Source organism: Pseudomonas sp. L-22-4S-12 (assembly GCF_009799935.1).
Lineage (GTDB): Bacteria > Pseudomonadota > Gammaproteobacteria > Pseudomonadales > Pseudomonadaceae > Aquipseudomonas.
In genome coordinates, this window is record NZ_WELL01000003.1 from 55,261 (window position 1) to 165,917 (window position 110,657).

The 110,657-nt window shown below is 68.0% G+C and carries 103 protein-coding genes and 3 riboswitches (2 of these 106 only partly in view); of the genes, 42 read left to right on the forward strand and 61 right to left on the reverse strand.

What is annotated here, in order from left to right; all coding sequences use genetic code 11:
• Together F3I16_RS09495 and F3I16_RS09500 are read left to right on the forward strand one after the other, a co-directional pair.
• On the forward strand, positions 1 to 661 hold the 3' portion of the coding sequence (locus F3I16_RS09495) for a sugar nucleotide-binding protein (RefSeq protein ID WP_160493437.1). It extends 224 nt beyond the left edge of the window; the window shows 661 of its 885 coding nt (coding positions 225-885); its start codon lies off the left edge, out of view; its stop codon occupies positions 659 to 661.
• A gap of 6 nt (positions 662 to 667) precedes the next feature.
• On the forward strand, positions 668 to 1,597 hold the full coding sequence (locus F3I16_RS09500; protein WP_160493438.1) for an NAD-dependent epimerase/dehydratase family protein: 930 nt from the start codon (positions 668 to 670) through the stop codon (positions 1,595 to 1,597).
• Between the two features lie 65 nt (positions 1,598 to 1,662).
• Here the strand turns inward: F3I16_RS09500 and F3I16_RS09505 are convergent, their stop codons facing one another.
• The 5 genes from F3I16_RS09505 to F3I16_RS09525 all read right to left on the reverse strand — a co-directional run bounded on the left by F3I16_RS09505 (position 1,663) and on the right by F3I16_RS09525 (position 5,684).
• On the reverse strand, positions 1,663 to 2,358 hold the full coding sequence (locus F3I16_RS09505) for an OmpW family protein (RefSeq protein ID WP_160493439.1): 696 nt from the start codon (positions 2,356 to 2,358) through the stop codon (positions 1,663 to 1,665).
• 140 nt (positions 2,359 to 2,498) lie between these two features.
• Complete coding sequence (locus tag F3I16_RS09510) at positions 2,499 to 3,011, reverse strand: DUF3299 domain-containing protein (RefSeq protein WP_160493440.1); 513 nt, start codon at positions 3,009 to 3,011, stop codon at positions 2,499 to 2,501.
• A gap of 8 nt (positions 3,012 to 3,019) precedes the next feature.
• Positions 3,020 to 4,282, reverse strand: coding sequence for an ABC transporter permease (locus F3I16_RS09515; RefSeq protein ID WP_160493441.1), 1,263 nt, complete (start codon positions 4,280 to 4,282; stop codon positions 3,020 to 3,022).
• A 1-nt stretch (position 4,283) separates the two neighbouring features.
• Positions 4,284 to 4,991 (reverse strand): ABC transporter ATP-binding protein, encoded by a 708-nt coding sequence (locus tag F3I16_RS09520; RefSeq protein WP_160493442.1) that lies wholly within the window; start codon positions 4,989 to 4,991, stop codon positions 4,284 to 4,286.
• A gap of 132 nt (positions 4,992 to 5,123) precedes the next feature.
• Positions 5,124 to 5,684 carry a DUF2796 domain-containing protein gene (locus F3I16_RS09525; protein ID WP_160493443.1) on the reverse strand — a complete coding sequence of 187 codons (561 nt, stop codon included), beginning with the start codon at positions 5,682 to 5,684 and terminating at the stop codon, positions 5,124 to 5,126.
• Positions 5,685 to 5,808: 124 nt separating this feature from the next.
• Here F3I16_RS09525 and F3I16_RS09530 point away from each other — a divergent pair, with 124 nt between their 5' ends.
• The gene (locus F3I16_RS09530) at positions 5,809 to 6,156 is read left to right on the forward strand and encodes a hypothetical protein (RefSeq protein ID WP_160493444.1); all 348 of its coding nucleotides are present in this window, start codon (positions 5,809 to 5,811) and stop codon (positions 6,154 to 6,156) included.
• Here F3I16_RS09530 and F3I16_RS09535 read toward each other — a convergent pair whose 3' ends face one another.
• From F3I16_RS09535 to F3I16_RS09550, 4 genes are all read right to left on the reverse strand, one after another.
• Positions 6,157 to 6,594 (reverse strand): thioesterase family protein, encoded by a 438-nt coding sequence (locus F3I16_RS09535; protein ID WP_160493445.1) that lies wholly within the window; start codon positions 6,592 to 6,594, stop codon positions 6,157 to 6,159. It lies immediately after the preceding gene.
• A 135-nt stretch (positions 6,595 to 6,729) separates the two neighbouring features.
• Positions 6,730 to 7,602 (reverse strand): thioredoxin, encoded by an 873-nt coding sequence (trxA, locus tag F3I16_RS09540; protein ID WP_160493446.1) that lies wholly within the window; start codon positions 7,600 to 7,602, stop codon positions 6,730 to 6,732.
• Between the two features lie 85 nt (positions 7,603 to 7,687).
• Positions 7,688 to 8,344 (reverse strand): methyltransferase, encoded by a 657-nt coding sequence (locus F3I16_RS09545; protein WP_160493447.1) that lies wholly within the window; start codon positions 8,342 to 8,344, stop codon positions 7,688 to 7,690.
• Complete coding sequence (locus F3I16_RS09550; protein ID WP_160493448.1) at positions 8,341 to 8,793, reverse strand: YbaY family lipoprotein; 453 nt, start codon at positions 8,791 to 8,793, stop codon at positions 8,341 to 8,343. The genes F3I16_RS09545 and F3I16_RS09550 overlap by 4 nt, the downstream gene beginning before the upstream one ends.
• 260 nt (positions 8,794 to 9,053) lie before the next feature.
• On the opposite strand from F3I16_RS09550, the gene nrdR reads away from it, so the two are divergent.
• The 13 genes from nrdR to F3I16_RS09615 all read left to right on the forward strand — a co-directional run bounded on the left by nrdR (position 9,054) and on the right by F3I16_RS09615 (position 18,869).
• Positions 9,054 to 9,518, forward strand: a complete 465-nt coding sequence (gene nrdR, locus F3I16_RS09555; RefSeq protein WP_160078287.1) for a transcriptional regulator NrdR — start codon at positions 9,054 to 9,056, stop codon at positions 9,516 to 9,518.
• On the forward strand, positions 9,515 to 10,636 hold the full coding sequence (gene ribD / locus F3I16_RS09560; RefSeq protein ID WP_160493449.1) for a bifunctional diaminohydroxyphosphoribosylaminopyrimidine deaminase/5-amino-6-(5-phosphoribosylamino)uracil reductase RibD: 1,122 nt from the start codon (positions 9,515 to 9,517) through the stop codon (positions 10,634 to 10,636). Before nrdR ends, ribD begins: the two co-directional genes overlap by 4 nt.
• A gap of 167 nt (positions 10,637 to 10,803) precedes the next feature.
• A riboswitch (FMN riboswitch) is annotated at positions 10,804 to 10,960 on the forward strand.
• A gap of 160 nt (positions 10,961 to 11,120) precedes the next feature.
• Positions 11,121 to 11,783, forward strand: coding sequence for a riboflavin synthase (locus F3I16_RS09565; protein WP_160493450.1), 663 nt, complete (start codon positions 11,121 to 11,123; stop codon positions 11,781 to 11,783).
• A gap of 12 nt (positions 11,784 to 11,795) precedes the next feature.
• A complete protein-coding gene (ribBA, locus tag F3I16_RS09570) occupies positions 11,796 to 12,890 on the forward strand; it encodes a bifunctional 3,4-dihydroxy-2-butanone-4-phosphate synthase/GTP cyclohydrolase II (protein ID WP_160493451.1) in 1,095 nt (364 codons plus the stop codon).
• Positions 12,891 to 13,104: 214 nt separating this feature from the next.
• Positions 13,105 to 13,581: a 6,7-dimethyl-8-ribityllumazine synthase gene (gene ribE / locus F3I16_RS09575; RefSeq protein WP_160078295.1), complete on the forward strand. Its 477-nt coding sequence runs from the start codon at positions 13,105 to 13,107 to the stop codon at positions 13,579 to 13,581.
• Positions 13,578 to 14,063, forward strand: coding sequence for a transcription antitermination factor NusB (nusB, locus tag F3I16_RS09580; RefSeq protein WP_160493452.1), 486 nt, complete (start codon positions 13,578 to 13,580; stop codon positions 14,061 to 14,063). The genes ribE and nusB overlap by 4 nt, the downstream gene beginning before the upstream one ends.
• Before the next feature lie 4 nt (positions 14,064 to 14,067).
• A complete protein-coding gene (thiL, locus tag F3I16_RS09585; RefSeq protein WP_160493453.1) occupies positions 14,068 to 15,033 on the forward strand; it encodes a thiamine-phosphate kinase in 966 nt (321 codons plus the stop codon).
• Complete coding sequence (locus F3I16_RS09590) at positions 15,026 to 15,511, forward strand: phosphatidylglycerophosphatase A (RefSeq protein ID WP_160493454.1); 486 nt, start codon at positions 15,026 to 15,028, stop codon at positions 15,509 to 15,511. The genes thiL and F3I16_RS09590 overlap by 8 nt, the downstream gene beginning before the upstream one ends.
• A 13-nt stretch (positions 15,512 to 15,524) precedes the next feature.
• A complete protein-coding gene (locus tag F3I16_RS09595) occupies positions 15,525 to 16,280 on the forward strand; it encodes an ABC transporter substrate-binding protein (protein WP_160493455.1) in 756 nt (251 codons plus the stop codon).
• Positions 16,267 to 16,917: a TIGR02281 family clan AA aspartic protease gene (locus tag F3I16_RS09600; protein WP_160493456.1), complete on the forward strand. Its 651-nt coding sequence runs from the start codon at positions 16,267 to 16,269 to the stop codon at positions 16,915 to 16,917. The genes F3I16_RS09595 and F3I16_RS09600 overlap by 14 nt, the downstream gene beginning before the upstream one ends.
• Positions 16,918 to 17,044: 127 nt before the next feature.
• Complete coding sequence (ribA, locus tag F3I16_RS09605) at positions 17,045 to 17,656, forward strand: GTP cyclohydrolase II (protein WP_160493457.1); 612 nt, start codon at positions 17,045 to 17,047, stop codon at positions 17,654 to 17,656.
• On the forward strand, positions 17,653 to 18,072 hold the full coding sequence (locus F3I16_RS09610) for an MFS transporter (RefSeq protein WP_160493458.1): 420 nt from the start codon (positions 17,653 to 17,655) through the stop codon (positions 18,070 to 18,072). Before ribA ends, F3I16_RS09610 begins: the two co-directional genes overlap by 4 nt.
• Complete coding sequence (locus F3I16_RS09615) at positions 18,069 to 18,869, forward strand: helical backbone metal receptor (protein ID WP_372239617.1); 801 nt, start codon at positions 18,069 to 18,071, stop codon at positions 18,867 to 18,869. The genes F3I16_RS09610 and F3I16_RS09615 overlap by 4 nt, the downstream gene beginning before the upstream one ends.
• Before the next feature lie 146 nt (positions 18,870 to 19,015).
• On the opposite strand, the gene F3I16_RS09620 is transcribed toward F3I16_RS09615, so the two are convergent.
• The 4 genes from F3I16_RS09620 to F3I16_RS09635 form a co-directional block, all read right to left on the reverse strand.
• Positions 19,016 to 20,893, reverse strand: coding sequence for a TonB-dependent receptor domain-containing protein (locus F3I16_RS09620; protein ID WP_160493460.1), 1,878 nt, complete (start codon positions 20,891 to 20,893; stop codon positions 19,016 to 19,018).
• Between the two features lie 91 nt (positions 20,894 to 20,984).
• Positions 20,985 to 21,215, reverse strand: a riboswitch (cobalamin riboswitch).
• 66 nt (positions 21,216 to 21,281) lie between these two features.
• On the reverse strand, positions 21,282 to 23,177 hold the full coding sequence (gene dxs, locus F3I16_RS09625; RefSeq protein ID WP_160493461.1) for a 1-deoxy-D-xylulose-5-phosphate synthase: 1,896 nt from the start codon (positions 23,175 to 23,177) through the stop codon (positions 21,282 to 21,284).
• A gap of 113 nt (positions 23,178 to 23,290) precedes the next feature.
• Positions 23,291 to 26,569, reverse strand: a complete 3,279-nt coding sequence (locus tag F3I16_RS09630; protein ID WP_160493462.1) for a carboxyl transferase domain-containing protein — start codon at positions 26,567 to 26,569, stop codon at positions 23,291 to 23,293.
• The gene (locus F3I16_RS09635) at positions 26,566 to 28,257 is read right to left on the reverse strand and encodes an AMP-binding protein (RefSeq protein ID WP_160493463.1); all 1,692 of its coding nucleotides are present in this window, start codon (positions 28,255 to 28,257) and stop codon (positions 26,566 to 26,568) included. The genes F3I16_RS09630 and F3I16_RS09635 overlap by 4 nt, the downstream gene beginning before the upstream one ends.
• 159 nt (positions 28,258 to 28,416) lie before the next feature.
• Here F3I16_RS09635 and F3I16_RS09640 point away from each other — a divergent pair, with 159 nt between their 5' ends.
• The gene (locus F3I16_RS09640; protein WP_160493464.1) at positions 28,417 to 29,337 is read left to right on the forward strand and encodes a LysR family transcriptional regulator; all 921 of its coding nucleotides are present in this window, start codon (positions 28,417 to 28,419) and stop codon (positions 29,335 to 29,337) included.
• A 103-nt stretch (positions 29,338 to 29,440) separates the two neighbouring features.
• On the opposite strand, the gene F3I16_RS09645 is transcribed toward F3I16_RS09640, so the two are convergent.
• The 15 genes from F3I16_RS09645 to F3I16_RS09715 all read right to left on the reverse strand — a co-directional run bounded on the left by F3I16_RS09645 (position 29,441) and on the right by F3I16_RS09715 (position 43,544).
• Positions 29,441 to 30,328: a polyprenyl synthetase family protein gene (locus F3I16_RS09645; RefSeq protein ID WP_160493465.1), complete on the reverse strand. Its 888-nt coding sequence runs from the start codon at positions 30,326 to 30,328 to the stop codon at positions 29,441 to 29,443.
• The gene (locus F3I16_RS09650; RefSeq protein WP_160078323.1) at positions 30,325 to 30,567 is read right to left on the reverse strand and encodes an exodeoxyribonuclease VII small subunit; all 243 of its coding nucleotides are present in this window, start codon (positions 30,565 to 30,567) and stop codon (positions 30,325 to 30,327) included. Before F3I16_RS09650 ends, F3I16_RS09645 begins: the two co-directional genes overlap by 4 nt.
• Positions 30,568 to 30,637: 70 nt before the next feature.
• Entirely contained in the window at positions 30,638 to 31,339 is a 702-nt protein-coding gene (locus F3I16_RS09655; protein ID WP_160493466.1) for a membrane integrity-associated transporter subunit PqiC, read from the reverse strand.
• Between the two features lie 114 nt (positions 31,340 to 31,453).
• On the reverse strand, positions 31,454 to 32,059 hold the full coding sequence (locus tag F3I16_RS09660) for a membrane integrity-associated transporter subunit PqiC (RefSeq protein ID WP_160493467.1): 606 nt from the start codon (positions 32,057 to 32,059) through the stop codon (positions 31,454 to 31,456).
• Positions 32,056 to 33,006 carry an MlaD family protein gene (locus tag F3I16_RS09665; protein ID WP_160493468.1) on the reverse strand — a complete coding sequence of 317 codons (951 nt, stop codon included), beginning with the start codon at positions 33,004 to 33,006 and terminating at the stop codon, positions 32,056 to 32,058. The genes F3I16_RS09660 and F3I16_RS09665 overlap by 4 nt, the downstream gene beginning before the upstream one ends.
• Complete coding sequence (locus F3I16_RS09670; protein WP_160493469.1) at positions 33,003 to 33,773, reverse strand: ABC transporter ATP-binding protein; 771 nt, start codon at positions 33,771 to 33,773, stop codon at positions 33,003 to 33,005. Before F3I16_RS09670 ends, F3I16_RS09665 begins: the two co-directional genes overlap by 4 nt.
• 146 nt (positions 33,774 to 33,919) lie before the next feature.
• On the reverse strand, positions 33,920 to 35,044 hold the full coding sequence (locus tag F3I16_RS09675) for an ABC transporter permease (protein ID WP_218573200.1): 1,125 nt from the start codon (positions 35,042 to 35,044) through the stop codon (positions 33,920 to 33,922).
• 12 nt (positions 35,045 to 35,056) lie between these two features.
• The gene (gene parC, locus F3I16_RS09680) at positions 35,057 to 37,318 is read right to left on the reverse strand and encodes a DNA topoisomerase IV subunit A (protein ID WP_160493470.1); all 2,262 of its coding nucleotides are present in this window, start codon (positions 37,316 to 37,318) and stop codon (positions 35,057 to 35,059) included.
• Between the two features lie 37 nt (positions 37,319 to 37,355).
• Positions 37,356 to 37,886: a TIGR02281 family clan AA aspartic protease gene (locus F3I16_RS09685; RefSeq protein WP_256670139.1), complete on the reverse strand. Its 531-nt coding sequence runs from the start codon at positions 37,884 to 37,886 to the stop codon at positions 37,356 to 37,358.
• Positions 37,883 to 38,866, reverse strand: coding sequence for an esterase-like activity of phytase family protein (locus F3I16_RS09690; protein ID WP_372239612.1), 984 nt, complete (start codon positions 38,864 to 38,866; stop codon positions 37,883 to 37,885). Before F3I16_RS09690 ends, F3I16_RS09685 begins: the two co-directional genes overlap by 4 nt.
• Positions 38,863 to 40,761 carry a DNA topoisomerase IV subunit B gene (parE, locus tag F3I16_RS09695; protein ID WP_160493471.1) on the reverse strand — a complete coding sequence of 633 codons (1,899 nt, stop codon included), beginning with the start codon at positions 40,759 to 40,761 and terminating at the stop codon, positions 38,863 to 38,865. Before parE ends, F3I16_RS09690 begins: the two co-directional genes overlap by 4 nt.
• Before the next feature lie 64 nt (positions 40,762 to 40,825).
• The gene (locus F3I16_RS09700; RefSeq protein ID WP_160493472.1) at positions 40,826 to 41,431 is read right to left on the reverse strand and encodes a YqiA/YcfP family alpha/beta fold hydrolase; all 606 of its coding nucleotides are present in this window, start codon (positions 41,429 to 41,431) and stop codon (positions 40,826 to 40,828) included.
• An 83-nt stretch (positions 41,432 to 41,514) separates the two neighbouring features.
• A complete protein-coding gene (cpdA, locus tag F3I16_RS09705; protein WP_160493473.1) occupies positions 41,515 to 42,330 on the reverse strand; it encodes a 3',5'-cyclic-AMP phosphodiesterase in 816 nt (271 codons plus the stop codon).
• A 153-nt stretch (positions 42,331 to 42,483) separates the two neighbouring features.
• The gene (locus F3I16_RS09710; RefSeq protein ID WP_160488945.1) at positions 42,484 to 42,936 is read right to left on the reverse strand and encodes a DUF1249 domain-containing protein; all 453 of its coding nucleotides are present in this window, start codon (positions 42,934 to 42,936) and stop codon (positions 42,484 to 42,486) included.
• On the reverse strand, positions 42,927 to 43,544 hold the full coding sequence (locus F3I16_RS09715; protein WP_160493474.1) for an NUDIX domain-containing protein: 618 nt from the start codon (positions 43,542 to 43,544) through the stop codon (positions 42,927 to 42,929). The genes F3I16_RS09710 and F3I16_RS09715 overlap by 10 nt, the downstream gene beginning before the upstream one ends.
• A gap of 181 nt (positions 43,545 to 43,725) precedes the next feature.
• Here F3I16_RS09715 and F3I16_RS09720 point away from each other — a divergent pair, with 181 nt between their 5' ends.
• Positions 43,726 to 44,472 (forward strand): RsiV family protein, encoded by a 747-nt coding sequence (locus F3I16_RS09720; RefSeq protein ID WP_160493475.1) that lies wholly within the window; start codon positions 43,726 to 43,728, stop codon positions 44,470 to 44,472.
• 94 nt (positions 44,473 to 44,566) lie between these two features.
• Here the strand turns inward: F3I16_RS09720 and cytX are convergent, their stop codons facing one another.
• Entirely contained in the window at positions 44,567 to 45,871 is a 1,305-nt protein-coding gene (gene cytX / locus F3I16_RS09725; RefSeq protein ID WP_160493476.1) for a putative hydroxymethylpyrimidine transporter CytX, read from the reverse strand.
• 88 nt (positions 45,872 to 45,959) lie between these two features.
• Positions 45,960 to 47,843 (reverse strand): phosphomethylpyrimidine synthase ThiC, encoded by a 1,884-nt coding sequence (gene thiC / locus F3I16_RS09730; protein ID WP_160493477.1) that lies wholly within the window; start codon positions 47,841 to 47,843, stop codon positions 45,960 to 45,962.
• An 89-nt stretch (positions 47,844 to 47,932) separates the two neighbouring features.
• Positions 47,933 to 48,039, reverse strand: a riboswitch (TPP riboswitch).
• A 200-nt stretch (positions 48,040 to 48,239) separates the two neighbouring features.
• On the opposite strand from thiC, the gene F3I16_RS09735 reads away from it, so the two are divergent.
• Positions 48,240 to 49,682: a TolC family outer membrane protein gene (locus F3I16_RS09735; protein WP_160493478.1), complete on the forward strand. Its 1,443-nt coding sequence runs from the start codon at positions 48,240 to 48,242 to the stop codon at positions 49,680 to 49,682.
• A gap of 66 nt (positions 49,683 to 49,748) precedes the next feature.
• Here F3I16_RS09735 and F3I16_RS09740 read toward each other — a convergent pair whose 3' ends face one another.
• From F3I16_RS09740 to F3I16_RS09750, 3 genes are read right to left on the reverse strand one after another with little or no spacing between them, the layout of a single operon-like run.
• Positions 49,749 to 50,990 (reverse strand): TIGR03862 family flavoprotein, encoded by a 1,242-nt coding sequence (locus F3I16_RS09740; protein ID WP_160493479.1) that lies wholly within the window; start codon positions 50,988 to 50,990, stop codon positions 49,749 to 49,751.
• Between the two features lie 51 nt (positions 50,991 to 51,041).
• A complete protein-coding gene (locus tag F3I16_RS09745) occupies positions 51,042 to 51,500 on the reverse strand; it encodes a TM2 domain-containing protein (protein ID WP_160493480.1) in 459 nt (152 codons plus the stop codon).
• 54 nt (positions 51,501 to 51,554) lie between these two features.
• Positions 51,555 to 52,472: a histone deacetylase gene (locus F3I16_RS09750; protein WP_160493712.1), complete on the reverse strand. Its 918-nt coding sequence runs from the start codon at positions 52,470 to 52,472 to the stop codon at positions 51,555 to 51,557.
• Between the two features lie 28 nt (positions 52,473 to 52,500).
• Between F3I16_RS09750 and F3I16_RS09755 the strand changes: the two genes are divergently transcribed.
• Genes F3I16_RS09755 through F3I16_RS09770 form a run of 4 tightly spaced genes read left to right on the forward strand, consistent with a single transcriptional unit; the run spans position 52,501 to position 56,111 of the window.
• Complete coding sequence (locus tag F3I16_RS09755) at positions 52,501 to 53,055, forward strand: GNAT family N-acetyltransferase (RefSeq protein ID WP_160493481.1); 555 nt, start codon at positions 52,501 to 52,503, stop codon at positions 53,053 to 53,055.
• Positions 53,045 to 54,658 carry a SagB/ThcOx family dehydrogenase gene (locus F3I16_RS09760; protein WP_160493482.1) on the forward strand — a complete coding sequence of 538 codons (1,614 nt, stop codon included), beginning with the start codon at positions 53,045 to 53,047 and terminating at the stop codon, positions 54,656 to 54,658. The genes F3I16_RS09755 and F3I16_RS09760 overlap by 11 nt, the downstream gene beginning before the upstream one ends.
• A complete protein-coding gene (gene tesB, locus F3I16_RS09765) occupies positions 54,655 to 55,524 on the forward strand; it encodes an acyl-CoA thioesterase II (RefSeq protein ID WP_160493483.1) in 870 nt (289 codons plus the stop codon). The genes F3I16_RS09760 and tesB overlap by 4 nt, the downstream gene beginning before the upstream one ends.
• Positions 55,521 to 56,111: an HAD family hydrolase gene (locus F3I16_RS09770; protein WP_160493484.1), complete on the forward strand. Its 591-nt coding sequence runs from the start codon at positions 55,521 to 55,523 to the stop codon at positions 56,109 to 56,111. Before tesB ends, F3I16_RS09770 begins: the two co-directional genes overlap by 4 nt.
• A 69-nt stretch (positions 56,112 to 56,180) precedes the next feature.
• Here the strand turns inward: F3I16_RS09770 and F3I16_RS09775 are convergent, their stop codons facing one another.
• On the reverse strand, positions 56,181 to 58,007 hold the full coding sequence (locus F3I16_RS09775; protein ID WP_160493485.1) for a long-chain-acyl-CoA synthetase: 1,827 nt from the start codon (positions 58,005 to 58,007) through the stop codon (positions 56,181 to 56,183).
• Between the two features lie 159 nt (positions 58,008 to 58,166).
• Here F3I16_RS09775 and F3I16_RS09780 point away from each other — a divergent pair, with 159 nt between their 5' ends.
• Positions 58,167 to 59,198: an AraC family transcriptional regulator gene (locus tag F3I16_RS09780; protein ID WP_160493486.1), complete on the forward strand. Its 1,032-nt coding sequence runs from the start codon at positions 58,167 to 58,169 to the stop codon at positions 59,196 to 59,198.
• 65 nt (positions 59,199 to 59,263) lie between these two features.
• On the opposite strand, the gene F3I16_RS09785 is transcribed toward F3I16_RS09780, so the two are convergent.
• Entirely contained in the window at positions 59,264 to 60,136 is an 873-nt protein-coding gene (locus tag F3I16_RS09785; RefSeq protein ID WP_160493487.1) for a neutral zinc metallopeptidase, read from the reverse strand.
• 67 nt (positions 60,137 to 60,203) lie between these two features.
• A complete protein-coding gene (locus F3I16_RS09790) occupies positions 60,204 to 60,638 on the reverse strand; it encodes a DUF411 domain-containing protein (protein ID WP_160493488.1) in 435 nt (144 codons plus the stop codon).
• A 127-nt stretch (positions 60,639 to 60,765) separates the two neighbouring features.
• On the opposite strand from F3I16_RS09790, the gene F3I16_RS09795 reads away from it, so the two are divergent.
• Complete coding sequence (locus tag F3I16_RS09795) at positions 60,766 to 61,152, forward strand: DUF4345 family protein (RefSeq protein WP_160493489.1); 387 nt, start codon at positions 60,766 to 60,768, stop codon at positions 61,150 to 61,152.
• Here F3I16_RS09795 and F3I16_RS09800 read toward each other — a convergent pair.
• The gene (locus tag F3I16_RS09800; RefSeq protein WP_160493490.1) at positions 61,138 to 61,773 is read right to left on the reverse strand and encodes a TetR family transcriptional regulator; all 636 of its coding nucleotides are present in this window, start codon (positions 61,771 to 61,773) and stop codon (positions 61,138 to 61,140) included. The two genes, F3I16_RS09795 and F3I16_RS09800, sit on opposite strands and share 15 nt — an antisense overlap.
• 150 nt (positions 61,774 to 61,923) lie before the next feature.
• Here F3I16_RS09800 and F3I16_RS09805 point away from each other — a divergent pair, with 150 nt between their 5' ends.
• From F3I16_RS09805 to adeC, 3 genes are read left to right on the forward strand one after another with little or no spacing between them, the layout of a single operon-like run.
• Positions 61,924 to 63,063: an efflux RND transporter periplasmic adaptor subunit gene (locus tag F3I16_RS09805; protein ID WP_160493491.1), complete on the forward strand. Its 1,140-nt coding sequence runs from the start codon at positions 61,924 to 61,926 to the stop codon at positions 63,061 to 63,063.
• A 12-nt stretch (positions 63,064 to 63,075) separates the two neighbouring features.
• Positions 63,076 to 66,210: an efflux RND transporter permease subunit gene (locus F3I16_RS09810; protein ID WP_160493492.1), complete on the forward strand. Its 3,135-nt coding sequence runs from the start codon at positions 63,076 to 63,078 to the stop codon at positions 66,208 to 66,210.
• Positions 66,207 to 67,637, forward strand: a complete 1,431-nt coding sequence (gene adeC / locus F3I16_RS09815) for an AdeC/AdeK/OprM family multidrug efflux complex outer membrane factor (protein WP_160493493.1) — start codon at positions 66,207 to 66,209, stop codon at positions 67,635 to 67,637. The genes F3I16_RS09810 and adeC overlap by 4 nt, the downstream gene beginning before the upstream one ends.
• A gap of 55 nt (positions 67,638 to 67,692) precedes the next feature.
• Here adeC and trmA read toward each other — a convergent pair whose 3' ends face one another.
• Positions 67,693 to 68,778 carry a tRNA (uridine(54)-C5)-methyltransferase TrmA gene (gene trmA, locus F3I16_RS09820; RefSeq protein ID WP_160493494.1) on the reverse strand — a complete coding sequence of 362 codons (1,086 nt, stop codon included), beginning with the start codon at positions 68,776 to 68,778 and terminating at the stop codon, positions 67,693 to 67,695.
• A complete protein-coding gene (locus F3I16_RS09825) occupies positions 68,775 to 70,073 on the reverse strand; it encodes an NCS2 family permease (RefSeq protein ID WP_160493713.1) in 1,299 nt (432 codons plus the stop codon). The genes trmA and F3I16_RS09825 overlap by 4 nt, the downstream gene beginning before the upstream one ends.
• A 196-nt stretch (positions 70,074 to 70,269) precedes the next feature.
• Here F3I16_RS09825 and F3I16_RS09830 point away from each other — a divergent pair, with 196 nt between their 5' ends.
• On the forward strand, positions 70,270 to 70,824 hold the full coding sequence (locus F3I16_RS09830; RefSeq protein WP_160493495.1) for a DJ-1 family glyoxalase III: 555 nt from the start codon (positions 70,270 to 70,272) through the stop codon (positions 70,822 to 70,824).
• A gap of 33 nt (positions 70,825 to 70,857) precedes the next feature.
• Here F3I16_RS09830 and F3I16_RS09835 read toward each other — a convergent pair whose 3' ends face one another.
• Together F3I16_RS09835 and F3I16_RS09840 are read right to left on the reverse strand one after the other, a co-directional pair.
• Positions 70,858 to 72,081 (reverse strand): MFS transporter, encoded by a 1,224-nt coding sequence (locus F3I16_RS09835; protein WP_160493496.1) that lies wholly within the window; start codon positions 72,079 to 72,081, stop codon positions 70,858 to 70,860.
• A gap of 199 nt (positions 72,082 to 72,280) precedes the next feature.
• A complete protein-coding gene (locus tag F3I16_RS09840; protein ID WP_160493497.1) occupies positions 72,281 to 72,691 on the reverse strand; it encodes a MerR family DNA-binding protein in 411 nt (136 codons plus the stop codon).
• Positions 72,692 to 72,753: 62 nt separating this feature from the next.
• Here F3I16_RS09840 and F3I16_RS09845 point away from each other — a divergent pair, with 62 nt between their 5' ends.
• Both F3I16_RS09845 and F3I16_RS09850 read left to right on the forward strand, forming a co-directional pair.
• Positions 72,754 to 73,383: a cation transporter gene (locus F3I16_RS09845; protein ID WP_160493498.1), complete on the forward strand. Its 630-nt coding sequence runs from the start codon at positions 72,754 to 72,756 to the stop codon at positions 73,381 to 73,383.
• Positions 73,376 to 73,711 carry a DUF3703 domain-containing protein gene (locus tag F3I16_RS09850; protein ID WP_160493499.1) on the forward strand — a complete coding sequence of 112 codons (336 nt, stop codon included), beginning with the start codon at positions 73,376 to 73,378 and terminating at the stop codon, positions 73,709 to 73,711. The genes F3I16_RS09845 and F3I16_RS09850 overlap by 8 nt, the downstream gene beginning before the upstream one ends.
• A gap of 92 nt (positions 73,712 to 73,803) precedes the next feature.
• Here the strand turns inward: F3I16_RS09850 and F3I16_RS21080 are convergent, their stop codons facing one another.
• From F3I16_RS21080 to F3I16_RS09875, 6 genes are all read right to left on the reverse strand, one after another.
• Positions 73,804 to 73,926 (reverse strand): DUF2474 domain-containing protein, encoded by a 123-nt coding sequence (locus F3I16_RS21080; protein WP_218573202.1) that lies wholly within the window; start codon positions 73,924 to 73,926, stop codon positions 73,804 to 73,806.
• Complete coding sequence (gene cydB, locus F3I16_RS09855; protein WP_160493500.1) at positions 73,926 to 74,930, reverse strand: cytochrome d ubiquinol oxidase subunit II; 1,005 nt, start codon at positions 74,928 to 74,930, stop codon at positions 73,926 to 73,928. The genes F3I16_RS21080 and cydB overlap by 1 nt, the downstream gene beginning before the upstream one ends.
• Entirely contained in the window at positions 74,927 to 76,357 is a 1,431-nt protein-coding gene (locus F3I16_RS09860; RefSeq protein WP_160493501.1) for a cytochrome ubiquinol oxidase subunit I, read from the reverse strand. The genes cydB and F3I16_RS09860 overlap by 4 nt, the downstream gene beginning before the upstream one ends.
• Positions 76,358 to 76,490: 133 nt before the next feature.
• Positions 76,491 to 77,651, reverse strand: a complete 1,161-nt coding sequence (locus F3I16_RS09865) for an iron-containing alcohol dehydrogenase (protein ID WP_160493502.1) — start codon at positions 77,649 to 77,651, stop codon at positions 76,491 to 76,493.
• 16 nt (positions 77,652 to 77,667) lie between these two features.
• Positions 77,668 to 79,056, reverse strand: coding sequence for an aldehyde dehydrogenase family protein (locus tag F3I16_RS09870; protein ID WP_160493503.1), 1,389 nt, complete (start codon positions 79,054 to 79,056; stop codon positions 77,668 to 77,670).
• 58 nt (positions 79,057 to 79,114) lie between these two features.
• Complete coding sequence (locus F3I16_RS09875) at positions 79,115 to 80,482, reverse strand: glutamine synthetase family protein (protein WP_160493504.1); 1,368 nt, start codon at positions 80,480 to 80,482, stop codon at positions 79,115 to 79,117.
• 185 nt (positions 80,483 to 80,667) lie between these two features.
• Between F3I16_RS09875 and F3I16_RS09880 the strand changes: the two genes are divergently transcribed.
• The 3 genes from F3I16_RS09880 (at position 80,668) to dctP (ending at position 83,691) form a co-directional block, all read left to right on the forward strand.
• Entirely contained in the window at positions 80,668 to 81,177 is a 510-nt protein-coding gene (locus F3I16_RS09880; protein ID WP_160493505.1) for a TRAP transporter small permease subunit, read from the forward strand.
• Complete coding sequence (locus F3I16_RS09885) at positions 81,174 to 82,499, forward strand: TRAP transporter large permease subunit (protein ID WP_160493506.1); 1,326 nt, start codon at positions 81,174 to 81,176, stop codon at positions 82,497 to 82,499. The genes F3I16_RS09880 and F3I16_RS09885 overlap by 4 nt, the downstream gene beginning before the upstream one ends.
• 139 nt (positions 82,500 to 82,638) lie before the next feature.
• Positions 82,639 to 83,691, forward strand: a complete 1,053-nt coding sequence (gene dctP, locus F3I16_RS09890) for a TRAP transporter substrate-binding protein DctP (RefSeq protein WP_160488912.1) — start codon at positions 82,639 to 82,641, stop codon at positions 83,689 to 83,691.
• A 56-nt stretch (positions 83,692 to 83,747) separates the two neighbouring features.
• On the opposite strand, the gene F3I16_RS09895 is transcribed toward dctP, so the two are convergent.
• Positions 83,748 to 84,872, reverse strand: a complete 1,125-nt coding sequence (locus tag F3I16_RS09895; RefSeq protein WP_160493507.1) for a class I SAM-dependent methyltransferase — start codon at positions 84,870 to 84,872, stop codon at positions 83,748 to 83,750.
• Positions 84,873 to 85,312: 440 nt separating this feature from the next.
• Here F3I16_RS09895 and F3I16_RS09900 point away from each other — a divergent pair, with 440 nt between their 5' ends.
• Positions 85,313 to 86,089: a ferredoxin--NADP reductase gene (locus F3I16_RS09900; RefSeq protein WP_160493508.1), complete on the forward strand. Its 777-nt coding sequence runs from the start codon at positions 85,313 to 85,315 to the stop codon at positions 86,087 to 86,089.
• A 142-nt stretch (positions 86,090 to 86,231) separates the two neighbouring features.
• Here F3I16_RS09900 and mscL read toward each other — a convergent pair whose 3' ends face one another.
• The 3 genes from mscL to F3I16_RS09915 form a co-directional block, all read right to left on the reverse strand.
• Positions 86,232 to 86,642 (reverse strand): large-conductance mechanosensitive channel protein MscL, encoded by a 411-nt coding sequence (gene mscL, locus F3I16_RS09905; protein WP_160493509.1) that lies wholly within the window; start codon positions 86,640 to 86,642, stop codon positions 86,232 to 86,234.
• Between the two features lie 66 nt (positions 86,643 to 86,708).
• A complete protein-coding gene (locus F3I16_RS09910; protein WP_218573203.1) occupies positions 86,709 to 87,455 on the reverse strand; it encodes an EAL domain-containing protein in 747 nt (248 codons plus the stop codon).
• 105 nt (positions 87,456 to 87,560) lie between these two features.
• Positions 87,561 to 87,815 carry a YdcH family protein gene (locus F3I16_RS09915; protein WP_160493510.1) on the reverse strand — a complete coding sequence of 85 codons (255 nt, stop codon included), beginning with the start codon at positions 87,813 to 87,815 and terminating at the stop codon, positions 87,561 to 87,563.
• A 160-nt stretch (positions 87,816 to 87,975) separates the two neighbouring features.
• On the opposite strand from F3I16_RS09915, the gene F3I16_RS09920 reads away from it, so the two are divergent.
• A complete protein-coding gene (locus tag F3I16_RS09920) occupies positions 87,976 to 88,254 on the forward strand; it encodes a YdcH family protein (protein ID WP_160493511.1) in 279 nt (92 codons plus the stop codon).
• A gap of 7 nt (positions 88,255 to 88,261) precedes the next feature.
• Here the strand turns inward: F3I16_RS09920 and F3I16_RS09925 are convergent, their stop codons facing one another.
• Entirely contained in the window at positions 88,262 to 88,915 is a 654-nt protein-coding gene (locus F3I16_RS09925; RefSeq protein ID WP_160493512.1) for a CHAP domain-containing protein, read from the reverse strand.
• Positions 88,916 to 89,039: 124 nt separating this feature from the next.
• Entirely contained in the window at positions 89,040 to 89,537 is a 498-nt protein-coding gene (locus F3I16_RS09930; protein WP_160493513.1) for a GNAT family N-acetyltransferase, read from the reverse strand.
• A 68-nt stretch (positions 89,538 to 89,605) separates the two neighbouring features.
• On the opposite strand from F3I16_RS09930, the gene radA reads away from it, so the two are divergent.
• Together radA and F3I16_RS09940 are read left to right on the forward strand one after the other, a co-directional pair.
• A complete protein-coding gene (radA, locus tag F3I16_RS09935) occupies positions 89,606 to 90,970 on the forward strand; it encodes a DNA repair protein RadA (protein WP_160493514.1) in 1,365 nt (454 codons plus the stop codon).
• Positions 90,971 to 91,082: 112 nt separating this feature from the next.
• Positions 91,083 to 91,241, forward strand: coding sequence for a hypothetical protein (locus F3I16_RS09940; RefSeq protein ID WP_160493515.1), 159 nt, complete (start codon positions 91,083 to 91,085; stop codon positions 91,239 to 91,241).
• Between the two features lie 269 nt (positions 91,242 to 91,510).
• Here F3I16_RS09940 and F3I16_RS09945 read toward each other — a convergent pair whose 3' ends face one another.
• The 3 genes from F3I16_RS09945 to F3I16_RS09955 all read right to left on the reverse strand — a co-directional run bounded on the left by F3I16_RS09945 (position 91,511) and on the right by F3I16_RS09955 (position 93,964).
• Positions 91,511 to 91,888 (reverse strand): PilZ domain-containing protein, encoded by a 378-nt coding sequence (locus tag F3I16_RS09945; protein ID WP_160493516.1) that lies wholly within the window; start codon positions 91,886 to 91,888, stop codon positions 91,511 to 91,513.
• 61 nt (positions 91,889 to 91,949) lie between these two features.
• Positions 91,950 to 92,576, reverse strand: coding sequence for a response regulator transcription factor (locus F3I16_RS09950; RefSeq protein ID WP_160493517.1), 627 nt, complete (start codon positions 92,574 to 92,576; stop codon positions 91,950 to 91,952).
• Between the two features lie 11 nt (positions 92,577 to 92,587).
• Positions 92,588 to 93,964 carry a cache domain-containing protein gene (locus F3I16_RS09955; protein WP_160493518.1) on the reverse strand — a complete coding sequence of 459 codons (1,377 nt, stop codon included), beginning with the start codon at positions 93,962 to 93,964 and terminating at the stop codon, positions 92,588 to 92,590.
• Positions 93,965 to 94,183: 219 nt separating this feature from the next.
• Between F3I16_RS09955 and F3I16_RS09960 the strand changes: the two genes are divergently transcribed.
• The 3 genes from F3I16_RS09960 (at position 94,184) to yjiA (ending at position 97,670) form a co-directional block, all read left to right on the forward strand.
• Entirely contained in the window at positions 94,184 to 96,241 is a 2,058-nt protein-coding gene (locus F3I16_RS09960; RefSeq protein WP_160493519.1) for a carbon starvation CstA family protein, read from the forward strand.
• 56 nt (positions 96,242 to 96,297) lie between these two features.
• A complete protein-coding gene (locus F3I16_RS09965; RefSeq protein ID WP_160493520.1) occupies positions 96,298 to 96,501 on the forward strand; it encodes a YbdD/YjiX family protein in 204 nt (67 codons plus the stop codon).
• A gap of 197 nt (positions 96,502 to 96,698) precedes the next feature.
• Complete coding sequence (gene yjiA, locus F3I16_RS09970) at positions 96,699 to 97,670, forward strand: GTPase (protein WP_160493521.1); 972 nt, start codon at positions 96,699 to 96,701, stop codon at positions 97,668 to 97,670.
• A gap of 156 nt (positions 97,671 to 97,826) precedes the next feature.
• On the opposite strand, the gene F3I16_RS21010 is transcribed toward yjiA, so the two are convergent.
• The 5 genes from F3I16_RS21010 to F3I16_RS10010 form a co-directional block, all read right to left on the reverse strand.
• Positions 97,827 to 101,633, reverse strand: coding sequence for a M10 family metallopeptidase C-terminal domain-containing protein (locus F3I16_RS21010; protein ID WP_178116661.1), 3,807 nt, complete (start codon positions 101,631 to 101,633; stop codon positions 97,827 to 97,829).
• Positions 101,634 to 101,957: 324 nt separating this feature from the next.
• On the reverse strand, positions 101,958 to 102,596 hold the full coding sequence (locus F3I16_RS09995) for a 3'-5' exonuclease (RefSeq protein WP_160493522.1): 639 nt from the start codon (positions 102,594 to 102,596) through the stop codon (positions 101,958 to 101,960).
• A gap of 99 nt (positions 102,597 to 102,695) precedes the next feature.
• Positions 102,696 to 103,949, reverse strand: a complete 1,254-nt coding sequence (gene glyA, locus F3I16_RS10000; RefSeq protein WP_160493523.1) for a serine hydroxymethyltransferase — start codon at positions 103,947 to 103,949, stop codon at positions 102,696 to 102,698.
• Positions 103,950 to 104,089: 140 nt separating this feature from the next.
• Entirely contained in the window at positions 104,090 to 108,196 is a 4,107-nt protein-coding gene (locus tag F3I16_RS10005; RefSeq protein WP_218573213.1) for an EAL domain-containing protein, read from the reverse strand.
• A gap of 409 nt (positions 108,197 to 108,605) precedes the next feature.
• Positions 108,606 to 109,610, reverse strand: coding sequence for a DUF2860 family protein (locus F3I16_RS10010; RefSeq protein ID WP_160493525.1), 1,005 nt, complete (start codon positions 109,608 to 109,610; stop codon positions 108,606 to 108,608).
• A gap of 547 nt (positions 109,611 to 110,157) precedes the next feature.
• On the opposite strand from F3I16_RS10010, the gene ettA reads away from it, so the two are divergent.
• Positions 110,158 to 110,657, forward strand: the start of a protein-coding gene (ettA, locus tag F3I16_RS10015; protein ID WP_160493526.1) for an energy-dependent translational throttle protein EttA. The gene runs 1,168 nt beyond the window's last position; only the first 500 of its 1,668 coding nucleotides appear in the window; it begins with the start codon at positions 110,158 to 110,160; its stop codon lies beyond the right edge, outside the window.

The following is a 110,657-nucleotide window of genomic DNA, read 5'->3' on the forward strand; positions in this document are numbered from 1 at the left end:
CTTCGCCCAGCAGGAGCGGGCCCTGGAGCGCCTCGCCGAGCTGTGCCAGCACCACAATATCGTCCTCCTGCAGCCGTCCAGTTACCGGGTGTTCGACGGCTCGCGGGCCACCGCCTACAGCGAGAAGGACGAGCCGGTGCCGCTGGGCCTGCGCGGCCAGGCGCTGCGGCGCATCGAGCAGTGCGTGCGGGCCACCTGCCCGCGGCATGTGCTGCTGCGTTTCGGCTGGCTGCTGGACGACAGCGCCGACGGCCTGCTCGGGCGTTTCCTGCGCCGCGCCGAGCTGGAGCAGGAGCTGTTCATGGCCGATGACCGGCGCGGCAATCCGACCCTGGTCGACGATGCCGCGCGGGTGATCATCGCCGTGCTCAAGCAGCTCGACTGCCAGATCCCGCTGTGGGGCACCTACCATTACGGCGGCCACGAGGCGACCACGCCGCTGGCCCTGGGCCAGGCGATCATCGGCGAGGCGCGGCCGCTGCATCAGCTGCACGTGCGCGAAGTCAGCCCGCAGGCGCACGCCGCGCGCCCGGATGCCGCCGACGAGCCGCAGCACGCGGTGCTGGCCTGCAAGAAGATCCTGCACACCTTCGGCATCAAGCCGCGCGCCTGGCGCTCGGGCCTGCCGGCCCTGCTTGACCGCTACTACCGACATCACTGAGGCCGCATGAGCGACTTGCCCATCCTGATCACCGGCGGCGCCGGCTTTATCGGCTCGCACCTGGCCGATGCCCTGCTCGCCGCCGGCTACCGCGTACGCGTGCTGGACAACCTGTCCACCGGCAAGCGCAGCAACCTGGCCCTGGACAACCCGCGCCTGCAACTGCTCGAAGGCGACGTGGCCGATGCGGCGCTGGTGCGCCAGGCGGTCGGCGGTTGCCAGGCGGTCGCCCACCTGGCGGCGGTGGCTTCGGTGCAGGCCTCGGTCGACGACCCGGTGAGTACCCACCAGAGCAACTTCATCGGCACCCTCAACCTCTGCGAGGCCATGCGCGAGGCCGGCGTGCGGCGGGTGGTGTTCGCCTCCAGCGCGGCGGTGTACGGCAACAATGGCGAGGGCGTGGCGGTGCGCGAGGACACGCCCAAGGCGCCGCTGACCCCCTACGCCGCGGACAAGCTGGCCAGCGAGCACTACCTGGACTTCTACCGGCGCCAGCATGGCCTGGAACCGGCGGTCTTCCGCTTCTTCAATATCTTCGGCCCGCGCCAGGACCCGTCCTCGCCCTATTCGGGGGTGATCAGCATCTTCACCGAGCGCGCCTTGGCGGGATTGCCGATCAGCGTGTTCGGCGATGGCGAGCAGACCCGCGACTTCTTCTATGTCGCCGACCTGGTGCCGCTGCTGGTGCAGGCCCTGGGCATGCCGCAGGTGGCCGTCGGCGCGGTGAACGTCGGGCACAACCAGGCGGTCAGCCTGAATCAGCTGCTGGCGGCGATCCGGGCCGTACTCGGCCAGTTGCCGGCGGTCAGCCATGGCGCCGCGCGCCCCGGCGATATCCGCCACTCGCGAGCGGACAACGGCCTGCTGCTGGAGCGCTTCGCCTGCACACCGGCCACGCCGCTGCAGGTCGGCCTGGCGCGCCTGCTGGGACGCTGAGCGGCCCGGCCGGGCACAAAAAAGCCGCGCAATGCGCGGCTTTTTGTTGGGCGGCTAGGCGCGGTTTAGAACTTGTAGCCCAGGCCGACCATGTACACGAACGGATCGACATCGACGTCGACTTCGACTTCGCCGAGGGCGTTGTGGTCGAGGGTCGCGGTGGTGTCGATGTCGATGTAGCGCACCTGGGCGTTGATCAGCAGGTTGTCGTTGAGCATGTAGTCCATGCCCACCTGGTAGGCCAGGCCCCACGAATCGTCGAGTTCCAGGTTGCTGAAACCGTTGTTTTCCTGGCGGCTGCTCAGGTCTTCATCGAAGAAGATGGTGTAGTTGATGCCCAGGCCGACATAGGGCTGGAAGGCGGATTTGCTGTCCAGCGGGTAGTACACGGCGCTCAGGGTCGGCGGCAGGTGCTTGATGTCGCCGAGGCTGCCATCGATGGTGCCGGCAGGAGTGCCCAGCGCAGCGTCGACGCCTTTCACGCCCACTTCGTGGCTGAACGGGGTGGCGGCCAGCAGCTCGATACCGATGTTGTTGGTGACCATGTAGGCGAAGTTCAGGCCCAGCTGGGTGTCGCTGTCCAGGGTGGCTTTGGTGCCGGCGACGTCGGCGCCGCCGACTTGCAGCTCGCCGCTGTCTTCTTGCGGGTCGACGGTGGCAGCACCGGCGCGAACGATGATGTCACCCGCCTCGAAGGCCTGGGCCATCGGCGCCGCAACGGCGAGGGCGAGAAGGGATGCGGTCAGCAGGGACTTGCGCATGGTGTGCTCCAATCAGTTTTAGGAATGTGTTGGCTGAGTGGATTGTCAGCCAACCCGATGGAGGCACTTGTTGACCCAGCTCAATAGCCGGAAGTGTTGTAGGGCTTTCGGGGTGCGTCAATCTGGCACACCCCTGGCCATCACATCTCGTAGGGGTAGATCTTCTCGGCCTGCATCTGGTAGCCGGCTTCGGCCAGCTCGCTGCTGATCTGCGCGACCTTGAGCGGGCCCTCGATCCAGAACGGCTGGTACAGGGCGTCCATCAGCACGCCCAGCTCGCTGGTGACGTGGACGATCTGGTTCGACGGCGGCGGTGGCACGTGGATGCAGGCGCCGAAGTAGGGGACGAAGAGGAATTCGGTGACCCGGCCTTCTTCGGTCACATCCAGCGGCACGATGTAGCCAGGCAGTTTCACCTGCTGACCGTCGAGCGCCTTGATCACTGGCGCCGCCGGCGACTGCTGGGTGGCGGCCGGGGCGCTTTCGGCGGCGAGCTGGTCGGCCAGCTGGCTCAGGTCATGCAGCGGGGCGCCCGGTTGCGCCTGTACCGGCGCACCGGCCGGGACCAGCTCGCTCCAGGTCAGCTCGCGGGCATCCGCCGCCCACAGGGGCGTGGTGCAGAACATCAGCAGGGCGAGCAGGGCACGCAACATCCAACACCTCACAATCGAATCGACAGGCCATCGGCCAGGGACTGCCGATAGGCGCGCCAGGCCGGCACGCTGCCCATCAGCAGGGCGGCGGCCAGAATAGCGCCGAGCAGCGTCCACTCATAGCCGCTGGGCAGGTTCAGCGGCAGGTACAGGCCATAGTGCGCCTGCACATAGCCCTGGCTGGCGGCGATGCCCAGGTAGAGCAGGGCCAGGCCGAGCAGCACGCCGGCCAGGGCCAGGGCCAGGGCTTCCAGCACCAGCAAACCGGCGATATGCCAGGGCCGCGCGCCCACCGAGCGGAGGATGGCCATCTCCCGGCGGCGTTCGTTGAGGCTGGTGAGGATGGCCGTGAGCATGCCGATCAGCCCGGTCAGCACGACGAACAGCGAGACCACGAACAGCGCCTTCTCGGCCACGCCCATCAGGCTCCACAGCTCCTGCAGGGCCACCCCGGGCAGGATCGCCAGCAGCGGCTCGCCGCGGTATTCGTTGACCTGGCGCTGCACGGCGAAGGTGGCGATCTTGCTTTTCAGGCCGAGCAGGACGGCGGTGATCGCCTTGGGCTGCAGGCCCATCGCGCGCGCCTGCTCGGCCGAGACCTTGCCGGCGCCGCGCGCCGGCACGCCGTTTTGCCAGTCGACATGCAGCGCCTCCATGCCGGCCAGGGAGATGTGCAGGGTGCGGTCCACCGGCGTGCCGGTGCGGGCGAGGATGCCGGTCACGGTGAAGGGCTTGTCGTCGTGCTGGGTCAGGCTGACCGTGCTGACTCCGTGGGCCAGGACGATCTTGTCGCCCAACTTGTAGTGCAGCGCCTGCGCCACTTCGGCGCCGAGCACCACTTCGAACAGGTCGGCGAACGGCTTGCCCTCGGTCAGCTGCAGGCTCTGCCCGCGGCCGTAGTGGTAGTGGGCGAAGTAGCCGACATCGGTGCCCATCACCCGGTAGCCGCGGTGCGAGTCGCCCAGCGACAGCGGGATCGCCCACTGCACCTGCGGGTGTTTGGCCAGGGTCTCGAAGCTGTCCCAGCGGATGTTGTTGGTGGCGTTGCCGATGCGGAACACCGAATACAGCAGCAGGTTCACGCTGCCGGACCGGGCGCCGACTATCAGGTCGGTGCCGCTGATGGTGCTGGCGAAACTGGTGCGTGCCTCATTGCGCACCCGTTCGACGGCGAGCAGCAGGCACACCGACAGGGCGATGGCGAACACCGTGAGCAGGGCGGTGAAGCGGCGGTTGTTGAGGCTGGCCAGGGCGATATGTAGCAGGTGCATCTCAGACCTCCTCGACGCGGCTGGCGCGGTTCAGCTCGGCCAGCGACAGGCTGCGGTCGAACAGCGGCGCCAGGCTCTGGTCGTGGCTGACGAACAGCAGGCTGGCGCCGGCCGCGCGGCATTCGGCGAACAGCAGCTGGAGGAAAGCCTCGCGGGCATCAAAGTCGAGCGCCGAGGTCGGTTCGTCGGCGATCACCAGTTCCGGCTGGCCGATCAGCGCGCGGGCGGCGGCGACCCGTTGCTGCTGGCCGATTGACAGCGAGTCGGCGCGGCGTTCGAGCAGTGCGGCGGGCAGCCCGAGGTGGCCGAGCAGGTGGGCGGCGGCCTGGTCGATACTGCCGTGGCGCTGTGCGGCGCGCTGGGCCCGGCTGCGCGAGAAGCGGCAGGGCAGCTCGACGTTCGCCCTGACGGACAGGAAGGGCAGCAGGTTGAACTGCTGGAAGATATAGCCGGTGTGGTCGACGCGGAAGCGATCACGGGCGCCCGAGGACAGGCGGCCGAGATCGCTGCCGAGCAGGCGCACCCGGCCGCGACCGGGCTGCTGCACGCCGCCGAGCAGGCCGAGCAGGGTGGTCTTGCCGCTGCCGCTGGGGCCCTTGAGGAACAGGCTCTCGCCGCGTTGCAGGGTGAAGGCGGGGATATCCAGCAGCTCGGCCTGGCCGGGCCAGGCGAAACCGAGGTCGGTGAGTTCGATCAGTGGGTCGGACATGGTCGGGCCAATGGCGGACGAAGGGCACAGCATAGGGAGTTTGCCGCGGCAGGTGTAGACGGCTCTGTGCAGGGTGCGCCGTGCGCACCAGGGGCCTGTGCGTGGCGGGTGGGGCACCCTGCGCAGGGATGATCAGAACGTCAGGCGCGAGTTGCCCGGGCTGAGCGTCGTGCCCTGCTGGCCGCTGGGGCCGATCAGCTGGACGTCGAGCTTTTCGGTGCCGGGGAAGCTGCCGAAGAAGCTGCCCAGCTCCAGGGTTTGCAGGGCTGCGGGCGTGGCGCAGTCGAACTGGTAGTGGGCGCTGATATCGCTGTGGCCCGGTTCCCCCCCCTGCTCGTCGTCTGCGTCCGCGGCGAACAGGGCCCCCTGCAACTCATGTTCCTTGAGTGCGCACTTGGCTTCGATGGGCAAGGCGAACAGGGCCTGCGGTTGCTCCAGTTGCCGGCGTGCGGCGGCGACCTTGGCCTGGTCCGCCGCGCTGCTGGCGGCATGCTCGAAGCCGAGCAGGTTCATCGCCGGGCTCTCCAGCTGGATCTCCAGGGTATTGCCGTCCAGCACCACATTCAGGCTGGCCACGCCGTGCTCGTGCTTGTCCAGGCTGCCGTGCTCCTCGTGGCCATGCTCATGGCTTTGAGCGTGTGCAGCCGCCAGCGGCAGCAGGGCGAAGGGCAGGGCGAGCAGAAAGTGGCGCATGGTGGACTCCGGGCAAAAAGATGGTGTGGTTATGTTATAACAAGTTTTTGGCGGAGTTGGCCAGCGGGTTTGGCGGCACGGAGCGGGCGTGGCAGCATGCCGGCAGTTGAGCGAGGAGTGGGGCATGTTGCGCATCAAGGGGCGGATCGGCGAGTGGCCGGTGGACCTGACAGTGGAAATGGATCGGGAAGACTGGGCGCAACTGGCGGCGCTGTTGCCCCGCGACAGCGCCGTAGCGCTGGCACCGGCACCGGTGGCCGCCGTGGCAACAGCTCAGGATGGCCTGTGGCAGACCGCGCAGGAGTTGCTGCAGCGCGCCGGCACGCTGGAGGGGCCGCAGTTGCTCGCCGAGCTGGCTGCCCTGGCCGGCAGTGCCACGGCCGGCAAGCGCCTGCTGGTGCGCCTACGCCATTGCCCGCAGGTGCAGATAGAAAGCGGCGCCGAAGCGCCGCTGTATCGCTGGATCGGCTGATCAGCCGGCCTGGTTGACCCGTATGCCCGGCGCGCCGCATTCAAGCTGCGCGCGCAGGTCGGCGGGGATGGCGGTCTTGGCGAAGCTCTGCGCATCGACCATCACGTAGGTGACTTCGCTGCGTGCCACCAGGCGCTGCTCGGCCTGCTGGATGATCTCCACCAGCAGGCTGTAGGAGGTGGTGCCCAGGCGCAGGGTCTGCACCTGGATGACCAGCACGTCATCGAAGCGCGCCGGCGAACTCCAGTCGGTGCTCATGCGCACCACCTGGCTGTCCAGGCCGCGGTCGAGCAGGTACTGATAGCTGCCAAACAGCGCGCGGTAGAACTCGGTGGCGGCCACGTCGATGTAGTCGCCGTAGCGCGCGTTGAATACCACCTGCTGGGCGTCGCACTCGCCGTAGCGCACCCGCAGCAGTAGTTGGAAGGGCTGGGTCATATCAAAGCCTGTGCGATCTTCTGAATTAGAGCCAGACAAGGCAAAAACGGCCGAGGGCGCGGAGTTTACAAGTTGTAAATGAGCAGCCCGAGGCCGTTTTTAACGCAGTATGGCCGACAGTCAGGAGATCGTTTCTCAGTAAATGGCCTGGTACAGCTTGCGCCGGTAGAGGGTCACCAGCGGGTGGTCGTTGCCGAGCAGGTCGAACACCTGCAGCAGGGTCTTGTGGGCGATGCCCTCGGCATAGCTGCGGTTGCGCACGAACAGCTTGAGCAGGCCATCCAGCGCCGCCTCGTACTGCTGGCGCGCCAGTTGCTGGATGGCCAGCTGGTAGGTGGCCTCGTCGTCGTTGCCGTCCTGGGCCAGGCGGCTCTTCAGCTCGGCGCTGTCCGGCAGGTCGGCGGCCTGGCGCAGGAAGGTCAGCTGCGCCTTGGCACCGGCCAGGGCCTGCTTGTGTTCGTCGCCCTTCACCGCGCCCAGCACCGCCTCGGCTTCGCCCAGCTCGCCGCGCTCGGCCAGGCAGCGGGCATAGAGGATCAGCGCCGCGGCGTTCTCGTTGTTCTCGGTGAGCACCTGCTTGAGCAGGCTTTCGGCCTCGCCGATGCGGCCTTCGGCGAACAGCGCCTGCGCCGTTTCCATGGGATCGGCGGCCTCCGGTGCCGGCTCGGCGACATGCGGCTTGAGCATCTCGCGGATCGCCGATTCCGGTTGCGCACCGGCAAAGCCGTCCACCGGCTGGCCATCCTTGAACAGCACCACGGTGGGCAGGCTGCGGATGCCGAAGCGGGCGACGATGTCCTGCTCGATGTCGCAGTTGACCTTGGCCAGCAGCAGTTCGCCGCGGTATTCCTCGGTGATCTTCGCCAGCAGCGGCATCAGCGCCTTGCACGGCGCGCACCACTCGGCCCAGAAGTCCACCAGCACCGGCTTGTGGAAGGAGTTCTCGATCACCAGCTGTTCGAAGCTGGCGCTGCCGGCGATATCGAAGATGTAGGGGTTGTCGCTCATGGGGATTCTCGAAAAGGCGAAGTGCCGGAACTATAAGTGCTGGAACTATAGATGTGGGCGCATGCGCCTGGATACAAGCGCCCGGCTATTCGCGCCGGGCGTGGTACAGGCTGACATGGCGGAATTCGGCCGGCTCGGCCAGGTCCGGCCAGGTGCAGGCTTCGAGCATGCCCAGGCGCTGGTACAGCGGGTGCTGGAAGTCCTTGACCCGCGAGTCGGCGACCAGCGCCTCGCGGCCGCGGCTGAGGAAATGGTCGAGCAGCGGCAGGTTGGCGCGGTCGTAGAGCACGTCGGCGACGATGATCAGGTCGAAGTGATCGGCCTCGGCGAAGAAGTCCGCCGAGTAGCTCAGCTCGACGCCATTCAACTCGGCATTGGCCCGGCAGGATGCGAGGGCCAGCGGGTCGAGGTCGCAGGCCACCACTTCCAGGGCGCCGGCCTTGGCCGCGGCGATGGCGGCCACGCCGGAGCCGGCACCGAAGTCCAGCACCCGCTTGCCACGCACCCACTCGGGCCGCTCGGCCAGCCAGCGCGCCAGGACCAGGCCGCTGGCCCAGCAGAAGCACCAGTAGGGAGGCTCTTCGAGGATCAGGCGGGTTTCTTCCGGGCTGAAGCAGCGATCCATGTTCGCCGCATCGATCAGCCACAGCTTGAGGTCGGTGCCGGGCAGGGTCTGCGCCACCAGGCGCGCGTCGCCGAGCAGCTGGTGCAGGGCGTCCTGCAGGACGTGCGGTGCCTTCATGGTGCGCTGACCAGCGGCAGTTCGCCGAGGTTCTGGCTCTGCGCCTGGTGGATGCGCTGCGGCGGCAGGCGCAGGACCAGGCGCCCGGACTGGCTGATGCGGGCGCGCAGTTCGACCCGCGCACCGTTGGGGAGGTACGCCGGGTTGAACGGCAGGCGGAACGGCAGCAGCTGGCCGTTGCCCGCTAGGGTCAGGCTGGCCAGCAGCTGCTGCGGGCGGTCGCGCTCGTCGATCACCAGCAGGGCCATTTCCACTTCGCTGCCCGCCGGCGGCGTGCGCAGGCTGCCGCGCAGCTCGCGCATATGGCTGGGCAGGGGCGCCTCGACCACGGCAGCCGGTTTGGCCTCGGCGACTGGTGCTGGTGCCGGCGCGACGGGTTTTTCTGGCGCGCTCGCGCAGGCCGCGAGCAGCAGGGTGGCGCAGGGAGCGAGCAAGGGACGTATCGACATGGCAAGTCCGCAGGAATGGGGCTGAACGGGCGCCTGTATACCGCAAAGGCGCTGGCTTGTCTTGGCAAAGGGATGCGCTACCATGAGCCACTTTTTCCCAGGCGCCGCCCCGGCGCCCGTTGCACCAGGCGCCAGGCGGCCATTGTGCCGTGGGAGTGGCTTCCGTCGCGAATTTCGCGGGTCGGTTCGCTTCCGCAACAGCCGCGCGGTCTGGCAACGGGTAGTCGCGGCGCTGCCGTTGCCCAGGGCCGTTTCCCGCCATGCATTGTCCCTTCTGCGCCGCCAACGACACCAAGGTCATCGATTCGCGTCTGGTCGCCGAGGGCGAGCAGGTGCGCCGCCGCCGCGAGTGCCTGGCCTGCGGCGAACGTTTCACCACCTTCGAAACCGCCGAGCTGGTGATGCCGCGCCTGATCAAGCAGGACGGCAGCCGCCAGCCGTTCGACGAGGACAAGCTGCGCGCCGGCATGCAGCGCGCGCTGGAGAAGCGCCCGGTGAGCGTCGAGCGCCTGGAAGAGGCGATCGCCCATATCAAGCAGAAGCTGCGCGCCACCGGCGAGCGCGAGATCAAGTCGCTGGTGCTCGGCGAGCTGGTGATGACCGAGCTGCAGAAGCTCGATGAAGTCGCTTATATCCGCTTCGCCTCGGTGTACCGGCGCTTCCAGGACCTCAACGAATTCCGCGAGGAAATCGAGCGCCTGGCCCGCGAGCCGGCCAAGCCATGAGTGCCGCCGCGAACGACCAGCAGTTCATGGCCCGCGCGCTGGAACTGGCGCGCAAGGGGCTGTACTCCACCCATCCCAACCCGCGGGTCGGCTGCGTCATCGTGCGTGACGGGCAGATCGTTGGTGAAGGCTGGCACGCCCGCGCCGGCGAGCCGCATGCCGAAGTGCATGCCCTGCGCCAGGCCGGCGGGCGGGCCCAGGGCGCCACCGCCTACGTCACCCTGGAACCCTGCAGCCACCACGGGCGCACGCCGCCCTGCGCCGATGCGCTGGTGGCGGCCGGTGTCGCCCGCGTGGTGGCGGCCATGCAGGACCCCAATCCGCAGGTGTCCGGCAAGGGCCTGCTGCGCCTGATGCACGCCGGCATCGCCGTGCACAGCGGCGTGCTGGAGGCCGAGGCGCGGGCGCTGAATGCCGGTTTCATCAAGCGCATGGAGCACGGCCTGCCGTTCGTGCGGGTCAAGCTGGCGATGAGCCTGGACGGGCGCACGGCCATGGCCAGCGGCGAGAGCCAGTGGATCACCGGCCCGGAGGCGCGCTCGGCGGTGCAGCGCCTGCGCGCGCGGGCCAGCGTGATCCTCACCGGTGCCGATACCGTACTCACCGACCAGGCGCGCCTCACCGTGCGCCCCGATGAGCTGGGCCTGGGCGCCGAGCAGGCGGCCCTGGCGGTCAGCCGACCGCCGCTGCGGGTGCTGGTCGATGGGCGCCTGCGCGTACCGCTGTCCGCGCCCTTCTATCAGGCCGGGCCGGCGCTGGTGGCCACCTGTGCGGCGGCCGCCGCCCGCGATCGTTTTCTCGAAGACGGCCACGAACTGCTCGCCGTGCCGGGCAGCAATGGCCACGTCGACCTGCGCAAACTGCTGATGGAACTGGCCGGTCGCGGTGCCAACGAAGTGCTGGTCGAGGCCGGGCCGCGCCTGGCCGGGGCCTTTGCCCGCGCGGGGCTGGTCGACGAATACCAGCTGTTCGTCGCGCCCAAGTTCCTCGGCTCCAGCGCCCGCCCGCTGCTGGACTGGCCGCTGGCACGCATGGCCGAGGCGCAGGAGCTGGAGATTCGCGAGATCCGCGCGGTGGGCAACGATTGGCGGATCATCGCGGTGCCGAAGAAAGCGTAGGTTGGGTTGAGGAGCGTAGCGACGAAGCCCAACGGGCAGCGATGAGAACTGCGGCGGGGCTGAGCCTTTCGCTGTTGGGCTTCGCTGCGCTCAACCACAACCTACGAGCCCGCCATGCGCCGCCGCGGCAAATATGGTAAAACGTCCCGCGCAGCCCCTGGTGGCTGCAACGTTCTCAGGGCGGGGTGTAATTCCCCACCGGCGGTAATGGCACTCTAGTGTCTAGCCCGCGAGCGCTTGCCTGCCCTGCTGGGACGGCAAGGTCAGCAGACCCGGTGTGATTCCGGGGCCGACGGTCATAGTCCGGATAAAGAGAGAGCGGGATTCCCTTCCGGGGCGCTGTACGTCTGCGTCCGCGAAAATCCCTATCGATCCCATCGCCCTGTTTGTTTTCCGAACAGGAGTGCGTAGTGATGTCTTATGCTTTTCGTTCTGCCCGCCGCCCCGTGCGCGGCGGCGGTGCGCTGCCAATGGGGGAGGTCTGATGTTTACCGGAATCATCGAAGCGATCGGCACCATTCGTGCGCTGAGCCCCAAGGGCGGCGACGTGCGCGTGTATGTCGAGACCGGCAAGCTGGACCTGGCGGATGTGAAGCTGGGTGACAGCATCGCGGTGAACGGCATCTGCCTGACCGCCGTGGAGCTGCCCGGCAACGGCTTCTGGGCCGACGTCAGCCGCGAGACCCTGGCGCGCAGCGCCTTCATCGACTTGAAAGCGGGCAGCCGGGTCAACCTGGAAAAGGCCCTGACGCCGACCACCCGCCTGGGCGGTCACCTGGTCAGCGGCCATGTCGACGGCGTCGGCGAGGTCGTCGCCCGCGAGGAGAATGCCCGCGCCATCCAGTTCCGAATCCGCGCGCCGCGCGAGCTGGCCAAGTACATCGCGCTGAAGGGCTCGATCACCGTCGACGGCACCAGCCTGACGGTGAACGCGGTGAATGGCGCCGAGTTCGAGCTGACCATCGTGCCGCATACCCTGGTCGAGACCATCATGGCCGACTACCGGCCCGGGCGGCAGGTCAACCTGGAGGTCGACCTGCTGGCGCGCTACCTGGAGCGCCTGCTGCTCGGCGACAAGGCCGCCGAACCCGGTGCCTCCGGCATCAGCGAAAGTTTTCTGGCCGAACACGGCTACCTGAATAAGTAAGGAACAGCCCCCATGGCTCTGAATACCGCAGAAGAACTGATCGAAGACATCCGCGCCGGCAAGATGGTCATCCTCATGGATGACGAGGACCGCGAGAACGAAGGCGACATCATCATCGCCTCCGAATGCGTCACCGCCGAGCACATCAACTTCATGGCCCGCTTCGCCCGCGGCCTGATCTGCATGCCGATGAGCCGCGAGCGCTGCGAACTGCTCAAGCTGCCGCTGATGGCGCCGCGCAACGGCTCCGGCTTCGGCACCAAGTTCACCGTCTCCATCGAGGCCGCCGAGGGTGTGACCACCGGCATCTCCGCTGCCGACCGCGCGCGTACCGTGCAGGCGGCCGTGGCCAAGGGGGCGGTGGCTGACGATATCGTCAGCCCCGGCCATATCTTCCCGCTGATGGCCCAGCCCGGCGGCGTGCTGGCCCGTGCCGGGCACACCGAGGCGGCCTGCGACCTGGCGCGCATGGCCGGTTTCGAGCCGAGCGGGGTGATCTGCGAGATCATGAACGACGACGGCACCATGGCCCGTCGCCCCGAGCTGGAGGTGTTCGCCGAGCAGCACGGCCTGAAGATCGGCACCATCGCCGACCTGATCCACTACCGCCTGATCCACGAGCGCACCGTGCAGCGCGTCAGCGAGCAGAAGATCGACAGCGAGCTGGGCCAGTTCAACCTGGTCAGCTACCGCGATGCCCTGGACGACAGCGTGCACATGGCCCTGACCCTGGGCAGCATCTGCGCCGAAACGCCGACCCTGGTGCGCGTGCACAACGCCGACCCGCTGCGCGACCTGTTCCTGGTCAAGCAGGCCGGGCGCTGGAGCCTGCGCGCGGCCATGGCCGAGGTGGCCAAGGCCGGTAGCGGCGTGGTGCTGCTGCTGGGCAATCCGATCAACGGTCCGGAGCTGCTGGCCCAGCTCGAACGCCCCCAGGGCGCCGAGAGCAAGTCGGCCAGCCCGACGACCTACAGCACCGTGGGGGCCGGCTCGCAGATCCTGCGTGACCTCGGCGTGCGCAAGATGCGCCTGCTGAGCTCGCCGATGAAGTTCAATGCGATATCCGGTTTCGACCTGGAAGTAGTAGAATACCTGCCCGCTGAATGAACCGATAAAACGAGAGCTACTGCGCTTGGCTATGCTGCGTTGAAAGCAGGCTCGGACTGCTCATTTACACTCAGTAAACTCCGCGTCCTCGCCTGCTTTCGCCTTGCCTAGCCGGCGCTCGCTACGCTCTCGTTTCGCCGGTGTGAAGTTCACGATTAATTACCTACGGGACGCCACCGGCGTCCCGGCTCTTTATACAGACTGAGACTCGCCCATGACCCTGAAGACCATCGAAGGTACCTTCATCGCCCCCAAAGGCCGCTATGCCCTGGTGGTCGGCCGCTTCAACAGCTTCGTCGTCGAAAGCCTGGTCAGTGGCGCAGTCGACGCCCTGGTGCGCCACGGCGTGAGCGAAAGCGACATCACCATCATTCGTGCCCCGGGTGCCTTCGAGATTCCCCTGGTCACCCAGAAAGTCGCCCAGCGTGGCGAATACGCCGCGATCATCGCCCTCGGCGCCGTGATCCGTGGCGGCACCCCGCATTTCGAATACGTTGCCGGCGAGTGCACCAAGGGCCTGGCCCAGGTGTCCATGGAGTACGGCGTGCCGGTGGCCTTCGGCGTGCTGACCGTCGATTCCATCGAACAAGCCATCGAGCGTTCCGGCACCAAGGCCGGCAACAAGGGCGCCGAAGCGGCCCTGTCCGCTCTGGAAATGGTCAGTCTGCTGGCGCAGCTGGAGGCCAAGTGAGCCTTAACCACGACGACAGCCAGGACGCTCCGCAGCCCAAGGCCAAGGGCAAGATCGCTACCCGCCGGGTCGCCCGTACCCTGGGCATGCAGGCCCTGTATCAATGGCACATGGCCGGTCAGTCGCTGAACGAGATCGAAGCGCAGTTCCGCGTCGACAACGACTTCAGCGGTGTCGACGGCGGCTACTTCCACGAGATTCTCGTCGGTGTGGCCACCCAGAAGACCGAGATCGACGGCGCCATCACGCCCTGCCTGGATCGTCCGCTGGAAGAGCTGGATCCGGTCGAGCTGGCCATCCTGCGCCTGTCCACCTGGGAGCTGAGCCAGCGTCTCGACGTGCCCTACCGTGTGGTGATCAACGAAGGCATCGAGCTGGCCAAGGTGTTCGGTGCCACCGACGGACACAAGTTCGTCAACGGCGTACTGGACAAGCTGGCGCCCATCCTGCGTGCCGCCGAAGTCAGCGCCCACAAGCGCTGAGTCCTTGGGCGAATTCGAGCTGATCCGCCGCTTCTTCGCCGCCGCGCCCTGTGCGCAGGCGGCCGAAGGCGTGGCCCTGGGCATCGGCGACGACTGCGCCCTGCTGCAAGTGCCCGCCGGCGAACAGCTGGCGGTGTCCACCGACACCCTGGTGGTCGGCGTGCATTTTCCTGCCTCCGCCGATCCCTTCCTGCTCGGCCAGCGCGCGCTGGCAGTGGCGGCCAGCGACCTGGCCGCCATGGGCGCCACGCCCCTGGGCTTCACCCTGGCGATCACCCTGCCGCAGGCCGACGAGGCCTGGCTGCAAGGCTTCGCCCGTGGCTTGTCGCAGATGGCCCGGGGCTGCGGCCTGGCCCTGATCGGCGGTGATACCACCCGTGGTCCGCTGAGCCTGACCGTCACCGTGTTCGGCCGGGTGCCGGCCGGCCGGGCGCTGACCCGCAGCGGTGCCCGTCCCGGCGACCTGCTGTGCGTCGGTGGCCCGCTGGGCGATGGCGCCGGCGCGCTGCCGCTGGTGCTGGGGCAACGCCAGGCGACGGACACGGCGGCGCAACAGCTGCTGCAGCGCTACTGGGCGCCGCAGCCGCAACTGGACCTCGGCCTGCTGCTGCGCGGCAAGGCCACGGCGGCGCTGGATGTGTCCGATGGCCTGCTGGCCGATTGCGGGCATATCGCCAGGGCTTCTGCCGTGGCGCTGTGCATCGAGCTGGCGCGGGTGCCCATGTCGCCCGCCCTGCAGGCCATTGCCGGGGCGACGGCGGCCGATTGTGCGCTGGCCGGTGGCGACGACTACGTGCTGGCCTTTACCCTGCCGCCCGAGCATCTGGCTGCCGTGCAGGCGGCCTGGCCGGCGACCGTGGTGATCGGTCGTGCCCTGGCCGGTGCGGGGGTGACGCTGCTGGATGACAGCGGTGCCGTGATCCAACCGCCACGGGCGGGCTATCAACATTTCGGGAGTTCGGGTGACTGATTCGGTACGCGTGGCGCCGCAGGTATGGCGCAATCCCTGGCATTTTCTGGCCTTCGGTTTCGGCTCCGGGCTGATGCCCAAGGCGCCCGGCACCTGGGGTTCGCTGGTGGCCATCCCGTTCATCCCGCTGTGGCAGATGCTGCCGGACTGGGGCTACTGGCTGCTGCTGGGCGTGACCATGCTGTTCGGCTTCTGGCTGTGCGGCCGGGTCGCCACGGACATGAAGGTGCACGACCACGAAGGCATCGTCTGGGACGAGATGGTCGGCATGTGGATCACCCTGTGGCTGGTGCCCGCGGGCTGGCACTGGATCCTGCTAGGCTTCCTGGTATTCCGCTTCTTCGACATCCTCAAGCCGTGGCCGATCAGCTGGATCGACCGCCACGTGCATGGCGGTGTCGGCATCATGCTCGACGATGTGCTGGCCGGGGTGTTCGCCTGGCTGACCATGCAGTTGATCGTCTGGGGCGTGGCGTAGGCAGGAGACTGGCATGCGCATGTGGCTGCTGGCTTGGCTGATGATTGTCCTGGGGCTGCCGGCCGTGCAGGCCGCCGAACTTCGAGCCAAGGAAATCCTGCTGGTCAGCGAGCACTGGCCGGGCCACACCAATGCCGATGGCAGCGGCCTGGCCTGGGAAATCATGCGCCAGGTGTTCGAGCCGGCGGGGGTGAAGATGACCTTGCGCATCGAGCCCTATACCCGCGCCATCGGCCTGGTGCAGCGCGGCGAGGCGGATGCCTGGCTGGGTTCCTATCGCGACGAGGTCAAGGACAGGACGTTCTATCCGCAGCGCCCCTACGATGCAGACCGCATCGTCGCCCTGGGCCTGAGCAGCCGGCCGCCGGCCCGGCTGGCGGAACTGGGGCGCTATCGCCTGGCCTGGATGCGTGGCTACGGCTACCAGCAGTACCTGCCGGGCGTCGTCCGCTACCACGAGGTGCAGCGCAGCGGCGACATCCTCGCCATGCTCGAACGCGGGCATGCCGACTTCTATATCGATGCCAGTAGCGAAGTGGCCGATATCCTCAAGCATGCCGAAACGGAACGCTTCCGCATCACCGCGCTGACCCGCTTGCCGCTGTATCCCGGCTTTGCCGATACTGAGCGCGGCCGCGCCCTGGCCGCCCTCTACGACCGGCGCATGGCCGTGCTGGTGAGCGCTGGCAGCCTGCGTCCGCTGTTTCGCCGCTGGCGGCAGCCGTACCCTTTCGATCAGGACATGGAGAGACCCGATGCGTCACCTTGAAGTGCTGGCTGCCGGCCTGCTGCTGGCCATCAGCCCGCTGTTGCAGGCGCAAACCCAGGTGCAGGTGGTGGGGCTGTTCCCCAATGCCGCGGTGCTGCTGGTGGATGGCCAGCGCAAGCTGGTGAAGGTCGGCCAGGCCGGCCCCGGCGGCGTGCAGGTGGTCAGCGCCGACAGCAAGGGCGCGCGCCTGCGTGTGGATGGCGTGGAGCGCAGCTACGACCTGTCGCGCGAGTACAACCAGGGCGGCAGTGCGGCCCCGCAGGCGGAAAAGGTCAGCATCAGCAAGGGCGTGGGCAACCACTTCTGGGTGGCCGGCTCGGCCAATGGCCATCCGGTACAGTTCCTCGTCGATACCGGGGCCACGACCGTGGCCATGAACGAAGGCCAGGCGCGCCGTCTGGGCATCGATTACCGGGTGGTGGGCCGGCCGATGGTGGCCAGTACCGCCGGCGGCAACGTCAGGGGCTGGCGGATCAAGCTGGATGTGGTCAAGGTCGGTGGCCTGGAAGTACTCGGCGTCGAGGCCGTGGTGCTGGAAGGCGACTCGCCCACCGAAGTGCTGCTGGGCATGAGCTTCCTCAGCCGGGTGCGCTGGCGCGAGGAAAATGGCGTGCTGCAGCTGGAGTCGAAGATCTGACCGCCGGTTAGTCGGGGCCACTCATCGAATGGCCCGATCCTTATCCCGCACAATTCACGCTGCGCGGCAGCCGGGTGCTGCTGGTACAATGCCGGCCTTTCTGCCGATCACTCAACAGGAGCACCCGGTGTCCGTTGTCTTCGTCGCCGCCTCCCAGCTGCCTACGCCTTTCGCGACTTTCACCATGCACGGCTTCCTCGATGAGGAGACCGGCAAGGAGCACGTCGCCCTGACCCTCGGCCAGGTGAACGATGGTGCTCCGGTGCTGGGCCGCCTGCACTCCGAGTGCCTGACCGGCGACGCCCTGTTCAGCCAGCGTTGCGACTGCGGCGCCCAGCTCGAAGCGGCCTTGCGCGCCATCGCCAAGGAAGGTCGCGGCGTGTTGCTGTACCTGCGCCAGGAAGGCCGCGGCATCGGCCTGCTGAACAAGATCCGCGCCTACGAGCTGCAGGATGGCGGGGCCGATACGGTCGAGGCCAACGAGCGCCTGGGCTTCGCCGCCGACCAGCGCGACTATTCGATCTGCCTGCCGATGCTCGATCACCTGGGCATCAAGGCGATCCGCCTGATGACCAACAACCCGCGCAAGGTCAAGGCCCTGGAAGGCTTCGGCGTGCGCGTGGCCGAGCGTCACCCGCTGGAAATCGGCCTCAACGTGCACAACCGCAAGTACCTGACGACCAAGGCCGGCAAGCTCGGCCACATGCTCGGCTTGCAGCACCAGGAAGAAGCCGAGTGACCCGCACCGAGGTGCGTCGCCGGCTGGCCATCGAATGGTGGCGCCAGCTCGGCCTGACCCTGGCGCCGCTGTTCGTCCTCGGCTTCGTGTTCCGTGGCCAGTCGCCGGTGCTGGCGATGCTGGAACTGCCGCTGTTCATTGCCGGCATGGCCTCGATGTTCATCACCCTGCCGGTGTTTGCCGCCTACAAGCGCGCCCTGCTCGCCACCGGCAAGTCGTTGGGGCTGGCCGAGGAGCCGGCCGCCTGGATCGAACTGGCGCGGCGCCGGCGCCTGGGCCTGCTCGCCGCCGGCCTGCCGGCCTGGATCGCCGCCCTGGCGCTGTTCCCCGGCCTGCATGCGGTGGCGCTGTTCCTGCTGGCCCTGAGCAGTGTGATGCTGCTCTGCCTGTACCGCATCCCACGCCAGCTCGGCTGATGCGCCTGCTGCTCGGCGCCTGCCTGCTGGTTGCGTGCCTGTCGCCGCTGGCCGCCGAGCGGGTGGTCAGCCTGGCACCCTCGATGTCGGAAATCATGCTGGAGCTGGGCGCCGGCGAGCTGCTGGTCGGCGTGCTGGATGGCGCCGAGCGTCCGCCGCAACTGGCCGGGGTGGCCTCGGTGGGGCGCTTCGGTACGCTCGAACTGGAAACCCTGCTGAGCCTCAAGCCGGATCTGTTGCTGCTGTCGCCCGGCAGCCTGCCCGAGGCGCAGCGCCGCCAGTTGGCCGACATCGGCATCCCATTCTACCTGGGCGAGCCCCGAAACCTGGAGCAGCTGGCCGAACAGTTCGCCGAGATCGGCGCGCGGGTCGGCCGTGCCGAGCGTGGCCGCCAATTGCGCGAGCAGTTCCGCGACGGCATGGCCGGGTTGCGCGGCCGTTACCGCCGCGAGCAGCCGCTGCCGGTGTTCTACCAGGTCTGGCACCAGCCGCTGTACACCATCGGCGCGCAGCAGATTCTCGGCGATGCCCTGGCTGTCTGCGGCGCGCGCAATGTGTTCGAGGACCTGCGCCTGCCGGCGCCCCAGGTCAATGTCGAGGCGGTGCTGGCCCGTGCGCCGCGGATCATCCTGGGCGGCAGTGGTGCCGAACTGGCGCATTGGCGGGCCTGGCCGCAGCTGCCGGCGGTGCACCTGAACCAGCTCTGGTCGGTGCCGGACAAGGGCATCGAGCGGCCCAGCTTCCAGATGCTGGGCGCTACCGAGAGGCTCTGCGAGCTGCTGGCCGGGGCTCACTGAGGTTCGCGGCCGAAGCCGCTCCTACGCCGGTGTCGGTGGCAGGCTGAGGAGGGGCTGGCCTCGCGCCGCTGACGGCCGGTTCTTGTGTGGGAGCGGCTTCAGCCGCGAACCGGCGCCCTGCGCCGGCTTGGCCAGGTCCCCGGGGCTTACAGTTGCGGCGTCCAGACGAAGCCGAGCAGGGCGCTGCGGCCTTCCTGGCGGTAGCCGTAATGCTCGCCTTCGTGTTCGTACAGGGCGCGCTGGTAATCCTTGTCCAGCAGGTTATCCAGCTTGGCTTCCAGCTTCAGCTCGGGCGTGGCCTGCCAGCTGCCGCGCAGGGCCAGCAGGCCGTAGCCGGCCAGGCGATCCTGGTTGTCCGGGTCGTCGTAGCTGCTGCTCACGGCCTGCCAGCTGGCGCCGATGGCGACATCGCCGAAGCTGCGATCCAGGTCCAGGCTCAGGGTGCGCCGTGCGCGGCGGTTGAGGGTGTGGCCGCTGTCGCGGTCGCGCGGGTCGACGAAGGCCACGCCCAGCTGGCCCTGCCAGCCAAACAGTTCCTGCTGCAGCGCGGCCTCGAAACCATGGATGCGCGCCTTGGCGATGTTCTGCGGGATGAAGTCCTGGTCGCTGGCGATGGCGTCTTCGATGTCGGTGCGGTAGACCGAGGCTTCCAGGCGGGTGGTGGCGGCCAGCTGGCTGCGCCACTGCAGCTCGACGCTCTTGGAGTGCTCCGGCTTGAGGTCCGGGTTGCTGTAGTCCGGGTAGTACAGGTCGTTGAAGGTCGGCGCGCGGAAGCCTTCGCTGTAGGAGGCGATCAGGTCGTTGCGCTCGTTCAGCGGCAGGGTCAGGGCGCCGCTCCAGGTGTTCTCGCTGCCGAACTGTTCGTTCTTGTCGTGGCGCAGGCCCAGCTCGGTGGCGAAGTGCTCGCCGTCGTAGCGGTGCTGGATGAAGGCCGCCTGGTTCCAGCGCTGCTGTTCGGCGAAGGCGGTGTTGCTGTTGAGCTGGTCTTGGTACCAGTCGGCGCCGAGCAGCAGGCTGTGGCTGTCGTTCAGGTTCAGGGTGTTCAGCCAGTTGACCGAGTCGCGGTAGGTGTTGAACACGCCGCGCTCGGCGCTGAGCTTGTCCAGGCTCTCTTCGCGGTTCTCGCTGTGGCCGACTTCCAGGCGGCTGTTCCAGGCGTCGTTGAGCTGGGCGTCGAGGTAGCTGGAGACGCTGCTGACGGTGAAGTCGCTGTACGGGTCCTGCTCGACCGACTCGAAGGTGGTCATGTCGAAGCGGCCGAAGGGGTTGTCGAATTCGGTGCGGCCGCGCTGGTCGAGGACGTTGATCCCGGCTTCCAGGTTGTCGTTGAAGCTGTGGCTGAGGCTCAGGCTGAAGGCCTTGTTGCGGTAGGCGTCGTGATCCTGGTCGGCCTCGTAGGACGTGCCGGTGCGGTCGAAGCCATTGGTTTCGTCGAGGCTGCCGGCCAGGCTGAAGCGGGTGGCCTCGTCGCCGCCGGAGATGCCGGCGCTGCGCTGCCAGGTGCCGCGGCTGCCATAGCCCACGCGCACGAACGGCTTGAGCCCTTCGCCGCTGCTGCGGCGGGTGAATATCTGCACCACGCCGCCGATGGCATCGGCGCCGTACATGGCCGAGCGCGGCCCGCGCAGCACTTCGATGCGCTCGATCTGCTCGATATTGAGGTGCTGCAGGTTGCTGTCGCCGGAGCTGGCCGAACCGATGCGCATGCCGTCCACCAGGACCAGGCTCTGCGCCGACTTGGTGCCGCGGATATACAGGCTGGCCAGGCTGCCGCTGCCGTTCTGCGTCACCTGCACGCCGGGCACGCGGGCGAGCAGGTCGACCACCGAGGCGGGTTGCAGGCGCTCGATGTCGGCGCGGGTGAACACCGTGCTGGCGGCGCTGCTGGCGCTGCGCTGCTGCACGTCGCGGTTGGCGCTGATCAGGGTTTCCGACAGCTTCAGCGCGGCTTCCTGGTCTTCGCTGGCGAAGGCCGCGGAGGCGGGCAGTAGGGCGATGGCCAGAGCCAGGCGGGACAATTTCATCAATGGATCCTCAAACAGTCGGCAGACTTTTGAGGAGGGCAGGGACAAGCGTCACCACAAGCCGACGCTTGACGGTGCTGCCCTCCGCAACACCAGTCGAATCCGTCGAGGCCGGTCTCCGGGCTTGCCACTGAAAGCGAACTTTCCCTGTCGATCGCCTTCCCGGGAAAACTCCCAGTGGCACGTCGATCGACATGGCAGCGCGAGGCTGCGGTGGCTTACCGTTGCGGGGGCAGCGCCGGAATGGCTCGTGACGAGCGCACCGGCTTCCCGTTTAACGCCGGTCGATCACGACGGGCGCACCTTGGCGGAAGTAAAACGCCGCGCACCATAGTGCGCGGCTGGATGAATTACAAGCGAGTTGGGCTCGGCTCTGGATGAGCGGCATTCATGTGGGCAGTTGCGCCAGGCGCTGACGCACGGCCGCTTCGATGCCGGCCTGGTCCAGGCCGCATTCAGCCAACATCTGCGCCGGCTTGGCGTGCTCCACGTAGCTGTCCGGCAGACCCAGGTGCAGCACGGGCTTGAGCAGGTTCTCGGCGGCGAGGAACTCGCTGATCGCCGAACCGGCGCCGCCCATGATGGCGTTCTCCTCGATGGTCACCAGCAGCTCGTGGCTGGCCGCCAGTTCGCGCACCAGGGCCTCGTCCAGCGGTTTGACGAAGCGCATGTCGACCACAGTCGCATCCAGCTTCTCGCCGACCTTGAGCGCTTCGGCCAGCTGCACGCCGAACACCAGCAGGGCGGTCTTCTGCCCGTGGCGACGGACCAGGCCCTTGCCGATTGCCAGCGGCTCCAGGGTCGGCTCGATCGGCGTGTTCGGCCCGCTGCCGCGCGGGTAGCGCACGGCCGCCGGGCCATCGAACAAGTGGCCGGTGGTGAGCATGCGGCGCAGTTCGTTCTCGTCGCTGGGGGTCATCACCAGCATGCCGGGGATGCAGCGCAGGTAGGAAATATCGAAGCTGCCGGCGTGGGTCGGGCCGTCTTCGCCGACCAGGCCGGCGCGGTCGATGGCGAACAGCACGTCGAGGTGCTGCACGGCCACGTCGTGGATCAGCTGGTCGTAGGCGCGCTGGAGGAAGGTCGAGTAGATCGCCACCACCGGCTTGACGCCGTCGCAGGCCATGCCGGCGGCCAGGGTCACCGCGTGCTGCTCGGCGATGGCGACGTCGAAGTAGCGCTCGGGGAAGCGCTCGCTGAAGGCCACCAGGTCGGAGCCTTCCTTCATCGCCGGGGTGATGCCGACCAGGCGCGGGTCGGCCGCAGCCATGTCACACAGCCACTGGCCGAACACGCTGGAGTACTTGGGGCCGCTCGGTTTCTTCGGGGTGGCTTCGGCGGTGAGCGGCTCCAGCTTGGTGATCGCGTGATAGCCGATCGGGTCGGCCTCGGCCGGGGCGAAGCCCTTGCCCTTCTTGGTCACCACATGGAGGAACTGCGGGCCGTCCAGGTCGCGCATATTGCGCAGGGTGGCGATCAGGGTCGGCAGGTCGTGGCCGTCGATGGGGCCGACGTAGTTCCAGCCCAGCTCCTCGAACAGGGTGCCGGGCACCAGCATGCCCTTGGCGTGCTCCTCGACCTTGCGCGCGATCTCCCAGGCGCCGGGCAGGCGCGAGAGGATCTTCTTGCTGCCTTCGCGCATGCTCGAATAGGTGCGGCTGGAGATGATCTTGGCCAGGTAGTTGGACAGGCCGCCGACGTTCTTGGAGATCGACATGTCGTTGTCGTTGAGCACCACCAGCATGTTGGCCTTCACATCGGAGGCATGATTCAACGCCTCGAAGGCCATGCCGGCGGTCAGCGCGCCGTCGCCGATCACCGCCACGCTCTTGCGCCGCGAACCCTGCAGTTTGGCGGCGATGGCCATCCCTAAGGCAGCGCTGATGCTGGTGCTGGAGTGGCCGACGCCGAAGGTGTCGTACTCGCTCTCGCTGCGGCGCGGGAAGGCGGCCAGGCCGTCCTTCTGGCGCAGCGTGCTCATGCGCTCGCGGCGCCCGGTGAGGATCTTGTGCGGGTAGGCCTGGTGGCCGACGTCCCACACCAGCCGGTCGTCCGGGGTGTCGAAGATGTAGTGCAGGGCGATGGTCAGCTCGATCACGCCGAGCCCAGCACCGAAGTGCCCGCCGGTCTGGCCGACGCTGTACAGCAGGTACTGGCGCAGCTCGTTGGCCAGGGTTTCCAGTTCGGTTTCCGCCAGGCGCCGCAGGCCGACCGGCGTATCGGCGCGGTCAAGCAACGGCGTGGAGGGGCGCTCGCGGGGGATCTCGTGGAAAGTCGTCGGCATCAGGCGGATCGTTATAGGCGTACAAAAGATGCGGCAGTTTAACTGAAAAGGACACGGCAAGCCGCACGCCGCATGTCATTAGCATGCAACCTGCGGCTTGCCGGTTTTGCGCCTTACCAGGTATCGACGAAGGGCCGCTTCTTGCCCGTGCGCGCGGCCGGGCGCGGCGCGGCGTTCAGACCGCGCAGCAGCCAGGCTCGGGTCTCGGCCGGGTCGATCACCGCATCGATCTCCAGGTAGCTGGCCATGTTCAGGCCCTTGCCCTGCTCGTAGGCCTTGGCCACCAGCTTGTCGAACAGTGCCTGCTGCGCCGCGGCGTCCGCCTGGGCCGCCAGCTCCTTGGCGAAACCCAGGCGCACCGCGCCTTCCAGGCCCATGGCACCGAATTCGCCGCTGGGCCAGGCGATGGTGAACAGCGGCGAGTGGAAGCTGCCGGCGGCCATGGCCTGGGCGCCCAGGCCGTAGCCCTTGCGCAGCATCAGGGTGAAGAACGGCACGCTGAGGCTGGCGGCGGCGACGAACATGCGCGCGACATGGCGCACCGTGCCCTGTTTCTCCGCCTCCGGGCCGACCATAAAGCCGGGGGTGTCGCACAGCGACAGCAGGGGGAGATCGAAGGCATCGCACAGCTGCATGAAGCGAGCTGCTTTATCTCCCGCCACCGCGTCGATGGCGCCGCCCAGGTGCGCGGGGTTGTTGGCGATCAGGCCGAACGGCTGGCCTTCGATGCGGATCAGGGCGGTGATCAGCCCCGGGGCGAACTGGCGGCGCAGTTCCAGCACCGAGTCGCGGTCGGCCAGCAGCTGGATCACCCGGCGGATGTCGTAGACGCGCAGGCGGTTCTCGGGAATCACCTGGCGCAGCTCGCGCTGGTCGGCGCAGTCCCAGTCGGCCAGTGGTCCCTGGAAATAGGATAGATATTGTTTGGCCACCGCGACGGCTTCGGCTTCGTCCGCCACCCGCACGTCGATCACCCCGTTGGGGCCCTGCACGGACACCGGGCCGACCTCTTCGGGCCGGAAGCTGCCGAGGCCGCCGCCTTCGATCATCGCCGGGCCGGCCATGCCGATGCTGGCGTTTTCCGTGGCGATGATCACGTCGCAGCAGCCGAGCAGGGCGGCGTTGCCGGCGAAGCAGCGCCCGGAGACCACGCCGACCAGCGGCACCAGGCCGGAGAGCCTGGCCATGCCGACGAAGGTGTGGCAGTCCAGCCCGGCCACGCCGACGAAGTCGGTATCGCCGGGCCGGCCGCCGCCGCCTTCGGCGAACAGCACCAGCGGCAGGCGCCACTGTTCGGCCAGTTGCAGCATGCGGTCGGTCTTCTTGTGGTTGATCACCCCCTGGGTGCCGGCGAAGACCGTGTAGTCGTAGGCGATGGTCATGCAGCGCGCGGTTTCGCTGCCGAACTGGCCGGCGTTGACCGTGCCGATGCCGGCGACCAGGCCGTCGGCCGGGCTCAGCTCCAGCAGCTCCTCGGCCGAACGGCGGCGGCGTTGTGCGGCCAGGGCCAGGGCGCCGTATTCGATGAAGCTGCCGTCATCCAGCAGATCGGCGAGGTTCTCGCGCACCGTGCGCTGGCCGGTCTTGCGCCGCTTGGCCACGGCCTGGGGGCGGCGTTCGTCGGTCAGGCGCGCGTGGCGTTCCAGCACCTCGGCCAGGTCGGCGCGGATGTGCGCCAGGTCCAGGCTCTGTTCGTTGTGGTCGTGTTCGGCGGTCACCTCGGCCGGTTCGAGAAACAGCAGCGCCTGGCCCTCGGCCAGGGCATCGCCGGGCTGGGCGGCGAGGGCGCGGACGATGCCGCTGTGGCTGGCGCGCACCTCGAACTCCATCTTCATCGCCTCCAGCACGGCGATGGTCTGGCCGACGGCCACCGCATCGCCCTCGGCCACTTCCAGGCACACCAGCACGCCAGTGCTCGGCACATTCAGTGGCTGGCTGCCGGGCGGGGCGTCGACCGGGCGCGGGCCGGCCGTGGCCTGCGCCTGGCTGGCGGCGAAATGGTGATGGGCGTGGGCCGCAGGTTGGGCGGCGAGCAGCTCGCCCAGACGGCTCTCGACGAAACGGGTGCTGACCCGGTTGCCCTGCACCTCGGGCAGGCGCAGCAGGTTCAGCAGCAGGTGCAGGTTGCTCGCCACGCCGTCCAGGCGGAACTCGCACAGCGCGCGGTAGGCGCGGCGCAGGGCGGCCGGGTAGTCGGGCGCGGTGGCGATCAGCTTGGCCAGCAGCGAGTCGTAGCTGGGGCTGACCTGGTAGCCGGCGTAGCCGTAGCCGTCCACGCGCAGGCCGGGGCCGCTGGGTGGCTCGTAGGCGCTGAGGGTGCCGACCGCCGGGCGGGTGCTGCCGTCGGCGTGCAGGGTCTCCAGGTTGATCCGCAGCTGCACGGCGCAGCCCTGCACGGCTGGCGGCTGACGCAGGCCCAACTGGTCGAGGGAGGCGCCGGCAAGCAGCCGGATCTGAGTATGCAGCAGGTCGACACCGGTGACCTGTTCGGTCACGGTGTGCTCCACCTGAACCCGCGGGTTGGCTTCCATGAAGTAGAAGCGCCCCGGCTGCTCGGCATCGAGGAGGAACTCGAAGGTGCCGATGCCGCGGTAGTTCACTGCGCCGGCCAGCTGCAGGGCGCAGTCGATGATCGCCTTGCGCACCTCGCCGTCGAGGTCGGGGCTGGGGGCGATTTCCACCAGCTTCTGGTTGCGCCGCTGCAGGCTGCAGTCGCGCTCCCACAGGTGGCTGACCGCGCGGCCGTCGCCGAGCACCTGCACCTCGATATGCCGTGCCTGCCGTACCAGCTGCTCGACATACAGGGCGCCATTGCCGAACGCCGCCTGCGCCTCGGACTGGCAGCGCGCATAGGCCGCGTCCAGCTCGCTGTCGGTGAACACCGCGCGCATGCCGCGCCCGCCGCCGCCGGCCAGGGCTTTGAGCATCACCGCGCCATGCTCGGCGAGAAAGGCCCGAGCTTCGCTCAGGGTCACGGCGCGGTTGATCCCGGCCACCAATGGCACCCCGCAGCGCTCGGCCAGGGCGCGGGCGGCGGCCTTGTCGCCGAACAGTTCGAGCACTTCCGGTGCCGGGCCGATTAAGGTCAGGCCGGCGGCCTGGCAACGGCGGGCGAACTCGGCGTTCTCGGCAAGAAAGCCGTAGCCGGGGTGGATGGCGTCGCAGCCCTGGGCGCGGGCCGTCTCGATCAGCTGCTCCATGTCCAGGTACGCCGGCACGCCGCGGCCGCGCAGCGGCACGGCCAGGTCGGCCTTGCGCGTGTGCAGGCTGGCGCCGTCGTCCTCGGCGAACAGCGCCACCGAGCGGATCTGCAGGTCGGCGCAGGCGCGGGCGATGCGGATGGCGATCTCGCCGCGGTTGGCGATCAGGATGGCTTGAAAAGGCGCGCTCACAGCAGGTTCTCCAGTTCGTTCTTCTTCACCTTGCCGGTGGCGGTCATCGGCAGCGCCGCGACCACGCGGATTTCCGGCACCTTGTAGACGGCCATGGCCTCGCGACACCAGGCGCTCAGTGTCTCGGCGTCTTCCGCGCTGCCGGGCTTGAGCACGACGAAGGCCACCGGCTGCTGACCGCGCTGGGCGTCGGGGCGGCCGATCACCGCGCTGGCGGCAAGCGCCGGGTGCTGGCCGAGCAGGGCCTCCAGCTCGCTGGGGAACACGCTCATGCCATTGACCTTGAGCATTTCCTTGCGCCGGCCGAGGTAGCGGATGAAGCCCTGTGCGGTGATCTGGCCCAGGTCGCCGGTGTGCAGCCAGCCGTCCTTGAGCACCGCGGCGGATTCTTCCGGGCGTTGCCAGTAGCCGTGCATCAGCGCCGGGCTGCGCAGGCACAGTTCGCCCTCGCTGCCCAGCGGCAGCAGCTCGCCGGTGGCGAAGTCGCAGACCTTGAACTGGGTGCCGGGCACCGGCAGGCCGACGAAGGTCGGCGCGCTGGTGAGGTCGAAGTCGTCGTCCTGCAGGCCCCAGGTGAAGGTGTCGCAGGTGTGGGTTTCGGTCATGCCGAAGCTGAACTCGAACAGGTTGCAGCCGGTCAGTGCCCGCCAGCGTGCGCGGTAGTCGCGGGTCAGCTTCTTGATGAAGGAGATGCTGCCGGTGCGCTGCAGCGAGCGCAGGTCGTAGTCGCCCAGCTGCGGGTGGTCGAGCACCTCGGCGGCGCTGTCGACCAGCAGGCCACAGTGGCTGACCCGGTAGTGCTGCACGGCGGCCATGAAGGCCGGGGCATCCCAGCGCGCCAGCAGCACCAGGCGGCAACCGCTGAACAGCGGGAACAACAGGCCGGAGTTTTCCCCGGCGATCCAGAATTCCGGGAGGAAGTTGAGCAGGGTGTCGCCGGGCGTCAGGCCGAGTGCCGTCGGCACGAAGCTGGCGCAGGTGTAGAGCATGTCGCGGTGGCTGTGCATGCAGCCCTTGGGCAGGCCGGTGGTGCCGCCGGTGTAGTTCAGCGCGGCGAGGTCATCCAGCTGCGGGCGGTGCTTTGGTGCCGCCGCCGTGCAGGCGGCCAGGGCCGGGTAGAAGTCGAGGAAGTCGTCGCCGCTGACTTTCGGCGCCAGCAGCAGGTCGGGCACGGGAATGCTCGGCTGCGCCGGGCATAACTCTGACAGGCTGGTGGCCAGCACATGGCGCAGCGCGCAGTCCTCGCGCACCGCGCGCACCACCGGCAGCAGCTGGTCGAAGCAGAGGGTCACCTGGGCGCCGCTGTCCTTGAGCTGGTAGCTCAGTTCCAGGGCCTTGCTCAGCGGGCTGACCGGCGCATACACGGCGCCGCACTTGAGCAGGCCGTAGAAGGCGATGTGCAGCTGCGGGCAGTTGGGCATGAACAGGGCCACACGGTCGCCCGGCTGCACGCCGAGTTCGGCCAGCAGGGCGGCGCAGCGGTCGGACAGCCGGTCCAGCTCGGCCCAGCTCAGGCTGTGGCCGTAGAAGTCCAGGGCGATCGCCTCGGGCTGCTGGCGCGCCCAGGCGCGCAGGTATTCGCTCAGTGGCTGTTCGCCGTGGGGGTAGTGCGGGCTGCGCGGCACGCCGGGCGGCCAGGCGGCGGCCTGCAGGTCGGCGAGCTGGGCAAGGTAGTGCTGTTCGTCCATGGCGCTGGCTCCGCTTGTTCTGGTCTGGCGGGCATCTTAGGCGGCCGGCCGGGGCGGCAGAACTGATGCTTATGCATCGATATCCATGAGTGCTATGCATGGTTGGCCGGACGGCTTGCCCTGCTAGGCTGCCGGCTCGCCAGGCAGAGATGGATAACCATGAATCAGCAGCATGAATGGTCGGTATTGAGCCGCCTCGACCTGAACCTGTTCCGCGTCTTCGAGGTGGTCTACCACGAACGCAACCTGACCCGCGCGGCGGCGCTGTTGCACCTCAGCCAGTCGGCGGTCAGCCATGCCCTGCAGCGCCTGCGCGAGCAGCTCGACGACCCGCTGTTCGTCCGCGACGGCCGCGGCGTGGCGCCGACGCCGCTGGCCCAGCAACTGGCGCCGGGCATCCAGGAGGCGTTGAGCGGCCTGCGCCGCAGCGTCGGCCGCGGGCAGACCTTCGATCCGCGGCACGACCGGCGCAGCTTTACCCTGAACATGCCCGAGCAGATGGAGCCGATCCTGCTGCCGGCGATCCTCGCCCATCTGCGCCAGTGTGCACCGCAGCTGGAGCTGCGCAGCAGCAGCCTGCACTGGGCGGAGCTCAAGCGCGAGCTGGTGGCCGGGCGGGTCGACCTGGCCATCGAGATCGCCCGGCCCACCGATGCCGAACTGCGCCAGCGCCTGCTGCTGCGCGACCCGCTGTGCGTGGTGGCCGGCCCGGCCTTCGCCGGCGAGCTGAGCCTGGAGCGCTACCTGGCGGCCGAGCATGTGGCGGTGACCTCGCGGCGCCGCGGCATCTGCGTGGAGGACCTGGCCCTCGGTCACCTGGGCCTGGTACGCCAGGTGCGCCAGCGCTGCCAGCACTACCTGTCGGCGGCGTTGCTGGTGGCGCAGAGCGACTGGCTGCTGACCATGCCGCGGCAATATGCCCAGCTGATCAATGCCGGCCTGGCCAATCGCCTGCTGGACATGCCGCTGGAGCTGCCGGCGGTGAGCCTCAACCTGTACTGGCCACGGCAGACGGAGAACGAGGCGGGCGGCCAGTGGCTGCGCGAGCAGCTATTGGGCCTGGCGCGGCAGCATTTTTGAGGGGCGCTAGATTGGCGTAGGGTTTGCTGCGCACGGCGTACCCTGCGGGCGTGGGGCTTGGCCTAGGCTGCGCCGCGCGCGCCAGCGCGGCGCAGTCCGGGGCTCAGTGCTTGCGCGCGACTATGTAGCGGGCCAGTTCGCGCAGCGGTTCGGCGCTGTTGCCGAACGGGCGCAGGGCGTGCAGGGCCTGGTCGCGCAGTTCCAAGGCGTAGGCCTTGGCCGCGTCGAGGCCGAGCAGGGCCGGGTAGGTCGGCTTGTGGTTGGCCTCGTCCTTGCCCTGGGTCTTGCCCAGGGTGGCGGTGTCGCTTTCCACGTCGAGGATGTCGTCCTGCACCTGGAAGGCCAGGCCGATGGCCCGGGCGTATTGCTGCAGCGAGCGCAGCGCGGCGTCGTCGGCCTGGCCGCTGGCCAGGGCGCCGAGCTGCACGCTGGCTTCGATCAGTGCGCCGGTCTTGTGCCGGTGCATCATTTCCAGGGCCGCCTGGTCGAGCTGCTGGCCGACCGAGCCGAGGTCGATGGCCTGGCCGCCGACCATTCCGGCCGGGCCGGCGGCGCGCGCCAGGCTCAATACCATGGACAGGCGCAGGTTGGCATCCCGGGGGTTGCGCCGCGGGTCGGCGAGGGCCTCGAAGGCCATGGCCTGCAGACCGTCGCCGGCGAGAATCGCGCAGGCTTCGTCGAAGGCCTTGTGGGTGGTCGGCTGGCCGCGGCGTAGGTCGTCGTCGTCCATGGCCGGCAGGTCGTCGTGCACCAGCGAGTAGGCGTGGATCAGCTCCACCGCGCAGGCGGCGCCATCGGCGCGGTCGAGGTCGCCGTGCAGCGCCTCGCAGGCGGCATACACCAGCAGCGGGCGTATCCGCTTGCCGCCGCCCGCCACGCTGTAGCGCATGGCCTGGTAGAGCCGTGCCAGCTGGCTGTGCGGCGCCTCGAACAGGCTTTCCAGGGCGGCGTCGACGCGCGCCTGACAACGCTGCTGGTAGGCCGCGATCATGCCTGGTCGTCCGCGTCGAAGGGGGCTTCCTCCAGCTCGCCGTCGCGTTCCAGGAGGATCTGCACCTTCTGTTCGGCCTGGCTCAGGGCGGCCTGGCAATCGCGGGTCAGGCGGATGCCCTGCTCGAAGGCGGTCAGCGAGTCTTCCAGCGACAGTTCGCCGCCTTCCAGGCGCTCGACCAGTTGCTGCAGTTCGGCGAGGGAGTGTTCGAAATCGACGGCGGCTTTCTTGCGGGCCATGGGGCTGTCTCGTGGGCTCGTATCTCGGCGCGACCCTGGCAGGGCCGCGCGGCATGGGTCTTGCGCTGGCTCAGAAGCGCAGCACTTCGCTGTTGCTGCGGGCCGGGCCGACCATGGGGATCTTCGGCGGCTGGGCCGGCTTGTTGCGCGGCACGGCCGGTTGCGCCGGCTTGGCTTCGGCAACCGGCTGGTTGCGCAGCGGTTCGATGGCGGCGGCCAGTTGTTCGACCAGTTGCCGCAGCAGCAGGCTCTGCGCCTTCACCTGGTCGGCCGGGCTGCCATCGTGGGCCTGTTCCAGGCGCAGCAGGCGGCTGTCACGCAGCAGGCCGCTGCGGTCGAGCAGGCGCCACTGGGCTTCCAGCACGGCCGGGTGCAGCGGGCCGGAGTCCAGGCGGCTGATGCTCAGCAGCACCTGCACGTCGGGAGTGAAACCGGGGTTGGCCGGGGCCAGCACCAGGCGCTGGCTGTCCAGCTTGGCGGCCAGCTGGCGCAGCAGCACCTGGTCGATATCGGCGGCCAGGCTGCCGGCCCAGCGCGCATCGTCGGCGGGCACCAGGCTGCCGTCGGCCTGGCGCTGGAGGAAGGCTTCGCGCTGCAGGTAGTCGGCGATCGACACCGGGCCGAGCAGCACGGCCAGGCCCTGATTCTGCTGGGGCACGGCGGGGCTGCCGGCATCCAGCTGGTACAGCGGGATCGGTTGGTGCGCCGTACAGCCGGCCAGGCCGAGCAGGCCGGTCAGCAGGAGAACAACGGGGAGGCGCAACACGGTCATCATTTCACCCTGGGGGCCGCGGGTAGCGGCCGGCAGTCATACGCGAACGGGCAGGGGTTTGCCTGCGGCCGCGTATCATCCGTCAAAGCGCCGCCGGACTCCAGCCTGCGCTGCTCAGCGGAGCCCAGCGGCGGGCGTCGGCGGCAGGGCGCGGATGGCGGCGGCCAGCTGCTGGCCGAGGCGCTCGACCAGCTGGCTCTGCGCCGCCACCTGGGCCTCCAGGCTGCCGTCGTGGGCCTGCTGCAGGTGCAACAGGTCGCTGGCGCGCTGCTCGCCCCGCTCGTCCAGCAGGCGCCAGCGCGCCTCTAGCACGGCCGGCTGCTGCGGCCCGGAGTCGAGGCGGCCGATGTGCAGGATGATCTGCGCCTGGGCCGGGAAACCGATGCGATCCGGATACAGCGCCAGGCGGCTGCTGTGCAGCTCGCCGGCCAGGGTGGCGAGCAGCAGCTGGCCGATGTCGTCCTGCAGGCTGCCGGCCCAGCGGCCCTCGCTGCTGACATCCAGGCGCTGGGCGCTGTGGCGCTGCATCAGGCTTTCTCGCTGCAGGTAGTCGGCCAGTTGCAGCGGGCCGAGCAGCACGGCCGGGCCATTGGCATCCTGCACGCTGGGTGGCGTGCCGTTGGCGAGCTGGTAGAACTGCTGGGGCGGCGCGCTGCTGCAGGCAGCGAGCAGCAGGAAGGCCAAATGCAGGAAGGCGACGTGCAGCAGGCGTTGGCTCATGGCTGGGGCTTCCCGAAGATCAGCGATTGCGGTTGCTGTTCCAGTGTCTCGGCGGTGCGTTGCAGGGCCTTGCTGGCGCGGCTGAGCTGCTGCAGGGTGGTGCCCAGCTCGTATTGCAGGGTCGATTGCGGGCCGATGCTCTGCCGGCCATCGACCAGCAGGCCGTTGGCCTGCTCCAGGGTCTGCCGGGTGCTGGCGGCGGCCTGGCGGATCTCCACCAGGGTGGCGTTGAGTTCGCCGCTGCTGCGCTGCGCCGAGTCGAGCAGGCCGGGCAACTGTTGCTCCAGGTGCCGGCTCAGGCGGTCGAGGTTGGCCAGGGTGGCGGACAGGCTGCTCAGGCCCTGGTGCAGGTCGTCGGAACTGCTCAGCTTCTCGATCGCCTGCAGGGTGCGGTTGGCCGACTCGATCAGCTCGCGCAGCGGCACTTCGCGCAGGCTGCTGGCCAGCTCCTGCAGCACATTGGCGGCCTGGTCGATGCGCGAAGGCACGCTGGGGATGCTCGGCAGGTCGACTTCGCTGGGGCTGAACACATAGCCGGCCTGGTCGGGGAACATGTCCAAAGCGACTATCGCCTTGCCGGTCAGCAGGCTGGGGGTCTGCAGCTGGGCGCGCAGGCCGCGCTTGATCAGCTGCTTGACCACCCTGTCGAAGTCGCGCTGGCTGGCGGCCTTCTGCGGGTCGACACGGAGGATCACCGGCATCACCACGTCCTTGATCTGGCTGTCGTAGGACAGGCGGATCTCGCGCACGCTGCCGATCTTCACCCCGCGGTAGGTGACGTCGGCGCCGACATCCAGGCCGTCGAGGGCGCCGGTGAAATACACCACGTACTCGCTGGGTTTGCTGAACCAGCTTTCCCGGGACAGCAGCAGGGCGCCGGCTACCAGCAGGACCAGGCCGCCGAGCAGGAAGCTGCCGATCAGAAAGGGTTTGCGTGTTTCGCTCATGCGTCCTCCGCCTTGAGGAATGTACCGTTGCGTCCGAGGAAGCGCTGTACCGTCTGCGGGCCGTGGGCCAGCAGTTCGCGTGGGGCGCCGAGGGCGATCTGGGTGCCGGCCTGGCCGTCGAGGAACAGGCAGGTGTCGGCCACCGCGAAGATGCTCGGCAGCTCGTGGGTCACCAGCACGATACTGGAGCCGAGGCTGTCGCGCAGCTGCAAGATCAGTTCGTCGAGGGCCTTGGAACTGATCGGGTCGAGGCCGGCCGAGGGTTCGTCGAAGAACAAGACCTGCGGGTCGAGGGCCAGGGCGCGGGCCAGCGCCGCGCGCTTGCGCATGCCGCCGGACAGCTCGGCCGGGTACAGCTGGTCGCAGCCGCCGAGGCCGACCAGGCTCAGCTTGAGCGCGGCCAGCTCATCCAACTCGGCGCGGCCGAGGTTGGGCCGGTAGGTTTCCAGCGGCAGGCAGATGTTCTCACGCAGGGTCATCGAGCCCCACAGCGCGCTGTTCTGGTAGAGCACGCCGAAGTGCTGCAGGAGCGTGTCGCGGCGCGCCTCGTCCTGCGCCCAGAAGTCCTCGCCGTGGAACAGCATGCGCCCGGCGAGCGGTGCCTGCAGGCCGATCAGGTGGCGCAGCACGGTGCTCTTGCCGCAGCCGCTGCCGCCCATGATGACGAACACTTCGCCAGGCTGGATGCTGAAGTTGAGGTCGTGCTGGATCACCCGCGTGCCATAGCCGGCGTCCAGGTGTTCCACGATCAGCACGGCATCATTCATGAAAGATCCCGCCTATGGGCTTCTGGATTAGCGCCAGACAAGGAAAAAAAAGGGCCGAGGCAGCGGAGTTTACGAGCTGTAAATGAGCATGCCGAGGCCCTTTTTGACGCAGTGTGGCCGACAGACAGGAGTTCATAGGCGGGATCTCAAATACCCAGCTGGGTGCAGATCAGCGTAATCAGCGCATCGCTGACCACCAGGGCGACGATGATGCTGACCACCGCGCGGGTGGTGGCCTGGCCAACGGCCTGGGCGTTGCGGCCGCTGGCCAGGCCGTAGTGGCAGCCGATCAGGCCGATCAGCACGGCAAACACCAGGCTCTTGAAGATGCCCAGGAGGAAGTCGGTGAGGCTGAGCATTTCCAGGCTCTGGTTGAGGTACTGGGTGGCGGAGATGTCGAACAGCCCGGCGCCGATGATGAAGCCGCCGAGGATGCCGAGGGCGTCGGCAAATACGCACAGCAGCGGCATGGCCACCAGCAGCGCCAACAGGCGCGGCAGCACTAGGAAGTCCAGCGGCGGGAAGCCGAAGGTCTTCAGCGCGTCGATCTCCTCGTTGGCCTGCATGCTGCCCAGCTCGGCGGCATAGGCCGCGCCGGTGCGCCCGGCCATGATCACCGCGGTCATCAGCGCGCCCATCTCGCGGGTCATGCCGATGGCCACCATGTTGGCGATGTACAGCTGGGCGCCGAAGGCTTCCAGCTGGGCCGCGCCGACGAAGGCGAGGATCAGCCCGACCAGGCTGGCGATCAGCGCGACGATCGGCAGGGCGCCGGGGCCGCAGGCCTGCAGGGCCAGCCAGAAGTCGCCGGCACGCAGGCGCGAGCGGCCCTGCAGCAGGCGCAGCAGGGCCAGGCAGACTTCGCCGAGGAAGGTGCAGCTGTTGGCCAGGGTCGTCAGCAGACCGAGGAAATGCTGGCCCATGCGGGTCAGGGGATTGCGGCTGGCGCTGGCTTTAGTGGCGGCCTGGATCGGGTGGGCGCTGCCCATCTGTAGCAGGCGTTCGACATCGTTCGGCAGCTCCAGCCAGTGCAGCGTCAGCTGCCGCTCCTCGGCCAGGCGTTGCAGGCGGCGCAGCAGGGCCAGCAGGCTGCTGTCCCAGTCGCTGACGGCGACCCGCACCGGCAGCTCGGCGCCTACGGCCGAATAGGCATCGAGCACCGCCTGCAGGTCCGGTTTGCGCAGGTCGAGGGTCCACTGGCCGCTAACGCACAAGTGCGTACGGCCCTGTTGATCCTCCTGCCAGCGCAGCTCGGCTGTGGCGGCGTCCATGTCTATCCCCTATCAGGCGTTTGGCGTCTCGACCAGCAGTGCGTCGACCCGCTGGAAGCCGCGCGGCAGCTTGTTGCCGCGCCGCCCGCGTTCGCCCTTGTAGTGTTCCAGGTCGTCCGGCTTGAGCGACAGGGTACGCTTGCCGGCCTGCAGTACCAGGGTGGCACCGTTGGGCAGCACGGCCAGGTCGGTGAGGTATTCCTCGCGGCTGGCCACCCGCTCACCGGGGATGCCGATGATCTTGTTGCCCTTGCCTTTGCCCAGTTGCGGCAGATCGGCGACCTTGAACAGCAGCAGGCGCCCCTCGGTGGTGACGGCGGCCAGCCAGTCTTCCTCGCGGTTGGCCAGCGGCTTGGGCGGCACGACCAGCGCGCCGGTGGGCAGGGTCAGCAGGGTCTTGCCGGCCTTGTTCTTGGCCTGCAGGTCCTCGCCCTTGACCACGAAGCCGTAGCCGGCGTCCGAGGCGATCACGTACAGGGCGTTGTCATCCGGCAGCAGCACGCAGTCGAAGGTGGCGCCCGGTGGCGGTTGCAGGCGACCGGTGAGTGGTTCGCCCTGGCCACGGGCCGAGGGCAGCGAGTGGGCCGGTAGCGAGTAACTTCGGCCCGTCGAGTCGATAAACACGGCGTACTGATTGGAACGGCCCGGTGCGGCGGTCTTGAATCCGTCGCCGGCCTTGTACGACAGGCCGCTGGCGTCGATGTCATGGCCCTTGGCGCAGCGCACCCAGCCCTTCTCCGAGAGCACCACGGTGACCGGTTCGGTCGGCAGCAGTTCGGTCTCGCTCAGGGCCTTGGCTTCGGCGCGGGCGACGATGGGCGAGCGACGGTCGTCGCCGTACTTCTCTGCGTCGTCGAGGATTTCCTGGCGCACCAGTTTCTTCAACTTGGCTTCGCTGCCGAGCAGGGCCAGCAGCTTGGCGCGTTCCTTGGCCAGCTCGTCCTGCTCGCCGCGGATCTTCATCTCTTCCAGGCGGGCCAGCTGGCGCAGGCGGGTGTCGAGGATATAGTCGGCTTGCAGTTCGCTCAGGCCGAAGCGCTCCATCAGCACCGGCTTGGGCTGGTCTTCGGTGCGGATGATATGGATCACTTCATCCAGGTTGAGGAAGGCGGTGAGCAAGCCTTCCAACAGGTGCAGGCGCTTCTCGACCTTGTCCAGGCGGAACTGCAGGCGGCGGCGCACGGTGCCGACGCGGTAGACCAGCCACTCGCTCAGCAGGGTGCGCAGGTCCTTCACCGACGGCTTGCCGTCCAGGCCGATGACGTTGGTGTTGACCCGGTAGCTGGACTCCAGCTCGGTGGTGGCGAACAGGTGGGTCATCAGCTCGTCGGCATCCACCCGGTTGGAGCGCGGGATGATGACGATGCGGCAGGGGTGCTCGTGGTCCGACTCGTCGCGCAGGTCGGCGACCATCGGCAGCTTCTTCGCCTGCATCTGCGCGGCGATCTGCTCCAGCACCTTGGCCCCGGAGACCTGGTGCGGCAGGGCGGTGACCACGATATCGCCGTCCTCGACGCGGTACACCGCACGCATGCGCACCGAGCCCCGGCCGGTCTCGTAGATCTTCAGCAGGTCGGCCTTGGGCGTGATGACTTCCGCCTCGGTGGGGAAGTCCGGGCCGAGGATGTGCTCGCACAGCTGCTCGACCGTGGCGCTGGGCTCGTCCAGCAGGCGCACGCAGGCGCTGGCCACTTCGCGCAGGTTGTGCGGCGGCACGTCGGTGGCCATGCCCACGGCGATGCCGGTGGTGCCGTTGAGCAACAGGTTGGGCAGGCGCGCCGGCAGGGTGGCCGGCTCGTCGAGGGTGCCGTCGAAGTTCGGCACCCAGTCCACGGTGCCCTGGCCCAGTTCGCTGAGCAGCACTTCCGAGTAGCGCGACAGGCGCGCCTCGGTGTAGCGCATGGCGGCGAAGGACTTGGGATCGTCCGGCGCACCCCAGTTGCCCTGGCCGTCGACCAGGGTGTAGCGGTAGCTGAACGGCTGCGCCATCAGCACCATGGCCTCGTAGCAGGCGCTGTCGCCGTGGGGGTGGAACTTGCCGAGCACGTCACCGACGGTACGCGCCGACTTCTTGTGCTTGGAATCGGCGTCCAGGCCCAGTTCGCTCATGGCGTAGACGATGCGCCGCTGCACCGGTTTCAAGCCGTCGCCGATATGCGGCAGGGCGCGGTCCATGATCACGTACATGGAGTAGTTGAGATAAGCCTGCTCGGTGAAGTCGGCAAGGGAGCGGCGCTCCACGCCGTCCAGGCTCAGGTCGAGGGAATCGCTCATGCGTGCCTCATTGGCAAAGTGGTCATTACGAGAGAAGTCATTTCACGGAAATCGCTTGGCGCAGCACCAGGGTGCCGCCCTTCTGGGTGAATTCGAGTTGCTTGAGGGCGCTCATGCCGAGCAGCACCTCGTCGCCGTCCATGCCGGGGGTGATCAGCGCCGCCACGTCGTGCAGGCGGATGTCGCCCAGCTGCAGGGACGCCAGGCGGGTGCGCTGGCCGGTCACTGTGCCGTTGGCGGTACGGATCTGCACCGGCGCGCCGGGTTCCAGGCGCAGCCGGGCGGCCAGTTCGGCGGGAATCGCCACGGCGCTGGCGCCGGTATCCAGGAGGAAGGTCACGGCGTCGCCGTTGATCTGCCCGGTGAGCAGGTAATGGCCGCCGCGGCCGCTGGCCAGGCGCACTTCGATGTAGCCCTCGCCATGCACCGATTGCGGCTGCTGGTTGGGGTTGTCGCGGCGTTCTTCCCACTGGCCGAAGAAGTGCGTGGCCAGCAGCAGGCCGGCGCCCCAGGCCAGCACCAGCATGACCCGGCCGGCGCGCTGGCCAGGCGCCTGGGGGGCGCTCATGGCGCGCTCCAGCCGTCGGCGGGGGCCTTGAGGTGCCACAGCAGCGGCCGGCTTTCGCCGTCGGCGCGGGCCTTGCCGCCGTTGTCCAGGCCGACCCAGGCACTGTCCTGGTCCAGCCACAGGGCTTCGGCCACCCCGTAGGGGCTGGCGTAGCGGCGTGGTGCGCTCAGCGCGGCGGCGGCGAACGACCAGCATTTCTCGCTGGCGCCGCTGCTCGGGTTGCGCCGGCAGATGCGGTGGCCGGCGCGTTCCAGGCTGAACAGGCGGTCGTTGAAGTAGTGCAGGTCGGCGAAATCCAGGGGCACCTGCGTGCCGCTGTCCGGCTGGGCCAGCGAGGCCTGCAGCCCGCCCTCGCTGAGCAGCACGCAGCCGCCGGTGCAGTGCCAGCCGCCGTTGCGCTTGTGCAGCACCAGCAGGCCGCGGCGTTCGCGTTCGGCGGCCAGCCACAGGCGTTCGCCCTGGGCGTCGATGGCGATGCCTTCGAACAGGGCGTTGAAGCTGAGCAGCATGCCGCTGGCGCGGGCCTGGCGCACCAGGCCGGCGGGCAGCGTGAGCCAGTCGGCGTTGCCGCTCGGGCCGAGCTGCAGCACCGCGGCCTGGGTTTCGCTGAGCAGGTAGCGGTTGCCGGCGCCGTCGCAGCTGATGCCCTCGAAGTCCAGGCTGCCGCCGCGCAGCTGGTTGACCGTCCAGCTGCGCATGCGCAGCCCCCAGGGCAGGCCGCTGGCCGGCGCATCGGGCGCGCTGAAGCGCTCGGCGACCGCCTGCCAGCTGTCGACCTGGGCCTGCAGGCGGTACAGGCGATCATCGGCGCGGTCGGAGACCGCCAGCCACTCGTCGCCGCAGCGGGCCAGGCCGGACAGGTTGCTGCCGTCCAGGCCCTCCACCGGGTGCTCTGCGAGCAGTTGCAGCTCGACCGGCGCCGGCGCCGCATGCAGCGCGCCGCTCAGCAGCAGGCCGGCGAGGGCGGCGCTCAGTCTCACGCCAGGACCTCGGCCAGGTTGCCCTTGGCTTCCAGCCAGCTCTTGCGGTCGCCGGCGCGTTTCTTCGCCAGCAGCATGTCCATGATCTCCAGCGTGCCCTCGAAGTCTTCCAGGGTCAGCTGCACCAGGCGCCGGGTATTCGGGTCCATGGTGGTTTCGCGCAGCTGCGGCGGGTTCATCTCGCCGAGGCCCTTGAAGCGGGTGACCTGTGGCTTGCCGCGGCGCTTCTCGGCCACCAGGCGGTCGAGGATGCCGTCGCGCTCGGCCTCGTCGAGAGCGTAGAAGATCTCCTTGCCCAGGTCGATGCGGTACAGCGGCGGCATGGCCACGTAGACGTGGCCGGCATCCACCAGCGGGCGGAAGTGGCGGACGAACAGGGCGCAGATCAGCGTGGCGATGTGCAGGCCGTCGGAGTCGGCGTCGGCGAGGATGCACACCTTGCCGTAGCGCAGTTCGCCGAGGTCGGCCGAGCCCGGGTCGACACCGATGGCCACGGCGATGTTGTGTACCTCTTGCGAAGCCAGCACTTCGCCGCCGTCCACTTCCCAGGTGTTGAGGATCTTGCCGCGCAGCGGCAGGATCGCCTGGAACTCCTTGTCGCGCGCCTGCTTGGCCGAACCGCCAGCGGAGTCGCCTTCGACCAGGAACAGCTCGGAGCGCATCGGGTCTTGCCCGGCGCAGTCGGCCAGCTTGCCGGGCAGCGCCGGGCCCTGGGTAATCTTCTTGCGCTCGACCTTCTTGCCGGCCTTGAGCCGGCGCCCGGCGTTGCTGATGGCCAGCTCGGCCAGGCCCAGGCCCAGCTCGGGGTTGGCGTTGAGCCACAGGCTGAAGGCGTCTTTAACGACTCCAGACACGAATGCCGCCGCCTCGCGGGAGGACAGGCGTTCCTTGGTCTGCCCGGAGAACTGCGGCTCCTGCATCTTCATCGAGAGGACGAAGGCGATGCGTTCCCAGATGTCTTCCGGGGCCAGCTTGACCCCGCGCGGCAGCAGGTTGCGGAACTCGCAGAACTCGCGCATGGCATCCAGCAGGCCCTGGCGCAGGCCGTTGACGTGGGTGCCGCCCTGGGCGGTGGGGATCAGGTTGACGTAGCTTTCCTGCACGCTTTCGCCGCCTTCGGGCAGCCACAGCAGGGCCCAGTCGACCGCTTCCTTGTTGCCGGCCAGGCTGCCGACGAAGGGCTCGTCGGGCAGGCGCAGGTGTTCGCTGACCGAGTCGGCCAGGTAGGAACGCAGGCCGTCCTCGTAGTGCCACTCGACTTTCTCGCCGCTGGCCTTGTCCTCGAAACTCACCGCCAGGCCGGGGCAGAGCACGGCCTTGGCCTTGAGCACGTGCTTGAGGCGGCTGACCGAGAACTTGGCCGAGTCGAAGTACTTGGCGTCCGGCCAGAAGTGCACGCTGGTGCCGGTGTTGCGCTTGCCCACCGTGCCGACCACGGCCAGGTCGCTGGCCTTGTAGCCGTCGGCGAAGCTCATCTGGTACTCGTTGCCGTCGCGTTTGACGGTGACGATTACCCGGGTCGACAGCGCGTTGACCACCGAGATGCCCACGCCGTGCAGGCCGCCGGAGAACTGGTAGTTCTTGTTGGAGAACTTGCCGCCGGCGTGCAGCTTGGTGAGGATCAGCTCGACCCCCGGCACGCCTTCTTCCGGGTGGATGTCCACCGGCATGCCGCGGCCGTCGTCGAGCACTTCCAGGGAGTTGTCGGCGTGGAGGATCACCTGAATCGATTTGGCGTGGCCGGCCAGGGCCTCGTCGACGCTGTTGTCGATGACTTCCTGGGCCAGGTGGTTGGGCCGCGAGGTGTCGGTGTACATGCCCGGGCGCTTGCGCACCGGGTCGAGGCCGGAGAGGACTTCGATGGCATCGGCGTTGTAGGTGTTCTGCTGGGCCATGGGGTCTCTTAGTTCGTCAGTTGATCAGGGCGCTGGCGGGCTGCGGCGACGCGGCCCGGCGGACTCAAAGGGCGGAAAAGTCGAAATCTTGCCAGATTGCGCGGTCGAAGCCAGCCAGTTCGAGGATTTCCGGCAGGCGGCCGGCAAAGCCCTGGTAGCCGTGGTCGCCGCCGTCCTGGATATCCAGGCTGCAGCCGGCGTAGAAGGCTGCGGCGTGGCGGTAGTCGAGGGTCTCGTCGGCCGTCTGCAGCCACACGCGGTAGCGCTGGGCGTCCTGCGGCGCCGGCACTTCCAGCTCGGCCAGGGCCTGCACGTGGTCGTGGGTCAGCAGCCAGGTCTCGTTGGTGTAATAGTTGGTTTGCTCGACTTCCTTGCCGTCGAACAGGCGGTGCGGGCGCACCGCCGGGTTAATCAGTAGGGCGTTCAGGCCATGCTGTTCGGCCAGATGGGTGGCGTAGTAGCCGCCCAGGGAGCTGCCCACCAGCAGCGGCCGGCCCAGTTCGCCGATGGCCGCCTGCAGCTGGGCGATGGCCTGGCGCGGGTGGTGGTGCAGCGCGGGGACTCGCAGGTGGCGGGCGATGCCGCAGTGTTCGGCGACCCGCAACAGCTGGCTGGCCTTGGTCGAGGTCGGCGCACTGTTGAGGCCGTGGATATAGAGGATGCTGGTCATAGGACGGGGAGGCTACTAGCTCGCCCGGCCAGGCTGCAAGCTGATCGGCACGAGACCGCCGGGTCAGGCGCCTGGCGCCGTGGTCAATAGCCTTTGACGCTGTAGTCGATTTCGAAATCGATGCCGGTGACCCGCGACACCCCGGTTTCCAGCAGGCCGTCGGCATGCAGGCGCAGCCAGCGGTAGCCGGGAGCGCTGCGGTCGACCTGGAACTCCTCGCTGCCGGGGGCGAACTGCACGCAGGTGGAGGGCGAGGCGAGCAGGCGCACCTGGTCGCGCTGCTGGTCGAATTCCTGGTGGATATGGCCCCAGAGCATGGCCCTGACCTGCGGGAAACGCTCGATCACGGCGAACAGCGCCTGCGGATTGCGCAGGCCGATCGGCTCCATCCAGTTGCAGCCGATGGACACCGGATGGTGGTGGAAGCACACCAGGTGGTGGCGTTCAGGCGCGGCGTGGAGCGATTGCTCCAGCAGTTCGAGCTGGTCGTCGGCAAGGAAACCGGGCACCGCACCGGGTATCGAGGAGTCGAGCAGGGTGATGCGCCAGCTGCCGAGGTCGATGATCGGCTCGAGCAGGTCGCTGCCGGCGCAGGCCTCGCGCATGGCCGGCATTTCGTCGTGGTTGCCGGCGAACCAACGGGCCTGCCGCGCCACCGGGTCGGTCAGCCGGCGGAAGCGCTGGTAGGAGCCGAGCGTGCCGTCCTGGGAGAGGTCACCGCTGGCCAGCATCAGGTCGATGTGCGGCTGTTCCTGCTGCACCCGCTCGATCACCCGCTGCAGGCTGTCGCAGGTATCCATGCCCAGCAGCTTGCCGCCTTCTTCGGCAAACAGATGACTGTCGGAGAGCTGAACGATCAGCACCGGTTGGTCATGCGTCGGGATGGCGGGGGGCGGCAAGGGGCAACTCCTGAGCGGGTTCTCAGGATTATGGTGGCTGAAAGCGGATTCGGTAAACCCGCTAAACGTGAACCTGTCACATTTGCCGCGTGCTGCTGGGGATTAACGTCGCTAAGTCCGGCGAAAAAGTAGGGTTATTGGGCTCTTGGCGAATCAGCGCACGCTGGCCAGCTCATGGCCGCAGGCCAGGCAGTGGCTGAGCCATTCGCCGAGGAACAGGTTGAGCTGGGTCTTCTCGTCCGGCTGGTGCATGGCGGCGTTCGGGTAGCTGTAGATGCTGCGAAAGCGCCGGGCGTTTTCCGCGCTGACCACCTCGGCCATGCGCGCATCGTGGTAGACGCGCACTTCCAGCCGGGGCACCGGCAGCCAGGGCAGGCTGTGTTCCTGGCTGACGCTGAGGGTGGTGGTGTAGGGGCAGGCTTCCAGCACCTGCAGCACCAGCACGCCGAGCAGCAGGTCGCCCTGGCTCAGGGCCACGCGGCGTTCGCCCTGGCCGTCGCGCATGTCCGGCAGCAGGCGCAGCAGGCGGGCATAGTTGGCTTCGCAAGCGGCCTGCAGTTCGACCAGGTCGACCCGGTAGCGCTCGCGCAGCAGGTTCATGACCACAGCCCCCTGACTTCTGCGCGGTTCAGCGCCAGCCACTGCAGGGCGATGATGCTGGCGGCGTTGTTGATGCGCCCGTCCCTGACCGCCTGCAGGGCATCCTCCAGCGGCCAGACATGCACGCGGATGTCCTCGCCTTCCTCGGCCAGGCCATGCACGCCGCCGGCGCCTTGGCTGTCGCAACGGCCGACATACAGGTACACGCGCTCGTCGGAGCCGCCCGGGGAGGGGAAGTAGGTGGTGATCGGCCACAGCGCGCCGAGGTTCAGGTCGGCCTCCTCGATGGCCTCGCGGCGCGCCACTTCCTCCGGCTGCTCGTCCTTGTCGATCAGCCCGGCGACCAGTTCCAGCAGCCAGGGGTTGCCGTTCTTGTCCATGGCGCCGACGCGGAACTGTTCGATCAGCACCACGCAGTCGCGCTGCGGGTCGTAGGGCAGCACGCAGACCGCATCGTGGCGCACGAACAGTTCGCGATTGAGTTCCGGGCCCATGCCGCCGGCGAACAGGCGATGGCGCAGCTGCAGGCGGTCGAGTTTGTAGAACCCCTGGAAGCAGGTCTCGCGCTGGAGGATCTCGACGGCATCGGGGCCGGGTTTGAACAGTTCGGACATGCAGGTGCACTCATGGGTGATCGGTGTTTGCGCCATCCTAGCGCGCCGCCGCGCCGGGCGCAGCCTCCTTGGAGGATTGGGTGCAGACAGGGAAAATGGAACTTGTCAGACTTCAGACCAGCGGCGCGTTGCCCCCGGCAACCGCCCGAATGCCACCCGCATTGCCAGCCAAGGAAACCGCATGCGTCTTTGCCAACTGATCTGTATCGCCTTGCTCCCCCTGACCTTAGGTGCCTGCCAGAGTCTGTTCAAGGCCGGCGGTCAGGAGCCCTTGCCGAGCACCCAGCAGCGCTGGGAACACCGGGCGCCGGGTTGCGCCGGCAGCGACTGCCCGCTGGTGAACATCGACCTGCGCCTGCTCGACGACCTGCCCGAGCTGAATGCCCTGATCGAGCGCGAACTGCTCGGGCTGACCATCGAGTTGCCGGGCGACCCGCTGCCGGAGTCGCTGGCCAGCTACGAACGCGACTTCCTGGCCACGGCCAAACCGGGCTGGAGCAGCTACCTGCAGGCCAAGATACTGGAACAGCATGACCGTCTGGTGATCATCGAGCTGTCCAGCTACCGCTTCACCGGCGGCGCCCACGGCATTCCCGGGCGCGCCTACCTGAACTACGACCGCCAGCTCAAGCGCGTGCTGAGCCTGCAGGACATGCTGCTGCCGGACGAGGAACAGGCCTTCTGGCAGGCCGCCGAGCTGGCGCACCAGGCCTGGCTGAAGGCCAATGGCCTGGACCAGGACCTCGACTACCAGGCCAGCTGGCCGTTTGAGCGTACCGACAACATCGCCCTGACCTTCGGCGCGGTGATGCTCAAGTACGAGGTGGCGCGCATCGCCCCCTACAGCAGCGGCCACCCGGAGCTGCGCATTCCCTATCCGCGCCTCAATGGCATTCTCAAGCCGTTCTACTTCCCCGGCCGCGGCTAATCACGAACGTGTAGGGTGCGCCGCGCGCACCGCAAGCCACGCGCAGCTCCCGGTGCGCACGGCGCACCCTACCAGTAGGCCGGCGTGCAGCCTGTCAGCGGTTGCCGGCCAACCTGCTCAGCAGCAGTTGCAGCGCCCCGGCCAGCAGCAGGGCCGGCAGGGTGGCGCCGAGCGCCGGGTAGAAGTTGACCAGCAGATGGAAGGTGCTCACCCCACAGACCCAGGCCAGCAGGCTGTCCCAGCGCAGGGCCGGGGTGAAGCGCGGCAGCTGGCGGCGGCGCAGGACGAAGTGGTCGACCAGCACCACGCCGAACAGCGGGGCGAACACCGAGCCGATCAGCAGCAGGAAGCTTTCGTACTCGCTGAGCGGGGCGAACCAGGCGATCAGGGTGCACAGCGCGCCGATGGCCAGGGCCAGGTGCTCGACCTTGAGCGGCAGCAGGGTGCCGCTGGAGACCGCCGCCGAGTGGATATCGGCGAAGGCCTTTTCCGACTCGTCGAGCAGGATCAGCAGCAGCGGAATGCCCATGCCGGCGCCGGCCAGGGCCAGCAGCAGGCTGTTGGCCTCGCCCGGGGCGGCGAAGGCCAGGGTGTAGGCCACGCCCAGGCCCATCAGCCACAGGCAGCCGACGAAGAAGCCCAGGGCCGCGCCGACGAACACGCCGCCGCCACGCTTGCCGAAGCGCGAGTAGTCGGCGATCAGCGGCAGCCAGGACAGCGGCATGGCGATGGCCAGGTCGAAGCCCAGGGCGAAGCTCATCGAACCGTCGCCGGGACGTGCCCACAGGGCGGCCAGGTCGGCCTTGCTCAGCAGGTTCCAGGTCAGCCAGGCGCAGGCGCCGAGCAGCAGCCAGATGCCCCATTTGCGCAGCACGCGGCGGACGAAGGCCAGCGGCCCGGCCACTGCCAGCAGGGTGGCCAAGGCGCCGAACACCAGGGTCCACAGGGTGGCGTTGCTCCAGGCGCTGCCTTCGCCGAAGGCCTTGCCGGCCAGCAGGCTGGCGGCATCGCGCATGACGATGATCTCGAAGGCGCCCCAGCCGACCAGCTGCAGCAGGTTGAGCAGCGCCGGCAGCACCGCGCCCTGGCGCCCCAGGCTGAGCCTGAGCGCGGCCATCGAGGCCAGGCCGGTGTCGCTGCCGATCACCCCGACCGCACCCAGCAGCAGGGCGCCGACCGCCACGCCGAGGGTGATCGCCAGCAGCGCGCCGGCCAGACCCAGGCCCGGTGCGAGCAGGGCGCCGGCCTGCAGCACCATCAGGCCCATGCCTAAGGAGAACCACAGGGCGAGCAGGTCGCGGGCGCCGAACACGCGTTCGGTCAGCGGCACGGCGAGGTTGGGGGAGTAGCTGGGGTTGTTCACGGGCAAGGCCTCGCTGAGAAAAAGAAAGCCCTTCATCGCGATGAAGGGCCTGAGCAAACGCGTAGGGCGCACCCTACGGGATGGCGGCCCACGCCAGGCGTGGGCGCGACCTCCGGGGCAGGGGTCAGACCTGCTTGTAGATCACCGAGCCTTCGCCCTTGAAGCGTTCGGCCTGCTCCTTGAAGCCGGCCTCGACCGCCAGGCTCTCGTCGGACAGGCCGTTTTCCTTGGCGTAGTCGCGCACTTCCTGGGTGATCTTCATCGAGCAGAACTTCGGCCCGCACATGGAGCAGAAGTGCGCGACCTTGGCCGAGTCCTTGGGCAGGGTCTCGTCGTGGTAGCTGCGCGCGGTGTCCGGGTCCAGCCCCAGGTTGAACTGGTCTTCCCAGCGGAACTCGAAGCGCGCCTTGCTCAGGGCGTTGTCGCGGATCTGTGCGCCCGGGTGACCCTTGGCCAGGTCGGCGGCATGCGCGGCGATCTTGTAGGTGATGATGCCGGTCTTCACGTCATCCTTGTTCGGCAGGCCCAGGTGCTCCTTGGGCGTGACGTAGCAGAGCATGGCGCAGCCGAACCAGCCGATCATGGCCGCGCCGATGCCGCTGGTGATGTGGTCGTAGCCCGGGGCAATGTCGGTGGTCAGCGGGCCGAGGGTATAGAACGGCGCCTCGTCGCAGCATTCCAGCTGCTTGTCCATGTTCTCCTTGATCAGCTGCATCGGCACATGGCCGGGGCCTTCGATCATGGTCTGCACGTCGTGCTTCCAGGCGATCTTGGTCAGCTCGCCGAGGGTCTCCAGCTCGCCGAACTGGGCGGCGTCGTTGGCGTCGGCGATGGAGCCCGGACGCAGGCCGTCGCCCAGCGAGAAGCTGACGTCGTAGGCCTTCATGATTTCGCAGATTTCCTCGAAGTGGGTATAGAGGAAGTTCTCCTTGTGGTGCGCCAGGCACCACTTGGCCATGATCGAGCCGCCGCGGCTGACGATGCCGGTGACGCGCTTGGCGGTCAGCGGCACATAGCGCAGCAGCACGCCGGCGTGGATGGTGAAGTAGTCCACGCCCTGTTCGGCCTGCTCGATCAGGGTGTCGCGGAACAGCTCCCAGGTCAGGTCCTCGGCGATGCCGCCGACCTTTTCCAGGGCCTGGTAGACCGGCACGGTGCCGATCGGCACCGGCGAGTTGCGGATGATCCACTCGCGGGTCTCGTGGATGTGCTTGCCGGTGGACAGATCCATCACCGTGTCCGAGCCCCAGCGGATGCCCCAGGTCAGCTTGGCCACTTCCTCTTCAATGGAAGAACCCAGCGCCGAGTTGCCGATATTGCCGTTGATCTTCACCAGGAAGTTGCGGCCGATGATCATCGGCTCCAGCTCCACGTGGTTGATGTTCGCCGGGATGATTGCGCGACCGCGGGCGATTTCCTCGCGGACGAACTCGGCGGTGATCTCTTTCGGAATGCTGGCGCCGAAGCTCTGGCCGCCGTGCTGTTCCTTGAGCAGGCCGGCCTCGCGGGCCTCGGCCAGCTTCATGTTCTCGCGGATGGCCACAAACTCCATCTCGGGGGTGATGATGCCCTGGCGCGCGTAGTGCATCTGGCTGACGTTCTTGCCGGGCTTGGCCTTGCGTGGGTTGCGCACGTGGGCGAAGCGCATGGCGGTCAGCTCGGCGTCGCTCAGGCGGCGCTGGCCGAACTCGGAACTCAGGCCCGGCAGCTTCTCGGTATCGCCACGGTCATCGATCCAGGCGCTGCGCACGTCGGCCAGGCCCTGGCGTACGTCGATGCTCACATTCGGGTCGGTGTAGGGGCCGGAGGTGTCGTATACGGTGACCGGGGCGTTGATCTCGCCGCCGAAGGCGGTGGGGGTCACATCCAGGCTGATCTCGCGCATCGGCACGCGGATATCCGGGCGCGAACCCTGCACATAGACTTTCTGCGAACGCGGGAAAGGCTGGATCGACTGCTGGTCGACCTGAGCACTTTCACTCAGGTTCTTGGCTTGTTCGGCACGCATCGGCTGACTCCTGGCTGGTGTCGGAGCGAACCTGGGGTGCGGGAGGGCAGCGCGGGCGCACCGGGAACGGTGCCGAGAGGGGCTCGCCGGGGCGAGTACATCTTGTTCCCTACGCAGGCCTTAACCTGATCAGGTTCAACGGGATCCAGAACTTTCCGATCTCAGCCCATGCTTCTGGGCACCCCGACAAGAACAGTCGGCAGTCTAATCAAGCGGCCGGCAGAACACCAATGCGGCGGGCGCCCGGCCGGGCGCGTTTGGTCGGAAAGGCGGCCTATTGTTGCAGTGAGGCAACAAAGCTAGTTGCAAACTAGGCTACCGTCGTGCCTGCTGCGCCTTGACCACCGCAGGCCGCGCCCTTAGCCTTGCCCGATTACCACGTATCTAGGACTGATCATGCTACGCAGACTCTCTCTGGCGCTCGCAGTAGCTTCCGCCGCATCTGGACTGGCCTGGGCCGAAGAGGCCCCGCTGAGCAGCAAAACCGGCCTGGTAACGGTCTATAAGGAAGCCGTCGACAACAACGCCGACCTGGCCGCCGCCCGCGCCAACTATGCCGCCATCAGCGAAGTGGTGCCGCAAGCCCGCGCCGGCCTGCTGCCGAACATTTCCGGCGGCGCCGACATGACCGATACCGATACCGAGGTCGACCGCACCATCGGCGACCTGGATACCTCGCGCAGCGGCCTGTCCTACCAGGCCAACCTGGCCCAGCCGCTGTTCCGTGCCGATCGCTGGTTCCAGCTCAAGGCGGCCAAGGCCACCGACCAGCAGTACGCCCTGCAGCTGTCGGCCACCGAACAGAACCTGATCCTGCAGAGCGCCGAAACCTACTTCGCCGTGCTGCGCGCCCAGGACACCCTGGCCTCGACCAAGGCCGAAGAAGCGGCCTTCAAGCGCCAGCTGGACCAGGCCAACGAGCGTTTCGACGTCGGCCTGTCGGACAAGACCGACGTGCTCGAAGCCCAGGCCGGTTACGACACCTCCCGCGCCAACCGCATCATCGCCGAACGCAACGTGGAGGACGCCTTCCAGGCCCTGGTCACCCTGACTAACCACGAGTACGCCGCGATCGAAGGCATCCAGCACACCCTGCCGATCCTGGCGCCGGTGCCGAATGACGCCAAGGCCTGGGTCGACACCGCCGCCCAGCAGAACCTCAACCTGCAGTCCAGCAACTATGCGGTGGACGCCGCCGAGGAAACCCTGCGCCAGCGCAAGTCCGGCCATGCGCCTACCCTCGACGCCGTGGCCCAGTACCAGAAGGGTGACAACGACTCGCTGGGCTTCACCAACAGCGATCCGCTCTCCCCCTACAACGGCGATGCCGAGCAGACCACCATCGGCCTGCAGCTGAACATCCCGATCTACAGCGGCGGCCTGACCAGCTCCCAGGTGCGCGAGGCCTACCAGCGCCTGAGCCAGAGCGAGCAGGAGCGCGAGAGCCTGCGCCGGCAGATCGTCGAGAACACCCGCAACCTGCACCGCGCGGTGAACACCGACGTGGAAACCGTGCAGGCGCGCAAGCAGTCGATCATCTCCAACCAGAGCGCCCTGGAAGCCACCGAAATCGGCTACCAGGTCGGTACCCGCAACATCGTCGACGTGCTCGATGCCCAGCGTCAGCTGTACAGCTCGGTACGCAACTACAACGATGCGCGTTACGACTACATCCTCAACAACCTGCGCCTGAAGCAGGCCGCCGGCACCCTGGCGCCGTCCGACCTGGAAGCGCTGTCCGGCTTCCTCAAGCCGGACTACAACCCGGACCGCGACTTCCTGCCGCCGGACCTGGCCAAGGCCGCCGAAGCCCAGCTACGCGGCAAGTCGGACTACTGAGCCGACGTCCACGAAAAAACCCGGCTACTGCCGGGTTTTTTATGCGCGTCACTCCGCTGGCGGGATCTAGGGGCATCTGCTCAGCCACTGCAGCACGCCCAGCCCGGCCGCGCGGCCGCTGGCGAAGCAGGCGGTGAGCAGGTAGCCGCCGGTCGGCGCTTCCCAGTCGAGCATCTCGCCGGCGCAGAACACCCCGAGTAGCTGGCGCAGCATCAGGTTCGCATCCAGTTGCTCGAACGGCACGCCGCCGGCGCTGCTGATCGCCTCGTCCAGCGGTCGCGGGCGCAGCAGGCACAGCGGCAGGGCCTTGATCGCCGCCGCCAGCAGGTCCGGTTCGGCGAACTGCGCGGCGCTGGTCAGTTCGCGCAGCAGCGCGGCCTTGACCCCGTCGAGTCCCAGCTGGCCGTGCAGGTGCTTGGCCATGGAGCGTGAACCGCGCGGCTTGGCCAGCAGCTGGGCGACCTTCTCCAGCGAGCGATCCGGCTGCAGGTCGAGGTGCAGGGTGGCGCTGCCGCTCTGGTTGATGCGCTCGCGAATTTCGGCGGACAGGGCGTACACCAGGCTGCCTTCCACCCCTTTGGCGGTGAGGATGAACTCGCCACGTCGCGGTGGCTCGTCGGCCAGGGCCAGGGTCACGTTCTTCAGCGGCGCACCGGCGAACTTGTCGCGCAGGTGTTCACTCCAGCCAGCCACCTCGAAGCCGCAGTTGGCCGGCTGCAGCGGCGCAATGCTCACCCCGCGCTGCTCCAGCAGCGGCACCCAGGCACCATCCGAGCCCAGGCGTGCCCAGCTGCCGCCACCCAGGGCCAGCACGCAGGCGTCGGCGCGCAGCGCCTGTTCACCGTCGCTGGTCTGCAGGCGCAGGCTGCCATCGGCGTTCCAGCCCAGCCAGCGGCTGCGCGTGTGCAGGTGCACGCCGGCTTCGCGCAGGCGCTTGAGCCAGGCGCGCAACAGCGGGGCGGCCTTCATGTCGCTGGGGAACACGCGGCCGGAGGTGCCGACGAAGGTGTCGATGCCGAGATCATGGATCCAGGCGCGCAGGGCGTCGGCATCGAAGTCGGCGAGCAGGTGGGCGATCTCCGCGCGGCGCTCGCGGTAGCGGTCGAGAAACGCCGCTTTCGGCTCGGCGTGAGTGATGTTCATCCCGCCGACCCCAGCCAGGAGGAACTTGCGTCCCAGCGAGGGCATGGCGTCGTACAGCTCGACGCGCACGCCGGCATTGGCCAGCACCTCGGCCGCCATCAGCCCGGCGGGGCCGCCGCCGATGATGGCGACTGTGGGCGATTGTGGGGACGGGACTGGAGGCATGGCGAGCGACGACCGGCGGTAAAGCTGCCGATTCTACATCAGCGGCTCGCCTCAGTCGGGCCGCTCCAGCAGCAGTTCGCTGAAGTCGGTTGGCGCCGCGGGATCGTTCAACGCCATGATCAATAAGGCCAGGAGCAGCGCGACGGCGATGAGCAGCAGGCCGAGGCTGACGATGGCGATGAACCAGCTGCTGCCGTCGGTATGGCCGTAGCGGGCTTTCCAGTCGTCCTTGTCGGCCGCCAGGAAGCTGATCGCCTCCAGCAGGGCGACCAGCATCGGAATGCCGCTCCAGCTCAGCAGCAGGTAGAACACGCCCCACCACTGGCCCAGGTAGAAGCGGTGCAGGCCCAGGCCGCCGAGAAACAGGGCGAGCAGGCCGGCGACTAGCTGGTTGCGCGGCTTGAGGTTCTGCCCGGCGTTGCAGGCCGGGCAGTGGTTGTCCAGCCGGTCGATGGCCACGCCGCAGTAGCGACAGTAGACGTGTTGGGCGCTGGCGGGATGGCTCGGCATGGGCAACTTCCTGTCGTCGGGAGGGCGATCCTAGCAATCGCGCTATTCAGGCGGCTAGCCGCGCAGCGCCCGAACCACCCTGGCCGCGCTGTGGTGGAGGATGCCGTGGCGCCGCGCCAGGGCCGCGCGGTCCTTGTCGTAGCCGCCGCCGATCAGGCCGACCACCGGGATCTCGCGCTCCAGGCAATGGCGCAGCACCGCCTCGTCGCGGGCGGCGATGCCGGCGTCGGTGAGTCGCAGGTGGCCGAGGGCGTCGCCCTGATGCACGTCGACACCGGCGTCGTACAGCACGATATCCGGCTGGTAGAGGGCCAGCAGGTAGCCGAGGCTGTCGTTGACCACCTTGAGGTAGTCGGCGTCGCCCATGCCGATCGGCAGGCCGATGTCCCAGTCGCTGCGGGCCTTGCGTGCCGGAAAGTTGTTCTCGCAGTGCAGCGACACGGTGATGGCGTCGGGCAGGTTTTCCAGGATGCGCGCGGTGCCATCGCCCTGGTGCACGTCGCAGTCGTAGATCAGCACGCGCCCGGCCTGGCCGCTTTCCAGTAGATGCAGGGCCACCACCGCCAGGTCGTTGAAGATGCAGAAGCCCGAGGCGTGGTCGAAGTGCGCGTGATGGGTGCCGCCGGCCAGATGGCAGGCCACCCCGTGCTCAAGCGCCAGCTCGGCGGCCAGCAGCGAGCCGCCCACCGCGCGCACGGTGCGCCGGGCCAGGGCCGGGCTCCAGGGCAGGCCGAGGCGGCGTTGCTCCTGCACGGTCAGCTCTCCGGCGAGAAAACGCTCGATATAGGCCGGGCAGTGGGCCAGGGCCAGCACCTCGGGCGGGCAGATCTGCGGGCGCTGCAGTTCTCCGTCGGTCGTCAGGCCGCTGTCCACCAGGTGATCGCGCAGCAGGCGGAACTTCTCCATCGGGAAGCGGTGGCCGGCCGGGAAGGGCGGGCTGTAGTCGTCGTGGTAGACCAGCGGCAGCATAATGAGTAACTCAAGAATTCGAGCCCAGTATATGACCACGACCCTGAGCAGCGAACGCCTGATCCTGCGACCCTGGCGCGATGACGATCTCGACGCCCTGGCCAGCTTGTGCGCCGACCCCGAGGTGATGGCGCATTTTCCCGCCACCCTGGACCGTGCCGGCAGCCAGGCGCTGCTGCGCCGCCTGCAGGCGCACCAGGCCGAGCACGGCTTCACCTTCTGGTGCCTGGAGCGGCGTGAGGACGGTGCCTTCGTCGGTTTTACCGGCCTGGCGCGGGTCGGCTTCGCTGCACCCTTCGTACCTGCCGTGGAGATCGGCTGGCGCCTGGCCCGGCCGTTCTGGGGCCAGGGTTATGCCCTGGAGGCGGCGCGCCGTGCCCTGACCTACGCCTTCGACGAACGGGCACTGGCCGAGGTGGTGTCCTTCACCGTGCCGGACAACCAGCGCTCCTGGGGGCTGATGCAGCGCCTCGGCATGCAACGCGATGCGGCCGGCGACTTCGAGCATCCGCATCTGCCGCCGGGGCATCCGTTGCGCCCGCACTTGTTGTATCGCCTTGGACGGGAGAATTGGCATGGAGGCTGAACAGCAGGTGCGTGCCTACCACCAGCTCAGCAAGCACCGCCCGGATGGCTATGCACCGGGGCCTGGCCAGCTCGACTGGGCGACCCAGCCGGCGCCGTTCCGCCGCTACGCCGGGGCGCGGTTGATCGAGCTGTGGCAGCGCCCGCAGGAGGAGTCGCCGGGTTACGACGCGGTATTCGCCGAGCCGATTGGCGCGCCGGCCGAGTTGAACCGAGCCAGCCTCTCGCAACTGCTGTACGACAGTCTGGCCCTGTCGGCCTGGAAGGAGGCCGGCGGCAATCGCTGGGCGCTGCGGGTCAACCCGTCGTCCGGCAACCTGCACCCGACCGAGGCCTACCTGCTGCTGCCGCCCGCTGTGCTGGGCGAGGCCGGCATGCTGGCCCACTACGCGCCGGACGTACATGCCCTGGAAGTGCGTGCCGAGCTGCCGGCGGCGCTGGGCGAGCAACTGCGTGAAGCGCTGCCGGTTGGCGGCCTCCTGCTTGGCCTGGCCAGCATTGCCTGGCGCGAGGCGTGGAAGTACGGCGAGCGCGCCTACCGCTACTGCCAGCACGACCTCGGCCACGCCCTGGCCTGCCTGAGCATCGCCGCCAGCATTCAGGGCTGGCAGGTGCGCCTGCTGCACGGGGTGGCGGAAACTCGCCTGGATGGCCTGCTCGGTCTGGATCGCGAGGGCTTTCATGAAGCCGAGCACGCCGACTGCCTGTTGTGGATAGGCCCGCAGCAGCCGGGCGAATTCAAGTTGCCGAGCAGTCTGCTCAATGGCCTGGCCGCGCTGGAGCTGGCCGGGCAGCCCAATCGCCTGTCGCGCCACTACCGCGATTGGCCGGAGCTGGGGCGGGTGCAGGCGCTGTGCCGCGCTCCAGCACTGCCGCCGGCCGACTGGACGGCGCCACCTGGCTTGCTGGCCACGGACAACCCCGGCCTGCCGCTGCGGCCGATCCTGCACCGGCGGCGCAGCGCCCAGGCCTTCGACGGGCGTAGCGGCATTCACGCCGAGCTGCTGTTCGCCTGGCTGCGGCGCCTGCTGCCGGGCCATTCGCCGGTGCCTTTCGCCGTGCTCGGCGCGCCGGCCCAGGTCGATTTGCTGCTGTTCGTCCACCGGGTACAGGGCCTGGAGCCCGGCCTGTACTGGCTGGCGCGCGGCGACGGACAAGTCCAGCCAGAGGGGCTGCGTGCGGATTTCCTCTGGCAGCGCGCGCATGCCGAGCTGCCGCTATATCGCCTGTTGCAGGGCGATGCCCGTGGCCTGGCCGGCTTCCTCGCCTGCGGCCAGGACATCGCCAGCGACGGCTGTCTGGCCCTGGCCATGCTGGCCCGCTTCGATGCGGCCCTGAGCGAGGGCGCCTGGCACTACCCGCGGCTGTACTGGGAATGCGGGCAGATCGGCCAGTTGCTGTATCTGGAGGCCGAGGCGGCGGGCCTGTCCGGCACCGGAATCGGCTGTTTCTTCGACGATCAGGTGCATGAATTGCTCGAACTGGCCGACAGCCGCTGGCAAAGCCTTTACCATTTCACCATTGGCCGTGCGGTGTGGGATGAACGTCTCTCCTCGCAGCCGGCTTACCCCGTATTGCGCCGCCCCGAGGGAGGGGAATCATGAGTCAAGTGCTGGAAGATCTGGTGGCCCTGCTGAGCTTGGAGCAAATCGAGGAAAACCTGTTCCGCGGCCTGAGCCAGGACCTCGGCTTCCGCCAGCTGTTCGGTGGCCAGGTGCTCGGCCAGTGCGTGTCGGCGGCCAGCCAGACCGTGGAGGAGGCGCGCCATGTGCATTCCCTGCACGGCTACTTCCTGCGTCCCGGCGATGCCAGCCTGCCGGTGGTGTACAGCGTCGAGCGGGTGCGTGACGGCGGCAGCTTCAGCACCCGGCGGGTCACGGCGATCCAGAAGGGCCAGCCGATCTTCACCTGCGCGGCGTCCTTCCAGTTCGACGAGCAGGGCTTCAGCCACCAGCTGCCGATGCCCGACGTGCCCGGCCCGGAAGGCCTGCCTTCGGAAACCGAACTGGCGCGCCAGGTCGCCCACCTGATCCCGGAACGCATGCGCGAGCGCATGACCAGCGACAAGCCGATCGAGATCCGCCCGGTGACGCGCATCAACCCCTTCGCCCCCGAGCCGTGCGAACCGGTCAAGCATGTGTGGTTCCGCGCCGCCGGTACGCTGCCGGCCGAGCCGCAGCTGCACAAGTTCCTGCTGGCCTACGCCAGCGACTTCAACCTGCTGACCACCTCGATGCAGCCCCACGGCGTCTCGGTGTTCCAGAAGTTCATGCAGGTGGCCAGCCTCGACCACGCCCTGTGGTTCCACGGCGACCTGCGCATGGACGACTGGCTGCTGTACGCCATGGACAGCCCCTGGGCCGGCAACGCCCGCGGCTTTGCCCGCGCCAGCATCTTCAACCGCAGCGGCGAACTGGTGGCGTCGTCCTGCCAGGAGGGGCTGGTGCGCCTGCGCGAGGACTGGAAGTGAGGCTGCGGGACGCGCGCCACTGGGTGTTCGATATGGACGGCACCCTGACCATCGCCGTGCATGACTTCGAGGCGATCAAGCGCGCGCTGAGCATTCCCCAGGAGGCGGACATCCTCCATCACCTGGCTGCGCTGCCCGAGGCAGAAGCGGCGGCCAAGCATGCTTGGTTGCTGGCGCACGAGCGCGAGCTGGCCCTGGCCGCGCAGCCGGCGCCGGGTGCGCTGCAGCTGGTGCGCGAACTGCGCCGGCGCGACTTCCGCCTCGGCATCCTCACCCGCAACGCCCACGAGCTGGCGCTGCTGACCCTGCAGGCGATCGGCCTCGGTGACTGTTTCGCTACGGCTGACGTGGTCGGCCGCGGCGAAGCGCCGCCCAAGCCGCACCCCGGCGGCCTGCTGCACCTGGCCGCGCAGTGGCGGGTGGCGCCGCAGCAGCTGGTGATGGTCGGCGACTACCGCTTCGACCTCGACTGCGCCCGCGCCGCCGGCGCCTTCGGCGTGCTGGTCAACCTGCCGGACAATCCCTGGCCGGAACTGGCCGACTGCTTCGCCGTGGACTGCCACGCCCTGCTCGGCCAGCTGCAGTAGACGATCCTGCAGGGGGCGCCACGCGCACCAGCGACCACGCGCAGGCCGCGGTGCGCAAAACTACTCGTCTTAGTAGCGATAGGTCCCAGCGGCGATGGCTGCCTGCAGCTCACGGGTCAGTGGCACGTAGCAGTCGCTGCCGGGCAGCCAGGCATACAGCGGATCGCTGCAGCGGTCGAGGTCATAGGCCTGCTCCTTCAACGGCGCCTTCTTGTGCTTGAAGGTGCCGGTGGTTTCCAGCTGCGCACTCAGGCGCAGGAACAGCGGCACGGCATAGGCCGGCAGTTCCTGGCGCAGGTGCGCGAGCAGGGCGCGGAAGTCGAAATCCTGCGGGGCGCAGGCCAGGCGGATACAGGCCATGCCAGCGCGGCCGTTGGTGTTGGCGATCTCGACGCCGTAAACCACCGTCTCACTGATCTGCGCCACCGCATCGAGTACGGCCTCGACCTGGGTGGTGGAGACGTTCTCGCCTTTCCAGCGGAAGGTATCGCCCAGGCGGTCGACGAACTGGGCATGGCGGAAACCCATGTCGCGCATCAGGTCGCCGGTGTTGAACCAGGCATCGCCTGGCTCGAACACGTCGCGCAGGATGCAGCGCTCGGTGTCGCGTGCATCGGTATAGCCGTGGAACGGCGATTTCTCGGTGATTTTGCCCAGCAGCAGGCCGGCCTCACCCTTGGTCACGCGTTGCAGGCGGCCGTTCTCGCGCAGCGGCGCCTCGCGCTCCTGGTCGTAGCGGACGATGGCGTAGGGGTAGGGCGAGAAGCCCACGGTATTGTCCAGGTTGAGCAGGTTGGTGAAGCCGATATTGCCCTCGCTGGAGGCATACAGTTCGACTACCCGCTCGACCGCGAAGCGCTGCTTGAAGGTCTGCCAGATGCTCGGGCGCAGGCCATTGCCGACCATCACCCGGATCGGGTTGGCGGCGTCGGCGGGGCGTTGCGGCTGGTCCAGCAGGTAGCGGCACAGCTCGCCGACATAGCCGAAGGCGGTCGCCTGGTGGCGCTGCACCTCGTCCCAGAAACGGCTGGCGCTGAACTTGCGCACCATGATCAGCGCCGCCTGGCCGGCCAGTACCGAGCCCCAGCACACCACCATGGCGGTGCCGTGGTAGAACGGCAGGCTGACGTACATGCGGTCCGTGCGGCCCAGGCGCACGGCGGCGAAACCGAAGGCGCCGTAGCCCTTCATGAAGCGCCCGTGGTTGAACACCACGGCTTTCGGCAGGCCGGTGGTGCCGGAGGTGTAGATGAAGAAACAGGGGTCGTCGGCGCGTACTGCACGCTCCAGCAAGGGCGCGTTTACCGGGTAGTCGTGCAGCTCGGCCGCCGGGTTGTGCCAGCCCGCGGGGGCCTCGCCCGGGTCGCGCCAGGTCGGGCGATCGGCAAAGTAGTGACAGGCCTCGGCAGGCAGTGCCAGCTCATCGGCGACTTCGCCAAAGGCGGCGAGCAGCTCTTCGCCGACCAGCACCATGCGCGGCGCCGCCAGCCTGATGCTGTGTGTCAGGACACGGCCGCGCTGACTGCTGTTGATCAGCGCGCTGACCGCCCCGAGCTTGGCGCAGGCGATGACCCCGGCGAGCAGCTCGAAGCGGTTTTCGAACATCAGCGCGACGCTGTCGCCCTGGCGCAGGCCATGGGCACGCAGGTAGTGCGCCAGCTGGTTGGTCCAGCGCTCGAGTTCGGCGTAGCTGAGCTGCTCATCGTCCTGGATCAGTGCCGCGCCGTTGGGGTTGTCGTGTGCCGCCGTCTCGATGCAGCTGGCCAGGCTGACGGGATAGGCGCCGCGGCTGCGGTTGCCGATATGCAGGCCCTTGACGATGCCTGGCAGATCGACGAGCAGGCGGGGCAGGCGGGATAGCAGGCGGGGCAGGGTGATCAGGTCGGCATGACTCATGGTGCGGGACTCCAGGCGGTGCGAGGCACTCGATGTTGTTTGCCGCTCAATCTAGTCAGTCGCTGCCCGGCTGTTGATAGCCAGGGGTTGCAGGGGACTGGCAATTCGTCTCACGGGGCGCGCACAATCGGACTCCCTCGGTTGGCGAAAGGATTGCCCATGCTGCTGGCGAACACTCCCAGCGCGACCGCCTCGCAGTTGCTCGATCTGTACCTGTCGCTGCAGGGCTTCGGCCTGGTCGGCCCGGACGATCTGCAAGAGCTGGGCGTCGCGCCGGAACAGTTGACGGACCTGGAGATGCGCGTGCCGGTGCGCTGGGCACTGCACCTCTGGCAGTGCGCCATCAGTCGCGGTGCGCCTCCCGAGATCGGTCTGCTGGTCGGTCAGCGGCGCGGCCTGCACACCCGCGGCCCGGTCGCCCACCTGGCCGCGCAGAGCGCCACCTTGGGCGAGGCGATCGAGTTGTTCCGGCGTTACATCCCGGTCATGAGCGAGGGCGAGAACCTGCATGTCGAGCCGCACGGCGCGCGCCTGCGCGTGCATTTTCTGTTCAATGCGCCGCTGCTCGGCCACGCCGTGGCCAGCGAGCACAGCGTCAGCTCGGCGCTGTGCTGGGCGCGCCAGCTCACCGCCGTGCGGCTGGTGCCGCAGGCGGTGGGTTTTCGCCATGCGCCACTGGCGGCGCCGGCGATCTATAGGCAGGTGTTCGGCGTGCCGGCGCGCTTCGCCGAGGACTCCGATTATCTGGAGGTGCTAGCGAGCGATCTGCTCCTGCCGGTGCCGGGGGCCAATGCCTATCTCAAGGGCCTGATGCAGCAGCGCGTGAGCGACATGCAGGCGCAGTTGCCCGCGCAGCGCAGCGTACGCGCCCAGGTGCTGCAGCAGATCGAGCGTGGCTTGCCGAGCGGCGAGCTGTCGGTGGCGGGCGTGGCGCGGCGCCTGGGCATCAGCCGGCAAACCCTGCACCGCCACTTGCGTGAAGAGGACTGCTGCTTCTCCGAGCTACTGGCTCAGGTACGCCGCAGCTATGCCGTGCAGCGCCTGGCGCAGCCGGGCTGCCGGGTCGAGGCGCTCAGCCGCGAGCTGGGTTTCAGTGAGCCGAGTGCCTTCTACAAGGCGTTCAAGGGCTGGTTCGGCCTGTCGCCCAAGGCCTACCAGCAGCAGGCCGGCGCGGAGTCGGCGAGTTTGTAGGGTGCGCCGTGCGCACCAGGGCCTCTACGGTGCTGGTGGTGCGCACGGCGCACCCTACGAAGCGGCTAGAGCCGTGCCGCCTTGAAGGTATCGCAGCGGCCCACTTCACCGCGTTCGAAGCCGGCCTTGAACCAGCGCTCGCGCTGGGCCGAGGTGCCGTGGGTGAAGGAGTCGGGCATCACTGTGCCGCGGGCCTGATGCTGCAGGCGGTCGTCGCCGATGGCGTTGGCGGCGTTCAGCGCTTCTTCCAGATCGCCCGGTTCCAGCCAGTCCAGGCGGCGCTGGGCATGGTGGGCCCAGACCCCGGCCAGGCAGTCGGCCTGCAGTTCCTGGCGCACCAGCAAGCCATTGTCGCCCTCCACCCGCTCGCCGCGCTGGCGCGCCGCGTTGACCTTGGCCGAGACGCCGAGCAGGGTCTGCACATGGTGGCCGACCTCGTGGGCGATCACGTAGGCCTGGGCGAAATCGCCGGCGGCGGCGAAGCGGGTTTCCAGTTCGCGGAAGAAGCTCAGGTCGAGGTAGACCTGGCGGTCGCCGGGGCAGTAGAAGGGCCCGACCGCGGCATCGGCGAAGCCGCAGGCCGAGCGTACGCCGCCGCTGAAGAGGACGAGTTTCGGGTCCTGGTACTGCTTGCCGCCGGCCTGGAACAGGGCGCGCCAGGTGTCCTCGGTGTCGCCCAGCACGGCGCGGACGAATTCGCTCTGCGGGTCGTTGGCCGCAGGGGCGCGCTGTTCCTGCACCGGGGCGCCCTGCTGCGTGCCCTGGTTGACCACGTTGCCGAGGATGGTCAGCGGGTCCTGGCCCATCAGCAGGCCGACCACCACGACTATGGCGATACCGCCGAGGCTGAGGCCCTTGCCGCCGCCGAAGCGCATGCCGCCACCGCCGCCGCGGGCGTCCACCACGTTGTCGCTGCGTCGTGCCCGTTGCCAGCGCATGATCCACTCCTTCAGTCCGTCGAGGTTGTTAGTGTCGTCGCCTCGGCGGGAGCGCGCCAGCCCGTGGTCACTTGGCCGGATAGTCGGCCAGCACCTGTTCCTGGCCGTCCTTGTCCAGGCCGATCACCTGGTAGGCATGCACCGTGCCGGTCTCCATGCCGGGCGAGCCATGGGGCATGCCCGGTACGGCGGCGCCGAGCAGGTCGGGACGCTGGCGCAGCTTGAGGATGTCGCTGGCCGGCACGTGGCCCTCGACGAACTTGCCGTCGATCACTCCGGTGTGGCACGAGGCCAGGCGCGGCGGTACGCCGAGGCGGCTCTTGACCGCGCTCATGTCGGTTTCGACATGGTCGTTGACCTGGATGCCGTTGGCTTCGAGGTGGCTGATCCAGGCCTTGCAGCAGCCGCAGTTGGCATCGCGGTGGACGTCCATGCTGATGGTTTCCGCGGCCTGGCTGGTGGCGGCGGCGAACAGGGCGGTGGCGAGCAGCAGGCGGCGCATGGCGGAGTCTCCGGAAGGTGGTCGCGGCAGGATAACGCCGCGCCGCGCACAGTCCCAGCGCCAGACTGTTTCAGTCTGCGAGTGCCGGGCCTATGCTCGGGGTCACCAATGTGAGGAGGGTTGCTCCATGCTGTCCGCGCGTATCTTCCTGGCCGTGCAGGCCCTGATCCTCGCCGGCTTCGGCCTGGCCTACCTGGTCAGGCCGCACGAGCTGGCCAACCTCAGCGGCATGCTGCTGATGGCGCCGGCGGCGATCACCGATGTGCGTGCCTATTACGGCGGCCTGCAGCTGGGCCTGGCCGCCTACCTGCTGCTGGCGCTGGCCCGCCTCGACCTGCTGCGCCCGGCGCTGAGCCTGCTGGTGCTGCTCTACGCCGCCCTGGCGCTGACGCGCATGGCCGGCCTGTGGCTGGACGGCGGCGCGCAGCAGACCTTCAACCTCTACGCCATGCTGTTCGAGGTGGTTTCGGCCGGGTTGGCGTTCTGGCTGTTGCGCCGCTCAGCGGCGGCGTAGGGCGTGGCTGCAGCGCAGCATGTCGAGCAGGGCGTCGACCAGCGGCTCGGCCTGCGCCGCCAGCGAGTCGCCGCCTGGCGCCAGCAGCCAGTTGGCCTGCAGGCCATGGATATAGCCGTGCAGGCACAGGGTGGCGCGGCGACAGTCGAGGTCGGCCGGTAACTGGCCCTTGCTGACCGCGTTGCGCAGCGACTTCTCGATACGTTCGTCGCACTCCAGGTGCAGCGCCTGCATCTTCTGCCGCAGGTCGCCCAGATCATCGGTGTACTCGCACTTGTGCTGCAGGATCTCCTGAACGCGCCGGGTCTGCGCGTCCAGTTCGAGGTTGCGCAGCAGGCGGGTCAGCAGCTCGCGGGTCTGCCCCAGCGGGTTGGGCTCGTCTTCACTCTCGCTGGCCTGGGCCAGCTCCTCCAGCGGCAGGTGCAGGCGTTCGAGCATGGCCTGGAACAGGTCGACCTTGTTCTCGAAGTGCCAGTAGATGGCGCCACGGGTCACCCCGGCAGCGCTGGCGATATCGGCCAGCGAGGTGCGGGAAACGCCGCGGTCGTGGAACAGCCGTTCGGCCGCGTCGAGGATCGACTGGCGGGTTTCTTCGGCTTCCTCTTTGGTGCGTCTGGCCATGGTCGGTGTTGTGTAAAGGTTGGGAAAAGTTGGCGACGGCGTCAGTTTTGCACGTTTACAAACATTCTAGTATGTAAGTATATTCGTTAGCTAGCTAAACACTTCCTTGCCCGCTCTGCCCCGGGTCATTCAGACATGAGGTCGATTCAGATGCTGAAGCAACCAGCCTCCGCCGCTGCGGTATCCGCGCTCGCGCTGGCCATACTGGCCCTCTCCGGTTGTGGCGAGGCGCCGACGCCGCCAGCCGCCCAAGTACCGCAGGTCGGCGTAGTCACGCTCGCCGCCCAGCCCTACACCCTGACCACCGAACTGCCGGGACGTACCGCCGCCTTCCGCATCGCCGAGGTGCGCCCGCAGGTCGACGGCATCATCCAGAAGCGCCTGTTCACCGAGGGCTCCGAGGTCAAGGCCGGCCAGCAGCTGTACCAGATCGACGCCGCCAGCTACGCCGCCAGCCTGAAGAGCGCCGAGGCCAGCCAGGTCTCGGCCCGCTCGCTGGCTGTGCGCTACAAGGAGCTGGTGGTGGACAAGGCGGTCAGCCAGCAGGCCTACGACGAGGCCGAGGCCGCCCGCCTGCAGGCCGAGGCCGCGCTGGAGAAGGCGCGCATCGACCTGCGCTACACCCGCGTGCTGGCGCCGATTGCCGGCCGCGTCGGGCGTTCGACGGTGACCGAGGGGGCGCTGGTCAGCAACGGCCAGAGCACGGCCATGGCCACCATCCAGCAGCTCGACCCGATCTACGTCGACGTCACCCAGTCCAGCGCCGAGCTGCTGCGCCTGCGTCGCGAGCTGGCCGCGGGCCAGCTGGAGCAGGCCGGCAAGGCCGCCAAGGTGTCCCTGACCCTGGAAGACGGCAGCACCTACCCGCACAGCGGCATCCTGGAATTCTCCGAGGTGTCGGTGGACGAGGGCACCGGCTCGGTGACCCTGCGCGCGGTGTTTCCCAACCCCGCGCACGACCTGCTGCCGGGCATGTTCGTGCATGCCCGCCTCAATTCGGCGGTCAAGCAGCAGGCCATTCTCGCCCCGCAGCAAGGCGTGACCCGCGACCTCAAGGGCCAGGCCACCGCGCTGGTGGTCGGCGCCGGCGACAAGGTCGAGCTGCGCCAGCTGCAGGCCGAGCGCACCAGTGGCAACCGCTGGCTGGTCAGCGCCGGCCTGCAGGCCGGCGACCGGCTGATCACCGAGGGCCTGCAGTACGTGCGCCCGGGCGACCAGGTCAAGGTCGCGCCGGCAGGCAACGTGGCCGCCGAGCCGAGCGAGCAGAGCGGTCTGGCCAAGCGCCACTGAGGAGAGCAGTAGATGTCCCGATTCTTCATCGACAGGCCGATCTTCGCCTGGGTGATCGCCCTGGTGATCATGCTGGCCGGTGGCCTGGCCATCCTCAAGTTGCCGATCAACCAGTACCCGAGCATCGCCGCGCCCGCCGTCGGCATCCAGGTCAGCTACCCCGGCGCCTCGGCGCAGACGGTGCAGGACACCGTGGTGCAGGTGATCGAGCAGCAGCTCAACGGCATCGACGGCCTGCGCTACATCAGCTCGGAGAGCAACTCCGACGGCAGCATGAGCATCACCGCCACCTTCGAGCAGGGCACCAACCCCGACATCGCCCAGGTGCAGGTGCAGAACAAGCTGCAGCTGGCCACCCCGCTGCTGCCGCAGGAGGTCCAGCAGCAGGGCATCCGCGTGACCAAGGCGGTGAAGAACTTCCTGCTGGTGCTCGGCGTCGTCTCCGAAGACGGCAGCATGGACAAGAACGACCTGGCCAACTACATCGTCTCCAACATCCAGGACCCGATCTCGCGGGCCAAGGGCGTGGGTGACTTCCAGGTGTTCGGTGCGCAGTACGCCATGCGCATCTGGCTCGATCCGGCCAAGCTGAACAACTTCCAGCTGACCCCGGTGGATGTGAAGAGCGCCATCGTCGCGCAGAACGTGCAGGTGTCCTCCGGCCAGTTCGGCGGCCTGCCGGCCTCGCCGGGCAACCAGCTGAACGCCACCATCATCGGCAAGACCCGCCTGCAGACGGCCGAGCAGTTCGGCGCCATCCTGCTCAAGGTCAACCGCGACGGCTCGCAGGTGCGCCTGCGCGACGTGGCCAAGGTCGAGCTGGGGGGCGAGAACTACAGCATCAGCGCCCAGTACAACGGCATGCCGGCCTCCGGCATGGCGATCAAGCTGGCCACCGGGGCCAACGCCCTGGATACCGCCCAGGCGGTGCGCGACACCATCAAGGAACTGGAGCCGTTCTTCCCGGCCGGGATGAGGGTGGTGTTCCCTTACGACACCACGCCGGTGGTCTCGGCCTCCATCGAGGGGGTGATCCACACCCTGGGCGAGGCCATCGTCCTGGTGTTCCTGGTGATGTTCCTGTTCCTGCAGAACCTGCGCGCCACTATCATCCCCACCCTGGCGGTGCCGGTGGTGCTGCTCGGCACCTTCGGCGTGCTGGCGATGTTCGGCTTCACCATCAACACCCTGACCATGTTCGCCATGGTCCTGGCCATCGGCCTGCTGGTGGACGACGCCATCGTCGTGGTGGAGAACGTCGAGCGGGTGATGGCCGAGGAAGGCCTGTCGCCGCTGGAGGCCACGCGCAAGTCCATGGGGCAGATCCAGGGCGCGCTGGTCGGCATCGCCCTGGTGCTGTCGGCGGTGTTCCTGCCGATGGCCTTCTTCGGCGGCTCCACCGGAGTGATCTACCGCCAGTTCTCGATCACCATCGTCTCGGCCATGGCCCTGTCGGTGCTGGTGGCGCTGATCTTCACCCCGGCGCTGTGCGCCACCCTGCTCAAGCCCGTCGCCCCGGGCCACCACGAGAAGCGCGGCTTCTTCGGCTGGTTCAACCGCAGCTTCGAGCGCGGCGTGCAGGGCTACGAGCGCGGCGTGCGCGCCATCCTCACGCGCAAGGCGCCGTACCTGCTGCTGTACGTGGTGATCCTCGGCGTGATGGCCTGGATGTTCACCCGCATCCCCACCGCCTTCCTCCCCGAGGAAGACCAGGGCGTGCTGTTCGCCCAGGTGCAGACGCCGGCCGGCGCCAGCGCCGAGCGTACCCAGGCGGTGGTCGACCAGATGCGCGAGTACCTGCTGGACGACGAGAAGGACACGGTGAAGTCGGTGTTCACCGTCACCGGCTTCAACTTCGCCGGCCGCGGGCAGAGCTCGGGCATGGCCTTCATCATGCTCAAGCCCTGGGGTGAGCGCACCGCCGCCGGGCAGAGCGTGGCCGAGCTGGCGCAGCGCGCGCAGCAGCACTTCTTCGGCCTGCGCGACGCCATGGTGTTCGCCTTCGCCCCGCCGGCGGTGATGGAGCTGGGCAACGCCACCGGCTTCAATCTGTTCCTGCAGGACCGCGCCGGGGTCGGCCACGAGGCGCTCAACGCCGCCCGCGACCAGTTCCTCCAGCTGGCCAAGCAGAACCCGGTGCTCAACCGCGTGCGCGCCAACGGCCTGCGCGACGAGCCGCAATACCAGCTGCTGATCGACGACGAGAAGGCCCGTGCCCACGGCCTGGCCCTGGCGGAGATCAACTCCACCCTGTCGATCGCCTGGGGCGCCAGCTACGTCAACGACTTCATCGACCGCGGGCGGGTGAAGAAGGTCTACCTGCAGGGCGAGTCGGAGGCGCGCATGGGCCCCGAGGACCTGAACAAGTGGTACGTGCGCAACGATGCCGGGCAGATGGTGCCGTTCAGCGCCTTCGCCAGCGGCGAGTGGACCTACGGCCCGCCCAAGCTGTCGCGCTACAACGGCGTGTCGGCGGTGGAAATCCTCGGCGAGCCGGCTCCTGGCCACAGCTCCGGCGAGGCCATGGCGGCGGTCGAAGCGATCGCCCGGCAGCTGCCGGCCGGGGTCGGCTACTCCTGGACCGGGCTGTCCTACGAGGAACGCCTGTCCGGCGCCCAGGCCCCGGCGCTGTACGCCCTGTCGCTGCTGGTGGTGTTCCTCTGCCTGGCGGCGCTGTACGAGAGCTGGTCGATTCCCTTCTCGGTGATGCTGGTGGTGCCGCTTGGGGTGATCGGCGCGCTGTTGTTCACCAGCCTGCGCGGGCTGAGCAACGACGTGTTCTTCCAGGTCGGTCTGCTCACCACCATCGGCCTGTCGGCGAAGAACGCGATTCTCATCGTCGAGTTCGCCAAGGAGCTGCACGAGCAGGGCAAGAGCCTGTTCGACGCGGCGCTGGAAGCCTGCCGCATGCGCCTGCGGCCGATCATCATGACCTCGCTGGCGTTCATCCTCGGCGTGGTGCCGCTGGCCATCTCCAACGGCGCCGGTTCCGGCAGCCAGCACGCCATCGGTACCGGGGTGATCGGCGGCATGTTCACCGCCACCGTGCTGGCGATCTTCTGGGTGCCGCTGTTCTACGTGCTGGTCTGCTCCCTGTTCAAGGACAAGCGCAGCAAAGATGCCATCAGAGAGGAGGCCGTCCAGTGAGGCAGTCCCTGTTGTCCCTTGCCGTCGCCAGCGTTCTGCTCGGCGGCTGCTCGCTGATCCCCGACTACCTGCGCCCCGCGTCCCCGGTGGACAGCGCCTGGCCGAGCGAGGCCGGCACCGCGCAGAGCGTGAGCGTCGCCGCCGACCTGGGCTGGCGTGCGTTCTTCAGGGACCCGGCGTTGCAGGGCCTGATCGACACCGCCCTGGCCAACAACCGCGACCTGCGCGTGGCCGCGCTGAACGTCGAGGCCTATGCCGCGCAGCGGCAGATCCAGCGCAGCGCGCTGTTCCCCAGCATCTCGGCCGATGGCGGTGCCAGCCGCCAGCGCCTGCCGGGCAGCCTGTCCGACGGCGGCGAGGCGGGCATCAACAGCCAGTACAGCGCGACCCTGGGTGCCAGTGCCTGGGAGCTGGACCTGTTCGGCCGCCTGCGCAGCCTCGATCAGCAGGCGCTGCAGCAGTACTTCGCCAGCGAGGAAGCGCGCCGCGCCACGCAGATCGCCCTGGTGGCCAGCGTGGCCAACGCCTGGCTGACCCTGCAGGCCGACCAGGAACTGCTGCAGCTGACCCAGGACACCCTCAAGACCTACCAGCAGAGTTTCGCCCTGACCCAGCGCAGCTTCGATGTCGGCGTGGCCGATGCCCTGGCCCTGGCCCAGGCGCGCAGCGCGGTGGAGAGCGCCCAGGTCAGCCTGGCGCAGTACAGCCGCCAGGTGGCCCAGGATCGCAACGCCCTGGTCGTGCTGCTCGGCAGCGGCAAGGCCGGCGGCCTGCCTGCCGGTCAGCCGTTGAACGACGACCTGCTGCTGGAGGTGCCGGCCGGCCTGCCGTCCGACCTGCTGCAGCGGCGCCCGGACCTGCGCCAGGCCGAGCACCAGCTCAAGGCCGCCAACGCCAATATCGGCGCGGCGCGCGCGGCGTTCTTCCCCAGCGTCAGCCTGACCGCCAACGCCGGCAGCCTCAGCCCGGACCTCGCCGGCCTGTTCGACGCCGGCTCCGGCAGCTGGCTGTTCCAGCCCAGCATCAGCCTGCCGATCTTCAACGCCGGCAGGCTCAGGGCCAGCCTGGACTATGCCGAGCTGCAGCAGGATATCCAGGTGGCCGGCTACGAGAAGGCCATCCAGGTTGCCTTCCAGGAGGTGGCCGACGGCCTCGCCGCGCGCGCCACCTACCAGCAGCAGCTGGAAGCCCAGCGCGCCCTGGTGAAGACCAACGAGGAGTACTACCGCCTGGCCGAACGGCGCTACCGCACCGGGGTGGACAGCTACCTGACCCTGCTCGATGCCCAGCGCCAGCTGTTCAGCGTGCGTCAGCAGCTGATCGGCGACCGCCTGGCCCAGCTGACCAGCGAGGTCGAGCTGTACAAGGCCCTCGGCGGCGGCTGGAACGAACAGACCCAGCTGGCGACCGCGCCGGCGCAGGACTGAACGTCCGCCTGAAACGAAAAAGCCCCGGCATGCCGGGGCTTTTTTGTGGGTGCGATCAGCGCCTGACCAGCAGCACGCCTGCTTCCATGTGATGGGTCCAGGGGAACTGGTCGAACAGGGCGCAGCGCTCGATGCGGTGGGTGTCGCTGAGCTGGGCGATGTTGGCGGCCAGGGTCTCCGGGTTGCAGGAGATGTACAGGATATTGTCGAAGCGCCGGGTCAGCTCGCAGGTGTCCGGGTCCATGCCGGCGCGCGGCGGGTCGACGAACACCGCGCCGAAGTCGTAGGACTTCAGGTCGATGCCGGCCAGGCGGCGGAACGGGCGCACCTCGTTGAGGGCCTGGGTCAGCTCCTCGGCGGACAGGCGCACCAGCTCGATGTTGTCGATGCCGTTGTCGGCCAGGTTGGCCAGGGCGGCATTCACCGAGCTCTTGCTGATCTCGGTGGCCAATACCTTCCTGACCCGGGTCGACAGCGGCAGGGTGAAGTTGCCGTTGCCGCAGTACAGCTCCAGCAGGTCATCCTCGCGTTCGCCGAGGGCATCAAAGGCCCACTGCAGCATCTGCTGGCAGACCAGGCCGTTGGGCTGGGTGAAGGCGCCTTCCGGCTGGCGGTAGCGGAAGCTGCGCCCGGCCACCTGCAGTTCTTCCTGCACGTAATCGCGGCCGATCACCAGGCGCTGGCCACGCGAGCGGCCGACCAGGCTGACGCCCAGGCTGGCCGCCAGCTGTTCGGCCTCGGCCTGCCAGGCGGCGTCCAGCGGACGGTGGTAGCACAGGGTGATCAGCGCATCGCCGGCCAGGGTGGTGAGGAACTCGACCTGGAACAGCTTGAACGACAACACCCGGCTGGCCTGCCAGGCCGCCTTCAGCTTGGGCATCAGCTCGTTGATGCGCAGGCTGGCGATGGGGAACTCGTCGATCAAAATCGGCGTGTGCTTGTCGCCGGCGGCGAACATCGCGTAGTGGCGCTCTTCCGCCTCGCGCCACAGGCGGAACTCGGCGCGCAAACGGTAATGCTCGCCCGGCGAGACGAACACTTGCGGCTCGGGGGCGGCGAAGGGTGCCAGCAGCTCGCGCAGGCGCGCCACCTTGTCGTTCAGCTGGGCGGCGTAGGCCGCCTGGTCTCGGTTCTGGCTCATGCGCTGGCGGTAAATCCGAATTTGATGACGAAGATCGCGGCGAGGATCACCAGGGCCGGGTTGAGTTCCTTGAAGCGCCCGGCCAGGGCCTTGATCAGCACCCAGCTGATGAAGCCGAAGGCGATGCCGTTGGCGATGGAGAAGGTCAGCGGCATGGCCAGGGCGGTGATCACCACGGGGGCGGCGACGGTGATGTCGTCCCAGTCGATTTCGGCCAGGCCCGAGGTCATCAGTACGGCGACGAACAGCAGCGCCGGGGCGGTGGCAAACGCCGGCACGGTGCCGGCCAGCGGGGCGAAGAACAGGGCCAGGAGGAACAGCACGGCGACCACGCAGGCGGTCAGGCCGGTGCGCCCGCCGGCGGCGACGCCGGAGGCCGACTCGATGTAGCTGGTGGTCGTGGAAGTACCGAGCAGCGAGCCGCCCATGGCCGCGGCGCTGTCGGCGATCAGCGCACGGCCCATCTTCGGCAGGTGGCCGTCCTTGCTCATCAGCCCGGCGCGCTTGGCCACGCCGATCAGGGTGCCGGTATTGTCGAACAGGTCGACGAACAGGAAGGCGAAGATCACGCTGATCATGCCCACGTCCAGCGCGCCCATGATGTCCAGCTGGAGGAAGGTCGGCGCCAGCGACGGCGGCATCGACAGCACGCCGCCGAACGGGGTGACGCCCAGGGCGATGGCCAGGGCGGTGACCGCGAGGATGCCGATCATCACCGCGCCGGTAACGCGGCGCGCTTCCAGGGCGACGATCAGGAAGAAGCCGAGGATCGCCAGCAGCGGGCCGGGTGCGTGCAGGTCGCCGAGGCCGACCAGGGTGGCCGGGTTGGCGATCACCAGGCCGGCTTCCTTCAGCGCGATCAGCGCGAGGAACAGGCCGATGCCGGCGGCGATGGCCGAGCGCAGCGGCAGCGGGATGCTGTTCACTATCCACTCGCGGATGCGGAAGATCGACAGCAGGAAGAACAGGGTGGCGGAGATGAACACCGCACCCAGCGCCACCTGCCAGCTGTGGCCCATGTGCAGGACCACGGTATAGGTGAAGAAGGCGTTGAGGCCCATGCCCGGCGCCAGGGCGATCGGGTAGTTGGCGATCAGGCCCATCAGCGCCGAGCCGATGGCCGCGGCCAGGCAGGTGGCGACGAAGATCGCGCCCTTGTCCATGCCCGTCTCACCAAGGATCGCCGGGTTGACGAAGAGGATGTAGGCCATGGTCAGGAAGGTGGTGACACCGGCGAGAATCTCGGTACGCACGTTGGTGTTGTGCGCCTTGAGTTGGAACAGCTTTTCCAGCATGTTGGCTCCCATGAACCGCTGCGTGAGTAAGGGGCGGACTGCGCGAAAGCAAAGCACAAAGGCCGCCGGTGTGAAGGAAAACGCCGGCAGATTCGAGCCAGATCCGGAAAAGCGGCGCATCATACCAGCTCACCTGCCAACGGTGAATTTATGACCGGACGGACAGCATTGGTCGCCGTCCGCAAGGAGAACCGCCATGACCCTGCGTGCCCTGATCGCCGTCGCCGACGGCGTGGAAGACATTGAAACCGTGACCCTGATCGACGTGCTGCGCCGCGCCGAGATCGAAGTGCTGGTGGCCTGCATCGAGAACCGGCGCATGTTCACCTGCGCCCGTGGCTCGCGGATCACCGCCGACGCCATGCTGATCGACGTGCTGGCCCAGGACTTCGACCTGATCGTCCTGCCGGGCGGCATGCCCGGTGCCCAGCACCTGGCCGAGCACGGCCCGCTGGCGCAGAAGGTTCAGGAGCAGGCCAAGGCCGGCAAGCTGTTCGCCGCCATCTGCGCCGCCCCGGCCCTGGCCCTGCAGGGCTACGGGGTGCTCAAGCAGCGGCGGATGACCTGCTACCCGGCATTCAGCGACCGCCTGTCCGGCTGCACCTTCGTCGATCAGCCGGTGGTGGTCGACGGCAACTGCATCACCAGCCAGGGCCCGGCCACCGCGCTGGAGTTCGCCCTGACCCTGGTCGAACAACTGGTCGGCAAGGCCAGGTGCAAGGCGGTGGCCGAGGCGATGCTGGTGCCCTGAGGGGCACTCAACCCTTTCATGCAGGGCGGGGCATCAGGATAGTGGCGGCGCCGGGTGCAGGCGGTCGCGTCGCGCCAGGCTGGGGAACAGCTTGATCCAGGTGCCGCAGATCAGCAGGGTGCCGGCGCCGCCGATGACCACCGCCGGCACGGTGCCGAACCAGGCCGCGGTGACCCCGGACTCGAACTCGCCGAGCTGGTTGGAGGCGCCGATAAACAGGCCGTTCACCGCGCTGACCCGGCCGCGCATGGCGTCCGGGGTTTCCAGTTGTACCAGGGTGCCGCGGATAACCATGCTGATCATGTCCGCCGCGCCCAATATCACCAACACTGCCAGGCTGAACCAGAACGAGGTGGACAGGCCGAAGGCGATGGTCGCCACGCCGAAGATCGCCACCGAGGCGAACATGATCGGCCCGGTGCGCCGCTCGATCGGGAAGTGCGCCAGCCACAGCGACATCAGCAGCGCGCCGACCGCCGGCGCCGAACGCAGCAGGCCGAGGCCCCAGGGCCCGGTGAGCAGGATGTCCTTGGCGAATACCGGCAGCAGCGCGGTAGCGCCGCCGAGCAGTACGGCGAACAGGTCGAGGGAGATCGAGCCGAGTACGTCCGGCTTGCTGCGGATGAAGCGGATTCCGGCCAGCAGCGACTCCAGCGAGGCGCGTTCCTTGCGCAGCACCTGGCCGCGGGCGCGCAGGCCCAGCATCAGGGCGCAGGCCATGACGTAGAGCAGCACGCCGGGGCCGTACACCCACTGCGCGCCGAAGGCGTAGAGCAAGCCGCCGAGGGCCGGGGCGACTATGGTCGCCGCCTGCATGGCCGAGGCCGAGGCGGCCACGGCACGGGGGAACAGCTCGGCCGGCACCACATTGGGCAGCAGCGCCTGGGTTGCCGGCATCTCGAAGGTGCGCGCCAGGCCGAGGAGGAAGGCCAGGGCGAAGATCAGCTCGCGGCTGACGCTGTCGGTGCTGCTGCCGAGCAGCAGCGCCAGCGCCACCAGGGCCTGCAGGCTCTGGCAGGCGGCGGCGATCTTGCGCCGCTCGAAGCGGTCGGCGACATGCCCGGCATGCAGCATGAACAGCAGGCGCGGGAGGAATTCGGCGAGGCCGACCAGGCCCAGGTTGAGCACGCTGCCGGTGAGCTGGTAGAGGTGCCAGCCGATGGCCACGGTGAGCATCTGGAAGCCGCTGGCGGTGAAAACGCGGGCCAGCCAGAAGGCCAGGAACGGCTTGTGCTGGCGCAGGCTAAGGTCGGACATGGCGGCGAGATGCTTAGGCGGCTAACGAGGTTCGCCAGCCTAGCATGGCTGGCGGCTGCCAACGTTGCCATTGGCGCAGGCGGTGTTCGTCAATCGAACGTGTATGCAGCGGATGACTCAACCTGGCTTGCGGATGTCGGCGTGAGCGGCCGTAGGGCACGCATGGCGCACCCTACGACAGATGTTTGGCTTGCCCTCCTCAGGCGCAGCAGTCGCGGCTGTCCAGGGCTTCCAGCAGGCGGCAGTGTTCGGCGTGGCCGCTCTGGCAGCCGGCGATCTTGTTCAGCTCGGCCTGCATGCTCTGCAGGTCGCGGATGCGCGCGGCGATGGTTTCCAGGTGTTCGCGCACCATCTGGTCGGCACTGGCGCAGGGGCTTTCGGGGCGGGCGGCGAGATCCAGCAGGCTGCGGATTTCCTCCAGGCTGAAGCCCAGCTCGCGGCCGCGGCGGATGAAGCGCAGGCGGCGCACGTCCATCGCCTGGTAGTGGCGGTAGCCGGCGCTGCTGCGTTGCGGTTCGGGCAGTAGACCGGAGCGCTCGTAGAAGCGGATGGTCTCCAGATTGACGCCGCTCTCGCGGCTGAGGGCGCCGATGGTAAGAGGCTTGTCCATGCTTGACTCCGTAGCGACTACAGGGTTTAGCCTAGTCTGCACCTGAACCAAGGAGATGCCAAATGGGCGCTCATTGCTGCAATCACGACCAGGAGGTCAGCCGCTCGCGGCGCTACCGCAAGATCCTGTGGATCGCGCTGGCGGTCAACTTCGCCATGTTCGCCGTGGAAATCGGCGCGGGGCTGCGCGCCGGCTCGGTGTCGCTGCTGGCCGACTCGCTGGACTTCCTCGGCGATGCCGGCAACTACGCGATCAGCCTGTGGGTGCTCGGCATGGGCCTGGTGCTGCGGGCCCGTGCCGCGCAGTTCAAGGCGCTGTGCATGCTGCTGTTCGGCGTCGGCGTGCTCGCCACGACGATCTGGCAGCAGTTGCAGGGCGGCGTGCCGAGCGCGCCGACCATGGGCCTGGTCGGGCTGCTGGCGCTGTCGGCCAACGTCGGCGTGGCGGCGCTGCTGTATGCCTACCGCGAGGGCGACAGCAACATGCGCAGCGTCTGGCTGTGCTCGCGCAACGATGCCTTGGGCAACCTGGCCGTGCTGGCAGCGGCGCTGGGCGTGTTCGGTACCGGCAGCGCCTGGCCCGACCTGCTGGTGGCGGCGATCATGGCGGCGCTGGCGATCAGCGCGGCGATCCAGGTGTTGCGCCATGCCCGCGAGGAGATCAGCGAGGAGCGGGGTTCCAGCCATGCGTAGCGCCGCCCGGGCCGCCCTGGCGGCTGCCTTCGCCGAGGCCCGCCACGCCCTGCGGGCGGGCGAGGCGCAGGCCGCGCTGCGCAGCCTGGAGCGGGCGCATATCCTCGGGCAGCGCCTGCCGCTGGCCCATGCCGAAGCGCACTGGTTGATGCTGCGCGCCGGCTGGCAGGCGCGCGACTGGCGCGAGGTGCTCGGGCAGCTGCCGCGCATCGTCGCCGCGCTGCTGTTCTCGCGGATCTGGGTGCCAGTCGGCAACAGCGGCCGGGCGCGGGTCAGCGCATTCCAGCCGATGCCGCTCAGCGCGGAGCTGAAGCGGCTGCTGGAGTAGGTTGGGTTGAGCGCAGCGAAGCCCAACAGGTGGGGTTTAGGTGGTGATCGTTGGGCTTCGTCGCTGCGCTCCTCAACCCAACCTACGGGCGCTCAGGCCAGGCCCATGCCCCACTTGATGGCATAGGCCAGCAGGCTGACCGCCGCCACCCCGCCCAGCCAGAGGACGGCGAACCAGGCCAGGCGCTTGGCCAGCGGCGGTTTCGGCGCGTCCATCAGTGGTAGCCCTCGCCGACCCGTACCTTGCCGCGGAACACCCAGTAGCTGTAGGCGGTGTAGATCAGGATGATCGGCACCATGATGGTCACCCCGACCAGGGCGAAAGCCTGGCTGCTGGCCGGCGCCGAGGCGTCCCAGATGCTCAGCGACGGCGGCACGATATTCGGCCACAGGCTGATGGCCAGGCCCGTGTAGGCCAGGGCGATCAGCGCCAGGGTCAGCACGAAGGGCTGCTTGTCCTTCTTCAGCGCGATGGCGCGGACGATGCCGAGCACGGTCACCGCCACCAGGGTCGGTACCGGGATGAAGTAGAACAGGTTGGGCAGGCTGAACCAGCGCTGGGCGATGGCCGGCTGGGTCAGCGGCGTCCAGATGCTCACCGCGCTGATGAACAGGAGCAGCAGGCAGGTCAGCGGCAGCATCAGCCGGTACATCTTGTGCTGCAGGCGGCCCTCGGTCTTCATCAGCAGCCAGGCGCAGCCGAGCATGGCGTAGCCGACCACCAGCCCGGCACCGCAGAACAGCGGGAAGGGCGCCAGCCAGTCGAAGGCGCCACCGGCGAACTGGCGGTTTTCCACCTTGATGCCCTCGATAAAGGCGCCCAGCACCACGCCCTGAGCGAAGGTTGCGGCGATCGAGCCCCAGATGAAGGCTGCGTCCCACACGTAACGGGTGCGCTTGGCCTTGAAGCGGAACTCGAAGGCCACGCCACGGAAGATCAGGGCGATCAGCATGATCACCAGCGGCAGGTACAGCGCCGTGAGCACCACCGAGTAGGCCAGCGGGAAGGCGGCGAACAGCCCGGCGCCGCCGAGGACCAGCCAGGTCTCGTTACCGTCCCAGATCGGCGCCACGGTGTTCATCATGGCGTCGCGTTCTTCCTTGTCGCGGAAGAAGGGGTAGAGGATGCCGATACCGAGGTCGAAGCCGTCCATCACCACGTACATGAGGATGCCGAAGGCGATCACCCCGGCCCAGATCAGCGGCAGGTCGATAGTCATGGGCGTTGCTCCTGTTCATCGTCGACGCTTTCATCGGCAGCCGAAAGCGGTCGCGATGGCGTGCGCGGGTGGCCGGGGCCGGCTTGTTCTTCCACGGCGTGGCTGTGCAGCAGGCCGAGCACCGGGCCCTTGCGCATCATGCGCAGCAGGTAGGTGATGCCGACGCCGAACACCGCCAGGTAGACCACCACGAAGATGCCCAGGGTGGTGCCCATCTGCCCGGCACTGTGGTTGGACACCGCGTCCGAGGTGCGCAGCAGGCCGTAGACCACCCAGGGCTGGCGGCCGACTTCGGTGGTGACCCAGCCGGCGAGCAGGGCGACCAGCCCGGCCGGGCCCATCAGCAGCACGAAGCGCTGCAGTCCCGGCGACTCGTACAGCCGCCCGCGCAGGCGCAGCCACAGGCCGAGCACGCCGGCGAGGATCATCAGCAGGCCGAGGCCGATCATCACGCGGAAGCTCCAGAACACGATGGGTACGTTGGGCCGGTCTTCCGGTGCCCAGTCCTTGAGGCCCTTGATCTCGCCGTCGAGGTCGTGGGTGAGGATCAGGCTGGCCAGGCGCGGGATGCCGATGGCGTACTTGGTGGTTTCCGCTTCCATGTCGGGGATGCCGAACAGCAACAGCGGCACGCCCTTCTCGGTGTCCCAGTGGCCTTCCATGGCGGCCACCTTGGCCGGCTGGTACTTGAGGGTGTTGAGGCCGTGCAGGTCACCGATGAAGGCCTGCACCGGCGCCACCAGCAAGGCCATCCACAGGGCCATGGAGAACATCATGCGGGTGGCCGGGTCGCGCTTGCCCTTGAGCAGGTGCCAGGCCGCGGTGGCGCCGACGATGAAGGCGGTGCTGAGGAAGGCCGCCACCGCCATGTGCGCCAGGCGGTAGGGGAAGGACGGGTTGAACACGATGTCCCACCAGCTTTCCGGGTAGAAGATGCCGTCGACCAGGCTATGGCCCTGCGGCGTCTGCATCCAGCTGTTGGAGGAGAGAATCCAGAAGGTCGAGATCAGCGTGCCGATGGCCACCATCAGGGTGGCGAAGAAGTGCAGGCCCTTGCCCACCTTGTTCAGGCCGAACAGCATGATGCCGAGGAAGCCGGCCTCGAGGAAGAAGGCGGTGAGCACCTCGTAGGTCAGCAGCGGCCCCATGATGCTGCCGGCCGCCGTGGACAACTGGCTCCAGTTGGTGCCGAACTGGTAGCTCATCACCACCCCGGAGACCACACCCATGCCGAAGGCCACGGCGAAGATCTGCAGCCAGAAGCGGTACAGGTCGTAGTAGACCTCGTTCTTGGTCTTCAGCCACAGGCCTTCGAGTACGGCCAGGTAGCTGGCCAGCCCGATGCTGATGGCGGGAAACACGATGTGGAAGGAGATGGTGAAGGCGAACTGCAGGCGCGCCAGTTCCAGAGCGTCCAGGCCAAACATAAAGGGCCCCTCGATAAATTGATCTGGGTCAATCATCTGCGCATTACGACTTTCGTCGTAGTCGGCGGATTGTCGCACCAGGCAATTTGTCGCAGGGGCCGTGCCGTCCCTCCCGCTGACGGGGCAGGGGGCGTTACAGCTGGCCCTTGAGCGCGGCGCTGAACAGCGCCGCGCAGTCCGCCTCGCTCAGCGGTTGCGGGTTGCCGGCGGCGGAGGGGTCGACCACCGCCATCTGCGCGATCAGCGCGGCCTGGCTGTCGTCTACGCCCAGCTCGGCCAGGCTGTGCGGCACGCCGGTGTCGCTGCGCAGGTGCATGACCAGTTCGAGGAAACTGTCGAAACCGGGGTTGAACAGGCCCAGGTAGGCGGCCAGGCGGGTGATGCGTTCCTCGATCACGCGGCGGTTGAACTTCAGCACATAGGGCATCAGCACCGCGTTGGTCATGCCGTGGTGGGTGTCGTACAGCGCGCCGATCGGGTGGGCCAGGGCGTGCATGCCGCCCAGGCCCTTCTGGAAGGCGGTGGCGCCCATTGCGGCGGCGGCGAGCATGTCGGCGCGGGCGTCGAGGTCGTCCGGCTGCTTGACCGCGCGCACCAGGGCGCCGGCCACCAGGCGCATGCCCTCCACCGCGATGCCGTCGGCCAGCGGGTGGAAGCCCGGCGCGCAGTAGGCCTCCAGGCAGTGGGAAAAGGCGTCCATGCCGGTGCCGGCGGTGATGAAGGCCGGCATGCCGACGGAGAGCGCCGGGTCGCTGATGACGATCTTCGGCATCATCTGCGGGTGGAAGATGATGCGCTTGGTGTGCGTGCGCTCGTCGGTGAGGATGCCGGCGCGGCCGACTTCCGAGCCGGTGCCGGCGGTGGTCGGCACGGCGATGATCGGCGCGATGCCCTTGGGGTCGGCGCGGGTCCACCAGTCGCCGACATCCTCGAAGTCCCACACCGGTCGTGTTTGCCCGCTCATGAAGGCGATCAGCTTGCCCATGTCCAGGCCGCTGCCGCCGCCGAAGGCGACCACCCCGTCGTGCTGGCCGGCGTGGTAGGCGGCGAGGCCGGCGGCCAGGTTGCTTTCCACCGGGTTCGGCTTCAGCTCGCTGAAGCAGGCGGCGCCCAGGCCGGCGGCCTGCAGCGCGGCGAGGGCGGCGGTGGTGATCGGCGCGCTGGCCAGGCCGCGGTCGGTGACCAGCAGCGGGCGCAGCATGCCCAGGCTCCGGCACAGCTCGGGCAGCTCCTGGATGCGGCCGACGCCGAAGCGTACCGAGGTGGGGTAGTTCCAGTTGGCGGTCTTGCTCATGGCGGGCTCCCTGAGGTCAGAGCTGATGACGCAGGTGGAAGGACTTGGGCCGGGTCAGGTGTTCGTAGCCGAGGCTGGACAGCGTGGCGCCGCGGCCGCTGTGCTTGACCCCGGTCCAGGCCAGAGCCGGGTCGAGGTAGTCGCAGCGGTTCATGAACACCGTGCCGGTGTCGAGCTGCTGGCCGATGCGTTCGGCGGCCTCCAGGTCGCTGCTCCAGATCGCCGCGCTGAGGCCGTAGGGGCTGTCGTTCATCAGGGCGATGGCCTCGGCGTCGCCGGCCACCGGCATGATGCCGACCACCGGGCCGAAGCTTTCCTGGCGCATCACGGCCATGTCGTGATTGACCTGCACCAGCACCTGCGGCGCCAGGTAGGCGCTGCCGGGCGCGTCGGCGGCGAAGCTCTTGGCCTCGATCAGCGCCTTGGCGCCCTTGGCCCTGGCCTCGGCGATCTGCCCGCGGACGAACTCGGCGGCCTCGCTGCGCACCAGCGGGCCGAGGGTGGTGGCCTCCTGTAGCGGGTTGCCCAATACATATTGCTTGGTCAGCTCGACGAAACCCTCGACGAAGGCCGGGTACAGCGCCTGGTCCACATAGATGCGCTCGATGCCGCAGCAGCTCTGCCCGGAGTTGAAGAAGCTGCCGTCGACCAGATTCTCCACCGCGTGGGCCAGGTTGGCGTCGCCGCGCACATAGGCCGGGTCCTTGCCGCCCAGTTCCAGGCCGACGCCGATGAAGTGGCCGGCGGCGGCGCTTTCCATCAGCCGGCCGCCTTCCACCGAACCGGTGAAGTTGACCTGCTGCACATGCCCGGAGGCGATCAGGGTGGCGGTCTGGCCGTGGTCCAGTACCAGGTTGCGGAACAGCCCGTGGGGCAGGCCGGCGCGCTCGAAGGCCAGGGCGAAGCGCTCGCCGACCAGCAGGGTCTGGCTGGCATGTTTGAGCAGCACGGCGTTGCCGGCCATCAGCGCCGGGATGATGGCGTTCACCGCAGTCAGGTAGGGGTAGTTCCACGGTGCGATGACCAGCACCGTGCCCAGCGGTTCGCGGCGGACATAGCGGCGGAACCCCTCCTTCGGCGGCGGCACCACATCGGCCAGGGCGCGGGCGGCGATGCCGACCATGTAGCGCGCGCGCTCCTCGAAGCCGCGCAGCTCGCCGGCGCCATAGCGCACCGGGCGGCCCATCTGCCAGGCCAGCTCGGGGACTATCTCATCGCTCATCGCCAGCATGGCGTCCACCGCTTTCAGGCAGTAGCCGGCGCGCTGCTCGATGCTCAGCTCGCGCCAGGCGCGCTGGGCTTGCCGGGCCTCGGCCAGGGCCTGCTCCAGCTGGCTGGAACTGGCATGGGGGCGTTCGGCATACAGGCTGCCGTCGACCGGGGAAATCAGGCGAATGCTGTTCATCGGATCTCCTTTTCATGAGTGGGGTGGAACAGGCCGGGGCTTTCCACCCAGGCTGCCGTCAGTAGCGTTCGAAACCGCGGCGCAGCTCCCAGTCGGTCACCCGGCGGTCGTACTCCGACTGCTCCCAGCGCGCGGTGTGCAGGTAGTGCTCGATCACCTCGTCGCCCAGGGCCGCGCGCAACATGGTCGAACGGGCCAGGGCATCGGTGGCGCCGCGCAGGGTCTTGGCCACCTCGGGCAGTTCCTCGTGTTCATAGGCGTCGCCGGAGAAGGGCGCCGGCAGTTCCAGCTGCTCGTCGATGCCGGCCAGGCCGGCGGCGATCAGCGCGGCGAAGGCCAGGTAGGGGTTGAGGTCGGCGCCGCCGATGCGGCATTCGATGCGGATGCCCTTGCCGCCTTCGCCGCACAGGCGAAAGCCGGCGGTGCGGTTGTCGTTGCTCCACACCGCGCGGGTGGGGGCGAAGGTGCCGGCCTGGAAGCGCTTGTAGGAGTTGATGTAGGGAGCGAGGAAGTAGGTGATGTCGCTGGCGTACTTGAGCTGGCCGGCGACCCACTGGCGCATCAGCTTGGACATGCCGAACTCGGCCTTGGCATCGAAGAACAGCGGCTGGTTGCCCTTCAGGCTCCACAGCGAGTTGTGCACATGGCTGCTGGAGCCGGCCAGGTTGTAGTTCCACTTGGCCATGAAGGTGATGGCCTTGCCCTGCAGCATGGCGATCTCCTTGCAGGCGTGTTTGATCAGGCTGTGGTTGTCGGCCATGGTCAGCGCATCGGCGTAGCGCACGTTGATCTCTTCCTGGCCCGGGCCCCATTCGCCCTTGGAGTTCTCCACGGCGATGCCGGCGGCCTGCAGGTGCTTGCGGATGGCGCGCAGCACCGGCTCGTCGCGGATGGTCTGCAGGATGCCGTAGTCCTCGATGTGGTAGTTGGCCGTGCGCGGCTCGCGGTAGTGCTGGGCGTGGATGCTCTCGTAGCTCTGGTCGAACAGGTAGAACTCCAGCTCCGAGGCGAACATGCCCCGGTAGCCGCGCTCGGTCAGGCGGGCGATCTGCCGCTTGAGGATGGCCCGCGGGCTGTGCGGCAGGTCGTGATGGTGGTTGTCCTGGACGTCGCACAGGACCAGGGCGGTGCCTTCCAGCCAGGGCACCAGGCGCAGGGTGGACAGGTCGGGCTTGAACACGAAGTCGCCGTAGCCGCGTTTCCAGCTGGCCGCCGCATAGCCGGGCACCGGCTCCATGTCGATGTCGTCGGCCAGCAGGTAGTCGCAGCCGTGGGTCTCTTCATGGGCGCTGTCGAGGAAGAACTCGATCTGGAAGCGTTTGCCGATCAGGCGGCCCTGCATGTCGACCATGCAGGCCAGGACGGTATCGACGGTGCCGGCTTCGGCGTGCTGGCGCAGCTGGGCCAGGGTGAGTGGGGCAGTCATCGCAGTTCTCCGCAGGCGCGGCCGCTACCGCGGCCTGTTGTTTTTGTGCTGTGCGTGAGCGAATCCCGCGGGGCGGGATGCTTCTGACTCTAGTCGATTTTCCGCGCCTGCCCGGGCGGTCAGGTTGGCAAGTGACGAAGCTGGTCTAGGCTGTGCCAGATAAGGACAACTTGGCAGACAGGCTCATGCACAAGGCAATCCGCGGGTATGTGCGCGTGGTAGAGCGGATCAACCGCTGGGTCGGTCGCTGCGCCATGTATCTGATCTTCGCCATCCTCGGGGTGCTGTTCTACTCCTCGCTGAGCAAGGTGGCGTTCGAGCCGGCGATCTGGACCCTGGAAGTCGCGCAGTTCCTCATGGTCGCCTACTTCCTGCTGGGCGGCGCCTACTCCATGCAGCTCGACGGCCATGTGCGCATGGACCTGCTGTACAGCCGCTGGACGCTGCGTACCCGCGCCTGGGTCGATGTGCTGACCGTGGGCTTTCTGCTGTTCTATCTGGTGTTGCTGCTGTACGGCGGCATCTCCTCGACCTGGTACGCCTTCGAGTACGACGAAACCAGTTACTCGGCCTGGTCGCCGCGCATGGCGCCGATCAAGGTGGTGATGTGCATCGGCGTGGCGCTGATGCTGCTGCAGGCGATTGCCACGCTGTTCCGCGACCTGGCCCACATCCGCGGGGAACCTATCGAATGAGCGAGTCGCCCATCGCCCTGCTGATGTTCTCCTCGATGATGCTGTTGCTGCTCACCGGCAAGCGGGTGTTCGGCGCCATCGGCTTCGTCGCGGCGGCCGCGGCCCTGCTGCTGTGGGGCGACGGCGGGGTGGAGCTGCCGTTCAGCGCGGCGATGAAGCTGATGAAGTGGTACCCGCTGCTGACCCTGCCGCTGTTCGTGTTCATGGGCTACATGCTGTCCGAGTCGGGCATCGCCGAAGACCTGTATCGCATGTTCCATGTGTGGATGGGGCCGCTGCATGGTGGGCTGGCCATCGGCACCATCCTGCTGATGGTGGTGATTTCGGCGATGAACGGCCTGAGCGTGGCCGGCATGGCCATCGGCGCCAGCATCGCCCTGCCCGAACTGCTCCGGCGCGGCTACGACAAGATCATGGTCACCGGGGTGATCCAGGCCGGCAGTGCGCTGGGCATCCTGATCCCGCCCAGCGTGGTGCTGGTGCTGTACGGCATGATCGCGCGCCAGCCGGTCGGCCAGCTGTGGCTGGCCGGGGTGTTTCCCGGCCTGCTGATGGCCGGCCTGTTCATCCTCTATGTCGTCATCCGCTGCAAGTTGAAACCCGACATGGGCCCGGCGCTGCCGGCCGAGGAGCGCGCGCAGATCAGCCTGGGCGAGAAGGTGCGCCTGCTGCGCGCCGGGCTGATTCCGCTGGTCATCTTCTTCGCCATGACCGGCCTGTTCGTCCTCGGCTACACCAGCCTGGTGGAGAGCTCGGCGGTGGGCGCGGTGGCGGCGTTGCTGGCGGCGCTGGTCAAGGGCCGGCTGAACCGCCGGGTGATGGAAGATACCCTGCGCAAGACCCTGGTCATCACCTGCATGTTCATGTGGATCATCCTCGCCGCCCTGTGCTTCGGCGCGGTGTTCGATGGCCTCGGCGCGGTCAAGGCGATCGAGAACCTGTTCGTCGGCAGCCTGGGCCTGGGGCCTTGGGAAATCCTCCTGCTCATGCAGCTGTCGTTCATCCTGATGGGCATGTTCCTCGACGACACCGCCATGCTGGTGATCGTCGCGCCGCTGTACATCCCCCTGGTCGGCAGCCTGGGCTTCGACCTGGTGTGGTACGGCGTGCTCTACACCATCACCTGCCAGATGGCCTACATGACCCCGCCATTCGGCTACAACCTGTTTCTCATGCGGGCCATGGCACCGCCGGAAATCAGCCTGCGTGACATCTATGCGTCGGTAACCCCCTTCGTGTTGGTCATGCTGCTGACCCTGGTGCTGGTCATGGTCTTCCCGCAGATCGCCCTGTGGTTGCCGCAGTTGCACTACGGGCGTTGAACGCTTTCTAGCTTTCGGGGCGGCGCCTCCGGTTGTCTCTTGTGCGCGCGCTGACCTGGAAAACGGGACGGGCCCTGCCGGCCGGCCCGCAACGATGCGCAGGCCTGGCATCTGAGTCGACAGCCTTGGAGATGACAGCATGACTACGAGACGCAACTTCCTGAAAACCGCCGCGGTCACCGGGGGCGCGGTCGGTACCGCGGCCCTGGGCGCGGCGCATATCTATGCCGCCGAACCGAAGAAGATCACCTGGCGCCTGCAGACCTACGCCGGTGCGGCGCTGGCCGAGCATGTGATCAAGCCCTCGATCGAGGCCTTCAACAAGGTCGCCGAGGGGCAGATGGAGATCCAGCTGTACTTCGCCGACCAGCTGGTGCCCACCGGCGAGCTGTTCCGCGCCATGCAGAAGGGCACCATCGATGCGGTGCAGAGCGACGACGACTCGATCGCCGCGCCGGTGGACATCGCCGTGTTCGGCGGCTATTTCCCCTTCGCCAGCCGCTACAGCCTGGATGTGCCGGTGCTGTTCGAGCAGTACGGCCTGCGCAAGATCTGGGAGGAGGCCTACGGCGAGGTCAAGGGCGTGACCTGGCTCGGCGCCGGTTCCTGGGACCCGTGCAACTTCGCCACCGTGGAGCCGGTCAAGTCGCTGGCCGACCTCAAGGGCAAGCGCATCTTCACCTTCCCCACCGCCGGCAAGTTCCTCACCCGCTTCGGGGTGATCCCGGTGACCCTGCCCTGGGAGGACGTCGAGGTGGCGATCCAGACCGGCGAGCTGGACGGCATCGCCTGGTCCGGCATCACCGAGGACTACACGGTGGGCTGGGCCAACGTCACCAAGTACTTCCTCACCAACAACATCTCCGGCGCCTGGATCGGCTCCTACTTCGCCAACTCCGAACGCTGGGCCGAGGTGCCCGAACAGCTCAAGACCCTGTTCAAGCTGTGCATGGACAGCTCGCACTACTACCGCCAGCACTGGTACTGGGGCGGCGAGGCCAAGCTGCGGGTGGAAGGCGACAAGCTCAAGCTGACCACCATTCCCGCCGCGGAGTGGAAGACGGTGGAGGACGAGGCCCGCAAGTTCTGGGAAGAGATCGCCAAGACCAGCCCGCGCTGCGCCAAGGTGGTGGAGATCTTCAAGCAGTACAACGCGCTGATGGAGAAGGCCGGGCCGCCCTATCGCTATTGAGTGGCGCGACGTCGCAGGCAGCCCGGTGCTGCCGGCGGCGTTTTACTGTGAGGCTCTCAGCGGGTCGCCTTGAGGATGACAAACTTGGGCGTGGCCGCCACCTGCTCCACGCCGCGGAACAGGCGCTTGAGTTTGGTGTGGTAGCCGAGATGACGGTTACCGACTATCCACAGTTCGCCGCCGGTCACCAGCGCCGCGCGGGCCTGCTGGAACATGCGCCAGGCGAGGAAGTCGCCGACCACCTGCTGCTGGTGGAAGGGCGGGTTGCACAGCACCAGATCCAGCGATTGCTCCGGCTGCTCGGCCAGGCCGTCGTCGGCGCGGAGGGTCACCGCGCGCTCGCCCAATGCTGCGCGCCAGTTGTCGGCCGCCGACTGCACGGCCATATAGGATTCGTCGACCAGGGTCAGCTGCGCCTCGGGGTTGCCCAGGGCGTAGACGATGCCGAGCACGCCGTTGCCGCAGCCGAGGTCGGCCACGCGCAGCGGCAGCAGGCTCTTGGGCAGGTGCGGGAGGAAGGCGCGGGTACCGATGTCCAGGCCTTCGCGGCAGAACAGGTTGGCCTGGTTGCTCAGCTCCAGCGCCGGTTTGTCCAGGCGGTAGCGGGTCGGGTAGGGCGAGGTCGGTGCCGGCTTGGCCTGCGGCGTGGCGCTCAGCAGGCGCGCCTTCTTCACCGCCAGCGAGGCCTGCACCGGGCCGATGTACTGCTCCAGCAGATCGCCGGCGCTGCGCGGCAGGTGCTTGAGCATGGCTCCGGCGATCACCCGAGCGCCGGGGGCGAGCCGGCCGTGCAGGCGGATCAGCTGCTCTTCCAGCAGGGCCAGGGTCTTCGGCACGCGGATCAGCACCAGATCGAACGGCCCTGCAGCCGTCTCGCTGGCCGGCACGAAGGTTACGGCGTCGGCGGCCAGGCCGTTGCGCGCCAGGTTCTTCTGCAGGGCCAGATGGCCCAGGTGCGAGTCGCCGCTGCTGGTCACCCGGCAGTGCGGCGCCAGGCTGGCGGCCAGGGCACCGAAGCCGTCGTTGAGCAGCAGCACGCGGGTATCGGCACTCAGGCCCTGCTCATGCAGGTGGTTGAGCAGGTACTCGTCGGCCGCATCGAAGGCCTGCAGCGGCTCGTTGGGCATCTCGGGCTGGCGGATCAGGTCGAGTTGGGCGAAGGGCGTGGCGAGAATGGGCATCGATAGTAGGTCGGCAAGGCACTGTGGCAACCGGCGCATTGTCCGGGATGGGGCGGCAAATGTCTTGAGGCGCGATGGGCGGGCAGGCGAACGGCGCTGGCTCTGGTTGTTTGTGGGAGCGAATTCATTCGCGATCGGGGGCTGCTCGGCGTTGCCTGGCTATCGCGGCTAAAGCCGCTCCTACGAAGAGCGTGCGGCTGTGGCATGCGGGGAGGGGGCGGCAGTGGCTTGAGTGCGATGGCTGCAGGCGAACGACTCTGGCTCTGGCTGTTTGTGGGAGCGAATTCATTCGCGATCGGGGGCTGCTCGGCGTTGCCTGGTTATCGCGGCTAAAGCCGCTCCCACGAGGTGCGCGGCGCGCTTAAACCCTGCGATCTGGCGGTGTTTGTTCGCCACGCTTTGCGCGAGACTGGTAGTCCGTCCCGCTTGAGGAGTGCGTCATGACTGCCAGCGAAGACAAGTTCACCTGTCAGACGCTGACCGAGGTCAAGGTCTGGTCGCCGACCCTGTTCAGTCTGCGCTGCACCCGTGATCGCGGCTTGCGCTTTCGCGCCGGCCAGTTCGCCCGTCTCGGCGTGCGCAAGGCCAGTGGCTGCATCGTCTGGCGCGCCTATTCGATGGTTTCGGCGCCCCATGACGACTTCCTCGAGTTCTTCTCCATCGTCGTGCCGGGCGGTGAGTTCACCAGCGAGCTGAGCCGGCTCAAGGCTGGCGACACGCTGCTGGTGGACAGGCAGCCCTTCGGCTTCCTCACCCTCGATCGTTTTGCCGACGGCCGCGACCTCTGGCTGCTGGGCACCGGCACCGGGCTGGCGCCGTTTCTCTCGATCCTGCAGGACTTCGAGGCCTGGCAGCGTTTCGAGCGCATCGTCCTGGTCTACAGTGCGCGCACGGCCAGCGAGCTGGCCTACCAGCAACTGATCGAGGAGCTGCCGCGGCGCGACTACCTGGCCGAATACGGCCACAAGCTGACCTACCTGCCGACCGTCACCCGCGAACAGTTGCCGGGCGCCCTGCACGGGCGGATCACCAGCCTATTGGCCAGTGGCGAGCTGGAGCGCGCCGCCGGCCTGGCCCTGGACCCGGCGCACTCGCGCATCATGCTCTGCGGCAACCCGCAGATGATCGAGGACACCCGCCAACTGCTGAAGGCCCGCGACCTGCAGCTGAGCCTGATCCGCCGACCCGGGCAGGTGGCGGTGGAGAACTATTGGTAGGGTGCGCCGTGCGCACCATGGGGCGACTCAGGGCTGGCGGTGCGCACGGCGCACCCTACGTGAGAGCTCCCATGCGTGATGTCGTGTTGAGGCGAAACGAAAACGGCGCCAAAGGGCGCCGTTTGCGGCTTGCGGGCAGGGCCTACTTGTTCTGCTGCGCCTTGAGCAGGTCGCGGATCTCGCCCAGCAGTTCCTGCTCCTTGGTCGGTGCCGGCGGGGCCTCGGGGGCGGCTGCTTCCTCGCGCTTGAGCTTGTTGATCGCCTTGACGCCCATGAAGATGGCGAAGGCGACGATCATGAAGTCGAGGATGGTCTGGAGGAACTTGCCGTAGCTCAGCATCACGGCCGGCAGCTCGCCTTCGGCGGCCTTGAGGGTGATGGCCAGGTCGGTGAAGTCGACCCCGCCGATCAGCAGGCCGATCGGCGGCATGATCACGTCGCCGACGAAGGAGCTGACGATCTTGCCGAAGGCCGCGCCGATGATGATGCCCACGGCCATGTCGACCACGTTGCCCTTCATGGCAAAGGCTTTGAATTCGCTGACGATGCTCATGTTTCACTCCCTGAGGTTGCTGGTATGCGTCGAGTGTACTGCACTCCCCGGACGCTGCCAGCCGCGCTAGTGCGGATAGTTCACCGCCGGCAGGGTCTCGAAGCCGGGCTTGGCCAGCAGGTAGCCCTGGAACAGCTCGACGCCCATGTCCTGCAGGGTCTGCAGTTCGGCCTGGGTCTCGATGCCTTCGGCAATCACCCGCACCTTGAGCTTGCGGCACATGTCCAGGGTCGACTCGACGAGGATCTGGCGCACGCTGTCGCGGTCGATGTTGCGGATCAGCTCCATGTCCAGCTTGATCAGGTCGGGCTGGAAGTCGGCGAGCAGGTTGAGCCCGGCATAACCGGCGCCAAAGTCGTCGATGGCGGTCATGAAGCCCTGCTTGCGATAGGCCTGGAGAATGCCGCCGAGGTGGTCGATATCCAGCACCTGTTCCTGCTCGGTGACCTCGAAGATGATCCTGTCGAGGGGGAAGTTGAAGCGCTGCGCGGCTTCCAGGGTGGCGCGGATACAGGTTTCCGCCTGGTACACGGCATTGGGCATGAAGTTGATCGAGACCATGGCCGGCACCTGCAGGCGCGCGGCCAGCTCTACCGCCTTGATCCGGCAGTTCTGGTCGAAGGCGTAGAGGTTTTCCGCCGTGACCCTGCCCAGCAGGCTGCCGGCTGACTCGCCGTTGACCCCGCGCACCAGGGCTTCATGGGCGAAGACCTGGCGCCGCGCGACGTCGACGATGGGCTGGAAGGCCATGCTGATCGGGAAGTCCAGTCCCTTGCCATCACGGCAAGCGGAACAGCCTGGAAAGTTCGTCATGGGTGGTTCTCATAATGGAGGCCAGCCAAGATAAGCAAAAAACCTCTCGGCTGTCTCGCTCGGCGCGGGCTCGGCAATGGAGCCGCGGAGGGGGGGGCGTTCGGCCTAGTCCGCGGCGCCGTTGGCCTTGCGCAGGCGCTCGGCGATCTGATCCTTGAGGGTGACCCGTTGGTTCTTCAGGGCTTGCAGGGCCAGGTCATCCGCCGCCTGGCGGCCGTCCTCCACTTCATAGATGCGCTTGTCCAGCGCCTCGTAGTTCTGCGCCATTTGCGCGAACTGGGCGTCGCTGGCATGCAGGGCCTGCAGTTGCTGGCGGTATTCGGGGAACTCGCGGGACAGGGGATGGTGTTCGAGGGGCATGGCGGTCACTCCCAGTTGAGGGTTCGTCTCTTCAGACTAGCTCAGTGGCCGCGGCGCAGGTGGCCGCCCGGCGGGACGCCCGATGCACCGTTGACCGGGGTCAATGGCCGCCGGGCGCCGGCCCGTTAGGGTAGAAATACCCAACCGAGGAGCGTTGTTCATGCATGTCGACCACCACCCGCTGATCAAGGATTTTCCCGAACTGCGCGCCGAGCTGCAGCGCCTGCGCCAGGACGACGAGCATTTCTCGCGCCAGAGCGATGAGTATGAGGCGCTGGACAAGCGCATCTGTCGCATCGAAGACGGCATCGAGCTGCTCGACGACGCGGCCCTGAACCAGCTCAAGCAGGGCCGGGTCGCGCTCAAGGACGACCTGGCGCGCCAGCTGAAGATTGCCGCCGGGCAGTGCTGCGGCTGCGGCAACGGCTGCAGTGCCTGATCGCCGCCTAGAGGCGTGCGGCCCCGGCTTGCGCGGCTGACGCCGGGGCGCTGGCCGCTGCCGGCTCGGCCCGGCGCAGCCAGCCCAGCACCCGCTCGTCGCCGATGCGCAGGCCGCCATTCTCCAGGCGATAGGGCAAGGCCTCGCGCGACGACAGCAGCGGCCCGGCATTCTGCTGCACCACCGCGACCATGTGCGCATTGACCTCGCTGACGATGGCCACATGGCCGTAGGGGTTGAGCAGCGACGGCCCGAAGACCAGGATGTCCTCGGCGCGCGGCGGAGTCGGCGAACCGTTGGCGAACTGCAACAGGTTGCGGGCGCCGTTCAGCTGGCCGTCGGCCAGGCTGCGGTCGAAGAACTCCCTGGCGTGGCCGCGGGCCTCCGGCATGCGGTGGCCGAAGCGCTCGAAGTAGTAGCGTTTGACGAACTCCACGCACTGGTAGCGGATGCCCAGGTTGTAGCCATCCACGCTGAGGTTGCGGCCGAAGGTCTGGTTCACCCCGCCGTTGTAGAACACGCTGACGCCGTTGAACTGGTCGATCACCTGGCCGGCCTCGAACTGCGGCTGCAGGTTGATGCGCGTGACCAGGTAGTGGCTGCCGAGCAGCAGGCACAGGCCGAGGCCGCTGCCGAGAAGGAGTTTGCGTAGGGGCTGCATGCTGTGAGTGGGCGACCGACGGCAGAGCCGGCTGACATTCCATGTCGCCCGTATCGATCCTGATTGACGGGAGCCGCAGGCTAGCGCCGCGCTCCCGGTCTGTCCAGCCGGTGGCCGCCGGTCGTCAGTGCGCCTGTCGTTCGAGCAGGTAGCTGTGCAGCTCGGGCTGCTCGGCATCCACCAGCCGCTCCACCACGCGCAGCGGCAACTCGGCCAGCAGGCGCTGCCAGAACTGCCGGGCCAGGGCGTCCTGCTGGTAGAAACTGACCAGCCAGCGGCCGCCGCCGGCGACCATCACCTGCACCACCAGGGCCCGGCCGATGCCCAGGCGGCGGTATTTCTTGAGGATGAACAGGTCGGCGAACTCCAGGGCATCCACGCCCGCCAGTTCGCTGCGCTCGATCAGCAGGAAACCGGCGATGAAGCCGTCCACCAGGATCAGGTTGGCACTCCAATCCGGCTCCTGCCAGTAACGCTGCAGGTGCGGCTGGTGGATATAGAAGCGGCCGTCGACCTCGACATCCTCCTGCTCCCAGTCCGACGACTCGTAGGCATAGAACTGGTAGAGGTTGGCGATCAGCGCTTGCTGCTCGGCGGTGGTGGGGAGCAATTCGATCTGCATGACGGACTCGTAGGGCAAGGGCGGCGCGGGGCGTTATTATCGCCGCTTTTCCACGGGCGGAGACTTTCATGGCCAAGGCCAAGCGCATGTATGGCTGCACCGAGTGCGGCGCCACCTTTCCCAAGTGGGCCGGGCAGTGCGGCGAGTGCGGGGCCTGGAATACCCTGGTCGAGACCGTGCTGGAAAGCGGCGCGGCCACCCCCAGCGGGCGCGGCGGCTGGGCCGGGCAGCAGGCGCAGATCAAGACCCTGGCCGAGGTCAGCGTCGAGGAAGTGCCGCGCTTCTCCACCGTTTCCGGCGAGCTGGACCGGGTGCTCGGCGGTGGCCTGGTGGACGGCTCGGTGGTGCTGATCGGCGGCGACCCCGGCATCGGCAAGTCGACCATCCTGCTGCAGACCCTGTGCAATATCGCCCAGCGCCTGCCGGCCCTGTACGTCACCGGCGAAGAATCCCAGCAGCAGGTGGCCATGCGCGCGCGCCGGCTGGAACTGCCGCAGGACAGGCTCAAGGTGATGACCGAGACCTGCATCGAGTCGATCATCGAGGTGGCGCGGCGCGAGCAGCCCAAGGTGATGGTGATCGACTCGATCCAGACCATCTTCACCGAGCAGCTGCAGTCCGCCCCCGGCGGCGTGGCCCAGGTGCGCGAGAGCGCGGCGCTCTTGGTGCGCTTCGCCAAGCAGAGCGGCACGGCGATCTTCCTGGTCGGCCACGTCACCAAGGAGGGCGCCCTGGCCGGCCCGCGCGTGCTGGAGCATATGGTCGATACCGTGCTGTATTTCGAGGGCGAGTCCGACGGCCGTCTGCGCCTGTTGCGCGCGGTGAAGAACCGCTTCGGTGCGATCAACGAGCTGGGCGTGTTCGGCATGACCGACAAGGGCCTCAAGGAAGTCACCAACCCCTCGGCGATCTTCCTCACCCGTGCCCAGGAAGCGGTGCCCGGCAGCGTGGTGATGGCCACCTGGGAAGGCACCCGGCCGATGCTGGTGGAGGTGCAGGCGCTGGTCGACACCAGCCATATGGCCAACCCGAAACGAGTCACCTTGGGCCTGGATCAGAATCGCCTGGCCATGCTGCTGGCCGTGCTGCACCGGCATGGCGGCATCCCCACCTACGACCAGGACGTGTTCCTCAACGTGGTCGGTGGGGTGAAAGTGCTGGAAACGGCCTCCGACCTGGCGCTGATGGCCGCGGTGATTTCCAGCCTGCGCAACAGGCCGCTGCCGCACGATTTGCTGGTGTTCGGCGAGATCGGCCTGTCCGGCGAGATCCGCCCGGTGCCGAGCGGCCAGGAGCGCCTGAAGGAAGCGGCCAAGCACGGCTTCAAGCGCGCCATAGTGCCCAGGGGCAACGCGCCCAAGGAGGCGCCGGCCGGTTTGCAGGTGATTGCGGTGACGCGCCTGGAGCAGGCGCTGGATGCGCTGTTCGAGTGATGCCCCTGCGGCGCTCTGTCGCTGGGAGCGGCCGAGCGCGCTTGTCGCAGATCAATCTTTCGGGAACGGGCGAGGAGGAGCATGGGGCCATGTTTTTAACGGAGATGCTCCCATGTTCCTGTTCTTCGACTTTTTCGCCAGAACCCTCAACAGCGACTCGGCGCAGCCTTGCGATCGTGCCGAGGAGCGCCGTGAAGCGAGCATAGTGTCGCGGCGGGTGCTGACCCGGCGGGCGCACCAGCAGGCGCAGCCGGTCGAGCGCAAGCACTGAGAACGTAGCCCGGCGTGCATTCGGGCCAGACAAGCAAAGGGCGCCGTTTGGCGCCCTTTGCATTGGCTATGTCCCTCTTGTGTGCTGTATGGGGTGACGGGCGTGGGTTGTCCTGCGTGGCGCGCCTGCGTGGGTAGGTTGGCGTTGAGCGCAGCGAAGCCCAACAACCGGGGCAGGCTCGTTGGGCTTCGTCGCGCCGCGACTCAACCCAACCTACGACTCATCGCCTTTGCAACACGCTACCGGGACATGGCCTTTGCATCGAGACCTTAGCTCTCGTCTCCCTCGCCCAGCGCGGCCAGCTCGCGCTCCAGCAGGCTCTCGTCGCCGAGGTTGAGCTCCACCAGGCGGCGCAGGTGGCTGATCGACTCCAGGTCGATATGCCGGCAGACGAAGCCGAGCAGCTCGTCACGGGTGCGGGTCAGCACCACTTCCATCTGCAGGCGGGTTTCGCCGTCGAGGCTGATGGTGGCGGTGAACGGCTGGTCCGGATCACCGTTCCAGTCGCGCGGGCGTTTCACCAGCAGGCCCTTGAGCGACAGGTCATGCAGTTCCACCGTCCACCGCCGCTCGCCCTGGGCAAGCTCGGTGGCGGCGTCGAAGGCGATGCGCTGGAAGCGCCGACGCTCGGTACGGGTGTCACTCATTGCGGGATTCCTCTGCGGTTTTGTCCACTATAGCCAAGCCTGCACCGCGGCGCCGCCCGGCTCAGGGCTGGGTGATGGTCAGCGCGTACTTCATCAGCGCCGCCGAGCCGTCGATGTTCAGCTTGCGGCGGATGCTCAGTCGGTGGGTTTCCACCGTGCGCACACTGATCTCGAGCTCGCGGGCCATGGCCTTGCTGTCCAGGCCGCGGGCGAGCATCTGCAGGATCTGCACCTCGCGCGGGCTGAGGCTGTGCGACTCCAGGCTCTGGTCGGCCAGGCGGCGGGCGATGTCCGAGCTGTAGAAGGTGCCGCCGGCGGCGATGGCGGCAATGGCGGCGATGATTTCCCGCGAGGGAGCGTCCTTCAGCACGTAACCGCGGGCGCCGGCGCGGATCGAGCTGCGCACGTACTCGAGGTTGTCGTACATGCTGAGGATCAGCACCCGGACACCGGGGTGTTGCTGGCTGAGGGTGCGGGTCAGCTCCAGGCCGGTGCTGTCCTTCAGGCCGATGTCGACCAGCAGCACGTCCGGCTGTACCCGTTCGAGCAGGTCGAGGGCCTCGGCGGCGCTTTGTGCTTCGCCCACCACCTCGATCTGTGGCATGGCCGCGAGCAGGGCGCGGATGCCTTCGCGTACCAGGGCGTGATCGTCGACGAGGGCGATCCGGGTGGGGGTGCCGGGAGTCATGTTGCGGCCCTTCAGCTAGGGAACGACAGGCCGGCGGCGTGGCCGGCCGGGACGGGCAATAGTACACGCATCCCGGTCTGCCCAGAGTTGGACGAAAGGCTGAACTGGCCGCCGAGGTGCTCGACCCGCTCGCGGATGTTGCGCAGGCCGATGCCGCCAGGCATCTGCTCGATCTTGCGCGGGTTGAAGCCGACACCGTCGTCCTGCACCCGCAGTTGCACGCCCTGCGCGTCGGCGTCGAGGTCGATATGCACGGTGCTGGCCCGGGCATGCCGTTCGATATTGGTCAGCGCCTCCTGCACGATGCGAAACAGCGCGACCGCGGTGGCGTCGGGCAACTGGGCATCGGCCAGCCGGTTGCGGTAGATCACCGCCAGGCCGCAGCGCTGCTCGAATTCCGTGGCCAGCTGGCCGATGGCGGCCGGCAGGCCGAGGGTGTCGAGCAGCGAGGGGCGCAGGTCGTGGGAGATGCGGCGGATCTCGCCGATGGCGCCACCCAGGCGCTCGGTGGCCTGGCGCAGGGTGGCGAGACCGCTGGCGCTGCCTGTTTCCAGCTCGTGGTCGGCCAGCTCGAACTGGAACTTGATCGACACCAGCAGCTGGCTGATGCCGTCGTGCAGCTCCCGGGAAACCCGCGAGCGCTCCTCCTCCTGCAGGCTGATGATGCGCTGGTTGAGCGCCTGCAACCTGCTGTCGGCCAGCCGGTGCTCCTCGATGCTCAGGGTCAGGCCGCCGCCGAACACCAGCAGGACCGCGATCAGCGCCACGCTGGCGATGGCCAGCATGGTGGTGAAGATGCCGCCTTCGACCTCTGCGCGCAGCTGGCTGGTCGCTCGCTCGACATCCTCCAGGTAGATGCCGGTGCCGAGCATCCAGCCCCAGTCCTCCAGCATCACCACGTAGGCCAGCTTGTCGGTCTCCTGGCCGCTGGAGGGCTTGCGCCAGCTGTAGCGCTGGAAGCCGTCCCCGCTCGTGGCGCTTTTCAGCAACGCCTGCACGGCGGGCAGGCCGTGGGCGTCGGTCATGCTCCACAGGTCCTTGCCCACCAGCTCGGCCTGCCGCGGGTGCATCAGGTTGCGACCCTTGGCGTCGTAGACGAAGAAGTAGCCGTCCTGGCCGAAGTTGATCTTGGCCAGCGTCTCCAGGGCTTGCCGCTGCGCTTGGGCATCGCCGCGGCCGCCGGCATGCAGCGGAGCGATGACGCTCAGCGCCAGGGTGACGTAGTTCTTCAGCTCGGCCCGCTTGCTGGAAAGAATGGCGCTTTCGATCAGTTGCGCCTGCTGCTCACCCAGCCTCTGGTTCTGCACGATGACCAGCGCGCAGATGACCGCCACGGCCAGCAGCATCGGCAAGATACCGAGGGCGACGATCTTGTGCTTGAGTTGCATAGGGGCTCCTCGGGGAGACGGCGCCAGAGGGATGGCTGACAGTACCCGCGCAACTGGCCGCTGGCGCGGCTACGTAGTTCTACGTAGTGGCCCTGAGTAGCTCTGCGAATACCGGTGGCTGGGTGTTGCGCGGATAGTAGCAAGGCTCCGTCTGCGGAGCGCGCACTCCAATAACAATAGCGCCGTAGGCCGACCTGGCCCGACGGCAGGAGAACTTAAATGCCTCGTTTGCTCAGTCAGATTGGCTGGTTTGCCTTGGCGGTGCTGGGCGCCAGCGCCCTGGGCGTCGTCGCCCTGCGCCGCGGCGAAGCGATCAACGCCTTGTGGATAGTGGTGGCCGCGGTGGCCCTCTATCTGGTCGCTTACCGTTACTACAGCCTGTTCATCGCCACCAAGGTGATGCAGCTGGACCCGCACCGGGCCACGCCGGCGGTGCTCAACAACGACGGTCTGGACTTCGTGCCGACCAACAAGCACGTGCTGTTCGGCCACCACTTCGCCGCCATCGCCGGCGCCGGCCCGCTGGTCGGCCCGGTGCTCGCCGCGCAGATGGGCTACCTGCCCGGCACCCTGTGGCTGATCGCCGGGGTGGTGCTGGCCGGTGCGGTGCAGGACTTCATGGTGCTGTTCCTCTCCACCCGGCGCAACGCCCGTTCGCTGGGCGACATGGTGCGCGAGGAAATGGGCCGGGTGCCCGGCACCATCGCCCTGTTCGGCTGCTTCCTGATCATGATCATCATCCTCGCGGTGCTCTCGCTGATCGTGGTCAAGGCCCTGGCGCACAGCCCCTGGGGCATGTTCACGGTGATGGCGACCATCCCCATCGCCATGTTCATGGGCATCTACATGCGCTACCTGCGCCCTGGGCGGATCGGCGAGATCTCGCTGATCGGCGTGGTGCTGCTGCTGGCCTCGATCTGGCTAGGCGGAGTGATTTCCCAGGACCCGTACTGGGCGGCGGCGTTCACCTTCACCGGTGAGCAGATCACGATGATGCTGGTCGGCTACGGCTTCGTCGCCGCGGTGCTGCCGGTGTGGCTGATCCTCGCCCCGCGCGACTACCTGTCGACCTTCCTCAAGATCGGCACCATCGTCGCCCTGGCCATCGGCATCCTGATCCTCGCCCCCGAGCTGAAGATGCCGGCGCTGACCCAGTTCACCGACGGCACCGGCCCGGTGTGGAAAGGCGCGCTGTTCCCCTTCCTATTTATCACCATCGCCTGCGGGGCCGTTTCGGGCTTCCATGCCCTGATCAGCTCGGGCACCACGCCCAAGCTGCTGGCCAGCGAGAGCCATGCGCGCTATATCGGCTACGGCGGCATGCTGATGGAATCGATGGTGGCGATCATGGCCATGGTCGCCGCCTCGATCATCGAGCCGGGCGTGTACTTCGCCATGAACAGCCCGCCGGCTATCGTCGGCGCCGATGTCGCCAGCGTGGCGGCGGCGGTCAGCGGCTGGGGCTTCGCCATCACCCCGGAGGCGCTGGAGGCGGTGGCCCGCGATATCGGCGAGACCACCATCCTGGCCCGTGCCGGCGGGGCGCCGACCCTGGCGGTGGGCATCGCGCAGATCCTCCACCAGGTGCTGCCGGGCGAGAACACCATGGCGTTCTGGTACCACTTCGCCATCCTGTTCGAGGCGCTGTTCATCCTCACCGCGGTGGATGCGGGAACGCGAGCGGGGCGCTTTATGCTGCAGGACCTGCTCGGCACCTTCGTTCCGGCGCTCAAGCGCACCGAGTCGTGGGGCGCCAACGTGCTGGCCACCGCCGGCTGCGTGGCGCTGTGGGGCTACCTGCTGTATCAGGGGGTGATCGATCCGCTGGGCGGCATCAATACCCTGTGGCCGCTGTTCGGCATCTCCAACCAGATGCTCGCCGGCATCGCCCTGATGCTGTGCAGCGTGGTGCTGATCAAGATGAAGCGCCAGCAGTACGTCTGGGTCACCCTGCTGCCGGCGGCCTGGCTGCTGATCTGCACCACCACGGCGAGCCTGATCAAGCTGTTCGATGCCAACCCGGCGGTCGGCTTCCTCGCCCTGGCCAACAAGTACGAGGCGGCCCTGGCCACCGGCCAGGTGCTGGCGCCGGCCAAGGACCTGGCGCAGATGCAGAACGTGATCATGAACGCCTACACCAACGCCGGGCTCAGCGTGCTGTTTCTGCTGGTGGTATTCAGCGTGCTGTTCTATGCGCTGAAGGTCGGCCGCGCGGCCTGGATTCGTCCGGACCGCAGCGACAAGGAAACCGCGTTCAAGGCCATGCCGAACGTCTGAGTGCTTAGCGCGCCGGGCCTGCGTGCTGGCCCGGCAGCGTTAATAGGAGGTGTCGCGTGTTCAATGATCTCAGCCGCATGGGCAAGTACCTCGGGCAGGCCGCGCGCATGCTGGTGGGCATGCCCGACTACGACACCTATGTCGAACACATGCAGACCCAGCACCCGAACCAGCCGGTGATGAGCTACGAGGCGTTCTTCCGCGAACGTCAGGAAGCCCGTTATGGCGGCGGCAAGGGCCGCCCGGTACGTTGCTGCTAGCCGGTGGGTTGGCCTGTGGCATGGGTTGAGACCTAGGTTGGGTTGAGGCGCGCAGCGCCGACGCCCAACGAGACATGGCTCCGGCCATGTTCGTTGCTTGGCGATCTGCCCGTTGGGCTTCGCTGCGCTCAACCCAACCTACAGTGGTACATCACGCGCCACGCCAGTCGTGGCGCGTTTCGTTTTCAGGAGCCGTAATGTCCCAACCTATTCCCGTCACCGTGCTCAGCGGCTTTCTCGGTGCCGGCAAGACCACCCTGCTCAAGCACCTGCTGCAGGCCGAGCACGGCCTGAAACTGGCGGTGATCGAGAACGAGTTCAGCGACACGCCGATCGACGGCCAGCTGCTCGGCGGCGCGCCGGTCGAGGTCATGACCCTGGCCAACGGCTGCGTCTGCTGCTCGATCCATGTCGAGCTGGAAAAGGCCCTGTACCTGCTGCTGGACAAGCTGGATGCCGGCGAGCTGGCCTTCGATCGCCTGGTGATCGAGTGCACCGGCCTGGCCGACCCGGCGCCGGTGGCGCAGACCTTCTTCGCCGACGCCGAACTGTGCGAGCGCTATGTGCTGGACGGCATCCTCACCCTGGTCGACGCGGCCAACGCCGAGCGCCACCTGCAGGAGACCATCGCCCAGGCCCAGGTCGGTTTCGCCGACTGCATCCTGCTGAGCAAGACCGACCTGGTCGACGCCGCCCACATCGAGGCGCTGAGCCAGCGCCTGCAGCGGATCAACCGCCGCGCGCCGATCCGCGTGGTCGAGCACGGCCGCATCGACCTGGCCGAACTGCTGGATATCCGCGGCTTCAACCTGAATGCCGATATCGCCCCGGCCTTGCGCCTGATGCCGCGGGTGCCGACTGGCAGCACGCCGGACCGCATCGCCACCCTGGTGCTGAAAAGCGAGCAGCCGCTGGATCTGGACAGGCTCAGCGCCTTCATGGAAAACCTGCTGGAGCAGCATGGCAATGCCCTGCTGCGCTACAAGGGCGTGCTGAGCATCGCCGGCGAGGAGCGGCGCATGGTGTTCCAGGGCGTGCTGCGCCTGTACGGCTTCGATTTCGACAGCCCGTGGCCGGTGGGCGAGACGCGCGAGAGCGTGATCGTGTTCATCGGCGACAACCTGCCGGAAGACGAGATCCGTGCGGGCTTCGCCGCGCTGCAGGCCTGAGGCCTGTGGCCGCTCAGAACCTGTTCAGAGTCTCGCGAGCTAGAGCCAGGCAAGGCGAAATCGGGCGAAGAAGCGCAGTTTACGAGTTGTAAATGAGCATTCTGAGCCCGATTTCAACGCAGCATAGCCGACGCGCAGCAGGCTTTGAACAGGTTCTCAGACCAGCAGGTCGTTTGCCGAGAGGTCCGTCACCCCGAGCAGCTTGATCATGAACTCCGCCGCGCTGTCGGCATTGCTGCTGCCGTACAGCACGCCGTCGGCGAAGCGCAGCTGGCCGCTGGCATCGCTGTCGCTGAAGGCCGCGCCGTCCAGGTAGCTGAAGGCCTCGCGGGCGGCGGTCAGCGGGTTGCCATCCAGGGCGGACAGGTCGATGCGGTCGCCCTCGCCGCCGTTGAAACCGTAGATCAGGTCGGCCAGCTCGCCCAGGCCCAGCTCTTCCAAGGCGCCGAACACATAGCGGTCGGCGCCGCTGCCGCCGTTCAGGGAGTCGGCCCCGGCACCGCCGTCGAGCACGTCGTTGCCATCGCCGCCATTCAGCACATCGTTGCCGGCCAGGCCCTGCAGGCTGTTGTCGCTGCTGTGGCCGCCCAGGGTGTCGGCGTAATCGCTGCCGATCAGGTTTTCCAGGTTACGCAGGGTGTCGACGCCCGAGCCGCCAGTCGCCTGGGCCTGGGAGGTGGACAGGCGCACGACCACGCCGGCCCCGGCCTGGGCATAGGACAGGGTGTCGTTGCCTAGGCCGCCGTTCAGCACATTGTCCCCGGCGCCGGCGAACAGCAGGTTGTCCAACGCATTGCCCGTGCCATTGGCGTTGCCCGGCGCGGTCAGCACGAGGATTTCTATGTGGTTGGGCAGCAGGTAGTCGGCCAGGCTGCTGAAGACCCGGTCGATGTCCGCGTCGGCGCCTTCCACGACCCGGTCGCCGGCATCGTCGACGATATAGCTATCGGCGCCCGCACCACCGAGCAGGACGTCCGCGCCGGCGCCGCCATCCAGCAGATTGTCCGCGGCATTGCCACCGATGATGTTGTTCAGGGCGTTGCCGGTGCCGTGGAGCGCTTGCGTGCCGACCAGGCTGAGGTGTTCCAGGTTGTCGCCGAGGGTCCAGTCCACCGTCGATTCGACCGTGTCGTATTCCTCGGGGTCGGTACTGAGGCCGGTTTCGCTCAGGCTATCGCCGGCGCTGTCGACGATATAAACGTCGCCGCCGGCGCCGCCCGCCATGTGGTCATTGCCCGCGCCGCCATCGAGGGTGTCGCCGCCGGCGCTGCCGAGCAGCAGGTCGTCGCCGGCGCCGCCCAGGATGCGGTTGGCGGGGTACCTGGAGATCGCGTTGGGGTCGTCGTTGTCGCCGGCATCGCCCTGGTAGCCCAGGTCGCCGGCGATGAAGTCGGCCAGGCGCTGGCCGATGATCTCGCCGGCGTCGCCGTGCAGGTGCCAGACGTCGTCGTAATAGGTCAGCGGGTCGACGGCGTAGCGCAGCGGCAGGTCGCCGTAGTCCACGGCGATTTTCACGTCGTCGCGGCTGGCGGCCATCGCCTGCTGGGCCTGGCGGATGGCTTCGGTGCCGGCGACTATCGCGGCGATCTCGCTCGCGCTGAGGCCGCGCAGGGCGGCGGCCTCCTGCTGGTAGTGGCCGGTCAGCATCAGGTAGAAGGTCGCGTCCGGGGTGCCCAGCTGGGCCTTGAGGTAGTCGAAGACTTTCAGCGTATTGCTCGTGTACAGCTCGATCTCGGCCTGCTTGTCCGTGGCGCTGGCGTAGGCCATGGCATTGTCCTCACCCTGGCCCCAGACCAGGGCCAGGGTCACGCTGCCCTTGGCCTGCAGCGTCGCCAGCTGGCTGCGCAGGTTGCTGACCGCCTGCAGCAGCGCCTCGCCGGGCTGGTCGGTGTCGCTGTACCACCAGGCCTTGGCCTGCTCCGCGGCGCTGGCCGTCGAGCGGCCGGTGACGGTGCTGCCGCCGACGGCGAGGTCCACCGGCTCGCCGTTGGCGTCGAAGAACAGGCTTTCCACCCTGTCGTAGTCGGTGTAGCGCTGCAGCTGGCGCAGCATTTCCGTGATCCCCGATTCCTCGTCGCCGGAGAACATGCGCAGTATCCGTGCATTGGATTGGCCCAGCGTGGGGACGAACAGGGTGTTCTGCGGCGTCGGCGCGGCAAAGATGAAGTCCGCCGCGCTCAGGTCGTTCAGGTGGTTGCCGCTCAGCGCGACTTCGAAGGTGTTGCCGTCGTCGTCCGGCTCGCGGGACTTCAGCGAGGTCTTGCTGCCCGTGTCGTTGAGGGTCATGTACAGGCTGTGGTCGTAGCCGTTGCCCAGCCCGGTGATGCCCAGGGCCGAGAGGTCGATCTTGTCCGTGCCGACGCTGAAGTCGGTGATGGTGTCGGCCGCGCCGATGTCGGCGGGGCCGTAATTGCGGTAGCTGTCGAGCAGGCTGGCGAAGCGGAAGATGTCGCTGCCGCTGCCGCCCGTCAGCGTGTCCTTGCCGGCGCCGCCGTCGAGCAGGTCGTTGCCGCCGCCGCCATCGAGCTTGTCGGCGCCGGCATCGCCCAGCAGCACTTCGTCGGCGGCGCTGCCGCTCAGGCTGTCGTTGCCGCTGGTGCCGGTGAGGTCGAGGGGCTCCGGTGGCGGCGGCGGTGGTGGCGGGGCGTCGAAGAACAGGTTGCCGGCGTTGAGGGCCGCCAGCTGGTTGCCGCGCACGCCCAGCTCGAAGAAGTTGCCACTGGCATCGGCCTGGTAGGACTTCAGGTAGCTGCGGTCGCTGGCGCTGCTGTAGCTGAGCAGCAGGCTGCCGTTGTAGCCATTGCCCAGGCCGCTGAAGCCGAGGCCGGAGAGGTCGATGCGGTCCTGGCTGCCATCGAAGTCGCGGATGGTGTCGCTGTAGAGGGTGGTGCTGGTGCGGTAGCTGTCAGTCAGCGCGGCGAAGCGGAAGGTGTCCGCGCCGGCGCCGCCGCTGAGGCTGTCGCGCCCGGCGCCGCCCTCCAGCAGGTCGTTGCCGGCGCCGCCATCGAGCGTGTCGTCGCCGCCCAGGCCGAGCAGCGTCTCGTCGGCCGCGGTGCCGTTCAGGCTGTCATTGCCGGGGCTGCCGGACAGGGTCGAGCTGCCGGCCGGGGCATCGCTCACGCTGAGCTGGAAGATGTCGCTGACCAGGCCGCCGCGGCCGTCGCTGGCGCTGACCTTGATCGCATAGAGCCCGGCCGCTTCCAGCCCCGGCATGCCGCTGAAGGTGCGGGTGGCGGCGTTGAACGCCAGCCAGGCCGGCAGTGCCGTGCCGTCGCTCAGGCTGGCGCCGTAGCTCAGGCTGTCGGCGTCGGGGTCGGTGAAGCTGGTGGCGGCAAAGCTGTAGCTGAAGGCGCTGTTTTCGCTGGCGTACTGGTCCGGCAGTGGCTCGTTCAGCAGCGGTGCGCTGTTGCTGCCGGCGTCGGCGTTGAAGAGGACGTTGCTGGCGTTGAGCAGGCCCAGTTGGTTGCCCTGGATGGCCAGCTCGAAGCGATTGCCGTTGCCGTCGGGTTCCAGGGACTGCAGGTAGGTGCGGTCGCTGGCGCTGCTGTAGCTGAGCAGCAGGGTGCCGTTGTAGCCATTGCCCAGGGCGCTGAAGCCGAGGCCGTACAGGTCGATGCGGTCCTGGCTGCCGTCGAAGTCGCCGATGGTGTCGTTGTAGCGGGTGCTGCCGGTGCGGTAGCTGTCGCGCAGTTCGGCGAAGCGGAAGGTGTCCGCGCCATCACCGCCGCTGAGCTTGTCGCGCCCGGCGCCGCCCACCAGGATGTCGTTGCCGGCGCCGCCGCTGAGGCTGTCGTCACCGGCCAGGCCGAGCAGCAGCTCGTCGGCCGCGCCACCGAGCAGCAGGTCGTTGCCGCCGCTGCCCTCCAGCTGCACCAGCAACTGGCCGCTGGGCTCGCTGGAAACCAGGCTGTCGTCGCTCAGGCCATTGCCCGTGGCCCCGAAGTCCTTCGCGTTGTAGATCATCATCCCCCCTTTGCCAGCGGTCTTGAGCGGCGCCTGGACCGGGTACGGTCGCGCATGGCGTGTGTGACTCTGTAGGCAGGCGATGGCGCAGTGCGCCGGCAAAGGCGCGCCGTGACCGGCTGCGTTGAGCGTCAAGGGCAGGGAAGAAAGGCTGGACTGCTGAAGCGTATGGGCGGCTGGAGTACCGCTTCTCTACCGGCGACATTGCGGGCCGGCTGTTCTGCTGCGCAGCATTGAGTGATGCGCGTCACAGAAGAATGCCTGCATCGCAGGGGCGAGGCATGCGCTAACCGACGAGTGGTGCGCCAGGGACGAGATCCTCGGCTAAGTCACCGGGTTGTCGGCCATGCCCAGTGCATAGAACACCGCCAGCGCGGCGAAGGCGTCCTCCCCCGCATACTGCACCTGGCTTTCGCTCAGGCGGGTGGCCGCCCAGTTGGAGGTGGTGGCTGCCTTGGACTTGCGCAGCCGCCGGCCCAGGGCGATGGCCACCGCGGTGCGCACGCCGACCGCCTGCTTGTAGCCGAGCTTGCGCATCGCGTTCGCCAGATCGACCGAGGCGCCGAGTTTCAGGCCCAGTTTGCGCAGCAGGGGGCCGCGGTCGGAGGTGAGGCCGAAACCGACCTTGACCATGTGCCGGGACTCGATCACCTCGCGCAGGAAGTCGCGTGGCGGGTCGCCGTTCAGCTGCACGATGAACGCCCGCTCGCGGCTGGCGAACTGCAGGACATGCGGGCCGGTGCGCGGCGCATCGCTGGTGAAGCAGGGCTTGGATTCGGTATCGAAGCCGATGAAGGGCTCATGACGCAGCTGCTGGAGGGCGAATGCGTAGTCGGCTGGTGTGCGCAGGACATGGATGCGTTGCAGCGGCAGGGCATCGAACGGCGGCAGCAGCTTGATCTGCTCCTTGCTCGGGCGTTCGACATAGCGGCGCTTGGGCTTTGCTGGCTGATCCGTGCTCATGGCGATCTTCTTCGAGGGGCGTGCTGCACCCTACGGCAAACGCCGGGCATAAAAAACCCGGCCTGAGCCGGGTTTTTCGTGCCGCGTGGGCGCTGACGCTTAGTTGCCGTATACCGGCAGCTTGGCGCAGATGGCCTTGACCTTCTCGCGTACGGCGTCGACCACTGACTCGTCGCCCATGTTCTGCAGGATGTCGCAGATCCAGCCGGCCAGCTCGCGGCACTCGGTTTCGCCGAAGCCACGGGTGGTGACGGCCGGGGTGCCGATGCGCAGGCCGGAGGTGACGAAGGGCGAGCGCGGGTCGTTCGGCACGCTGTTCTTGTTCACGGTGATGTAGGCGCGACCCAGGGCGGCGTCGGCGTCCTTACCGGTGATGTCCTGCTTGATCAGCGACAGCAGGAACAGGTGGTTCTGGGTGCCGCCGGACACCACGTCGAAACCGCGCTCGATGAACACGCTGGCCATGGCCTGGGCGTTCTTCACCACCTGCTGCTGGTAGGCCTTGAATTCGGGCTGCAGGGCTTCCTTGAAGCACACCGCCTTGGCGGCGATGACGTGCTCCAGCGGGCCGCCCTGGCCGCCCGGGAAGACGGCGGAGTTGAGCTTCTTCTCGATCTCTTCGTTGGCCTTGGCCAGGATCAGGCCGCCACGCGGACCGCGCAGGGTCTTGTGGGTGGTGGTGGTGACCACGTCGGCGAACGGCACCGGGTTCGGGTACACGCCGGCGGCGACCAGGCCGGCCACGTGGGCCATGTCGACGAACAGGTAGGCACCGACCTTGTCGGCGATGGCGCGGAAGCGGGCGAAGTCCAGTACCTGCGAGTAGGCGCTGAAGCCGGCGATGATCATCTTCGGCTGGTGCTCGACGGCCAGGCGCTCGACTTCGTCGTAGTCGATCAGGCCGGCATCGGTGATGCCGTACTGCACGGCGTTGTACATCTTGCCGGAGAAGTTGACGCTGGCACCGTGGGTCAGGTGGCCACCGTGGGCCAGGCTCATGCCCAGCACGGTGTCGCCCGGCTTGACCAGGGCCTGGAACACCGCGGCGTTGGCCTGGGAGCCGGCGTGCGGCTGGACGTTGGCGTAGTCGGCGCCGAACAGCTGCTTGGCGCGGTCGATGGCCAGCTGCTCGACGATGTCGACGTACTCGCAACCGCCGTAGTAGCGCTTGCCCGGATAGCCTTCGGCGTACTTGTTGGTCAGCACGCTGCCCTGGGCTTCCATGACCGCCGGGCTGGTGTAGTTTTCCGAGGCGATCAGCTCGATGTGATGTTCCTGGCGCTGGGCTTCTTGCTCCATGGCGGCAAACAGGTCGGCGTCGTAACGGGCGAGGGTCAAATCACGGCTGAACATGGCAGTCCTCTACGGAGCGGTGCGGGAAAAAGGCGCGCATTCTAACCCATACGCCGGGTACTGGCATATGAAAGGCAATCATGTGGCGGACAAGTGGCGCTCACCCGGGCTCGCAGGCCGCGCCGCGTCGGCTTCGCCGCCTAGTTGAGGACGAACAGCGCGGCGCCGCTGAACTGGGCGGCGAACTGGCTGGCCGGCATGGGTTTGCCGAACAGGTAGCCCTGCACCTCGTCGCAGCCGTGCTCGCGCAGGAAGTCGAGCTGGGCCTGGGTTTCCACGCCTTCGGCGATCACCGCCAGGCCCAGGCTGTGGGCCATGGCGATGATGGCGCGGGCGATCTGGCCGTCGCGCTCGCCCTCGGGCAGGCCGTCGACGAAGCTGCGGTCGATCTTCAGCACGTCGATGGGGAACTGCTTGAGGTAGTTCAGCGAGGAGTAGCCGGTGCCGAAGTCGTCCACCGCGATGCACAGGCCGAGCTTCTTCAGGCTGACGAGGATCTGCAGGGTTTCGTCGACGTCGCGCATCAGGATGCTTTCGGTCAGTTCCAGCTCCAGGCAGGCCGGCGGTACGCCGCTGTCGGCCAGCATGCGCGAGATGCGCGTGCCCAGCTGGCCGTCGGCGAACTGGCGGGCGGACAGGTTGACCGAGATCTTCGGCACCCGCACCTTGGCGCCGTGCCAGGCCTTGAGCTGGCGGCAGGCCTCCTCGATCACCCAGTCGCCGACCTGCACCACCAGGCCGAGCTCTTCCAGCACCGGAATGAACTCGCCCGGTGCCACCAGGCCGCGCTGCGGGTGCCGCCAGCGCAGCAGCGCCTCGACCCCGGTCAGGCGCTTGCCGTCGCCGCTGAACTGCGGTTGGTAGTAGAGGCTGAACTGGTCCTGCTCGAGGGCATGGCGCAGGTCGCTTTCCAGCTCCAGGCGCTGCAGGGCGGTGGCGTTCATGTCCGCCTGGTAGAACTGGAAGTTGTTCTTGCCGCGTTCCTTGGCGTGGTACATCGCGGTGTCGGCGTTTTTCATCAGCTGGCTCAGCTCGTCGCCGTCCTGCGGGGCCAGGGCGATGCCGATGCTGGCGGTGACGAAGAACTCGCGGCCCTGCAGGACGAACGGCCTGGCCAGGCTGGCGAGAATCTGCTCGGCCACGTGGATGGCCCGGTTCATGGCCCCTTCGCGGCTGTCGCGTGGCTGCAGCAACAGGGTGAACTCGTCGCCGCCCATGCGCGCCACGGTGTCGTCCTCGTTGACACAGGCGGCCAGGCGCACGGCCACGTCCTTGAGCATGCGGTCGCCGGCGGCGTGGCCGAGGGAGTCGTTGATCGGCTTGAAGCGGTCGAGGTCTAGGAACATCAGCACCACCCATTCCTCGTGCCGCTCGGCGTGCTGCAGGGCGGTGTGCAGGCGGTCCTGGAACAGGGTGCGGTTGGGCAGCAGGGTCAGGGCGTCGTAGTAGGCCAGGCGGTGGATGCGCTGTTCGCTGGCCTTGCGCTCGCTGATGTCGTTGAAGAAGCACACGTAGCTGACCAGGTCGCCCTCGTCGTCATGCACCGCGGTGATGCCGACCCAGGCCGGGTACTGCTCCTGGTTCTTGCGCTTGAGCCAGATCTCGCCTTCCCAGCTGCCGCTCTTGTTCAGCTGGGCGAGCACGTAGTTGAGCTGGCCGGCCTGCTGGCGGTCGGCGGTGAGCAGGCCCGGCAGCTGGTCGAGCACCTCGCGGGTGGCGTAGCCGCTGATGCGCTGGAAGGTCTCGTTGGTGCGCACGATGTAGCCGGCCGGGTCGGTGACCAGGATCGCCGCGGTTGAGTGTTCGAACACCGTGGCGGCCATGCGCAGGTCGCGCTCGGCGCGGCGCTGCTGGCTGATGTCGCGGCCGATGCCGAGCACGCCTTCGAAATGGCTCTGCTCGTCCCACATCAGCATCACGCGCATTTCCACGGTGATCTTGCGCCCGTCGGCGCGCACGCAGTCGAAGACGAAGGTCTTGCCGGCGAGGGTCGTCTGCAGCTGGTTCAGGCGCTGCTGGTCGGCGAGGGACTGCTTGACCTGCTCCAGCAGGCCATGCAGCTCGCTCAGCTGGCGCGGGCTGGTGACCGTGCCGAGCAGGCCGTGCTGCAGGATCCACTCCGGGCTGTAGCCGAAGAAGCTCTGCGCCGAGGGGCTGACGTAGTTCAGCTGCAGGCTGCTGTCGGTGGAGACGATCACGTCGCTGATGCTTTCCGCCAGCAGGCGGTAGCGCCGCTCGCTGTCGCGCAGGCTGAGCTGGGCGTTGATCTCGGGGGTGATGTCCTTGGCCACGCCGATCAGGCGGCTGACCCGGCCCTGCGGGTCGCGGCTGAGGGCGTGCTCGCGCACGTCGAACCAGTGCCAGCTGCCGTCGCGGTGGCGCCAGCGCAGCTGGCAGTTGAGCAGCAGGCCGTTACCGACCACCTTCTGCAGGTTGCGCACGCGCTGGTACAGCTCGACATCGTCGGGATGCAGGATCTTCTCCCACAGCTTGTCGCCCAGCTGGCGCAGCTCGTCCTTGCTGTAGCCCAGGTCCGGGCCCAGGCGGTTGTTGCTGAACAGCACGCGCTGGTTGCTCATGTCGTGCACGTAGAGGGTGTCCGGCACCGCGCGCAGCACCTCGGACCAGAAGCGCTCGCGCTCCACCAGCGACAGCTCGACGCGCTTGCGGCTGGTGATGTCGTGCACGCTGAGGGTCACCGCGTTCAGCTCCGCCTCGCGCTTGGGCAGCTGCAGGGTCAGCCACAGGTAGCGCTCGTGGCCGTGCGGGGTGCGCATGCGGCTTTCGATCATCATGTTCTGGTCGCCGTCGAGCAGGGCGGCCACCAGGGCGTAGCGCGAGCCGCCGGGGCGCAGCGGTCGGCTGCCGACCAGGTGCTCCCAGGCCTGCTGGGGCGAGTCGACGCCGAGCAGGTCCATGGCCACCCGGTTCATCTCGGTCAGGCGCGCCCGGCGCAGCATCTGCTGGCCCAGTTCGGGGTGCTGCTGCAGCCAGTCCGGCAGCTGGCTGCTGTGGCGCAGGCCCTGTTCGGCGAGGAAGTCCTTCAGCCCGCGCAGGTCGATCACGCACAGGGCGACGCCGCTGCCCTCGAAGATGTCCTGGTAGCGCCGGCGGGTGTCCTGCAACACCTCCATGGCCTTGTGCTGCTCGGTGATGTCGCGCAGCACCCAGACCCGGCCGCCCGGGTGGTCGTGGCTGGCCAGGGCGTGGCTGGTCACCGCGTACAGGCGCTTGTGCCCGTCCTGGAGAATCTCCACCGGCTGCGCCTGGACCTGGGCCGGGTTTTCCAGCCAGGGGCCGAGGGCCGGCAGCAGCTTGAGCAGGTGCAGCCTGTGCGCGGCGGCGCTGTTCAGGCCGAACATCTGCTCGGCGCGCGGGTTGAGGTAGCTGATCAGGCCGTCGGCCTGGGTCACCAGTACCCGCTCCTCGATGACGCCGAGGGCGGCGATGGCGTCGTCCAGCGAACGCCGCGACAGCGCATGGGATTCGCGCAGGCTGCGTTGCTCGCGCAGCAGGCCGAACAGGGCGAGCAGGGCCAGGGCGGCGCAAAGGATGAACAGCAGCAGCTTGCCGGCCTGCGGCGGCAGCAGTTCGGCGCGCACCCGGTTGGCGTCGAACAGCGCATGCAGTTGCCAGTCGCTGGTCGCCACCGGCAGTTGCAGGATGCTCTGGCGCCGTTCGGCGGCGCTCAGCTCGCGGGTGCTCAGGGCCGGCGCGGGCGGCTGGCGCAGGATCACCGCGCCGCTGCGGCTGTCCTGCAGCAGCCAGGCCTGCGTTGTGCGACTGCTCGGCAGCCAGTTGCGCAGCGCCGCCGGGTGCAGGCGCAGGAGCCAGCCGGCGTTGCCCTGCGGCCGGCCGAGAACCACGTACAGCAGGCCCTGTTCGCGCGGGCCGAAGGCGAAACGGTAGGGCTGGTGCGGGGCGAGGGTCAGTTGCTGGAGCAGTTCGGCATCTTCGGCGGACGGTGCGCTGTCGCCCTGGATCTGCCCCGATTCGTCGAGCCAGGCCAGGCTGTGCAAGGCCGGGTACAGGCCGCGCAGGCTGCCGAGCAGGTTGGTCAGCTCAGTGCCGGCCAGCGGCCGCGGCGCGTTCAGCTGCAGGAACGCCTGGCCGGCCTCGGCCTTGAGCTTCATCGCCAGGCCCAGGTGCTCGGCCAGTTGTGTGCTGTGCGCCAGGCTGCGCTGGCGCAGGCTGTCTTCCTGTTGCTGGAATTCCTGCTGCAGCTGCCACAGCAGCAGGCCCAGCATCAGCGCCACCAGCAGCGCCAGGGCGCCCTTCAGCGAGCCGCGCGAGGGGCTGGCGAACGGGTCACCCGGGGAGCGACTTGAGCGGTGGGAGGGCGGTTTAGGCACGCAAACAATCCTGCTGATACTACTGCCTGTCTGCGGACTGTAAGCCAGGCAATCACAACCGCCTAGCATGCCTTGATACGGGGCAAAGTGCCATTACAGCCCGTCGCGGCGCTTTGCCCGATCCGGCGTCTCCGCTGTGTGGGCAAATCCCCCCATCCGCCGCGTGGTCTGGCCGTTGCCACCCGGGCCGTGTCGGCGGCAGGGCTTCACCAGGCTGGGCTAGGTGGTCCTGCGCGGGGCGCCGGCGCCCACCTGAAACGCCAAGGCCACCCGCAGGTGGCCTTGGCGTTTGTACCTCGGGCGTTTAGAAGCTGTACATCATGCCCAGGCTGGCACTGCCGATGCTGGTGTCGTAGAAGTCGATGTTGCTGTCTTCCTCGCCATAGCTGATGGCGCCGCGGGCGCGCCAGTTCTGCAGGCCGAAGGGTTCCTTGTAGGAGGCACCCAGCGACACGCCCATGCGGTCGACGTCGGCGGTCTCGCCATAGATGGGGTTTTCATCGTCGCTTTCCAGCGTGCCGGCCACCAGGTTGACCACCAACTCCCAGTTCTGCAGGCCGGTGTAGGCATAGTTCAGCTCGGCCTGGTAACCGTCCATGGCCATGGCGTCGCCATCCAGGTCATGCTCGACAGCGGAAATGCTGGGGGTGATGAGGTGGTCGCTGGAAGGCTGCCAGACGTAGGCGAGCTTGAGCGTGTTGAGATCGCCCTCGCGGTTGAGCAGGTCTTGCTCGTCCGGGGACAGGCCGAGGAAGGTGCCGCTCAGTTCGTCGTCCAGTTCGACGGAACGTGCGGTGTAGGTGATCTCCAGGCCGCTGCCGAAGATGTGTTCCCAGCCCAGGCGCCCGCCGCCGCTCGAGACATCGGTTTCCTGGCGGTCGGCGCCGATCAGGTAGGGGTCTTCCCAGGTTTCCACCGGGGTCGAGGCGATGGCGCTGACGACCAGGTTGCCGGCGCCGCCGATGCCCTGGCGCACGCCGATGCCGAAGGTGCTGTCCTGGGTCAGGAAGTCTTCCAGTTCGGTGCCGCCGAAGATCTGCGTACGGCTCTCGGCGAAGGTGTAGTTGAGGCCGACGTCCAGCAGCAGCCTGCCATAGTCCGTGCTGTCCGGGCCGTCGGTGAGGGAGTCGATGCGTTCGTCGGCCACCTCGGTGCCGCCGACGGTGGCGATCATGTTGGTTTCCCGGGAGCTGCTGGCGCCGCCGACGAAGGCGTAGCCGGAAAAGCCGCTTTCCTGCGGAATGCGGTCAAAGGCCTGGGCCGAGAGGGCCGCCGCCGAGACGAGGATGGCGAGAAGGGATCTTTTCATGGGGGACTCCTCATGGTGACTCTATGCGAACCGGTCGCACGCGCTGCTGGGCGAGCCGGGCAGTGTTCTCGGTATTGCATGCCGAAGCGCACGGCTGAGCTGTCGACGTGACGGCATCGCGAGTCGGCAAGCAAGCGGCGGACACGCGTCCGGCGCTTCGCTGGAAGTAAAGCCTGTGCCCTGGGCTTGGCAAGTCGCAGGCGGGTGGCAGGGGCATTCATTTGCTGCCGATGGTCGGGTGTTGGTTCTTGGTCGGGGCACAGGAACGATCCACCTGTCTCGGGGGACTGCCTGCATGGTCCGCCGGTCGGGTGCGAGAAGGCATCCCCGGCGGGGCGTGGGGCTACCTGGCGCGCAGCGGGGATGGCGCAGGACCTGCTGCTTCCTGGGTGGCCTCAGGCTGAGCCCCAGGGCGGGGCTATGGGCGTTTCTTGCGGCCTAATCGGCGACCCTGAGCTCAGCCAGCCCAAACGCTGCCAATAGAGCTAACAACGGTAGCTGGCATATACTTCGCGTCATTTTTACATTCTCGAGTGAGGTCCTCATTTTGGCTCAATACGTCTACACCATGCATCGGCTCGGCAAGGTCGTGCCGCCGAAGCGGGAAATCCTCAAGAACATCTCTCTGTCATTCTTCCCGGGTGCCAAGATCGGCGTGCTCGGCCTGAACGGCGCCGGTAAGTCGACCCTGCTGCGCATCATGGCCGGGGTCGACACCGAGTTCGACGGTGAGGCGCGCGCCATGCCAGGCATCAACGTCGGCTACCTGCCGCAGGAGCCGCAGCTCGACCCGAGCAAGACGGTGCGCGAGATAGTCGAAGAAGCCGTGGGCCAGATCAAGCAGGCCCAGGCCCGCCTGGATGAAGTCTACGCCGCCTACGCCGAGCCGGATGCCGACTTCGACGCCCTGGCCGCCGAGCAGGCCAAGCTGGAGGCCATCCTCCAGGCCAGCGACGGCCACAACCTGGAGCGCCAGCTGGAAGTCGCCGCCGACGCCCTGCGCCTGCCGCCGTGGGAGGCCAAGATCGAGCACCTCTCCGGTGGCGA

Coding starts and splice junctions, on each gene's coding strand:
- F3I16_RS09500 (WP_160493438.1), top strand. CDS start 668: ATGAGCGACTTGCCCATCCTGATCACCGGCGGCGCCGGCTTTATCGGC.
- F3I16_RS09505 (WP_160493439.1), bottom strand. CDS start 2,358: ATGCGCAAGTCCCTGCTGACCGCATCCCTTCTCGCCCTCGCCGTTGCG.
- F3I16_RS09510 (WP_160493440.1), bottom strand. CDS start 3,011: ATGTTGCGTGCCCTGCTCGCCCTGCTGATGTTCTGCACCACGCCCCTG.
- F3I16_RS09515 (WP_160493441.1), bottom strand. CDS start 4,282: ATGCACCTGCTACATATCGCCCTGGCCAGCCTCAACAACCGCCGCTTC.
- F3I16_RS09520 (WP_160493442.1), bottom strand. CDS start 4,991: ATGTCCGACCCACTGATCGAACTCACCGACCTCGGTTTCGCCTGGCCC.
- F3I16_RS09525 (WP_160493443.1), bottom strand. CDS start 5,684: ATGCGCCACTTTCTGCTCGCCCTGCCCTTCGCCCTGCTGCCGCTGGCG.
- F3I16_RS09530 (WP_160493444.1), top strand. CDS start 5,809: ATGTTGCGCATCAAGGGGCGGATCGGCGAGTGGCCGGTGGACCTGACA.
- F3I16_RS09535 (WP_160493445.1), bottom strand. CDS start 6,594: ATGACCCAGCCCTTCCAACTACTGCTGCGGGTGCGCTACGGCGAGTGC.
- trxA (WP_160493446.1), bottom strand. CDS start 7,602: ATGAGCGACAACCCCTACATCTTCGATATCGCCGGCAGCGCCAGCTTC.
- F3I16_RS09545 (WP_160493447.1), bottom strand. CDS start 8,344: ATGAAGGCACCGCACGTCCTGCAGGACGCCCTGCACCAGCTGCTCGGC.
- F3I16_RS09550 (WP_160493448.1), bottom strand. CDS start 8,793: ATGTCGATACGTCCCTTGCTCGCTCCCTGCGCCACCCTGCTGCTCGCG.
- nrdR (WP_160078287.1), top strand. CDS start 9,054: ATGCATTGTCCCTTCTGCGCCGCCAACGACACCAAGGTCATCGATTCG.
- ribD (WP_160493449.1), top strand. CDS start 9,515: ATGAGTGCCGCCGCGAACGACCAGCAGTTCATGGCCCGCGCGCTGGAA.
- F3I16_RS09565 (WP_160493450.1), top strand. CDS start 11,121: ATGTTTACCGGAATCATCGAAGCGATCGGCACCATTCGTGCGCTGAGC.
- ribBA (WP_160493451.1), top strand. CDS start 11,796: ATGGCTCTGAATACCGCAGAAGAACTGATCGAAGACATCCGCGCCGGC.
- ribE (WP_160078295.1), top strand. CDS start 13,105: ATGACCCTGAAGACCATCGAAGGTACCTTCATCGCCCCCAAAGGCCGC.
- F3I16_RS09595 (WP_160493455.1), top strand. CDS start 15,525: ATGCGCATGTGGCTGCTGGCTTGGCTGATGATTGTCCTGGGGCTGCCG.
- F3I16_RS09600 (WP_160493456.1), top strand. CDS start 16,267: ATGCGTCACCTTGAAGTGCTGGCTGCCGGCCTGCTGCTGGCCATCAGC.
- F3I16_RS09620 (WP_160493460.1), bottom strand. CDS start 20,893: ATGAAATTGTCCCGCCTGGCTCTGGCCATCGCCCTACTGCCCGCCTCC.
- dxs (WP_160493461.1), bottom strand. CDS start 23,177: ATGCCGACGACTTTCCACGAGATCCCCCGCGAGCGCCCCTCCACGCCG.
- F3I16_RS09635 (WP_160493463.1), bottom strand. CDS start 28,257: ATGGACGAACAGCACTACCTTGCCCAGCTCGCCGACCTGCAGGCCGCC.
- F3I16_RS09640 (WP_160493464.1), top strand. CDS start 28,417: ATGAATCAGCAGCATGAATGGTCGGTATTGAGCCGCCTCGACCTGAAC.
- F3I16_RS09645 (WP_160493465.1), bottom strand. CDS start 30,328: ATGATCGCGGCCTACCAGCAGCGTTGTCAGGCGCGCGTCGACGCCGCC.
- F3I16_RS09650 (WP_160078323.1), bottom strand. CDS start 30,567: ATGGCCCGCAAGAAAGCCGCCGTCGATTTCGAACACTCCCTCGCCGAA.
- F3I16_RS09655 (WP_160493466.1), bottom strand. CDS start 31,339: ATGACCGTGTTGCGCCTCCCCGTTGTTCTCCTGCTGACCGGCCTGCTC.
- F3I16_RS09660 (WP_160493467.1), bottom strand. CDS start 32,059: ATGAGCCAACGCCTGCTGCACGTCGCCTTCCTGCATTTGGCCTTCCTG.
- F3I16_RS09665 (WP_160493468.1), bottom strand. CDS start 33,006: ATGAGCGAAACACGCAAACCCTTTCTGATCGGCAGCTTCCTGCTCGGC.
- F3I16_RS09670 (WP_160493469.1), bottom strand. CDS start 33,773: ATGAATGATGCCGTGCTGATCGTGGAACACCTGGACGCCGGCTATGGC.
- F3I16_RS09675 (WP_218573200.1), bottom strand. CDS start 35,044: ATGGACGCCGCCACAGCCGAGCTGCGCTGGCAGGAGGATCAACAGGGC.
- parC (WP_160493470.1), bottom strand. CDS start 37,318: ATGAGCGATTCCCTCGACCTGAGCCTGGACGGCGTGGAGCGCCGCTCC.
- F3I16_RS09685 (WP_256670139.1), bottom strand. CDS start 37,886: ATGAGCGCCCCCCAGGCGCCTGGCCAGCGCGCCGGCCGGGTCATGCTG.
- parE (WP_160493471.1), bottom strand. CDS start 40,761: ATGGCCCAGCAGAACACCTACAACGCCGATGCCATCGAAGTCCTCTCC.
- F3I16_RS09700 (WP_160493472.1), bottom strand. CDS start 41,431: ATGACCAGCATCCTCTATATCCACGGCCTCAACAGTGCGCCGACCTCG.
- F3I16_RS09715 (WP_160493474.1), bottom strand. CDS start 43,544: ATGTCCGAACTGTTCAAACCCGGCCCCGATGCCGTCGAGATCCTCCAG.
- F3I16_RS09720 (WP_160493475.1), top strand. CDS start 43,726: ATGCGTCTTTGCCAACTGATCTGTATCGCCTTGCTCCCCCTGACCTTA.
- cytX (WP_160493476.1), bottom strand. CDS start 45,871: ATGAAGGGCTTTCTTTTTCTCAGCGAGGCCTTGCCCGTGAACAACCCC.
- thiC (WP_160493477.1), bottom strand. CDS start 47,843: ATGCGTGCCGAACAAGCCAAGAACCTGAGTGAAAGTGCTCAGGTCGAC.
- F3I16_RS09735 (WP_160493478.1), top strand. CDS start 48,240: ATGCTACGCAGACTCTCTCTGGCGCTCGCAGTAGCTTCCGCCGCATCT.
- F3I16_RS09740 (WP_160493479.1), bottom strand. CDS start 50,990: ATGCCTCCAGTCCCGTCCCCACAATCGCCCACAGTCGCCATCATCGGC.
- F3I16_RS09745 (WP_160493480.1), bottom strand. CDS start 51,500: ATGCCGAGCCATCCCGCCAGCGCCCAACACGTCTACTGTCGCTACTGC.
- F3I16_RS09755 (WP_160493481.1), top strand. CDS start 52,501: ATGACCACGACCCTGAGCAGCGAACGCCTGATCCTGCGACCCTGGCGC.
- F3I16_RS09760 (WP_160493482.1), top strand. CDS start 53,045: ATGGAGGCTGAACAGCAGGTGCGTGCCTACCACCAGCTCAGCAAGCAC.
- tesB (WP_160493483.1), top strand. CDS start 54,655: ATGAGTCAAGTGCTGGAAGATCTGGTGGCCCTGCTGAGCTTGGAGCAA.
- F3I16_RS09775 (WP_160493485.1), bottom strand. CDS start 58,007: ATGAGTCATGCCGACCTGATCACCCTGCCCCGCCTGCTATCCCGCCTG.
- F3I16_RS09780 (WP_160493486.1), top strand. CDS start 58,167: ATGCTGCTGGCGAACACTCCCAGCGCGACCGCCTCGCAGTTGCTCGAT.
- F3I16_RS09785 (WP_160493487.1), bottom strand. CDS start 60,136: ATGCGCTGGCAACGGGCACGACGCAGCGACAACGTGGTGGACGCCCGC.
- F3I16_RS09790 (WP_160493488.1), bottom strand. CDS start 60,638: ATGCGCCGCCTGCTGCTCGCCACCGCCCTGTTCGCCGCCGCCACCAGC.
- F3I16_RS09795 (WP_160493489.1), top strand. CDS start 60,766: ATGCTGTCCGCGCGTATCTTCCTGGCCGTGCAGGCCCTGATCCTCGCC.
- F3I16_RS09800 (WP_160493490.1), bottom strand. CDS start 61,773: ATGGCCAGACGCACCAAAGAGGAAGCCGAAGAAACCCGCCAGTCGATC.
- F3I16_RS09805 (WP_160493491.1), top strand. CDS start 61,924: ATGCTGAAGCAACCAGCCTCCGCCGCTGCGGTATCCGCGCTCGCGCTG.
- F3I16_RS09810 (WP_160493492.1), top strand. CDS start 63,076: ATGTCCCGATTCTTCATCGACAGGCCGATCTTCGCCTGGGTGATCGCC.
- trmA (WP_160493494.1), bottom strand. CDS start 68,778: ATGAGCCAGAACCGAGACCAGGCGGCCTACGCCGCCCAGCTGAACGAC.
- F3I16_RS09825 (WP_160493713.1), bottom strand. CDS start 70,073: ATGCTGGAAAAGCTGTTCCAACTCAAGGCGCACAACACCAACGTGCGT.
- F3I16_RS09830 (WP_160493495.1), top strand. CDS start 70,270: ATGACCCTGCGTGCCCTGATCGCCGTCGCCGACGGCGTGGAAGACATT.
- F3I16_RS09835 (WP_160493496.1), bottom strand. CDS start 72,081: ATGTCCGACCTTAGCCTGCGCCAGCACAAGCCGTTCCTGGCCTTCTGG.
- F3I16_RS09840 (WP_160493497.1), bottom strand. CDS start 72,691: ATGGACAAGCCTCTTACCATCGGCGCCCTCAGCCGCGAGAGCGGCGTC.
- F3I16_RS09845 (WP_160493498.1), top strand. CDS start 72,754: ATGGGCGCTCATTGCTGCAATCACGACCAGGAGGTCAGCCGCTCGCGG.
- F3I16_RS09850 (WP_160493499.1), top strand. CDS start 73,376: ATGCGTAGCGCCGCCCGGGCCGCCCTGGCGGCTGCCTTCGCCGAGGCC.
- F3I16_RS21080 (WP_218573202.1), bottom strand. CDS start 73,926: ATGGACGCGCCGAAACCGCCGCTGGCCAAGCGCCTGGCCTGGTTCGCC.
- cydB (WP_160493500.1), bottom strand. CDS start 74,930: ATGACTATCGACCTGCCGCTGATCTGGGCCGGGGTGATCGCCTTCGGC.
- F3I16_RS09860 (WP_160493501.1), bottom strand. CDS start 76,357: ATGTTTGGCCTGGACGCTCTGGAACTGGCGCGCCTGCAGTTCGCCTTC.
- F3I16_RS09865 (WP_160493502.1), bottom strand. CDS start 77,651: ATGAGCAAGACCGCCAACTGGAACTACCCCACCTCGGTACGCTTCGGC.
- F3I16_RS09870 (WP_160493503.1), bottom strand. CDS start 79,056: ATGAACAGCATTCGCCTGATTTCCCCGGTCGACGGCAGCCTGTATGCC.
- F3I16_RS09875 (WP_160493504.1), bottom strand. CDS start 80,482: ATGACTGCCCCACTCACCCTGGCCCAGCTGCGCCAGCACGCCGAAGCC.
- F3I16_RS09880 (WP_160493505.1), top strand. CDS start 80,668: ATGCACAAGGCAATCCGCGGGTATGTGCGCGTGGTAGAGCGGATCAAC.
- F3I16_RS09885 (WP_160493506.1), top strand. CDS start 81,174: ATGAGCGAGTCGCCCATCGCCCTGCTGATGTTCTCCTCGATGATGCTG.
- dctP (WP_160488912.1), top strand. CDS start 82,639: ATGACTACGAGACGCAACTTCCTGAAAACCGCCGCGGTCACCGGGGGC.
- F3I16_RS09895 (WP_160493507.1), bottom strand. CDS start 84,872: ATGCCCATTCTCGCCACGCCCTTCGCCCAACTCGACCTGATCCGCCAG.
- F3I16_RS09900 (WP_160493508.1), top strand. CDS start 85,313: ATGACTGCCAGCGAAGACAAGTTCACCTGTCAGACGCTGACCGAGGTC.
- mscL (WP_160493509.1), bottom strand. CDS start 86,642: ATGAGCATCGTCAGCGAATTCAAAGCCTTTGCCATGAAGGGCAACGTG.
- F3I16_RS09910 (WP_218573203.1), bottom strand. CDS start 87,455: ATGACGAACTTTCCAGGCTGTTCCGCTTGCCGTGATGGCAAGGGACTG.
- F3I16_RS09915 (WP_160493510.1), bottom strand. CDS start 87,815: ATGCCCCTCGAACACCATCCCCTGTCCCGCGAGTTCCCCGAATACCGC.
- F3I16_RS09920 (WP_160493511.1), top strand. CDS start 87,976: ATGCATGTCGACCACCACCCGCTGATCAAGGATTTTCCCGAACTGCGC.
- F3I16_RS09925 (WP_160493512.1), bottom strand. CDS start 88,915: ATGCAGCCCCTACGCAAACTCCTTCTCGGCAGCGGCCTCGGCCTGTGC.
- F3I16_RS09930 (WP_160493513.1), bottom strand. CDS start 89,537: ATGCAGATCGAATTGCTCCCCACCACCGCCGAGCAGCAAGCGCTGATC.
- radA (WP_160493514.1), top strand. CDS start 89,606: ATGGCCAAGGCCAAGCGCATGTATGGCTGCACCGAGTGCGGCGCCACC.
- F3I16_RS09940 (WP_160493515.1), top strand. CDS start 91,083: ATGTTCCTGTTCTTCGACTTTTTCGCCAGAACCCTCAACAGCGACTCG.
- F3I16_RS09945 (WP_160493516.1), bottom strand. CDS start 91,888: ATGAGTGACACCCGTACCGAGCGTCGGCGCTTCCAGCGCATCGCCTTC.
- F3I16_RS09950 (WP_160493517.1), bottom strand. CDS start 92,576: ATGACTCCCGGCACCCCCACCCGGATCGCCCTCGTCGACGATCACGCC.
- F3I16_RS09955 (WP_160493518.1), bottom strand. CDS start 93,964: ATGCAACTCAAGCACAAGATCGTCGCCCTCGGTATCTTGCCGATGCTG.
- F3I16_RS09960 (WP_160493519.1), top strand. CDS start 94,184: ATGCCTCGTTTGCTCAGTCAGATTGGCTGGTTTGCCTTGGCGGTGCTG.
- yjiA (WP_160493521.1), top strand. CDS start 96,699: ATGTCCCAACCTATTCCCGTCACCGTGCTCAGCGGCTTTCTCGGTGCC.
- F3I16_RS21010 (WP_178116661.1), bottom strand. CDS start 101,633: ATGATCTACAACGCGAAGGACTTCGGGGCCACGGGCAATGGCCTGAGC.
- F3I16_RS09995 (WP_160493522.1), bottom strand. CDS start 102,596: ATGAGCACGGATCAGCCAGCAAAGCCCAAGCGCCGCTATGTCGAACGC.
- glyA (WP_160493523.1), bottom strand. CDS start 103,949: ATGTTCAGCCGTGATTTGACCCTCGCCCGTTACGACGCCGACCTGTTT.
- F3I16_RS10005 (WP_218573213.1), bottom strand. CDS start 108,196: ATGCTGGGCCTGCTGCTGTGGCAGCTGCAGCAGGAATTCCAGCAACAG.
- F3I16_RS10010 (WP_160493525.1), bottom strand. CDS start 109,610: ATGAAAAGATCCCTTCTCGCCATCCTCGTCTCGGCGGCGGCCCTCTCG.